Below are 115,343 nucleotides of genomic sequence, written 5' to 3'. Positions count from 1 at the left end.
TGCAGGTTGAGCACCACGTCCAGGTTGGCCAGGCCGAGGTCGGCGTCGATGACGAGCACGCGTTCGCCGCGTCGGGCCAGGGCGGCGGCGAGGTTGGCCGACACCATGGTCTTGCCGACGCCGCCCTTGCCGCTGGTGACGGCGGTGATGCGCGCCAGCGGCCGGTTGGCGGCATTGGCCGCAGCCGCGGCGGCAGCCAGCGGCGAGGAGGTCGAGGGTGGGGCGGTCATGGCGCGGAGTTCTCGGATTCGGGCGGGTAGGTTGACGACGACGCGCCCAGCAACATGCCGCGTTCGGCTGCGCTCACATCGGTCTGCGGAGGGGTTTCGAGGCAGGTGCGGTTGCGGCCTTCGTCCTTGGCCCGGTAGAGCTGCTGATCGGCCCGTTCGAGCCAGATCGTGCGGGAGAAGCGCACCCAGCGCGGCGCGTAGGCGCCGCCCACGCTGACGGTGACGCTGACGTGGCGGTCCTGGCCGATGGGGATCTTCATCGCCTCGATGTTGCGGCGCACCCGCTCGGCCACCATGTGGCCGAACGTGGGCGGGCAGTTCGGCAGCACGGCGGCGAATTCCTCGCCGCCCAGCCGGGCGACGCTGTCCATCGGCCGGACGCTGTCCTGCAGGCCGCGCGCGATGGCCTGGATCACCAGGTCACCGACCGCATGGCCCCAGGTGTCGTTGACGCGCTTGAAGTGGTCGATGTCGAACAGCAGCAGCACGGCCGGCTCGCCGGAACGGGCGACGCGGTCGACCTGCTGCTCCAGCGCCGACTCGAACTCGCGCCGGTTCGGCAGGCCGGTGAGCGGGTCGCGGCTGGACAGGTTGCACAGGCCGTCGACCAGGCTCTGCATCCAGGCAGGCGAGCCGACCGGCGCGTCGATCGGGAAACGGTGGCCGCTGCGTTCGAGCAGGCGCAGCGCCAGGTCGAGCTGCAATGAGCCACCCGTGACCGCGATCGGCGGCGTCGACAGCGGGCTGGTGTGGGCGTCGAAGTCGCCGTACCCGGTCGGGTAGTCGAACACGCCGACGCTGCTGTCGGCCCCGTCGAGGACGGACGACCGGGCATCGAGGAATCGGGATGTCGGTGGATCTGCGCTCACGGTGGCGGGGGCTGAAGGGCGACGTGCGCGGAGGCGATCGTTCAAGGATGACTCCGCTTCGGTTCAGTCCAGTCTACGACAGCCGAATTCGCGCCCGAACTGGAAATGGCCGCGATTCACGCCTCAACTCCGGCCGTGGCGCCCCAGGCCGGACCGACACACTGGCTGCGTTTCGATGCGGAAGTTGCGCCCGCGCTTCCGCAGCCCCGGTCGTCGACCGATGCCGTTCACCCGCCGCCCACGCCCATGAACCTCTCCGATCTGCCGGTCGCCCTGGACACGCCTCTCGATGCGCAGGCGCGGGAGTTCTCTTTCGACGCTCGGGACTTCCAGCGCGTGCGCGAGCTGATCCACCAGCGCGCCGGCATCAGCCTGCATGAGCACAAGCAGGCGATGGTCTACAGCCGCCTGTCGCGCCGGCTGCGCGAGACCGGCCACCGCACCTTCTCGTCCTACCTGCAGTGGCTCGAAGGCGCCAGCGGCGACAGCGGCGAGCGCGAGTGGCAGCAGTTCGTCAACTGCCTGACCACCAACCTGACCTCCTTCTTCCGCGAGGAACACCATTTCCCGGTGCTGACCGAGGCGCTGCGCGCGATCGGCCCGCGCGTGCCCATCCGCATCTGGTGCAGCGCCGCGTCGACCGGCGAGGAGCCCTACTCGATCGCGATGTGTGCACTGGAGGCGCTGGGCAACAGCGCGCCGGTGACGATCCTGGCCAGCGACATCGACACCCAGGTGCTGGCGACCGCGCAGCGCGGCGTCTACGCCCACGACGCGCGCGGCCTGAGCCCGGATCGGCTCAAGCGCCACTTCATGCGCGGCACCGGCAACAACGCCGGCTACATCCGGGTGCGGCCCGAGCTGCAGAAGCTGATCGACTTCCGGCCGTTCAACCTGATGAGCCCGAGCTGGGCGCTGGGCGAGCCCTTCGACATCGTCTTCTGCCGCAACGTGATGATCTATTTCGATGCCCCGACCCAGCGCCGCGTGCTTGAACGCATGCATGCGGTGATGAAGCCGCGCGGCCACCTGTTCGTCGGCCATTCCGAGAACTTCACCGACTCGCGCGACCTGTTCCAGCTGCGCGGCAAGACGGTCTACCAGCGGGCTTGAACACCATGGCCTACCTCGCCGGCGCCTCGTCGTCCGTCTCGCCTCCCCCTCCGTTTCCAGCAGGGCTCCCGATGTCCAACCCCACCGCCACGCCGCGCACGTCCCCGCCCCGCAGCAGCCGCGTCGAACAGCTGCGCAGCCAGTCGCGCAAGCCGGGCGAGGCCTCGTTCTTCTTCTACGACGCCTTCTTCAAGGCCGATGCGGTGAAGGTCCTGCCGGGCGAGTACTTCGTGCACGACGAGGACCTGCTGATCATGACCACGCTGGGCTCGTGCATCGCCGCCTGCCTGTGGGACCGCAACGCGCGGGTCGGCGGCATGAACCACTTCATGCTGCCCGACGCCGGCCTGGGCGCGACCGATGGCGGGCGCTACGGCTCCTACGCGATGGAACTGCTGATCAACGAGTTGCTCAAGCGCGGCGCCTCGCGGGCCACGCTGGAGGCCAAGGTCTTCGGCGGCGGCGCGGTCATGAGCGGCATGAGCAGCCTCAACGTCGGCGAGCGCAACACCGCCTTCGTGCTCGACTACCTGTCGACCGAGCGCATCCCGGTGGTCTCCAAGGACGTGCTCGACGTCTACCCGCGCAAGGTCTGTTTCTTCCCGGCCAGCGGCAAGGCCATGGTCAAGCGCCTGGCGCCGACCAGCGTCGAGGCGATCGTCGCGACCGACCGCGACGCGGCCCAGAAGGCCCGCACGACGACCAGCGCCGGCGGCAGCGTCGACCTGTTCTGAGCGCAGGCCAGCGACGACGGCACACGAACAACGAAAGACGCAGGAGTACCCATGGCGAAGACGCGCGTGGTGGTGGTCGACGATTCGGCCCTGGTCCGCAGCATCCTGGCGGAGATCATCAACCGGCAGCCCGACATGAGCTGCGTCGGCGCGGCGGCCGATCCCTACGCGGCCCGCGAGATGATCCGCAACCTCGATCCGGACGTGATCACGCTGGATGTCGAGATGCCCCGCATGGACGGGCTGGACTTCCTGTCCAAGCTGATGCGCCTGCGGCCGATGCCGGTGGTGATGGTCTCGACGCTGACCGAGCGCGGCGCGGAGGTCACGCTGCGGGCGCTGGAACTGGGCGCGGTCGACTTCGTCGCCAAGCCCAAGATCGGCATCACCGACGGCATCCGCCAGCTGGCGCAGGAGATCACCGACAAGATCCGCATCGCCGCCAAGGCCAAGGTGGCACGCCACACCGCGCCACCGCCACAGGCCGCCGGCGCACCGGGCGCCGCAGCCGACGGCAGCGCGCCAGCCGCGCCGCCTGCCGCCCCGCTGGGCCGGCTGTCGACGGAAAAACTGATCTTCATCGGCGCGTCCACAGGCGGCACCGAGGCCACCCGCGAGGTGCTGATGGCCATGCCCGCCGACTCGCCGGCCGTGCTGATCACCCAGCACATGCCGCCGGGCTTCACGAAGAGCTACGCGGCGCGGCTGGACAGCCTGTGCCGCATCGCGGTCAAGGAAGCGGTCGACGGCGAGCGCGTGCTGCCCGGCCATGCCTACCTGGCGCCAGGCGGCTTTCACCTGGCCATCGAGCGATCGGGCGCGAACTACGTCGCCCGCGTCACCAGCGAGGAGCCGGTCAACCGCCACCGGCCCAGCGTCGAGGTGCTGTTCCTGTCGGCCGCCCGCGTGGCCGGCCGCAACGCGGTCGGCGTGATGCTGACCGGCATGGGCGCGGACGGCGCCCGCGCGATGAAGGTCATGCGCGATGCCGGGGCCTACAACGTCGCGCAGGACGAGGCCAGCTGCGTGGTCTTCGGCATGCCGCGCGAGGCCATCGCGGCCGGCGCCTGCCACGAGGTGCTGCCGCTCAAGCGCATCGGCTCGCACCTGATCGAGCACCTGCGCAGCACGGCCGGCGTGGCGCTGTCGCGGGTCTGAACCAGCGGCGGCGGCTGGCGCTCAGGCCAGGAACATCGCCTGCAGGTCGCTGAGGAAGTCGAAGCCGCGGGCGGTTGGCCGCACCTGCGCCCAGTCGCGCTCGATCAGGCCGTGCCGCTCGGCCTCGGACAGGCCGGCCTCGATGGCCGACATCGGCAGGCCGGTGCGTTCGGCCAGCAGCGACAGCGGGAAGCCGTCGCGCAGCCGCAGCACGTTGAGCATGAACTCGAAGGGCAGGTCCGCACGCGCGACCTCGTGCTCGTTGGAGACGGCTGCGCCGCGCAGCGCCTCGTCCATGTAGCGGGCCGGCTCGCGCCATTTCACCTGCCGCAGCACCCGGTGCGGAAAGCTGAGCTTGCCGTGTGCGCCCGCGCCGATGCCCAGGTAGTCGCCGAAGGACCAGTAGTTCAGGTTGTGGGCGCAGCGGTGGCCGGGCCGGGCGTAGGCCGAGACCTCGTAGCGCTGCAGGCCGGCCGCGCCGGTCGTCGCGGCGATCTGGTCGAGCATCTCGGCGGCCTGGTCGTCGTCCGGCACGCTCGGCGGATCGACCGCGAAGCGCGTGTTCGGCTCGATCGTCAGGTGGTAGACCGACAGGTGCGGCGGCTGCAGCGCCAGCGCGGTCGCCAGGTCCTCGGCCTGCTCGGCCAGGGTCTGGCCGGGCAGGGCGTACATCAGGTCGAGGTTGAAGGTCTCGAAGGACGCGGCGGCTTCCTCGGCCGCTGCCAGCGCCTGGGCCCGGTCATGGACCCGGCCGAGCGCCGCGAGGTGGCGGTCGTTGAAGCTCTGCACGCCGATCGACAGGCGCGTCACGCCGGCTGCGCGGTAGGCCCGGAAGCGTTCGCGCTCGAAGGTGCCGGGGTTGGCCTCCATCGTGATCTCGGCATCCGGGATCAGCGGCAGCCGGGCGCGGATGTCGCTGACCAGTCGCCCGATCGCGTCCGGCGAGAACAGGCTGGGCGTGCCCCCGCCGATGAAGACCGACACGACCGGGCGGCCCCAGACCAGCGGCAGCGCGGCCTCCAGGTCGGCTACCAGCGCATCGAGGTAGCGCTGCTGCTGGGCGGCGGGCAGGCCGGTGCCGGTGCCGTGCGAGTCGGTCTCGTGGGAGTTGAAGTCGCAGTAGGGGCACTTGCGCAGGCACCACGGCAGATGCACGTAGAGCGCCAGCGGCGGCTGCGCCGTCAGGTTGAGCGTGCCGGCGCGCAGGAAGCGGTCGGCGACGGCGGCGTTCAGCGGCGTGTTCGGGCCGGCATCAACCGAGGTTTCGGCGACCAGCGGCGGCAGGCTGCCGCGAGGACGAAGGGCATCGACCATGTTCAGGCCCGCGGGTGCAGCAGGTGCGCCCAGGCCGCGTCGAGCTGGCGCAGCATCTCGGCGGCGGCACGTGCGCGATGGCTGTGCGCGTTCTTGACGTCGGTGGCCAGCTCGGCCGCGCTGGCGCCGAGCGCCGGGATCCACATCAGCGGGTCGTAGCCGAAGCCGCCCGCGCCGCGCGCCGCGGGCAGGATCTGGCCCGGCCAGCGTCCGAACGCGACCAGCGGCTCGGGATCGTCGGCGCTGCGCACGGCCACGAGCGTGCAGACGAAGCGGGCACTGCGCGCGGCCGGCTCGATGCGATCGGCCAGCGCCCGGAGCAGCTTGGCGTTGTTGGCGGCGTCCTGGCGCGCGCGCAGGTCCTCGCGGTCCAGGCCGTCGGCGACCGCTTCGGGCAACGTCGCGTAGTGGGCCGAGTACACGCCCGGCGCGCCGCCCAGAGCATCGACGCACAGGCCGGAGTCGTCGGCCAGCGCCGGCAGCCCGCTGGCGCGTGCGGCGTGGCGGGCCTTGGCCAGTGCGTTCTCGATGAAGGTGTGGTGCGGCTCCTCGGCCTCGGCGATGCCCAGCGAGCCCTGCGTGACCAGCTCGACGCCGGCCGGCGCCAGCAGCGCGCCCAGTTCCTTGAGCTTCTTGGCGTTGTTGGACGCCAGCACGACCCGCAACATCGCCGCCTGTGTCATCAAAGCCCCAGCGCGCGCTTCTGCGCCTGCACCAGGTCGACGATGCCCTGGCGCGCCAGCTCGACCAGCGCGTCCATCTGCTCGCGGCTGAAGGGCGCACCTTCGGCGGTGCCCTGCAGCTCGACAAAGCCGCCGGAGCCGGTCATGACGACGTTCATGTCGGTGTCGCAGGCCGAGTCCTCGACGTATTCCAGGTCCAGCAGCGCGAGGCCGTCCAGCAGGCCGACCGAGATCGCGGCGACGTGGTCCCGGATCGGGCTGGCCGCCAGCTGGCCCGACGCCAGCAGGCCGGCGACCGCATCGTGGGCGGCGACGAAGGCGCCAGTGATGGCCGCCGTGCGCGTGCCGCCGTCGGCCTGCAACACGTCGCAGTCCAGCGTGATGGTGCGTTCGCCCAGGGCGGCCAGGTCGAACACCGCGCGCAGCGAGCGGCCGATCAGGCGCTGGATCTCCTGCGTGCGGCCGGTCTGCTTGCCCTTGGCCGCCTCGCGCGAGCTGCGCGTGTGGGTGGCGCGCGGCAGCATGCCGTACTCGGCCGTGACCCAGCCTTCGCCGCTGCCCTTCTTGTGCGGCGGCACGCGTTCCTCGACGCTGGCGGTGCACAGCACGCGGGTGTCGCCGAACTCGATCAGGACCGAGCCCTCGGCGTGTTTCGTGTAGCCACGGGTGATGCGCACCGGGCGCAGCGCGTCGGCCGCGCGGCCGTTCGGACGGGTGGAGGTCATGTCGGGATGCTCGTGGAAAAAAGTGGCCGGGTGGCCGGGCGGCCGCCGTGGGGCACAGGTGGCGGGAGCGTTCAGCCGCGCTTCTGGGCGCTGCGCTTGATCGCCTCGTTGATCTCGCGGATCGAGCGCTCGATCTCGGCCTCGTCGAGCAGGTCGTCCGGGTTGCCGGGGCCGACGCTGGCCTGGATGGTCGAAGCGAAGACGTCGCTGCCGAGGTCATCGGTTTCGATGCCGGTGGTGGCTTCCTCGTCCTCGGCGGATTCCCACTCGACCGCGATCACGGTGACGTTATCGCTCTTGTCGCCGGCCACGCGCAGGGCGAGCTCGACCAGGTCCGGCACGGCGTCGGTGATCGGGCTGCGGGTCAGGTGGTCGGTGATGGTGTCGTCGTCGATGCTGCCCCACAGGCCGTCCGAGCACAGCAGGATCTTGTCGCCCGGTTGCAGCGTCAGCGGACCGATCAGGTCGATCACCGGCTTGCCCGGGCTGCCCAGGCAGGTGAACAGCACGTTGCGGTTGACCCGCTCGCCGATCGGCACGACGCCGGCCAGCGTTTCCTGAAGCTCGGAATAGGAATGGTCGCGGGTGCGGGCCTGCAGCTTGCCGCCGCGCACGAGGTACAGGCGGGAGTCGCCGCAGTGGGCCCAGTAGGCCTCCCGGCCCTGCAGGATGGCCGCGACGATGGTCGTGCGCGGCGTGTCCAGCAGCGCGCGCTCGGTGGCGTAGCGGATCAGCTGGTGGTGGCCGGCCAGGATGCCTTCGGTCAGGAAGCGGCGCGGGTCCTTGAGCGTCGGCTTGGCATCGCGCTGGAACATCACCGCCAGCGTCTGCAGCGACAGCTGCGAGGCGACCTCGCCCTCCGGGTGGCCGCCCATGCCGTCGGCCAGCGCGAACAGGCCGGATTCACGGGTGTAGCAATAGCCCATGCGGTCTTCGTTCTTCTCGCGGCCGCCGCGACGGCTGATCTGGTAAACCGAAAAACGCATGGGGAGGGCGGCGACGTGCGCGGAGAAAGTGGGAAGGCCGTGACGGGACGGGCGGTCAGGCCTTGGCGCCGCTCTTGATGTTCTCGAGCTGGAGCTTCAGGCGCTCGCTGAAGCTGAGCTTGGTGTAGCGCCGCTCGGTCTCGCGCGCCAGCTCCTTCTGCAGCGCGAACACGCTCTGCGGCCGGGCCAGCGGGTCGAGCGACATGCACCACTCGGTCACCTCGATGAGGTTGTCCGAGTAGACATTGCGCAGCCGCGACAGCGACAGGCTGAGGCGGTCCTTCTCGATGCGCTGCGGCGCATCGTTGGGCGGGTAGCCCTGCATGCAGGCGTAGATGCAGGCACCGATCGCATAGATGTCGGTCCAGGGACCCAGGGTGCCGTCGCGCCGGTACATCTCGGGTGCCGCGAAGCCGGGCGTGTACATCGGCCGGATGAAGTTGCCTTCCTTGGACAGCACCTCGCGCGCCGCGCCGAAGTCCAGCATCACCGCCTTGTTGTCGTTGGTGATGAAGATGTTCGCCGGCTTGATGTCCAGGTGCAGCATCTTGTGCTGGTGCACGATGCGCAGCCCGCGCAGGATCTCGTCGAACAGCGAGCGGATCGTGCTCTCCCGGAACACCTTGTCGCGCTTGAGGTCGCGCGCGGTGACGATGAAGTCCTGCAGCGTGTCGCCCTGCAGGTAGTTCATCACCATGTAGACCGTCTCGTTCTCGCGGAAGAAGTTCAACACCGAGACGACGCTCGGGTGCGAGATCTGCGCGAGGGATCGGCCTTCCTCGAAGAAGCTCTTCAGGCCCAGCCGGTAGAGCGGTTGCTTCTCGGCCTTGACCACGGGGATCAGCTCGCCAACGGCCCGTTCGGCCAGCGACGAAGGCAGGTATTCCTTGAGGGCCACCAATCGTCGCTCGGCGTCTTCGGCAAGGTAAACCACGCCGAAACCTCCCGCCGCCAGTTTGCGAACGATTTGATAGCCGCCTACCACTGTGCCAGCGGGCAACGGGGCAGGTTTTGGCTTTGACATAATCGTGTTTTGGTTAGCGGTATCCGCCATGGCAGTTTACAGCATGACCGGCTTTGCAAGCGTCGCGGCCGGCCTGTCGGCACAGGCGCCACAGTCGGCGGGGCAAGGGGCCGGAACGTCCGTGTCGATCGGGGTCGAGCTGCGTTCGGTGAACAGCCGGTTCCTCGATCTGGCGCTGCGTCTGCCGGATGAATGGCGGGGTCTGGAGCCCCAGCTGCGCGAGCGTGTCGGGGCCGCCTTCAAGCGCGGGAAGATCGAGTTGCGCCTGAGCAGCGAGCGCCAGTCCGAGGGCATCGCGCCGATGCCGCGCCGCGAGCAGCTCGAGCAGCTCGCGCAGGTCGACCGGCAAGTCCGTGAACAACTGCCGCAGGCGGCGGCCCTGTCGGTCCAGGAGGTGCTGCACTGGTGTCGCAACCAGGCCGATGCGGCCCCTGACGACGCCGAGGTGCTGGTCGCCGTGCAGCAGTGCATCGAGCGATTGCGCGAGGCCCGCGCCCGAGAAGGCGAGCGGCTGGTGAAGATCATGTCCGAGCGCATCGACACCCTGCGCCGGCTGGCGACCCAGGCCGTGCCGCTGGTGCCGCAGGTCGTCGCGCGCCAGCAGCAGCGCTTCATCGACCGCTGGAACGAGGCCCTGCAGGCCGCCGGCGCAGCCGCCAACCTGCCCACGCAGACGCTGGCAGAACGGGCGCTGGCCGAGGCGACGGCCTACGCGCTGCGCATCGACGTCGCCGAGGAGCTGTCGCGCCTGGGTGCCCACCTCGACGAGATCGAGCGCTTGCTCCAGGCCGGTGGCGAAGTCGGCAAGCGGCTCGACTTCCTGATCCAGGAGCTGCACCGCGAAGCGAACACGCTGGGCTCGAAGTCGGCGGCGCTGGAGCTGACCCAGATCTCGGTGGAAATGAAGGTGGCGATCGAGCAGCTGCGAGAGCAGGTCCAGAACATCGAGTGACGACGGACACGGAGAAGCACACAGAGATGGAATACCCCGGCAACCTCTATGTCGTCGCGGCGCCTTCCGGGGCCGGGAAGTCCAGCCTGGTCAAGGCGCTTCTGGAGCTGGATTCGCGCCTGATGGTGTCGGTCTCGCACACCACCCGCGCGCCGCGCGGCCAGGAGCGCCACGGCCGCGAGTACTGGTTCATCGGCCCGGACGAGTTCCGCGCCATGATCGACCGGGGCGACTTCTTCGAGTGGGCCGAGGTCCACGGCAACCTCTACGGCACCTCGCGCGCCGCGATGGAAGCCCGCCTGAGCCATGGCGAGGACGTGGTGCTGGAGATCGACTACCAGGGCGCCCTGCAGATCAAGCAGATCTTCCCGATGGCGGTGCTCATCTTCATCCTGCCGCCGTCCTGGGACGAGCTGCGACAGCGCCTGCTGCGCCGTGGCGAGGACGCCGGTGAGGTGATCGAGCAGCGCATGGTCAACGCGCGGCACGAGGTGGCGCAGGCCAGGCACTTCGACTACATCGTGGTCAATGCCTTGTTCGAGACCGCCCTGTTCGACCTGAAGGCCATCGTTCACGCGCAGCGGCTAAAATGGGCGGCTCAGCGTCGCAGCCGGTCGGCTGTCTTCGACGCCCTTCAACTGAACTGACGCCGCCACAGGAGGCAGCCCGACGGGCTGGCTCCTCATGCCGCTGGATGGAAATCACATGGCCCGCATCACCGTCGAAGACTGCCTGAACAAGATCCCGAACCGCTTCCAGCTGGTGCTTGCCGCGACCTACCGCGCCCGCATGCTGAGCCAGGGTCACGCGCCGAAGGTCGAGACCAAGAACAAGCCGGGCGTGACCGCTCTGCGCGAGATCGCCGCCGGTGAGGTCGGCCTCGAGATGCTGCGCAAGGTGCCGGGCTGATCGACCTCAGCCCTGGATGATCGACGCCAGCCTCGGCTGACCGACGCCAGCAAGCCTTGAACGACGAGCCGCCCGACGGCGCGTCGGACCCCCCAAAAAGAACCGGCTTCGCGCCGGTTTTTTCGTTTCGAGGCCGACCCTTCGGCCTTCGTCACCCGCGCTGCACGATTTTCGCGCCAGCCCTGGTTCGGGACCGCGCACCCGGGCGGTGCAACCAAACCCGCGAGCGTGCCAGTTTCCGGCCAGGCAAGGTAGAGTGACAGCATGGTGTCTCGTGCTGCCGATGTCCTGCGACGTGTGTTCTTCACCCCCTGGGTTGGACGTGGTGCGGCTCGCCATGCGCCCGACGACGAACAGGGTGACACGGTCCTGGCGGTACCGGTGCGCGGACCGACGCCCGGCGCGCACGGTGTCAGCGCATCTTCGTTCGCCTCGCTGACCGACAAGCTCGACTACCTCGACGCCGCCGACCTCAAGCGCGTGCGCGAGGCCTACCGCTTCGCCGACGAGGCCCACCTCGGCCAGTTCCGCGCCAGTGGCGAGCCCTACATCACCCACCCCATCGCGGTGGCCGGCCTGTGTGCCGACTGGCGGCTCGATGCGCAGGCCATTATGGCCGCGCTGATGCACGACGCGATGGAGGACTGCGGCATCACCAAGACCGAGTTGGTCGAACGCTTCGGCGCCCAGACCGCCGAACTGGTCGATGGTCTGACCAAGCTCGACAAGCTGCAGTTCTCGACCCGGGAAGAGTCCCAGGCCGAGTCGTTCCGCAAGATGCTGCTGGCCATGGCGCGCGACCTGCGCGTCATCCTCATCAAGCTCGCCGACCGCTTGCACAACATGCGGACGATGGACTCGATGGCGGCCACCAAGCGTGGCCGCATCGCCCGCGAGACGCTCGAGATCTACGCGCCGATCGCCCACCGTCTCGGCCTGAACCAGACCTACCGCGAGCTGCAGGAGCTGTCCTTCCAGTACCTGCGGCCGTGGCGCCACGGCGTGCTGTCCAAGGCCGTGGCCAAGGCTCGCGGCAACCGCCGGGACGTGGTCGACCGGGTGCGCCAGGAGGTCGAGGACGCGATGAGCCAGGCGACGGTGCCGGCGCAGGTCTACGGCCGCGAGAAGACCATCCACTCGATCTACTCGAAGATGCAGGAGAAGCACCTGAGCTTTGCCCAGGTCAGCGACATCTTCGGTTTCCGCATCGTCGTGGCGACCTTGCCCGAGTGCTACCTCGCGCTGGGCGTGCTGCACCAGCTCTTCAAGCCGGTGCCGGGGCGCTTCAAGGACTACATCGCGATCCCCAAGGCCAACGGCTACAAGAGCCTGCACACGACCGTGGTCAGCCCGGTCGGCACGGCGGTCGAGTTCCAGATCCGCACCGAGACCATGCACGCGGTGGCCGAGGCCGGCGTCGCGGCGCACTGGATCTATAAGGTCAAGTCGGGCACCGACATGCCCGAGGCGGAGAACCTCGGCACGATGTGGCTGCAGTCGCTGATCGACATCCAGAGCGAGACGCGCGACTCGGCCGAGTTCCTCGAACACGTCAAGATCGACCTCTTCCCCGAGTCGGTCTACGTCTTCACCCCCAAGAGCAAGATCCTGGCGCTGCCGCGCGGTGCCACCGCGATCGACTTCGCCTACGCGATCCACTCACGCGTGGGCGACCACTGCGTCGCGGCCAAGGTCAACGGCGAGGCCGTCGCGCTGCGCACCGAACTGCGTTCGGGCGACGTGGTCGAGATCGTCACCGCCGCCTCCGCCCGGCCGAACCCGGCCTGGCTGAACTTCGTGCGCACCGGCAAGGCGCGTTCCAAGATCCGCCACTTCCTCAAGAACATGGAGGCCGACGAGTCCTACGAGCTCGGCCACAAGCTGCTGGCCCAGGCGCTGCGGGCCGAGGGCCTGCAGATGCCCTCGCAGGGCGACGACGCCTCGGATGCCGATGCGGCGCTGTGGCAGTCGCTGGTGCGCTGGAGCGGCAACCGGCATCGCCGCGAGCTGCTGGTCGACATCGGCCTGGGCCGCAAGATCGCGACCATCGTCGCCAAGCGGCTGGCCAGCCAGATGGCCGAGGCCGGCCGGCGGCCCGATGCGGTCACGCTCAGCCTGGGCCGCTATGCGTCCGACAGCGACGCGCCGTCGCAGGGCACCGTCGTGATCGACGGCAGCGAGAACGCCACCGTCCAGCTCGGCGCCTGCTGCCACCCGATCCCGGGCGACGACATCGTCGGCTACCTCGGCCGCGGCGAGGGCCTGACGGTGCACACCGCCGACTGCGCGGTCGGCCGCAAGCTGTTCGAGCGCGATCCCGAGCGCTGGCTCGCGGTCGAGTGGTCCGAGCAGCCGAAGCGGATGTTCCAGAGCGCCGTGGCCGTGCTGGTCAACAACGGCAAGGGCGTGCTGGCCGAGGTGGCCCAGGCGGTCAGCCGGGCCGAGGCCGACATCGCCCACATCGAGATGGACCCGGCGCAGTCGGGTGAAACCTCCGAGTTGCGCCTGCTGCTCGCGGTGCGAGACCGCCAGCACCTCGCCGACGTGCTGCGCGTGGTGCGCCGCGCGCCGGTGGTCGAGAAGGTCGCCCGGATCAAGAGCTGATCGGTTGGCGCCCAGCCGCCCTGGCTCAGCGGGCGCCGTCCTCGCCGGGTGCCGGGTAGCGCACCTCCACCACCTCCAGCTTCGTCAGCCCGCCCGGGGTCATCAGCGTGACCTCGTCGCCCTCGCGCGACTTGATCAGCGCGCGGGCGATCGGCGAGACCCAGCTGACGTCGCCGGCCAGGTTGTCGGCCTCGTCGATGCCCTTGATCGTGATCGTGCGTTCGCTGCCGTCGGCGGCGGCGTAGGTCACGGTCGCGCCGAAGAAGACCTGGTCGCTGCCGTGGTGCGCCGACGGGTCGACCACCTCGGCGATGTCCAGCCGCTTGGTCAGGAAGCGGATCCGCCGGTCGATCTCGCGCAGGCGCTTCTTGCCGTACAGGTAGTCGCCGTTCTCCGAGCGGTCGCCGTTCTTCGCGGCCCATGACACGACTTCGACGACGCGCGGGCGCTCGACGTCGATCAGGCTCAACAGTTCCTCGCGCAGGCGCCGATATCCGGGCGGTGTCAGGTAGTTGCGCGTCCCCGCCGGCAACGGCGGCAGACCACCGGCCTGCTCGTCGTCATCGGCGTCGTCGGATTCTTTCGTGAAGGCCTTGCTCATCGGATCTTCCGGTCGGCTGGCAGCGGGGGGTCGAACGTTGGAGGATGGGCACGGGCCACCCGCTGAACTGCAGATTTCGTGCTCAGGTTGTGGTGAATGTCACATTTTGTAAACTAGGCACTTCAGTTCAGGGACACGGCAGCCGAAGACACAAGAACTCGCACTTCTGATCAAGCACCGGAGTCACGCGATCTTGAACGTCCTGAGCCTGCCCGCCACCTCCTTGAGGACCCCCGTCATGTCCCGTCCGCATTTTGCTCCCGACCCCCTCGACCCCCTGTTGACGACCCGCGAAGCGGCGATGCGTCTGGGCGTGTCGCTGCGCACGGTCCAGCTCTGGGTCGAAGCCGGCACCCTGCCTGCCGGGCGTACGCCGGGCGGACACCGTCGCATCCGCCTGTCGGCCGTCGAGGCCCTGGCCCAGCGCAGCGGCCTGCGCGCCGCCGCCCAGACCACCCAGATGCTGCAGCCCGCGATGGCGCCCCTGGACGTGCTGCTCGTCGCCGCCAGCGTCGACCAGCTGCAGGTCTGGCAGGAAGCGCTGCAGCCGCTGTACGGCAGCATCACGCTGCGTGGCGCTAACAATGGTTACACCGGGTTACTGCAGCTCGGACGAAAAACGCCAGATCTGCTCATCACCGACCTGTCGATGCCCGACATCGACGGCTACGCGATGCTGCTGACGCTGGCCGGCCTGCACGACTACTCGAACCTGCGCGTGCTGGCGATCACCGCCCAGTCGCCGCAGCAGATCGCCGAACGCGGCGGTCTGCCCGACCGGGTCCGCGTGATGCACCAGCCGGTGCCCGGCATGGCCGTGCGCAGCTGGGCCGAAAGCGAACTGGCCCGACTCGGCCGTTCGCCCCACCGCGACCTCCAGGCCTGACGGCCAGGCAAGCCACCCAGTCAGGTAAGCGGCTGCGCTGATGACCGGCGCAGCGCCTGCCGTTACAGTGGGCTCAGGCGAATCCCAAGCGTGACGATGCGCCGCGCTCCCCAACAGAACAGGTCAGTTCCGTCATGACCCACCGCATCCTTATCGTTGAAGACCAGGCGGACATCCGCAAGCTGATCCGCATGACGCTGGAGTTCAGCGATTTCGACCTGCACGAGGCCGCCGACGGCGAATCCGGCCTTGAACTCGCCCGTTCGGTGCGTCCGCACCTGATGCTGCTCGACGTCATGATGCCGGGCCGCCTCGACGGCTTCCAGGTCTGCCGGGCGATCAAGGCCGACCCGGACCTCCGCGCGACGCTGGTCGTCATGCTGACCGCGCGCGGGCAGAGCAGCGACGTCAGCGCGGGCGAACAGTCCGGCGCAGACGCCTACCTCGTCAAGCCGTTCAGCCCGCTGGAGCTGATCGACCGAGTCGAGGCGATGGTCGCCAAGATCCCGTCCGATTGACCGGTCCGATGCGGCCCTGCCGCGTCGGTGTCGTTCAGGCCGCTGCCGGTCCGTCCGGGGCGGCCTTCGTCTTGCCGGCTTCGACGTTGCCGCCGCGGGCCCGCTCGGCATAGCGGTTGAAGCGCCAGGCCGTGCCGTCGACGGTGATGCGGTGCCAGACCTCGCGCTTGGCCGCCGGGCCAAACTCCGGCCAGTGCCGGACCTCGTCCCAGGTCCGGCCGCAGCCCTTGCAGACGGCGTCGCCCTGGGTGGTCGAACAGATCGCGATGCAGGGCGCATCGGGCGTGGTGGCATACCAGGCCAGCCAGGCGCCCATCGCGGCCGGCGGCATCGCTGCCTCGTCGACGGCACGTTCGCGGTGGTAGACCAGCAGCGCATACAGCTCGGCCAGCGCGGACAGCTCGTCGCACAGTGGCTCGCCGTCGGGCGTGGGCCGACGCTCGCGCCACCAGTTGATGGCGGCTTCCAGGTCGGTCAGGTGGATCGTCGCCATGGTTGCGCGGGAAGGGCGCTCAGCCCTTGGCAGCCTGCTGGCGGGCCAGCTCGGCGGCGATGGCCTCGATCGCCGCCAGCGCCGCCGCACGGTCGTAGCGCTCGCCGCGTTCGATCGGTGCGGTGTCCAGCGCGCCGGCTTCGCCCGACCTGAGCTGCTGCACCCAGCGGCCGGCCTCGCGGCCTTCGGCCAGCCCCACGCTCTGGATCAGCACCTCGCCGTCCGCACCGACCAGCTTGAAATGAAAGCGGCCATCCGCCTCACGGTACTGCTTGAACTGGGCCAGCGCGGCTGCGGTGGCCTTGGCCGCAGCCTTGGCGTCGGGTGCCACCGTCGCGATCGGCTGCATGCGGCGCAGGCCGACGGCATGGCGCAGCTCGTCCAGCAGGGGCCGGGCGATGGCGCGCGCCTTGGCGGCGCCGGCCTGCAGCGTCTCCTCGATGCGCTCGGGGTGGGCGATCAGGGTCTCGTAGCGCTCGCGCATGGGCGCGACACTGCGCTCGATCTGCTCGACCAGGCGCTGCTTGGCGTCACCCCAGGCCAGGCCGGCGCGCAGCGCGTCGCGGAAGGCGGCCCGCTCGGCGGCATCGGCAAAGGCGTCGAAGATCGTCACCAGCGCCGTGTCTTCGGGCTCCTTGGGCTCGCCGGGCAGGCGCGAGTCGGTGACGATGCGTGCGACCGCCTCGCGCAAGGCCTTGGCGCCGCCGTCGAACAGCGGGATCGTGTTGTCGTAGCTCTTGGACATCTTGCGGCCGTCCAGGCCCGGCAGCGTGGCGACGTCTTCCTCGACCTCGGCCTGCGGCAGCACGAACAACTCACGCCCGGCGCCGAACAGGTGGTTGAAGCGCTGGGCAACGTCGCGCGCCATCTCGATGTGCTGGATCTGGTCGCGGCCGACCGGCACGCGGTGGGCGTTGAACATCAGGATGTCGGCGGCCATCAGGATCGGGTAGCTGTACAGGCCCATCGTGATGCCGGCATCCAGGTCCTCGCCGGCGGCGACATTGGCGTCGGCGGCGGCCTTGTAGGCATGGGCCCGGTTCATCTGGCCCTTGGCGGTGACGCAGGTCAGCAGCCAGGTCAGCTCGGGGATTTCGGGGATGTCGCTCTGGCGGTAGAAGGTGACGCGCTGCGGGTCCAGGCCGGCAGCCAGCCAGGCAGCGGCGATTTCCAGCCGCGAGCGCTCGATGCGGGCCGGGTCGTCGCACTTGATCAGCGCGTGGTAGTCGGCCAGGAAGAAGAAGCTCTCGACACCGGCCTCGCGGCTGGCGGCGATGGCCGGGCGGATCGCGCCGACGTAGTTGCCCAGGTGCGGGGTGCCGGTGGTGGTGATGCCGGTGAGGACGCGGGTGGACATGGTGGCGGAGTCGTTTTCTGCTGGATGGGCGGTCGGCATGCGCGGCGCGGGTTCGGCCGGCAGGCCCGTGCTGATCGGGCCTGTCGCGGGGAGGGCGGATTGTAGGCAGCCGACCCGATGGCCCCCGGGGCGCGGGGCGCTGCTCGCTACACTCGCCCCCCTCATGAAACGCATCGTCGTCCTGATTTCCGGCACCGGCTCGAACCTCCAGGCGATCCACCACGCCTGCCTGGCCGAGGCCTGGCCGGCCCGGATCGTCGCGGTGCTGAGCAACCAGCCCGAGGCCGCCGGGCTGGCCTGGGCCCGTGAACAGGGCATCGAGGCGGTCGGGCTGGACCACCGCGCGCATGCCGACCGGGCCGCCTTCGACGCCGCGCTGGCCGCCGAGATCGACCGCCAGCAGCCCGACCTGGTCGTGCTGGCCGGCTTCATGCGCATCCTCACGCCGGCCTTCGTGGCGCGCTACGAGGGCCGCATGATCAACATCCACCCGTCGCTGCTGCCGGCCTTCTCCGGCCTGCACACGCACCGGCGCGCGATCGACGCGGGCTGTCGCGTGGCCGGCGCGACGGTCCATTTCGTCACCGCAGAGCTGGACCACGGCCCGATCGTCGCGCAGGCGGTCGTGCCGGTGCTGGACGGTGACGACGCCGACACGCTGGCCCGGCGCGTGCTGGTCCAGGAACATCGCCTCTACCCGATGGCGGTGCGCTGGTTCGTGAACGACGAGCTGGCGCTGCAAGGCCTGCGCGTGCGCCACACCGGCGCCGCCGCACAACACCTGCTGGCCGACATGGCCGGCGGCAAGGACACGACATGAATCCCAAAGCCCTGTTCGCGCTCTGCGACGAACTGCTCCACGAGGTGCTGCGCTTCAGCCAGCCAGCCGACTCGGTCGTCTCGTCCTTCTTCCGGCGCGAGAAGGCGCTCGGCATGCGCGAGCGCCATGCGCTGGCCGAGACGGTCTATTCGGTGCTGCGCGACAAGATCCGGCTGCAGTACCTGGCCAAGTCGGGCAAGGGCTCGCTCGAACGTCGCCTGAGCCTGCTGGCCTGGCAGGGCACCGAAGCCTTCCTCCGAGCGGCGGCCACGCCCGAGGAACTGAAGTGGCTGACGACGGCCCGCCTGCTGAGCCTCGACAAGCAGCCCGACAACCTGCGCCACAACCTGCCCGAGTGGCTGGCCGAGCCTCTCAAGGCCCAGGTCGGTGACAGCTTCTGGCCGCTGGTCGAGAGCCTGCGCCAGCCGGCCGGCCTGGACCTGCGCGTCAACCTGCTGAAGTCCAAGCGTGAACTGGCCCAGGCCGCGCTGGCCGAGGAAGGCATCCACACCACGCCGACGCCCTGGTCGCCCTGGGGCCTGCGCGCGCTGGGCAAGCCGCCGCTGAACCGCAGCAACGCCTTCCTGCGCGGCGACATGGAGGTGCAGGACGAGGGCAGCCAGCTGCTCGCGCTGCTGACCGAGGCCAAGCGCGGCGAGATGGTGGTGGACTTCTGCGCCGGTGCCGGCGGCAAGACGCTGGCGCTGGGCGCGATGATGCGCAACACCGGCCGCCTCTACGCCTTCGACGTCTCGGCCCACCGGCTCGCGGCGCTCAAGCCGCGGCTGGCGCGCAGCGGCCTGTCCAACGTGTACCCGGCCGGCATCGCCCACGAGCGCGACGAGCGCGTCAAGCGCCTGGCCGGCAAGATCGACCGCGTGCTGGTCGATGCGCCGTGTTCCGGCCTGGGCACGCTGCGCCGCAATCCCGACCTGAAATGGCGCCAGAGCCCCGAGGCCATCGCCGAGATGACCGCCAAGCAGGGCGCCATCCTCGCCAGCGCGGCGCGGCTGGTGAAGTCGGGCGGCCGGCTGGTCTACGCCACCTGCAGCCTGCTGCGGGCCGAGAACGAGGAGATCGCCGACGCGTTCGCGGCTGCCCACCCGGACTTCGTGCCGGTCGATGTGGCCGAGGTGCTGGCCCGTCAGGGCGTGGCCAACGCGACCGAGCTGACCGACGCCGGCCACCTGCGCCTGTGGCCGCATCGCCACGGCACCGACGGCTTCTTCGCGGCCGTCTGGCAACGCCGCTGAAAGTTCCCGGTGCGCGCGGCCGGCTTGACCTCGCTCAAGCCTGACGCGTGATCGCATCAGGGTATCCCTCAAACGGGCTCACCCGATCCCAGGCCATTCGGACCCCCCGAATACAATCACGGGCTGGCCGGAGACCCCGTGCCGACCGCCTGTCGCCGGATCGCGGCAACCCTGCCGCCCCGGCGCCGCTGCGGCCGCGAGTGACCCTGAAGGACCCTGATGCTTGATGTTTCCCTGCTGCCGGGCGCCGTGCTCGACCTGCTCTCCGACGGCCTGCTCGACCTGAGCGGCTGGCAGATCCTGGCCTGCACGCTGATCGCCACGCACATCACGATCGCCGCCGTCACCATCTTCCTGCACCGCAGCCAGGCGCACCGCGCGCTCGACCTGCACGCCATCCCGTCGCACTTCTTCCGCTTCTGGCTCTGGATGACCACCGGCATGGTCACCAAGGAGTGGGTCTCGATCCACCGCAAGCACCACGCCAAGTGCGAGACCGTCGACGACCCGCACAGTCCGGTCACGCGCGGCATCCGCACCGTGCTGCTGACCGGCTCGGAGCTGTACAGGTCCGAGGCCAAGAACCTCGAGACGGTCCGCAAGTACGGCCACAACACGCCGGACGACTGGATCGAGCGCCATGTCTACACCCGCCACAGCGCGCTCGGCGTGAGCCTGATGCTGGTGATCGACCTGCTGCTGTTCGGTGCGATCGGCGCGACGGTCTGGGCGGTCCAGATGCTGTGGATCCCGATCACCGCCGCCGGCATCATCAACGGCCTTGGCCACTGGTGGGGCTACCGCAACTTCGAGGCGGTCGACGCGTCGACCAACATCTCGCCCTGGGGCATCCTGATCGGCGGCGAGGAACTGCACAACAACCACCACACCTACCCGACCTCGGCCAAGCTGTCGGTCAAGCCTTACGAGTTCGACATCGCCTGGGGCTACATCCGCGCCATGGAGCTGGTTGGGCTGGCCAAGGTCCGCAAGACGCCGCCGCAGCTCAAGCTCGGCGCGGTCAAGCCGGTGGCCGACAACCAGACGCTGGAAGCGCTCATCGCCAACCGCTACGAGGTCATGGCCCAGTACGCCGGCGGCCTGCGCAGCGTGGTTGCCGAGGAACTCGAACGCCTGCGCGCGCAGGGCAAGCAAGGCACCGAGGCGTGGAAACGCATGCGGCTCGCGTCGCGCTGGCTGCACCGCGATGCCGACAAGATCCCGGTCGCCCTGCAGGGCGAGGTGGCCGCAGCCTGCGGCGAGAGCGCGACGCTGGCCAAGTTGGTGGCGATGCGCGAGGAACTGCGCGCACTCTGGACCCGCACCAACGTGTCGGCCGACCAGCTGGTCCACGACCTGCAGGCCTGGTGCCACCGGGCCGAGGAAAGCGGCATCGCCGCGCTTCAGGAGTTCGCGCTCACGCTGCGTGCGGCGCGGGCCTGAAACGGATCGGTCACACATCCAGGCCACTTCGCGTGGCCGATGTCACGGACCGCCGCGAGGGCCTGAATCACAGCTGTCGAAGGCCTGTCCAACAGGCCCTGCGCCTCGGGGATGGCGCAACGTTCACGCCCGTTTCGGCGATTGAACGCGTATGTGGATTGGGCTAGCCTGCAGGCCCCGATCTTGCAAAGCCGCCTCGAAACGGGGCAGCAGCTGGCGCAACTTGGCGGCCACACCAGGATTGGCCGCCAGCAGGGTCCAGCCCGAACCATCGGTTTCGGTCGGGCCCGAGGACACGGATACCAACATGCCTGGGGGGAGCAGGGGACGGATGGCCTGCATGCGCGCGTCGGCTTCGGCGAGGCGGCGCTGCAGGTTCAGCAGGGGCTCGCAGTGGGCGAGCGCCTGCCTCATGGCCAGTGCGTCGGGAACGGCGGGCGGGCTGTGTTTCACACCAGGAGTTTAGTGACGATGGACATCTTGATCACCCATGGCGGCCTGGCACGCACGCGATCCTTTCACGTGAGTCCGGCCACGCTGGTGACCACCGTCATCGCCCTGCTGCTCGCCCTGATGATGCTGTCGGGCGTGATCTATCACATGGTCTTGTTGAAGGCGGTGCATGCGGGCTGGCCGATCGTCGCCGACATCGCCGGCCTGGTCGTGCCTGGAGACACCGGGCAGCGTGACCGCTTCCTGCGCGAGAACCTCGACGCGATGGCCCAGAAGGTCGGCGAAATGCAGGCCAAGGTCGTGCGCCTGGAGGCCATGGGCGAGCGCATCGCCGGCCTGGCCGGCATCAAGCCCGAGGAGATCCGCGCCGCCGAGGCCGCCGACGCGACCGCGCGGCCGTCGACCGAGCGCCTGCCGGTGGCCAGGGGCGGCGCCGGCGGTCCCTACCTGCCGGTCGAGCCAGCGCAGGACAAGCCCTCGCTGGCTCACCTCAACGAACTGGTCGACACGCTCGACACGCAGGCCGGCCGCAGTGGCGACGTCTTCACGTTGATCGAGTCGCGCCTGCTCGAACGCCGCCTCGAACTGATGATGGTGCCGAGCGCGCCGCCGGTGCTCGGCCCGGTCGGATCGGGCTTCGGCTTCCGCATCGACCCCTTCACCTCGCGCCCGGCGCTGCACACCGGGCTGGACTTCCCCGGTCCGGTCGGCACGCCGATCCGTTCGGCCGCCGCCGGCGTCGTGCTGAGCGCCGAGCCGGCCGGACCCTATGGCCAGATGATCGAGATCGACCACGGCAACGGCCTGGTCACGCGCTATGCCCACACCTCGCGGATGATGGTCCGCCCCGGCGAGCTGGTGCGGCGCGGCCAGACCGTCGCGCAGGTCGGCAACACCGGCCGTTCGACCGGTGCGCACCTGCACTTCGAGGTGCTGCTCAACGGCGTGCCGCAGAACCCGGCACGCTTCCTGGCGCGCGGCGAGAGCCTGTCGCCGAAGGCCGATCGCAACGAGGCCAAGGCTGGCGCCGTCACCGGAAGCTCACGGGCCCGGTGATAGACTCGCGCGATTTTTCTGCGTCGACCCGCACCGTCGGCGGCACAGGAAACGGGGCCTGAAATCCAGGCCGCCAGCGCAGGCCCCAGGCCCCGCGCGCCACCGTTGTCCTGACCGTCCGGCACGTCGACGACGAAGCCCATCACACCGGCCCTGGCGGGTGCCCTCGCGCCAGGGCCGTCACGTTTGTCCCGTCCATGTTGCCCAAGCTTCTCACGTCCATTTTTGGCAGCCGCAACGAGCGGCTGCTCAAGCAGTACCGGCGCGTGGTCGAGCGCGTCAATGCGCTCGAGCCGCAGTTCGAGAAGCTCAGCGACGACGAGCTGCGCGGCAAGACCGCCGAGTTCCGCCAGCGACTGGCTCAGGGAACGAGCCTCGACGACCTGCTTCCCGAAGCCTTCGCCACCGTGCGCGAAGGCAGCAAGCGCGTCCTGAAGATGCGCCACTTCGACGTCCAGCTGATCGGCGGGATGGTGCTGCACGACGGCAAGATCGCCGAGATGCGCACCGGTGAAGGCAAGACGCTGATGGCCACGCTGCCGGTCTACCTCAATGCGCTGCCCGGCAAGGGCGTGCACGTGGTGACCGTCAACGACTACCTCGCACGCCGCGACGCCGAGTGGATGGGCCGGCTCTATGGCTTCCTGGGCATGCGCACCGGCATCAACCTGCCCAACATGCCGCGCGAGGAGAAGCAGGCCGCCTACGCCGCCGATATCACCTACGGCACCAACAACGAGTACGGCTTCGACTACCTGCGCGACAACATGGTCTACGAGGTCGTCGACCGCGTGCAGCGTCCGCTGCAGTACGCGATCGTCGACGAGGTCGACTCGATCCTGATCGACGAGGCCCGCACGCCGCTGATCATCAGCGGCCAGGCCGAGGACCAGACCTCGATGTACCTGGCGATCAACGCCGTGGTGCCGCACATGAAGAAGCAGATCGGCGAGGCCGATCCGCGCACCGGCGAAGGCGTCATCGAGCCGGGCGACTTCACCGCCGACGAGAAGTCGCACCAGGTCTTCCTGACCGAGGACGGCCACGAGAAGGCCGAGGCGCTGCTGGCCCAGGCCGGCCTGCTGGTCGAGGGCGCCTCGCTCTACGACGCGGCCAACATCACGCTGGTCCATCACCTCTATGCCTCGCTGCGGGCCCACCACCTGTTCCACCGCGACCAGCATTACGTGGTGCAGAACGGCGAGGTCATCATCGTCGACGAGTTCACCGGCCGCCTGATGACCGGCCGGCGCTGGAGCGACGGCCTGCACCAGGCCGTCGAGGCCAAGGAAGGCGTGCAGATCCAGGCCGAGAACCAGACGCTCGCCTCGATCACCTTCCAGAACTACTTCCGCATGTACGGCAAGCTCGGCGGCATGACCGGCACGGCCGACACCGAGGCCTACGAGTTCCAGGAGATCTACGGCCTCGAGACCGTGGTGATCCCGCCGAACCGCCCGACCATCCGCAAGGACGAACTCGATCTGGTCTACAAGACCGACCGCGAGAAGTACGACGCGGTGGTGGCCGACATCCGCGAGTGCCATGAGCGCGGCCAGCCGGTGCTGGTGGGCACGACCTCGATCGAGAACTCCGAGCGCGTCGCCCAGCTGCTGACCGCCGCTGGCCTGCCGCACCAGGTGCTCAACGCCAAGCAGCATGCCCGCGAGGCCGAGATCATTGCCCAGGCCGGTCGGCCGGGCATGGTCACCATCGCCACCAACATGGCCGGTCGCGGCACCGACATCGTGCTGGGCGGCAACGTCGAGAAGCAGGTCCAGTTCGTCGAGGCCGACGCGGCCCTGGCGGACGACGAGAAGGCCCGTCGCATCGAGCAGCTCAAGGGCGAATGGCAGGGCCTGCACGACCAGGTCAAGGCGCTCGGCGGCCTGCGCATCATCGCCACCGAACGCCACGAGAGCCGGCGCATCGACAACCAGCTGCGCGGCCGTGCCGGTCGCCAGGGCGACCCGGGCAGCTCGCGCTTCTACCTGTCGCTGGAAGACTCGCTGATGCGCATCTTCGCGGGCGACCGCGTCAAGGCCATCATGGAGCGCCTGAAGATGCCCGACGGCGAGGCGATCGAGGCCGGCATCGTCTCGCGCAGCATCGAGAGTGCGCAGCGCAAGGTCGAGGCCCGCAACTTCGACATGCGCAAGCAGCTGCTGGAGTACGACGACGTCTCCAACGACCAGCGCAAGGTGATCTACGCGCAGCGCAACGAGCTGCTCGAGCAGACCGACATCCACGAGCAGATCGCCCACCTGCGCCGCGGCGCCATGACCGATGTCGTGCGCCTGCACGTGCCGGCCGAGACGGTCGAGGAACAGTGGGAGCTGGCCGCGCTGGAGAAGGTGCTCAAGGACGAGTGGCACGTCGACGTCGCACTGCGCGCGATGGTCGAGAAGAGCGACGCGGTCACCGACGACGAGATCGTCGATGCGGTGGTCCAGGCCGCCGATGCGGCCTTCGAGACGAAGGTCGAGCTGGTCGGCCGCGAGCAGTTCGCCGGCTTCGAGCGCATGGTGCTGCTGCAGCACATCGACTCGCACTGGCGCGAGCACCTGGCCGCGCTGGACTACCTGCGCCAGGGCATCCACCTGCGCGGCTATGCCCAGAAGAACCCGAAGCAGGAATACAAGCGCGAGGCGTTCGACCTGTTCAGCCAGCTGCTGGACCGCACCAAGCTGGAGGTCACGCGCGTGCTGATGACCGTGCGCATCCAGACCCGCGAGGAGGCCGAGCAGGCCGCCGAGGCGATCGAGGCGCGTGCCGAGCACATCGAGAACGTGACCTACACGCACCCGAACGAGGACGGCAGCGTCTCGCAGGATGCCGCGCCGGCCGACCAGGGCCAGCCGCTCGCGATGGCGATGCGCGCCGGTCGCAACGACCCCTGCCCTTGCGGCAGCGGCAAGAAGTTCAAGGCCTGCCACGGCAAGCTGGCCTGAGCCAGGCCGCGTCTGTCTCCATCGATCGATCTGCCGAAGGAAGTTGCCATGCCCGTGAACCTGCGTGCCCCCCTGCCTGAAGAACTCCACCCGGTGGCCGGCGTCGAACTCGGCGTGGCGATGGCCGGCGTGCGCAAGGCCAACCGCCGTGACCTGACGGTCATCACGCTGGCGCCCGGCAGCAGCGTGGCCGGCGTGTTCACCAGCAACCGCTTCTGCGCCGCACCGGTGCAGATCTGCCGCGAGCACCTGGCCTGCGGCCCGGCGCGCCGCGCCATCGTGATCAACACCGGCAATGCCAATGCAGGCACCGGGGCCGACGGCCTGGTGCGGGCCCGCGCGGTCTGCATCGCGCTGGCCCAGCAGCTGGACCTGGCGCCCGAGGACATCCTGCCGTTCTCGACCGGCGTGATCATGGAGACGCTGCCCCACGACCGCATCCAGGCCGGCCTGCCGGCCGCGCTGGCCGACCGCAAGGCCGACCACTGGGCGGCGGCGGCCGAGGCCATCATGACCACCGACACGCTGCCCAAGGCCGCCTCGCGGCAGGTGCAGATCGGCGGCCGCACGGTCACGGTGACCGGCATCAGCAAGGGCGCCGGCATGATCCGCCCGAACATGGCGACGATGCTGGGCTTCGTGGCGACCGATGCGGTCGTCGCGCCGCACCTGATGCAGGACCTGGTGCGCGAGGCCGCCGACCGCAGCTTCAACCGCATCACCATCGACGGCGACACGTCGACCAACGACAGCTTCCTGCTGATCGCCACGCACCAGGCCGGGCACGCGCCGATCGAGCAGCTGGAGTCGCCCGAAGGTGCGCTGCTGCGCCAGGCGGTGATCGAGGTCTCGCAGCAGCTGGCCCAGGCCATCGTGCGCGACGGCGAGGGCGCGACCAAGTTCATCACCGTGCGCGTCGACGGCGGCCGGACCAAGGAAGAGTGCCGCCAGGTGGCCTACGCGATCGCCCACTCGCCGCTGGTCAAGACCGCCTTCTTCGCCAGCGACCCCAACCTCGGCCGCATCCTCGCGGCGGTCGGCTATGCCGGCATCGCCGACCTCGATCAGTCGCAGATCGACCTCTACCTCGACGCGGTGCACGTCGCCCGCCAGGGTGGCCGCCACCCCGACTACCGCGAGGAAGACGGTGCGCGCGTCATGAAGCAGGCCGAGATCACCGTGCGGGTGGACCTGCATCGCGGCAACAGCCATGCGACGGTCTGGACCTGCGACCTGTCCTACGACTACGTGAAGATCAACGCCGACTACCGGTCCTGATCGACGCACTCCTGACAGCTTCCGGCACGCCCTCGACGCCCCGCCCTGCGGGGCGTCGTCGTTTTCAGTCGGTCAGGAGCTTGCCGGCCTGCATCAGCTGCCGGATCACCGCCGCATCGCCCGACGCCGAGCCGATCAGGTCCACGCCCTCGAAGGTGATGACCTGGTCGACGGCGCTGCCGGCACCCTGGCTGCGGATCTCCAGCCGGGTCGACAGGCCGTCCGCGTCGCGCAGGAAATGGAGGTAGTCCTCCAGGTTGCCCACACCGCCCGCGCCGCATTCGTGGCCGAGCAGGTCACGCAGGTCGAGCACGTCGCCGCCGGCCGAGGGCGCCGAGGGGTCGAAGTCGACGATGCGATCGTCGGGTGCCGCAGCGCCGCCGGTCGCGGCATCGGCCAGATACCAGCGGAACACGTCCGCGCCGAGGCCGCCGATGAGGCGATCCTCGCCGCTGCCGCTGACCAGCAGATCATGGCCGGCGCCGCCGTCCAGCGTGTCGTTGCCGCTGCCACCGCGCAGCAGGTCCTGGCCGTCCCGACCTTGCAGCGTGTCGTCGCCGTCCCGTCCGTACAGGCGGTCGTCGTGGTCGTCCGTGCCGGTCAGCACATGCGCGCCGGCCATCGCGTCGGCCAGCAGGGCGGTGGCCGACGTCGCGGCCAGCACCTCGGCCGTGACGACGCTGCCGACGCGTGCGCTGGCGCTGGCACCGGCCGAGTCGGTCGCCACGATCGTCGTCGCGCCCAGCAGGTTGAGCGTTGCGGCGCCGTCGAGCAGACCGCCGTCGCCGGTCAGGCGCACGCTGGCCAGGAACTCGTTCACCGTCGCATCGTCGACGCTGCCGCCGGACGTGGCGCTGACCGTCAAGGTGCAGGTCTGGCTGCCCAGCAAGCCGCCGAGCAGGCCACCACCGCCGAGGCCACCGGTGGACCCTGTCTGGACCGTCAGCCCGAGCGACTCGGCGATGCGTGCATCCCACGCAAAGCCGATGGTGCTGGTCAGCGCCCCCGTCAGGTTGCCCAGCAGGCCGCTGTCGAAACTCAGCTGCACCGACTGGAGGTTCTGGTCGACGTCGTGGGCGCGGAAGACCTGGGCGGCGCCGAAGTCCAGCAGGTCCAGCACCGCCGCGTCGACCAGGCCCAGCAGCCCGCCGCCACCACTGGCCATGACCGTCGGCGCGTCGTTGCTGCCGAGGATCGTGACGCTGAGGGTCTGCGTGCTGCCGTCGGCCGTCTGCACCGTGTAGTGATCGACCACGGTCGCTCCCGGCGGGAGGGCATCGACGCGGGGGTGGGCGTTGTCCAGCGTGTAGGTCCAGCGCCCATCGACGCCGACGTCCACGCGACCCAGTCCCCAGGCCGACGGTGCCTGGTTGACGGGCACGAAACGATCGGCCCAGGCATCGACGCCATCACCCGGCGTGGCGTCGCGGACCGACAGCTGGCCCTGGGCCCGGTTGTGCGGACCCTGGTCCGGGATGCCGATGCCGGCTTCGGTGACGTGGCCGCTCAGATCGCCGTCGACGAGGCTGTCGGCGGCCGTGCGTCCCGGCGTCAGCGTCAGGCCGAGCGTCCCGCTGGCGCGGTCGCCGTCGCGGTCGACGACCGTGTAGTCGATGACGGTGCGGCCGGCGTCACCGACCGCCGTGAGCTGCCAGTCGCCCGTGGCGACGTCGACGATCAGGGTGCCGCCCTGGGCGAGCGTGAGCGTCAGCTGGCCGGTCATGGCGTCGAACGCAGCGGCGCTGCCCGGCGCAGCCGTGCCACTGCTCGTGACCGAGGCGGGCGGACCGGCTGACAGCGCGTGGCGCAGGCCGTCGGCGACGATCTCGCTCAGCCGGGCGCCATCGGCACCGCCCTGGGCCAGGAAGTTGCCGCTGTGGATCTGCGTGGGCAGGGGCGCCGTGACCTGGCCCAGCGTGGCGGGATCGTTCAGGTCGCTTGCGTTCAGGTCGGAGACGGCCGCGCCGTCGTAGGCCAGGCCGTCCAGCGCCGCGGCCGGTACGCCGCTGCCGACGACCAGCGTGTGGCTGGTCAGCGCGCTGGCCTGTGTCCAGGCGACCCACGCGGCCAGCGTCGCCTCGTCGTTGCCACCGCCGCCCACCAGCGGGTCGGCAGCCGACAGGACGTAGCTCAGGTTGCGTGCATCGACGAGCTTGCCCGGGGCGTCGAAAGCGGCTTGTGCCGCCGCCACGACCTCGTCGAGGGTCACGCCGTGGCCGCCGGTCCATCGGGCCTGCAGGTCGACCAGTTGTTGGCGGGCGGTGGCGACATCGGTCCAGGCCGCGCCCTCGATCTGCGTGCCGCCGCACCAGCTGACCAGGCGGACGGCGACCTCGCCGCGGCGGTCGTGCAGGTCCAGCAGCCGTTGTGCCGCATCGATCGCCTGCGCCAGCCGGGTCATGCCGCCGGGGCCGTCCGCGACGGTCATCGCGTCGGAGACGTCCAGGTTGATGAGCAGGTTGGTGCGGCTCTCGACCGCCTGCACCACGATGTCCGGCGCCCTCGGCAGGTCGTCGGTCAGATGCACCGACAGGTCGGCGGTCTGCACCGTGCCGCCGATCTCGGCCTGCACCTGCAGGTCCAGGCTGCGCAGGTCTGCGCCCGATGCCACGTGGTCCAGCGGCCCGGACAGCAGGGCCTGCCAGCGCCCGTCGGCGGCGATCTCGATGCGCAGGGCCTCGACGCCGCCGGCGGTGCCGACATGTCCCACCAGCACGGCGCTGCCGCTGCCTTGCCAGACGATGGGCAGCCCGCCGGCCGTGCAGGGCTGCGTCGGTGCCAGCAGCGTGTAGGTGGTGGCGCTGCCGTCGCCCCCGGTGGCCAGGATCTGGCCGCTGACGACGACATGGGCGTCGGTCACGAGACCCGACTCGGCCAGGTCGAGCACCAGGTCGCCCGTGATCTCGACCGCCGGTCCGGGTGCCGGTGCCGGTGCCGGTGCGGGCGCAGGCGCAGGCGCAGGCGCAGGCGCAGGTTCCGGGGCAGGTCCGGGTGCCGGTGCCGGTTGCGGCGCAGGTTCCGGCGCGGGCGTCGGCGCTGGGCCAGGTGCGGGAGCAGGGGCCGGACCCGGAACGGGCGCTGGGGCTGGAACGGGCGCGGGTGCAGGTGCTGGTACGGGCGCAGGTTCCGGTGCATGGGCTGAATCGGGGGCTGGACCAGGAGCCGGAACCGGAACCGGAACCGGAACCGGAACCGCTCCCGGCGCGGGCCGCGTGGCGGCATCGACCGTGGCCGGCGTGGTCGGGCTGGTGAACAGGGGTGACAGCGCGGGTGTGGGCAGCAGCCCGGCGTTCGACGTCGGGCCCGTGCTGGTCTCGCCGCTGCCGGGTTCGATGTCGCGTGCGTCGGGTGCGACCATTTCCTGAACACGCGCCACCCGCAAGCCGGGCTGCAAGCCGGCGGTGCTGGCGCGGCGACCGGCGCCGGGGCCGTCGAACGTCCATTCCTCGTCAAAGGCCGGGGCTGGCCGCAGCCGGCCGTCGCCCTGGGTGATCTCGACGATGCCGTCCTGGGTCGTCAGGATGGTGTCGCCGCGGCGCACCTCGTCGCCGACCTGGAGCATGCGCAGCGTGCCGTCGGGCAGGCGTTGCAGGGCATGTCCCTGCAGAGCGGCCACCGTGCCGGCCGGCAGGCGTGCAGGAAGGTAGGCGGTGTCCAGCCGCGCGCCGTCCAGCACCACACGGGTGGCGTCCGGGGCGGGGTGCTGGGGGGCGTGGCTGGTGGGGCGGGAGGCGGGTTCGGCGTGGGTCGAGGTCGGCATCGGGATTCGGGCGCAGGCTTGCCCGTGATGCCGGTGTTATCGGACGGCCCCCGCGCCGACTTGACCGGTTGTTCAGCCCAGTGGCGTGAAGCGCGGCGCGATGGCCGCGTGGATCTGGCCGGTGGCCGGGTCGACGCGCAGCGTGCCGCGCGCGACGTTGTGCGGGTGCGCGGCGGCCTCGGCCAGGCCCAGCACCGGCGCGTAGCAGGCGTCGCTGCCTTCGAGCCGGGCGTCCCAGTGCGCCCGGGTCTGGCTGGCGAACCGCGCGGCCAGGCGCTGCTTGAGTGCCGGCCAGGTGCGCACGTCGTACTGGCTGTCGGGGGCGATGTCGTCCAGCCCGAGCCGCTGCAACGCCAGCGCCCAGAAGGCCGGCTCCAGTGCGCCCAGGCTGATGCAGCCGCCGTCGGCGCAGCGGTAGACGTCGTAGAACGGCGAGTCGTGGAAAGGGCTGTCGGGACGCGGCCCGGCCAGCTGGCCGCCACCGTGGATCCACAGGGCCAGCGTGCCGAGCATGGCGACCACGTCGACGATGGCCGCATCGACCACGCAGCCGCGGCCGCCTGGCTGGCGTGCGGCCAGCACGCCGCTGACGATGCCCAGCGCCAGGCCCATGGCACCGCCGGCATCGCCCAGCACGGTCGGCGGGACGATCGGCGGCTCGCCGCCGCGCCGGCTGCCCAGCGACAGCATGCCGCTGAGCGCGACGTAGTTCAGGTCATGCCCGGCCGCCTGCGCCAGCGGCCCGGTCTGGCCCCAGCCGGTCATGCGGCCGTAGACCAGCCGCGGGTTCAGGGCGGCGGCCTCGGCCGGACCGAGGCCCAGGCGCTCCATCACGCCGGGGCGGTTGCCCTCGATCAGCGCGTCATGGCCGGCGATCAGCGCGCGGGCGGCGGCGCGGCCCTCGGCGCTCTTGAGGTCCAGCGTGACGGGGGTCTTGCCCTCGACCAGGCGCGAGCCGTGCGGGCCGCCGAGCTGGTCGGCCATCGGGTTGCCGCCCGGTCGGCGCACCAGCGTGACCTGCGCGCCCAGCCCGGCCAGCATCCAGCCGGCCAAGGGTCCGGGGCCCAGGCCCTCGAACTCCAGCACCTTCAGCGTCGCCAGCGGGGCGCTGGCCGGCGTCGTGGGGGCATTCATGGCTGCGTCCTGGCGAGCGCCTCGACCTGCTCGCGGATGTCGTCGACCGCGTCGCTGATGACGCCGTCCAGGCCCCAGTCGAACAGCTGGCGCGCGCGCGCCGCGTCGTTGACGGTGTAGACCAGCACGCGCAGGCCGTCGGCCTGGCGCTGCGCGATCAGCCCGTGACCGTCGATCAGCCGGTGGTTGAGCACCACGGCGACGCAGCCGAGTTCATCGGCGCGCTGCCAGCTGTCGGCTTGCAGGGTGTCGAGCAGCAGCGCGCGCGGCAGTTCGGGGGCGGCGATGCGGGCGGCGGCCAGCGCTTCGGGCTGGAAGCTGCTGAGCAGCGGCCAGGGGCTGCGACCGGCCTGCACCGCGTCCTGCCACAGGTCGCGCACGGCCAGCGCGACGGCGCGCCCGGTCGGCGCATCGGTGCCGGTGGTCGGCTTGATCTCGATGTTGAGCGTGTGGCCGCGCGCCAGGCAGTGCCGCGCGATGGCCTCCAGCCGGGGCAGCGGCTCGCCGGCCCAGGCCGGGCCCTGCCAGCTGCCGGCATCGAGCCGCGACAGGGCGGTCCAGTCCAGCAGGCCGGCGATGCCGTGGCCGTCGCTGGTGCGCTGCAGGGTGTCGTCGTGCAGCAGGAACAGCTCGCCGTCGGCGCTGAGCTTGACGTCGCATTCGTAGCTGGTCCAGCCCAGCGCGGCGCCGTGGCGGAAGGCCGCCAGCGTGTTCTCGGGCGCCTGCTTGCCGGCGCCGCGGTGCGCGATCCAGCGCGGGTAGGGCCAGGGGGACAGGCGGGCAGTGGACATGGTGGATCGGGCCTGGCGGCCGCAGTCGGGGAGAGAAGATTTTCACGCCCGGGGCAGGCGTCGCTGACTCGTCGGGTCGTAGCCGTGCAGGTGTTCGGCGGCACAGCGCAGCGTGACGCGGGCGTGCACGACCGGGCAGGGCAGGGTGGCGTCGATGCGGGCGGTCAGCAGCGGTGCGGTGGCTGCATCGGGCGTGGCCAGGCGGGCGTGCACGAGACGTTCCGCGCCGAGCATCTCGACCATCTCGACGACGGCCGGCCAGTGGGTGGCCGCGCTGGAGAGGCCGTTGCCGTCGTCGTTGGCGATGCCCAGGTGCTCCGGCCGCACGCCCAGCAGCAGCGGTTCGCCGGGCATCGGGCAGGCGAAAGGCAGGTCGGCCGGCAGGTCCAGCGCCAGGCCGGCGCAGCGGACCTTCCGGCCGGCCTCGACGCGGGTCTCCACCAGGTTCATCGGCGGCGAGCCGATGAAGGTCGCGACGAAGGGCGTGGCCGGCTCGGCATAGACCGCCTCGGGCGTGCCGATCTGCTCGATCCGGCCGGCGTTCATGACGACCATGCGCTGGGCCAGCGTCATCGCCTCGACCTGGTCGTGGGTGACGAACAGCGAGGTGATGCCCAGCTCCGCATGCAGGCGGCGGATCTCCAGCCGGGTCTGGGCCCGCAGCTTGGCGTCCAGGTTGGACAGCGGCTCGTCGAACAGGAAGACCTGCGGCTGGCGCACGATCGCGCGGCCCATCGCGACGCGCTGGCGCTGGCCGCCGGAGAGCTGGCGCGGCCGGCGCTCCAGCAGCGTGCCGAGTTCGAGGATGGCGGCGGCCTTGTCGACCCGGCGGCGGATCTCGGCCTTGTCCAGGCCGGCGATCTTCAGGCCGTAGGCCATGTTGTCGTACACGCTCATGTGCGGGTAGAGCGCGTAGTTCTGGAACACCATGGCGATGTCGCGCTCGGCCGGCTCGAGGTCGTTGACGACCCGCTCGCCCTTGGCGTTGCGGAACAGGATCTGGCCGGCGCTGATCTCCTCCAGCCCCGCGACCATGCGCAGCAACGTGCTCTTGCCGCAGCCGGAGGGGCCGACGATGACGATGAACTCGCCGTCGTCGAACTCGGCATCGACGCCGTGCACGACCTGTTGCGCGGACTTGCCGAAGCCGTAGCGCTTGACCACGCCACGCAAGGAGAGAGCTGCCACTGGGTGTGTCCTTGACGGGTGGACCCGTCGTCTATTTCTCGGTGTCGACCAGGCCCTTGACGAACCACTTCTGCATCAGCACGACGACCAGCGCCGGCGGCAGCATCGCGAGGATGGCGGTGGCCATCACGATGTTCCATTCGATCTGCGCGTCACCGCCGGCAATCATCCGCTTGATGCCGATCACGACGGGGTACATGCGCTCGTCGGTGGTCACCAGCAGCGGCCAGAGGTACTGGTTCCAGCCGTAGATGAACTGGATCACGAACAGCGCGGCGACGCTGGTCGCCGACAGCGGCAGCAGCACGTCCCTGAAGAAGCACAGCGGTCCGGCACCGTCGATGCGGGCGGCCTCGGCGAGTTCATCCGGCACGGTCAGGAAGAACTGCCGGAACAGGAAGGTCGCGGTGGCCGAGGCGATCAGCGGGATGGTCAGGCCGGCGTAGCTGTTGAGCATGCCGAGGTCGGAGACCACCTTGTAGGTCGGCGCGATGCGGACCTCCACCGGCAGCATCAGCGTCACGAAGATGGCCCAGAAGCACAGCCGGCGCAGCGGGAAGCGGAAGTAGACGATCGCGAAGGCCGACAGCAGCGAGATCGCGATCTTGCCCAGCGCGATGCCCAGCGCCATCACCAGGCTGACCAGCATCATCTGGCCGACGGCGGCCTTGGAGCCGGTGCCCTCGCGCGTGCCGCCCAGGGCGGTCAGGTAGTTGTCGATGAAGTGCCCGCCGGGCAGCAGCGGCATCGGCGCCTGCACGATCTCCTGCGCCGTGTGGGTCGAGGCGACGAAGGTCACGTAGACCGGGAAGGCCACGACCAGCACGCCCAGCAGCAGCACCGCATGGGCGAGCAGGTCCAGCCAGGGGCGGCGTTCGACCATCACGGCGCGGCCCGCATCAGTAGGTCACCTTCTTCTCGACGAAGCGGAACTGCAGCACCGTCAGGCCGACCACGATGACCATCAGCACGACCGACTGGGCCGCCGAGCCGCCCAGGTCCAGCGCCTTGAAGCCGTCGTGGTAGACCTTGTAGACGAGGATGGACGTGTCCTTGCCCGGCCCGCCCTGCGTGGCCGCGTCAACGATCGCGAAGGTGTCGAAGAAGGCGTAGACGATGTTGATGACCAGCAGGAAGAAGGTCGTCGGCGACAGCAGCGGCAACTGGATCGTCCAGAAGCGCCGCCAGGGCCGCGCCCCGTCGATCGCGGCCGCCTCGATCAGCGAGGCCGGGATGGACTGCAGGCCGGCGATGAAGAACAGCACGTTGTAGGAGATCTGCTTCCAGACCGCCGCGATGACGATCAGCGTCATCGCGTGGTCGCCGCGCAGCAGGTGGTTCCAGTGGACGCTGAACAGGCCCAGCGCGTGCGCGACCACGCCCATGCCGGGCGAGAACAGGAACAGCCACAGCACGCCGGCGATGGCCGGTGCGACGGCATAGGGCCAGATCAGCAGCGTGCGGTAGAAGGTCGCGCCACGCACGATGCGGTCGGCGAAGACGGCCAGCATCAGCGACAGGCCGATGCCCAGTCCGGCGACCAGCAGCGAGAACACCGCCGTGGTCTTGAACGAGGCGAGGTAGAGCGGGTCGTTCCAGAGGTGGCGGAAGTTCTCCAGCCCGACCCACTCGACCGAGGTGCCGAAGGCATCGCTCTGCTGCAGCGACTGCAGCAGCGCCTGGCCGGCCGGCCAGAAGAAGAAGGCCCCGATCACCACGAGCTGCGGCGCCAGCAGCAGCCAGGGCAGCCAGCGGGAACGGAAGACGACGCGCTTGTCAGCGCTCATGCACGGGTCCTTCTGGGCAGACCCTCCCCGCCGGGCGGGGAGGGACGGGGAGGGGTGCCGTCATGTCGGCAGCCGGAGGCGAACGGGTCCGTCAGGGCTTGTTCGCCTTCTCGAAGCGCTCCAGCAGTTCGTTGCCACGCGCGACGACGCTGTCCAGCGCGTCCTTGGCGGTCTTCTTGCCGGCCCAGACCTGTTCGAGTTCCTCGTCCTCGATGGTTCGGATCTGCAGGTAGTTGCCCAGGCGGATGCCGCGCGACTTGTCGGTCACCTTGCGGACCATCTGGTTGACCGCCACGTCGGTGCCGGGGTTGTCCTTGTAGTAGCCGGACTGGTCGGTCAGCTTGTAGGCCGCCAGCGTGATCGGCAGGTAGCCGGTGCGCTTGTGGCTGGCCGACTGGACCTCGGCGTTGGACAGGAAGTTGAAGAACTGCGCCACGCCCTTGTACTCGGCCGGCTTCTTGCCCGACAGCACCCACAGGCTGGCCCCGCCGATGACGGTGTTCTGCGGCGCGCCGGTGACGTCCGGGTAGTAGGGCAGCGGCGACAGGCCGTAGGCGAACTTGGCGTTCTTCTTCACGTTGCCGTAGAAGCCGGAGGACGTGGTCATCATGGCGCACTCGCCGGAGATGAAGCTGGCCTCGGGCACGTTGGCACGGCCCTTGTAGACGAACAGGCCCTGCTGGGCCATGTTGGCCAGGTTCTCGATGTGGCGCACATGCAGCGGCGAGTTGATCTTCAGCCGCGCGTCCAGGCCGGCCAGGCCGTTGGACTTCGTCGCGTACTCGGTGTTGTGCCAGGCCGAGAAGCTCTCCAGCTGGGTCCAGCCCTGCCAGGCGATCGACAGCGGGCACTTGTGGCCGCTGGCCTTGAGCTTGGCGGCGGCCAGCGCCACCTCCGGCCAGGTCGCCGGGGCCTTGTCGGGGTTCAGGCCGGCGGCCTTGAAGGCGTCCTTGTTGAAGTAGAAGACCGTCGTCGACGAGTTGAACGGGAAGCTCAGCATCTGCCCGTTCGGCGCGGTGTAGTAGCCGGCCACGGCGGGGATGTAGGCGGCAGGATCGAACTTCAGGCCGGCGTCCTTCATGACCTGGCCGACCGGCACGACGGCGCCCTTGCTGGCCATCATGGTCGCGGTGCCGACCTCGAAGACCTGCAGGATGTGCGGCGCGTTGCCGGCGCGGAAGGCGGCGATGGCCGCGGTCATCGACTCGTCGTAGCTGCCCTTGTAGGTCGGCACGATCTTGTAGTCGGACTGGCTGGCATTGAACTGGGTGGCGAGGTCGTTGACCCATTCGCCGTTGACGGCGGTCATCGAGTGCCACCACTGGATCTCGGTCTGGGCCTGGCTGGCGAAGCTGGCGGCCAGGCCGGCCAGGGCCAGGCTCAGTCGGATGGCGGTCTGTTTCATCGGGACATCTCCGGGTGATCGGTGGGCAGGGCTGCGAACCGGGGCGCGAGCTTCGGTCAGGCCTGTGACCGCTTCATGGCAGCGGCTCGCACGACACGGTTTTGTCATGAAGCCGCGGGCCCGGCAACCGGGCAAGTCAGGATGCGGCGCGAGCCGTCCGGTGAGCACCGCGCGGGCGACCGCCGGCCGGGCGGCGCCCGGGCTCCGGCAAGGGCCTGTCTCCCAGGGAAAATACGCCCCTGCGCTACCATTCGCGATCGCGCTTGAGCCTGCCCGCCAGGACCTTCAGGCCCCGTTTCCAGCGGCGGGAAACACCCCGTCCGCGCCTCTCTCGCGCGCTGTTCGCGCCCGCGGCCTCATGAACGCTCCGCTCCCCCTGATGCCCAACGACCTGCCGGCAGGCGATGCCCTCGGCGCCGATGTCCACGTGGCCGATTCCGCCGCCCCGCGCCTGCGCGAGATCCCCTACAACTACACGTCCCTGTCCGACCGCGAGATCGTCCAGCGCCTGCTGGGCCAGCACGCCTGGAACCTGCTCGAACGCCTGCGCGCCGAGCGCCGCACCGGCCGGTCCGCGCGCATGCTCTACGAGGTCCTGGGCGACATCTGGGTGGTCCAGCGCAACCCGTACCTCGAAGACGACCTGATCGACAACCCGAAGCGTCGCCAGCTGCTGGTCGACGCGCTCAACCACCGCCTGCAGGAGATCGAGAAGCGCCGTCGCCCGGCCGAGGACGGCGAGCGCGACGCCGCGGTCGGCGAGCTGCTGGCGGCCGCGCGCGTCGCGGTCGAGCAGTTCTCGGCCCGCTTCCGCACGGTGTACGACCTGCGCGCCCGGACCCGCAAGGTGCTGGGCCGCCACACGGCGCGCGACAACGTCAAGTTCGACGGCCTGTCGCGCGTGTCGCACGTGACCGACGCGACCGACTGGCGCGTCGAATACCCCTTCGTCGTGCTGACCCCCGACACCGAGGCCGAGATGGCCGCGCTGGTGGCCGGCTGCGTCGAGCTGGGCCTGACCATCATTCCGCGCGGCGGCGGCACCGGCTACACCGGCGGCGCGGTCCCGCTGACCTGGCGCAGCGCGGTCATCAACACCGAGAAGCTCGAACAGATGACCGAGGTCGAGCACGTCTCGCTGCCCGGTCTGGCCCAGCCGGTGCCGACCATCTGGACCGGCGCGGGCGTGGTGACGCAGCGCGTGTCCGATGCGGCCGAGCGCGCCGGCTTCGTCTTCGCGGTCGACCCGACCTCGGCCGAGGCCAGCTGCATCGGCGGCAACATCGCGATGAACGCGGGTGGCAAGAAGGCCGTGCTGTGGGGCACCGCGCTGGACAACCTGGCGAGCTGGCGCATGGTCACGCCCGAGGCCAAGTGGCTGGAGGTGGTTCGCCTGGGCCACAACCTCGGCAAGATCCACGACGTCGAGACCGCCAGCTTCGAGCTGCGCTACTTCGACGCCAGCGGCAAGACGCTGGAGCGCACCGAGCGCCTGGACATCCCCGGCCGCGTGTTTCGCAAGGAAGGGCTGGGCAAGGACGTCACCGACAAGTTCCTCGCCGGCCTGCCCGGCATCCAGAAGGAGGGCTGCGACGGCCTGATCACCAGCGCGCGCTGGGTCGTGCACCGCATGCCGGCGCATGTGCGCACGGTCTGCCTGGAGTTCTTCGGCAACCCGAAGGAATGCGTGCCGTCGATCGTCGACATCAAGGACTTCATGTTCGCCGAGATGAAGCGCCCCGGCGGCGCCATCCTGGCCGGCCTGGAACACCTTGACGACCGCTACCTCAAGGCGGTCGGCTACACGACCAAGAGCAAGCGCGGCGGCCTGCCCAAGATGGTGCTGGTCGGCGACATCGTCGGCGACGACGAGAACGCGGTGGCGCGCGCCACCAGCGAGGTCATCCGGCTGGCCAACGGCCGATCGGGCGAAGGCTTCGTGGCGGTCAGCGCCGACGCGCGCAAGACCTTCTGGCTGGACCGCAAGCGCACGGCGGCGATCAGCCGCCACACCAATGCGTTCAAGGTCAACGAGGACGTGGTGATCCCGCTCGAACGCATGGGCGAGTACACGCTGGGCATCGAGCGCATCAACATCGAGCTGTCGCTGCGCAACAAGCTGGAGCTGGTCGACCGGCTGGAAGCCTTCTTCAGCGCCGGCTCGCTGCCGCTGGGCAAGACCGACGACGCCAGCGAGATCCCGAGCGCCGAGCTGCTGGGCGACCGCGTCCAGCAGGCCCTGGCACTGCTGGCCGAGGTGCGCCAGCGCTGGCAGGGCTGGAAGGACGGCCTGGACGCGGCCCAGCACGACGAGGTCAGCGCCGGCCGCAGCTTCTTCGACCAGCTGCAGGACCACAGCCTGCGGGCCTCGTGGCGCGCGCAGATCCTCAAGCCCTTCCAGCAGCAGATCTTCGCCGGCGCGGCCTTCGAGCCCATCGTCGAGGCCTGCCGCAAGATCCACCAGACGGTGCTGCGCGGGCGCGTCTGGGTGGCCCTGCACATGCATGCCGGCGACGGCAACGTGCACACCAACATCCCCGTCAACAGCGACAACTACGAGATGCTGCAGACGGCGCACGAGGCGGTCGCCCGCATCATGACGCTGGCGCGCAGCCTGGACGGCGTGATCTCCGGCGAACACGGCATCGGCATCACCAAGCTCGAGTTCCTGACCGACGAGGAGATCGGCAACTTCGCCGCCTACAAGGCCCGCATCGACCCGGAAGGCCGCTTCAACAAGGGCAAGCTGCTGCGGGCCAAGGACCGCACCGCCGCGCTGGGCAGCGAGACCCGCTCGGCCGACCTGAGCGAGGCCTACACGCCCAGCTTCGGCCTGATGGGCCATGAGTCGCTGATCATGCAGCGCAGCGACATCGGCGACATCAGCGCCAGCATCAAGGACTGCCTGCGCTGCGGCAAGTGCAAGCCGGTCTGCGCCACCCACGTGCCGCGTGCCAACCTGCTCTATTCGCCGCGCAACAAGATCCTCGCGACCTCGCTGCTGATCGAGGCCTTCCTCTATGAGGAGCAGACCCGGCGCGGCGTGAGCATCAAGCACTGGGAAGAGTTCGAGGACGTGGCCGATCACTGCACGGTCTGCCACAAGTGCCTGAGCCCCTGTCCGGTCAAGATCGACTTCGGCGATGTCTCGATGGCCATGCGCAACCTGCTGCGCAAGATGGGCCAGAAGAGCTTCCGCCCGGCGGGCGCGGCGGCGATGTTCATGCTCAACGCGACCCACCCCGAGACCATCAAGCTGGTGCGCGGGGCAATGGTCGGCGTGGGCATGAAGATGCAGCGCGTCGCCAACGACGTGCTCAAGGTGGTGGCCCGCAAGCAGACCAGCGCGCCGCCGGCCTCGGTCGGTGCCGCGCCGGTCAAGGAACAGGTCATCCACTTCATCAACAAGAAGCTGCCGGGGGGGCTGCCGAAGAAGACGGCCCGGGCGCTGCTGGACATCGAGGACAAGAACTATGTCCCGATCATCCGCAACCCCAAGGCGACGACGGTCGACAGCGAGGCGGTGTTCTATTTCCCGGGCTGCGGCTCCGAGCGACTCTTCAGCCAGGTCGGCCTGGCCACGCAGGCCATGCTGTGGCATGCCGGCGTGCAGACCGTGCTGCCGCCGGGCTACCTGTGCTGCGGCTACCCCCAGCGCGGCAGCGGCCAGTTCGACAAGGCCGAGAAGATGATCACCGACAACCGGGTGCTTTTCCACCGCGTCGCCAACACGCTCAACTACCTCGACATCAAGACCGTCGTGGTCAGCTGCGGCACCTGCTACGACCAGCTGCAGGGCTACCAGTTCGACAAGATCTTCCCGGGCTGCCGGATCATCGACATCCACGAGTACCTGCTGGAGAAGGGCATCACCCTGTCCGGCCAGGGCGGTTTCCTGTACCACGACCCTTGCCACACGCCGATGAAGCTCCAGGACCCGATGAAGACGGTCAAGGCGCTGCTGGGCGACGGCGTGGTCAAGAGCGACCGCTGCTGCGGCGAGGCCGGCACGCTGGCGCTGAACCGGCCGGACATCTCGACCCAGATCCGCTTCCGCAAGGAAGAGGAGATCCGCAAGGGCGAGGCCCAGCTGCGTGCGGCCGGGCACCAGGGCGACATGAAGATCCTGACGTCCTGCCCGGCCTGCCTGCAGGGCCTGAGCCGCTACCAGGATGACCTGAACAACGGCCTGCTCGAGGCCGACTACATCGTCGTCGAGATGGCCCGCCAGATCCTGGGCGAGAACTGGATGCCCGACTACGTCGGCCACGCCAACGCCGGCGGCATCGAGCGCGTGCTGGTCTGATCCGGCGCCGGCTTCGGCCGGAACCGCGCTCAGCCCGTCTGCAGCAGCCAGGCCGGTTCTTCCGCCGACGGCGTGGCCGCCGTGGTGGGCGTGGTCGTCGCGGGTTCCGACGATGCGGTGATCCGGCCGTCACGCCGGCCGAGTTCGGCATGCCAGGCCAAGGCGGCCTGGAAGTCCTGCCAGCTGAAGGGCGTACCGGAGCGGCGATCCAGCAGGGCCTCGGCCAGCCGCTGGCGTGACTCGGCGGGGCTGCGTCCGGCCAGTTCGGGGCGTCGGCGCAGCAGCGCCGAACGGGTGCCTGCGACGTCGACCTCGTCGATCAGGGCGCAATGACCAAGCTCCGGCACCTCAACCGCGTAGAGCCGCCCCAGCTCGTCGGCAATGTGGCCGTGCGCATCGGCCAGGCCGAGCCGACGGTACAGGTCCAGCAGCCGCAGCAGCGCGCCGGGCGGCTGGTCGATCTCACCATGCAGGGCGGTTTCCAGCAGCGCGACGCCGGCATCGAGGTGGCCGGTCGAGCGCAGCGCATCGACCTCCGCGTACAGCGCCACATGCGTCGACTCGTCCAGCGTGGCCCGAGACGCAGGGGCGGCGCGCAGGTGGGGCGCGTCGGTCTCGGGCATGTCGGAGGAATGCGGGTGCGTGGGCGGGTCGAACTGCCCGACGGTTGAACGTGTGCCGCGGTCTCGTGCATCCGTCGCCGCCAACGCAGGCTCTGCGCGCATCCGACGCAAGCTGATGTCGCGCCAGACGCGAGACGCGACCCGCGAAAGTCCCGCACCGATGCCGACCGCGAGCAGCACGCCGAGGGCGTCTCGGCGCAGGTCTTCCTGCCGGCTCAGGCGTTGCTCCTGGACAGCAACCTGTCGCTGCAGCGGCAGCAGGTCCCTCTTCACTTCGGAGAGATCGTGCTGCCAGGCCTGCATGAAGGCATCGGTGAGCGGGCTGGCGGTGGAGGCTGACGGCGCAGGTGGCGGAGGTGGCGCAGGAGGCACAGCGCTTGTCGGCGGCAGGAATGTGGCCAGCGCAGGCGACGTCGAGATGGTTGGCACGGAGGCCGACGCCGCTGCAGCCGCCGTCGGTTCGGCCGACCTCATCGGCGTTGGCGGCGGTGGCTCGCGCCAGGGCGGCGCGGGACTGGCGCGGTCTGGTCGATGGGGAGAGGGTGGTCGGGTCGGCGGTGGCAGCGCCCGTGCTGCCGACCTGGACTCGGAGGGTCTCCCGGGCGCTGCGTTCGAGGCTGGAGGGGCAGGCAGGGTGTAGGTCGCGGGTGCGAGGGGCCTGGCAGGTTCGGTGCCGTCGACCTCGGCCTGCAGCAACTGGAGACGCGTGAACGGCGGGCCGCAATGCAGGGTCGCGCGCAGCAGCATGCGCAGCAGCCTCAGCGGTTCGGGGTGTGTCAGCGTGACCCACGTGCTGCCGTCGTCGGCGCGTTCGGCGCCGTGCCATTCGAGCGGCACGGCTGCACCTTCGCGTGGGTCGACCGGTTGAAGGCTGGCGCTCAGGCAGCGTTGCGGCAGGGTGCCGGCGATCTGTTGGCCCTCTGCCAAGCGAGCTCGGACGGTGAGCAAGGGTGGTTCACCCAGCGTCAGGCGGTGATCGCCCGGTGTCAGCGACTGAGCCAGTGCCGCCCCGGCCACGTACATCAGGATGCAGGCCGTGAAGGTTGCGGGGCAGGGCAGCTTGCTTCGGCAGGTCATCGGGGCCTCCGTCGATCGGCGCGTGGGGATCGGGCCAATCTAGGAGCCGGGCGGCGGCAAGTCGATCATGACGAAGGGTGCCCCCCTTCGGGTGTGTCGGGCGGTGCACCGACCGAAAGGGGGATCGGCCGCCGTCCGCATCGGCGCGTCCGGCCAAAGGGTGGCGTACCCATGACAAAACCCGCCGGGACGAATCCGGGCGGGTCGTGGATCGCCTCGAGGGCGACGGGAGGTGCGGGCTGCGACGCCCGGCTCCGGTGGCAGGGCCCGTCGGTCAGGCCGACAGGCCGAGACTCACTTGAGCTTCACTTCCTTGTACAGCACGTGCTTGCGTGCCTTCGGGTCGAACTTCATGAATTCGAGCTTTTCGGGCGTCGTCTTCTTGTTCTTGGCCGTGGTGTAGAAGTGGCCGGTACCCGCGGTGGATTCCAGCTTGATCTTTTCGCGTCCGCCTTTGGATGCCATGGTGTCTTACCTCGCGGTTCAGAGTTCGCCGCGGGCACGCAGGTCGGCGACGACCTGCTCGATGCCCACCTTGTCGATCAGACGCAGAGCTGCGTTGCTGATGCGCAGGCGCACCCAACGGTTTTCGGTTTCGAGCCAGAAGCGGCGGTACTGCAGATTCGGCAGGAAGCGACGCTTGGTTTTGTTGTTGGCGTGGGACACGTTGTTCCCCACCATCGGGCGCTTGCCCGTGACTTGACAGACGCGTGCCATGACGCTTCTCCAGACTGTGTTTCAACACGGCAAACAGCGCAAGCCAGCCGCTGGGCCGATCGACCGGGTGCGGACACACCGGGCGGCGGCTCTGGAGGCTCGGGCGGGTCGCGGGTCTGATCGACCTGCAACCGCAGCGCCGGGCCCCGGCTTGATGTTTGCCCCTCCGGCCTCGTGTCGCCGACCCCCACGTGCGGCACCCTGAGATGCCTGCCGTGCGGGCCTGCGCCGGAAGACCGGGCTAGGACGGCAAAACGAAGATTATAGACAAAGGCGAGGCCAGCCCGCCAGAGCTGCCGAGCACGCGGCTGGGCGGCCCGTTCCGGCCTCGCCTCGCGCTCAGTGCGCGCCGCCCTGTTCGAGGAAGCGCTGGGCGTCCAGCGCGGCCATGCAGCCGGTACCGGCGCTGGTGATCGCCTGACGATAGACATGGTCCTGCACGTCGCCAGCCGCGAACACGCCCGGCACGCTGGTCATCGTGGCAAAGCCGTTCAGGCCGGTCCGCGTGACGATGTACCCGTCCTTCATCTCCAGCTGGCCCTGGAAGATGTCCGTGTTCGGGTGGTGGCCGATGGCGATGAAGCAGCCGCGCACGGTCAGGTCGCGGGTGCTGTCGTCGGTGGTGCTGCGCAGGCGCACGCCGGTCACGCCGGAGGCATCACCGAGGACCTCGTCCAGGGTCTGGAACAGGTGAAGCTCCATCTTCCCGGCGGCGACCTTCTCGTGCAGCTTGTCAACCATGATCGCCTCGGCGCGGAACTTGTCGCGTCGGTGGATCAGGTGGACCTTGCTGGCGATGTTCGACAGGTAGAGCGCCTCCTCGACCGCCGTGTTGCCGCCGCCGACCACGCAGACCTCGTCGCCACGGTAGAAGAAGCCGTCGCAGGTCGCGCAACCGCTGACCCCGCGGCCCATGAAGGTCTGCTCGGACGGCAGGCCAAGGTATTTGGCGCTGGCGCCGGTGGCGATGATCAGCGAGTCGCAGGTGTAAGTGCCTGCATCACCGGTGAGTTTCAGTGGCCGTTGCGAGAAATCGACCGCGTTGATGTGGTCGAACACCATCTGCGTGTTGAAGCGCTCGGCATGCTGCTGGAAACGCTGCATCAGGTCCGGGCCCAGCACGCCGGCGACGTCGGCCGGCCAGTTGTCGACCTCGGTCGTCGTCATCAGCTGGCCGCCCTGGGCCATGCCGGTGATCAGCACGGGCTTGAGATTGGCCCGCGCTGCATAGATGGCGGCGGTATAGCCGGCGGGGCCCGAACCGAGGATCAGGACTTGGGCATGCAGGTTGTTGGTGCTCATGTTTCTAGCGTGGCGTCGGGTTTGTGAAGTTCAAGGTCCGCAGCTGCAACCGGTTATCAATTCGGGACTGCTGCGCTGTTCAATTCGGCAACGCATGGGTTAGAGTGAGAGAGGCGTTACACATGCGTGAAATAACTGGCCGTCGGCGAGCCCTGCTCTGCCCGACCAAGCTGGTCCCGGACGCCGCAGGAGGATCGAGGGATTGTATGAACGACCTGCTGTGGCGTGCCGGTAGGCCGACCATGAACACGATAGAACCAACTCAAGCAGGAGTGCCTCGATGGCCATGCTCTCGAATCTCGATCTGATCCGGCGCGTCCCTCTTTTCTCGATGCTCACCAACGAACAGGCCCAGACCGTGGCCGACGGGGTGATCAAGCGTCGCTACCGCCGTGGCGAGATCATCGTCGAGCAAGGCCGCAAGTCCGACGCGCTGTTCATCCTGCTGAGCGGCCGGGCCCGCGTCGTGACCTCGGACTCGCGCGGCCGCGAGGTCATCCTTGCCGTGCTGGAGCCGGGCGACTACCTCGGCGAGATGAGCCTGATCGACAACGAGCCGCATTCGGCCACCGTGCGTGCCGAGGTCCAGACCGACGTGCTGGTGCTGGGCCGTGGCGAGTTCGCCGCCTGCCTGCCGGAGAACTCCAGCCTGTCCTACGCGATCCTGCGCGGCCTGGTCGGCCGCCTGCGCAACGCCGACCGCCAGATCGAGTCGCTGGCGCTTCTCGACGTGTACGGCCGCGTCGCCCGTGCGCTGCTGGACATGGCCACCGACGAGGATGGCCAGCGCATGATCCGCAGCAAGGTCTCGCGTCAGGACCTGGCCAAGGTCGTGGGTGCGTCGCGCGAGATGGTCAGCCGGGTCATGAAGGACCTCGAGGAGCGCGGCCTGATCGAGACCCAGGAAAACGGCTGGGTCGTGCTGACCGACCGCCTCACGACGCAGTGAGCCCGACGGGCGCGCGGCTCGCCGCCGTGCCGCCCGACGGGTCCGATCGCCGACAATCCGGCGCATGACGTATCCGCTCGGTTCGCTGCGTGCGTCGTCTTCGGGCGACAGCGCATCCTCCTCCCGTTCCCACGCCGCCGGCGCACCGGACCACGTCCCGCGTGGCGCTGCCTCTTGGCGCCTGCAGGCGGCCATCGCGTTCGGTGCGACCTTGCTGGTGCTGTGGCTGATGGCGCTGCTGAGCCACCACCCGGGCGACCATGCCTTCTCGACCTCCGGCGACGGCGCCGCGACCCGCAACTGGGTCGGCGCGCTGGGTGCCTGGTGGTCCGACCTTTCCTTCGTCCTGTTCGGCCTGTCGGTCTGGTGGTGCCTGCTGTTCCTGGCGCGCGGCTGGCTGGCGCTGCTGGCGCGGGCGCTGCGAACCGACGGCGAGGGCCGCGGCGGCGCCGACCCGACGCCGTGGCGGCCGCACTGGCTGGCCTGGGTCGGCCTGGCCCTGCTGATCGCGGCGAGCTGCTCGCTCGAATGGACCCGCCTTTATCGCCACGAGGACACGCTGGCCGGCGCACAGGCCGGCGGCATGCTGGGTGCGACGCTGGGTTCCCTCAGCATGAAGCTCCTGGGCTTCGCCGGCAGCGGCGTGGCCTGGATCGTGGTGATGCTGGTGGGCCTGTCCTGGGCCTTCCGCTTCTCGTGGAGCGTGCTGGCCGAGCGCATCGGCACGGCGGCCGAAGGCCTGCGTGAACGCCGCGAGGAGCGCCGCGAGCGCGCCGAGGACGAGCGCATCGGCCAGCGTGCCCAGCGCGAGCGCGAGCAGCTCGTCGAGGTCGAGCGCCAGATCGAGGAAGTCCAGCCGCCGCTGGTGATCGAGGTGCCGCCGCCGGCCGTGCCGCCGTCCGAGCGGGTCGTCAAGGAACGCCAGCAGCCGCTCTTCCAGGAACTCGACAACGGCAAGCTGCCGCAGGTCGACCTGCTCGACGCCGCGCCGTCGACCCGCGTCGAGACCGTCACGCCCGAGACGCTGGAGATGACCAGCCGGCTGATCGAGAAGAAGCTCAAGGACTTCGGTGTCGAGGTGCGCGTCGTCGCGGCCCAGCCCGGCCCGGTGATCACCCGCTACGAGATCGAGCCGGCCACCGGCGTGAAGGGCTCGCAGGTCGTCAACCTGGCCAAGGACCTGGCTCGCTCGCTGAGCCTGGTGTCGATCCGCGTGGTCGAGACCATTCCCGGCAAGACCTTCATGGCGCTGGAGCTGCCCAATGCGCGCCGCCTGACGATCCGGCTGGCCGAGATCCTCGGCTCGCAGGTCTACAACGGCGCGGCCTCGCAGCTGACCATCGGCCTGGGCATGGACATCATCGGCACGCCGGTGGTGGCCGACCTGGCCAAGATGCCGCACGTGCTGGTCGCCGGCACGACCGGCTCGGGCAAGTCGGTGGGCATCAACGCGATGATCCTGAGCCTGCTCTACAAGGCCGAGGCACGCGACGTCCGCCTGATCCTGATCGATCCGAAGATGCTCGAGATGAGCGTCTACGAAGGCATCCCGCACCTGCTCGCCCCGGTCGTGACCGACATGAAGCAGGCCGGCAACGCGCTCAACTGGTGCGTGGCCGAGATGGAGCGGCGCTACAAGCTGCTCAGCAAGATGGGCGTGCGCAACCTGGCTGGCTACAACAAGAAGATCGCCGAGGCGACCGATCGCGGCGAGCTGATCCCCAACCCCTTCAGCCTGACGCCCGACGCGCCCGAGCCGCTGTCCCGACTGCCGCACATCGTCGTGGTGATCGATGAACTCGCCGACCTGATGATGGTGGTCGGCAAGAAGATCGAGGAACTGATCGCACGCCTGGCGCAGAAGGCGCGGGCTTCTGGCATCCACCTGATCCTGGCCACGCAGCGGCCCAGCGTCGACGTCATCACCGGCCTGATCAAGGCCAACATCCCGACCCGCATCGCCTTCCAGGTCTCCAGCAAGATCGACAGCCGCACCATCCTCGACCAGATGGGCGCCGAGGCCCTGCTCGGCCAGGGCGACATGCTCTACCTGACGCCCGGCGGCGGCCTGCCGGTGCGGGTGCACGGTGCCTTCGTCAGCGATGACGAGGTCCATCGCGTGGTCAGCTACCTCAAGACCCAGGGCGAGCCCGACTACATCGAGGGCATCCTCGAAGGCGGTGTGCTGGACGGTGAAGGCGGCGAGGGCGGTGACCCGGCCGGCGGTCCGTCCGGAGAGGCCGACCCGATGTACGACCAGGCCGTCGCCATCGTGCTGCAGCACCGCCGGGCCTCGATCTCGCTGGTGCAGCGCCACCTGCGCATCGGCTACAACCGCGCCGCGCGGCTGCTCGAACAGATGGAGCAGTCGGGCGTGGTCTCCAGCATGGCGACCAACGGCAACCGCGACATCCTGGTGCCGCCGCGCCAGGGTGACTGAAGGCTCACGACATGATCCACACGAAACTCACCACCCGCCGCCGCTGGCTGGCCATGCTGGCCCTGTCGCTGCTACCGCTCTGGCCCGTGACCGCCCAGGCCGACGCGGTCGGCGCGCTGCGCGACTTCGTGCGCGAGGTCCAGTCCGGCCGCGCCAGCTTCACCCAGGTCGTCACCGGCAACGACGGCGCGCGCAAGAAGCCGTCGTCCGGCACCTTCGAGTTCCTGCGGCCGAACCGCTTCCGCTTCGACTACCTCAAGCCCTACGAGCAGCTGATCGTGTCCGACGGCAGCAAGGTCTGGCTGCACGACGTCGACCTCAACCAGGTCACGGTGCGGCCCTATGACCAGGCGCTGGGCAGCACGCCGGCGGCGCTGCTGGCGGGTGGCTCGATCGAACGCGACTTCACGCTGTCGAACCAGCCCGACGAGGCCGGCCTGCAATGGGTGCTGGCCGAGCCGAAGAATGCCGAGGGCAGCATCCGCAAGGTGCGCGTCGCCTTCCGCGGCAAGGACCTCACGGCCTTCGAGATCACCGACGCCTTCGGTCAGCGCTCGCGGCTGGACTTCCAGCGCGTCGAGACCAACCCGGCCCTGCCGGCGACCCGCTTCCGCTTCGTGCCGCCGGCGGGTGCGGACGTGCTGCAGCAGTGATGCCGCCACGGCGGACCTCCTGACGTGAGCGACCTGTTCGACGGCGCCGAGCCGCAGCCCTTGCCGGCGTTGCGTGCGGAACGTGGACCGCTGCCTGCGGCGGCGGGCGCCGCCGGTGCGATCCCGCTGGCCGAGCGGCTGCGGCCGCACCACCTCGACGAGGTCATCGGCCAGCATGACCTGCTCGATGCGGGCAAGCCGCTGCGCGTGGCCTTCGAGTCGGGGCAGCCTCACTCGATGATCCTGTGGGGGCCGCCGGGCGTGGGCAAGACCACGCTGGCGCGGCTGATGGCCGATGCCTTCGAGGCCGTCTTCGTGCAGATCTCGGCCGTGCTCGGCGGCGTCAAGGAGATCCGCGAGGCGGTCGAGCAGGCCCGCGTCGCGCAGGCCCAGGGGCGGCGCTGCATCGTCTTCGTCGACGAGGTACACCGCTTCAACAAGTCGCAGCAGGACGCCTTCCTGCCGCATGTCGAATCGGGCCTGTTCACCTTCATCGGCGCGACCACCGAGAACCCGTCCTTCGAGGTCAACTCGGCGCTGCTCTCGCGCGCCACCGTGCATGTCCTGCAGCCCATCGGCGAGGCCGACCAGCAGGCCCTGCTGGCACGTGCCTGCGAGGCGCTCGGCGCGGCCGCGCCCGAGGCGGCGGCGGCCACGCGGCTGATCGCCTATGCCGACGGCGACGCGCGCCGGCTGCTCAACACCTTCGAGAACGTCGTGCGCATGGTCGGGCCGCAGACCATCGTCGACGAGGCCGTGCTGGAGCGCTGCCTCGGCGCGCAGCTGCGCCGCTACGACAAGGGCGGCGACCAGTTCTACGACACGATCTCGGCGCTGCACAAATCCGTGCGCGGCAGCAACCCCGATGCCGCCCTGTATTGGTTCGTCCGCATGCTCGACGGCGGCGTCGACGTGCGCTACGTGGCGCGCCGGCTGATCCGCATGGCCACCGAGGACATCGGCCTGGCCGACCCGCGCGCGCTGCGCCTGTGCCTCGATGCCAGCGAGACCTACGAGCGGCTCGGCTCGCCCGAGGGCGAACTCGCGCTGGCCAACGCGGTGATCTACCTGGCCGTGGCACCCAAGTCCAACGCGGTCTACACCGCCTACAAGGCCGCCCGGGCCTTCGTGCAGCAGGACGGCACGCGGCCGGTGCCGCTGCACCTGCGCAATGCACCGACCGCGCTGATGAAGACGCTCGACTTCGGCCGCGACTACCGCTACGCCCACGACGAGGCCGATGGCTACGCGGCCGGGGAGCACTACTTCCCCGAGGCGCTCGATCCGCCGCCGGCCTTCTACCACCCGGCACCGCGCGGGCTGGAGATCAAGATCGCCGAGAAGCTGGCCCGATTGGGTGAGCTGGACGCGCAGGCGAAGAAAGCTCGTTGAAGCCCGGTCAATACCGCATCGAAGGTGGTGCGGTCTGCGGAAAACACGAATCTTTCGCGGGATAACCGAGCCATACAATCCGCGCCGCTTGACGCCGACCAGGCCGCTTTCGAACCCCTTCGAGGCCGCCAGCCCACGACACATCGGGCACGGTCGTTGCGTGAACGAGCGGCAGGCCATGAACCCGCCGCATCAAGAACGAATAGCGGGCTAAGGGCACCGCATCCTGGAGACCTTTCGATGGACACCTTCGTACAGCAGATCATCAACGGTCTGGTGCTGGGCAGCATGTATGCGCTCGTGGCACTGGGCTACACGATGGTCTACGGCATCATCAGCCTCATCAACTTCGCCCACGGCGAGGTCCTGATGGTGGGCGCCATGGTCAGCTGGACCGTGGCCTCGGCCTTCCAGTCCGCCGGCATCATGTGGCCGGGCTGGGTCATCCTGCTGATCTCGATGGTGGCGGCCATCGTCATCTGCTCGCTGCTGAACTACTCGATCGAGAAGATCGCCTACCGGCCGCTGCGCAACGCGCCGCGCCTGGCCCCGCTGATCACCGCGATGGGCATGAGCCTGCTGCTGCAGACGCTCGCGATGATCATCTGGAAGCCCAATCCGAAACCCTATCCGCAGCTGATCCCGGCGGACGTCTACTTCCTGTGGGAGGACGGCCCGGTGATCACGCTGACCCAGGTGCTGATCCTGGTCGTGACCGGCGTCGTGCTGAGCCTGCTGCTGTGGCTGGTCAACAAGACCAAGCTCGGACGCGCGATGCGCGCCACCGCCGAGAACCCGCGCGTGGCCGGCCTGATGGGCGTGCGTCCCGACCACATCATCAGCGCCACCTTCATCATCGGCGCGGCGCTGGCGGCCATCGCCGGGATCATGTGGGCGGCCAACTACGGCACCCTGCAGCACAGCATGGGCTTCATGCCCGGCCTGAAGGCCTTCACCGCCGCGGTGTTCGGTGGCATCGGCAACCTCACCGGTGCGATGGTCGGCGGCGTGCTGCTGGGCCTGATCGAGGCGATCGGCGCGGGCTACCTCGGTGACCTGACCGGCGGCGTCTTCGGCAGCCACTACGTCGAGATCTTCGCCTTCCTGGTGCTGATCCTGGTCCTCACGCTGCGTCCGAGCGGCCTGATGGGCGAACGCGTGGCCGACCGCGCCTGAACCCGGAGACCTCGCGATGAATCCGAAGAACCGACTCCTCGTCATCCTGATCGCGGCCGTCGCCCTGCTGGCGCTGCCGCTGTTCGCGGCCCAGTTCGGCCAGGGCTGGGTGCGCATCATGGCGCTCGCGCTGCTGTACGTGCTGCTGGCGCTGGGCCTCAACATCGTGGTCGGCTACGCCGGCCTGCTCGACCTCGGCTATGTGGCCTTCTATGCGCTCGGGGCCTACCTGTTCGCGCTGGTCGCCTCGCCGCACCTGTCGATGAACTTCGCGTCCTTCAAGGCCGCCTTCCCGAACGGGCTGCATTTCCCGATCTGGATGGTGGTCCCGGTCGCGGCCGTGGTGGCCGCGGTCGCCGGCATCGTGCTGGGCGCTCCGACGCTCAAGCTGCGCGGCGACTACCTGGCGATCGTCACGCTGGGCTTCGGCGAGATCATCCGGGTGTTCATGAACAACCTGGAGCATCCGCTCAACATCACCAACGGCCCGCGCGGCATCAGCCAGATCGACCCGATGACCTTCTTCGGCTTCAGCTTCGGCAAGCCGCTGGTGATCGGGACCTACTCGATCCCGTCGGTCGCGTTGTATTACTACCTGTTCCTCGCGCTGGTCGTGGGCAGCGTGGTGATCTGCCACCGGCTCGAGAACTCGCGCATCGGCCGCGCCTGGATGGCCATCCGCGAGGACGAGATCGCCGCCAAGGCGATGGGCCTGAACACCCGCAACCTCAAGCTGCTTGCCTTCGGCATGGGCGCCACCTTCGGCGGCGTGTCGGGCGCGATGTTCGCGGCCTTCCAGGGCTTCATCTCGCCCGAGTCCTTCACGCTGATGGAGTCGGTGATGATCGTCGCGATGGTCGTGCTGGGCGGCATCGGCCACATCCCGGGCGTGATCCTGGGCGCGGTGATGCTCTCGGCACTGCCCGAGGTGCTGCGCTATGTCGCCGGCGACGTGCAGTCCATGACTGGCGGCCGCATCGACGCGGCCATCCTGCGCCAGCTGCTGATCGCGCTGGCGATGATCGCGGTGATGCTGTTGCGTCCGCGTGGCCTGTGGCCCGCGCCGGAACATGGCAAGGCGGCCCCGGCCGTCGTGAAGTGAGGAGCACGCACATGAATGACACCGTTCTCGAGGTCAAGGGCGTCTCCAAGCGCTTCGGTGGCCTGCAGGCCCTCAGCGACGTGGGCATCACGATCCGCAAGGGCCAGGTCTATGGCCTGATCGGTCCCAACGGCGCCGGCAAGACCACCTTCTTCAACGTCATCACCGGGCTGTACACGCCCGACGGCGGCACCTTCGAGCTGGGCGGTGCGACCTACACGCCTCAGGCCGTGCACCAGGTGGCGGCCGCGGGCATCGCGCGCACCTTCCAGAACATCCGTCTCTTCCCCGAGATGACGGCGCTGGAGAACGTCATGGTCGGGCGCCACGTGCGCACCGGCTCAGGCCTGGTCGGCGCGATCTTCCGCACCGCCAGCTTCAAGGCCGAGGAGGCTGCCATCGCCCAACGCGCCCAGGAACTGCTCGACTATGTCGGCATCGGCAAGTACGCCGACTTCAAGGCCCGCACGCTGAGCTACGGCGACCAGCGCCGGCTGGAGATCGCCCGCGCACTGGCGACCGAGCCGAAGCTGATCGCGCTGGACGAACCCGCCGCCGGCATGAACGCGACCGAGAAGGTCGTGCTGCGCGAGCTGATCGACCGCATCCGCAACGACGGCCGCACCATCCTGCTGATCGAGCACGACGTGAAGCTGGTGATGGGCCTGTGCGACCGCGTCACCGTGCTCGACTACGGCAAGCAGATCGCCGAAGGCACGCCGCACGACGTGCAGCGCAACGAGAAGGTGATCGAGGCCTACCTCGGTGCCGGTCACAAGGCCCACTGAGCGCAGCGAGCGGAGCACACACACATGACACAAAGCAAACAGCAGGTGCTGCTCGAAGTGCGCGGCCTCAAGGTCGCCTACGGCGGCATCCAGGCCGTCAAGGGCGCCACGATCGAGGTTCGCGAAGGCGAGCTCGTCAGCCTGATCGGTGCCAACGGCGCCGGCAAGACCACCACCCTCAAGGCCGTCACCGGCATCCAGCCGATCGCCGATGGCGACGTGCACTACCTCGGCCGCAGCATCCGCGGCCAGGGTGCCTGGGACCTGGCCAAGCAGGGCCTGGTGATGATCCCGGAAGGGCGCGGCACCTTCACGCGCATGTCCATCACCGAGAACCTCCTGATGGGCGCGTACACGCGCAACGACAAGGAGATCGAGGCCGACATCGAGAAGGTCTTCGGCATCTTCCCGCGCCTGAAGGAGCGCCGCGACCAGCTCGCCGGCACGATGTCCGGTGGCGAGCAGCAGATGCTCGCGATGGGCCGTGCGCTGATGGCCCGTCCGAAGGTGCTGCTGCTTGACGAGCCGTCGATGGGCCTGTCGCCGATCATGGTCGACAAGATCTTCGAGGTCGTCGGCGACATCCACAAGCAGGGCGTCACGATGTTGCTGGTCGAGCAGAACGCCAGCCGTGCGCTGGCCATTGCCGACCGTGGCTACGTGATGGAATCCGGCGAGGTCACGATGAGCGGCCAAGGCCGTGCGCTGCTGGACGACCCGAAGGTGCGGGCGGCCTACCTGGGCGAATGACCGGGGCCTGAAACGGCCCGTGGCGATCGGCCTTCCCGGCCGGTCGCATCAAGAAGAACGCCGGCCTGTGAGCCGGCGTTTCTGTTGGGTGGACGACCATCCCACCCCACGCCCGGCCTTGCAGGGCCGAGGGTGGACTGCCATCGCACCCCACGCCCGGCCTTGCAAGGCCGGGCGCTTCGTCCGGCGCGAGGCCGTCCTCAGGACGGCCTCTGGTCCGGACTCAGCCCGTGTTGCGCAGGCCGGCGGCCACCCCGTTGATCGAGATGTGGATGCCGCGTTGCAGGCGCTCGTTGACGGCGTCACCGTCCTTGCGGTTGCGGTAGCGGCGCATCAGCTCGACCTGCAGGTGGTTGAGCGGATCGAGGTAGGGGAAACGGTGCTCGATCGAGCGCGCCAGCGTCGGGTTGCTGGCCAGGCGCTGCTGCTCGCCGGTGATGGCGGTCAGGGCCTGCTGGGTGCGGGTCCACTCGGCCTCGACGGCCGCGAAGATGCGCTTGCCGAGCTTCTTGTCCTCGACCAGGTCGACGTAGCGCGCCGCGATCGCCAGGTCGGTCTTGGCCAGCACCATGTCCAGGTTGGACATCAGCGTGCGGAAGAACGGCCATTGCTTGAACATGCGCTGCAGCAGCAGCAGCCGGCTCTTGCGCTTGTCCTCGCCCTGTGCGTTCAGGAAGGTCTCGACCGCCGAGCCGAAGCCGCACCAGCCCGGCAGCGCGACGCGGCACTGGCCCCAGCTGAAGCCCCAGGGAATCGCACGCAGGTCCTCGATCGCGCGGGTCGCCTTGCGCGAGGCCGGGCGCGAGCCGATGTTCAGCTCGGCGATCTCGCGGATCGGCGTCGCGCTGAAGAAGTAGTCGGTGAAGCCGTCGGTCTCGTAGACCAGCTTGCGGTAGGCCGCCATGCTGGCGTTGGACAGCTCGGCGGCGGCGTCCAGGAAGCTGCGCGGCGCGCTCTGCGTCGGATGCAGCAGCGTGGCCTCCAGCGTCGCGGCGACCAGGGTCTCGAGGTTGCGCAGGCCGATCTCCGGGTGCGCGTACTTCGAGGCGATCACCTCGCCCTGTTCGGTCAGGCGGATCTGGCCGTTCACGGTGCCCGGGGGCTGCGCCAGGATGGCCTGGTAGCTCGGACCGCCGCCGCGACCGACGGTGCCGCCGCGGCCGTGGAACAGCCGCAGCTTGATGCCGTGCTCGCGGCCGAGCGTCTCGAACAGCTCGACCAGCGCCAGCTCGGCGTCGTAGAGCTCCCAGTTGCTGGTGAAGAAGCCGCCGTCCTTGTTGCTGTCGCTGTAGCCCAGCATGATGTCCTGCTCGCCGGGGCCTTCCAGGCCCGAGCGCACGACCATGCCGGTGATGCCGGGCAATTCGTAGAAGGCCCGCATGATCGGCGCGGCGTTGCGCAGGTCGCCGATGGTCTCGAACAGCGGCACGACGATCAGCGAGTTGGTCGCGTCGTCGTCCAGCGTGCCGCGCAGCAGGCCGGTCTCCTTCTGCAGCAGCAGGACTTCGAGCAGGTCGCTGACGTCCTCGGTGTGCGAAATGATGTAGTGCCGGATGGCGCTGCGGCCGTAGCGGCCGAGCATCTCGCGCGCGGTCTCGAAGATCGCCAGCTCGCTGCCGGCGTGTTCCGAGTAGACATGGCCGGTGACGCGCAGCGGGCGGGTTTCGTTGAGCAGGCGCACCAGCAGCTCGCGCCGCGCGGTCTCGTCCAGCGCGCTGTAGTCGGCCTCGACACGGGCGATCTTCAGCAGCTCGGCGACCACCGCCTCGTGCTTGTCGGAGCTCTGGCGCAGGTCGACCGTGGCGAGGTGGAAGCCGAAGACCTGCACCGCGCGCATCAGCGGGGCCAGGCGCGGCGCGATCAGGGCCTGGGCATGGTGGTGGCGCAGCGAGGCCTCGATCACCCGCAGGTCGGCCATGAACTGGCTGGCGTCGGTGTACGGATTCTGCGGCGGCACGGCATGGCGCAGCGCCTCGGTGCCGGTGAACTCGTGCAGCGTCGCGGCCAGGCGCGCATACATGCCGATCAGCGCGCGGCGGTAGGGCTCGTCCTCGCGGTGCGCGCTCTGGTCGGGCGAACGGGCGGCCAGCGCCTTCATCGCATCGGTCACCGGCGCGAGCAGGTTGGACATCGACAGCTCGCCGCCCAGCGCGTGGACTTCGGTCAGGTAGTGCCGCAGCACGGTCTCGCTCTGGCGCGACAGCGCGCGGCGCAGCGTCTCCGCCGTCACGAAGGGGTTGCCGTCGCGGTCGCCGCCGATCCAGTTGCCCATGCGAAAGAAGCTCGCGATGTCGTGGCCGGGCAGGGCCTGCTCGACCGCCTGGTACATGCGCGGGATCTGGCGCAGGAAGGTGCTGTGGTAGTAGCTGAGCGCGTTCTCGATCTCGTCGGCCACGGTCAGCTTGGTGTAGCGCAGCATGCGCGTCTGCCACAGCTGGGTGACGCGGGCGCGCAGCAGCGCCTCGTTCTCGGCCCGCTGGTGATCGGTGTGCAGGTCGTCGCGGGCACCGATCAGCTCGGCCACGGCGCGCTCGGCGTCGAGGATGCTCTTGCGCTGCACCTCGGTCGGGTGGGCGGTCAGCACCGGCGAGATGTAGGCCTGCTGCAGCGTCTGGGCAATCTGGTCGGCGCGGATGTCGGCATCGGACAGGCGCTCGAAGGTCATCGCCAGCGAGCCTTCCTGCAGGTGCCCGGCACGCTCGTGGACCTCGCGGCGGCGCACGTGGTGGCGGTCCTCGGCGATGTTGGCCAGGTGCGAGAAGTAGCTGAAGGCGCGGATCACGCTGACGGTCTGGTCGATCGTCAGGTTCTTCAGCAGCCGGTCCAGCGCCTTGCCGGCCGTCGCGTCCTGCTTCAGGCGAAAGCCCACCGACAGCTGGCGCACGCGCTCGATCAGGTCGAAGGCTTCCTGCCCTTCCTGCTCGCGGATGGTGTCGCCCAGGATGCGGCCCAGCAGCCGGATGTCCTCGACCAGCGGCCGGTTCTTCTCGGCAGCATCGGCCGCAGTCACGACTTTCGGTCGCGTCGACCTGGCGCCCGCAGCGGGCGGCGTGACCTTCGTGGACTGTCGGGCGGCACGGGCGGGGCGGGAGTTGGCGGCAGCGCGCGGCATTGAAACCTCAGTGTTCAAAAGTTAGTAACAAAGTTACAAGACGATGGTATCACCGGCCATTCGCGGCGAACACGCAAGATCGGGGCCAAAACGATTCAGGGCCAACCCTTGCAGCGTCCGCGCGACGACCCGAGGCAACGGACAAGGCCATCGCTTGGTCGACAATCCAGCCATGACTGCCCCGCTGCCCAACCCCTGCATCATCGCCACGCGCGAAAGCCGGCTCGCCCTGTGGCAGGCCGAACATGTCCGTGACCTGCTTGGCGCCCGCCACGGCCTGGCCGTCGAGTTGCTCGGCATGACGACCCGGGGCGACCAGATCCTTGACCGCGCCCTGTCCAAGGTCGGCGGCAAGGGCCTGTTCGTCAAGGAGCTGGAGGTGGCGCTGGAAGAGGACCGCGCGCACCTCGCGGTCCACTCGCTCAAGGACGTGCCGATGGTGCTGCCCGACGGCTTCGTGCTGGCTGCGGTGCTTGAACGCGAGGACCCGCGCGACGCCTGGGTCTCGCCGCGACATGCCGACATCGCCTCGCTGCCGCAGGGCGCACGCGTCGGCACCTCCAGCCTGCGCCGCGTCGTGCAGCTCAAGGCGCTGCGGCCCGACCTGGACGTGCAGCCGTTGCGCGGCAACCTCGACACCCGGCTGCGCAAGCTTGACGAGGGCCAGTACGACGGGATCGTGCTGGCGGCGGCCGGCCTGAAGCGCCTGGGCCTGGGCGAGCGCATCCGCTGCGTCATCGACCCGGGCGTGATGCTGCCGGCCGCGGGCCAGGGCGCCCTGGGCATCGAGGTGCGTCAGGACGCCACCGCGCTGCGAGCCTTGGTGGCCCAGCACATCGACGTCGGGACCTGGTTGTCGGTGCACGCCGAGCGGGCCGTGTCGCGCGCGCTCGGGGGCAGTTGCAGCATGCCGCTGGCCGCCTTTGCACAGTGGGACGGCGACGAGCTCGTGATCGAGGCCCGGCTCGGCCATCCGCTGGACGCCAGCCGGCCGATCGTGCGTGCGCTGGCCCGCGCGCAGGTGCTGCGCACGCTCGACGCGACCCAGGACGCCGAGGCGCTTGGACTCGAGGTCGTCGCCCAGCTGCGTGCCGGAGGTGGCGACGACCTGCTGGCGGCGCTGCCCGAGGCCTGAAGCTGCCGGCCCTTGCCTTGCCCACGACCTCGGCGCTGCCCACGCTGATCGTCACCCGGCCGCAGCCGCAGGCTGACGAATGGGTCGATCGGCTCGCCGCGCTGGGCTGTCCGGCCGTCGCCCTGCCGCTGCTGGTGATCGAGCCGCAGCCGGCCTTCGCCCCGGCCGTCCGGCAGGCCTGGGCGACGCTGGCCACGCGTCGCCTGGTCATGTTCGTGAGCCCCAATGCGGTGCTGCAGTTCTTCGCCCAGGCGCCGGTCGGTTCGCGCTGGCCGGCCACGACGCAGGCGGCGGCCACCGGTCCCGGCACCGTCGCGGCGCTGCGGGCCCAGGGGCTGGACGCGGCTCAGGTCCTGAGCCCGCGGCCCGATTCGGCGCAGTTCGATGCCGAGACCCTGTGGCAGCAGCAACTCGCCGCGATCGACTGGCCGGGTCGGCAGGCGCTGATCGTGCGCGGCGAGGACGGCCGCGACTGGCTGGCGTCGACGCTGCGCGCGGCCGGCGCCCGTGTCGACCTGCTGGCGGCCTACCGCCGCATCGCGCCGGCCTGGGACGACGCGCAGCTGGCGCTGCTGGCCCGCATCGAGGCCGATCCGGCGCGCCACGCCTGGCAGTTCAGCAGCTCGGAGGCCGTACGTCACCTGGCGGCCTGGATCGCCAGGCAGGCGCGTCCGCAGCCCGGCCTGCTGGCGACAACCGCGCTGGCCACGCACCCACGCATCGCCGAGACCGCGCGCGCGGCCGGCTGGTCGCAGGTCATCGAGGTGACGCCCGACGCGGCGCAGATGCTGGCCCGCCTGAGGCAGATGCCGTTCCCCGATTGACACGGTTCCTGCATCGGTTGGCATAGGTCCCGTCGATACAATGGTTTTGACCTCATCCCGGTGCGCAACGCCTCATCGTGTCCTCTGTATCACCCCCCGAGCGCGGCGCCGATCAGGCTGCCACCCCACCCGCTGAGGCGGCCCTTCCTCCCGAAGCGAGCGCGTCGCCATCCAGCGAACCCTTGCCCGACATCGGCCTGCTCGACGCGCCAGCCGCATCGGCAGCAGCCGCGTCTTCGTCCGTCGCCGCGCCGGGTTCCAGGCTCGGCCTGGTGATCGGTCTGGCGGGCGCGGCCATGGCGCTGATCGCTGTCACGCTGGCCTGGAACACGCGCGGCCAGCTGGCCGATCTCGAACGCGAGCTGGTGCGACGCCAGCAGACCAGCGCCGACCAGTCCGCCGAGGCCCGCGTGCTCGCCACCGAGGCGCGCGACGTCTCGCGCGACACGGCGGCCAAGACCGCGTTGCTCGATGCCAAGCTGGCCGAGGTCGCGTTGCAGCGCGGCCAGCTCGACGACCTGCTGCAGTCGCTGTCGCGCTCGCGGGACGAGAACGCCATCGCCGACATCGATGCAGCGATCCGCGTCGCCCTGCAGCAGAGCACGCTGACCGGCAGCGCCGAGCCCCTGGTGCTGGCGCTGCGCTCGGCCGACGAGCGGCTGGCGCGCATCAACCAGCCGCGTCTTGAACGCCTGCGCCGCGCCATCGCCCGCGACCTGGACCGCGTGCGCGCCGTCAGCGTGCCCGACATCGGCGCGCTGCTGATCAAGCTCGATGAGACCGTGCGGCTGGCCGACGAGATGCCGTTGACGGTCGAAGCGGCCAAGCCATCGAACGCGGCCAACGCGGCCAACGCGGCCGAACTGCCGGCACGGGTTGCCGCCCCGGCCGGGGCGGCCTCGAAAGCGGCCGGCGTGGTCAGCACGGTGTCTTCTTCGGCTTCGGCTGCCGTGGCTGCGTCTGCTGCGGCTTCCGCATCCGGTCCCGGCAGCGTGGGCGCCGTCGTGCTGCCCAAGCTGAAGCTGGCCTGGTCGTCCTCCATCGGCCTGGTGATCGAGGAACTGCGCAGCCTCGTGCGCGTGACCCGCATCGAACAGCCCGAGGCCATGTTGCTGTCACCCGAGCAAGGCGTGCTGCTGCGCGAGAACCTCAAGCTGCGGCTGCTCAACGCGCGGCTGTCGGTGCTGTCGCGCCAGCTCGAGTCGGCCAGTTCGGACCTGCAGGGCGCGGACCTGTCGATCCGGCGCTACTTCGATCTGCAATCGCGCAAGACCCAGCTGGCGCTGGACCTGCTGCGCCAGGTCGGCCAGCAGACCCGACTGGTGGGCGTCCCGCGCCCGGATGAAACCCTCGCCGCCACGGCCGCCGCCGTGGCCGGCCGCTGACGGACGGCACGCGATGCGCTGGGTCATCTGGCTGGTCATCCTCTTCGTCGTCGCGGCGCTGGCCGCCGGTACGCTGGGCAACAACGACGGCATCGTCTCGATCTACTGGGCGCCCTGGCGGGTCGACCTGTCGCTCAACCTGTTCCTGCTGGGCATCGTCGTGACGGGGGCCTTGTCCTACGTCGCGGTGGGCACGCTCAACCGCCTGATCGGACTGCCCGAGCGGGCGCGGGCCTGGCGCCTGCAGCGCCGCGAACGCGCCGCCCAGACCGCCCTGCGCGAGGCCATCGGCCTGCTCTACGCCGGTCGCTACAGCCGGGCCCACAAGGCGGCACAACGGGCGCTGGAGATCCAGGCCCTGACGCCCGAGCTGACCGCCGACGGCGAGTTCGCGACGCTCGCGCACCTCCTCGCCGCGAGCAGCCTGCATCGACTGCAGGACCGTGCGCGGCGTGACGAGCAGCTGGGCAACGCGCTGACGGCATTGGGCCCCAAGGCGGCGCACCTGCCGGTGGCCGAGGGTGCGCGCCTGCTGGCAGCCGAATGGGCGATCGACGACCGCGAGGCCGGCCGCGCGCTGGAACAGCTGGCCCAGCTGCCCGCTGGCGTCGCCCGCCGCACCCAGGCCTTGCGCCTGCGCCTGCAGGCTGCCCGCCTGGCGCGCCAGCCGCTGGAGGCCCTGCGCACCGCGCGCCTGCTGGCCAAGCACCAGGGCATCGCCCCGGTGGCCGCGCACGGCATCCTGCGGTCGCTGGCCATCGAGGTGCTCGACACCGCCCGCGACGCCGATCAGCTGCGCCGCATCTGGGCGCAGCTCGACGCGGCCGACCGGCGCGATCCGGTCGTCACGGCGCGGGCGGCCAGCCGTTCGGCCGAGCTCGACTGCATCCCGGATGGCCGGGGCTGGCTGCGGCCGCACTGGACCGAGCTGTCCAAGCTGGGCGAACGCGAACGCGCGGCGGTGCTCAAGGCCTTCATCGACGTGCTGCCCGGCCTGCCAGTCGACTGGCTGCCGCTGCTCGAGGAATCGGTCTCGGCGCAGCCGGGCGACATGCCGCTCGCGCATGCCGTCGGTCGCGCGATGGCCGAGCGCCAGCTCTGGGGCCGCGCGCGGCGTCTGCTCGAAGGTGTCGCCCAGAGCGCCAGCGCCGAAGCGGCCCAGCGCCAGGACGCCTGGCGCTGGCTTGGCCGCATCGCCGACCGCGAGGGCGATGAGGCCCAGGCCCAGCGCTGCTACCGGGAAGCTGCACAAATCATCTGAGACCGCTTGACGCTTTGATTTCTTCGTTGTTATAGTAGCGGTCTTGATTGCAGTGCGGCTGTAGCTCAGTTGGATAGAGTACTTGGCTACGAACCAAGGGGTCGTGGGTTCGAATCCTGCCAGCCGCACCACCCGTGACGGGGCCTACCGAAAGGTAGGCCCCGTTTCCGTTTGGGCGATCGGAAAGTCATGGCGGGCAGGGTGTCGTGAACCGGCGCCAGGCGCCATGAAAAAAGCCCGGCAATGCCGGGCTTGCTGGGGACGACTGGGGACTGCTGGCAACTGCTGGGTGTCAGCCGATCACAGCACCTTGGCGATCGAGTCGACCACGTAGCCGAGGTTCTTGTCGTTCAGCGCGGCCACGCAGATGCGGCCGGAGTCGACGCCGTAGACGCCGAACTCGTCGCGCAGGCGGACCATCTGGTCCTTCGTCAGGCCGGAGTAGCTGAACATGCCCTTCTGCTGCGCGATGAAGCTGAAGTCGCGCGACACGCCGGCTGCCTTCAGGCGCTCGACCAGCGCGGTGCGCATCTGTCGGATGCGGGTGCGCATGCCGGCCAGCTCGGTCTCCCACATCTGGCGCAGTTCCGGCGTGGTCAGCACGGTGGCGACGACCTGTGCGCCGTGCGTCGGCGGGTTGGAATAGTTGGTGCGGATGACGATCTTGAGTTGCGACAGCACGCGCGCGGCGTCTTCCTTGCTGCCGCAGACCACGCTCAGCGCGCCGACGCGCTCGCCGTAGAGCGAGAAGCTCTTCGAGAACGAGGTCGAGACGAAGAACTCGATGCCGGCAGCCAGGAACTTCTGGACCGCGGCGCCGTCCTCGGTGATGCCGTCGCCGAAGCCCTGGTAGGCCATGTCGAGGAAGGCCACCAGCTCGCGCGACTTGACCGCCTCGACGACCTGGTCCCATTGCGCCGGGGTGATGTCGTAGCCGGTCGGGTTGTGGCAGCAGGCATGCAGCACGACCACGGTGCCGGCGGCGGCCGAGCGCAGCGCGCCGATCATGGCGTCGAAGTTCACGCCCTTGGCGGCGGCGTCGTAGTACGGGTAGCTGCCGACCTGGAAGCCCGCGTTGGTGAAGAGTGCGCGGTGGTTCTCCCAGCTCGGGTCGGAGATCAGCACCGTCGCGCCCGGGTTGACGCGCTTGAGGAAGTCCGCGCCGATCTTCAGGCCGCCGGTGCCGCCGATGGCCTGCACGGTGGCGACGCGGCCGCCCTGGACGACCACGCTGTCGGCGCCGAACACGAGGCCCTGCACCGCCTTGTCGTAGGCGGCGATGCCCTCGATCGGCAGGTAGCCGCGCGCCTTGGGCGCTTCCATCATCTGGCGTTCGGCCGCGATGACGCACTGGAGCAGCGGCAGCTTGCCGTTCTCGTCGAAGTAGACGCCCACGCCCAGGTTGACCTTGGCGGGGTTGGTGTCGGCACCGAATTGCTCGTTCAACCCGAGGATCGGGTCACGCGGCGCCATCTCGACGGAGGTGAAGAGGGACATGATCTGGCCTGTCGGCTGGTGTTGGAGGGGAAGTCCACCCTGAGTTACCCTGGGCGGTTGCGCAAATTTTAGGCGAGGACAAGTTCAGCATGAGCGATCTGGAGCGAGCAGGCTTGCCGGAGGCGGTCCGGGCGGAGCTGTCGGCAAGGTCAGGGGCCGGGCCTGGGTCCGGGGTGGCCGTGCAGGACCAGCCTGCCACCGACGTGCCGCCGGGCGAGGGCACCTTCGTGACCTACGAGGGCTCGCCCTTCCAGCTCTATCAGCCCTATCCGCCGGCGGGTGACCAGCCCACCGCGATCGATGCGCTGTGCGAGGGCATCGGGGACGGCCTGACCTTCCAGACGCTGCTGGGCGTGACCGGCTCGGGCAAGACCTACACGATGGCCAACGTCATCGCGCGCATGGGCCGTCCGGCCATCGTCTTCGCGCCCAACAAGACGCTGGCCGCGCAGCTCTACGCCGAGTTCCGCGAGTTCTTCCCGCGCAACGCGATCGAGTACTTCGTCAGCTACTACGACTACTACCAGCCCGAGGCCTACGTGCCTCAGCGCGACCTGTTCATCGAGAAGGACAGCTCGATCAACGAGCACATCGAGCAGATGCGCCTGTCGGCCACCAAGAGCGTGCTGGAGCGCCGCGACACCGTGATCGTCGCGACCGTCAGCGCGATCTACGGCATCGGCAAGCCCGAGGACTACACCCAGATGCGCTTCATCGTGCGCCTGGGCGACCGCATCGGCCAGCGCGACGCCATCGCGCAGCTGATCCGCATGCAGTACACGCGCAACGACACCGACTTCTCGCGCGGCTCCTTCCGCGTGCGCGGCGACACGATCGACATCTTCCCGGCCGAGCATTCCGAGCTGGCCGTGCGCATCGAGATGTTCGACGACGAGGTCGAGGGCCTGCAGCTGTTCGACCCGCTGACCGGCAAGATCCGCCAGAAGGTGCCGCGCTTCACGATCTACCCGTCCAGCCACTACGTGACGCCGCGCGAGCGCGTGCTTGCGGCGATCGACGGCATCAAGGACGAGCTGCGCGAACGGCTGGCCGAGTTCGTCGCCGCCGGCAAGCTGGTCGAGGCCCAGCGCATCGAGCAGCGCACCCGCTTCGACCTGGAGATGCTCCAGGAGGTCGGCCACTGCAAGGGCATCGAGAACTACAGCCGCCACCTGTCGGGCGCGAAACCGGGCGATCCGCCGCCGACGCTGGTCGATTACCTGCCGCCCGATGCGCTGATGTTCCTCGACGAGAGCCACGTGCTGATCGGCCAGCTGGGCGGCATGTACAACGGCGACCGGGCCCGCAAGACCACGCTGGTCGAATATGGCTTCCGCCTGCCCAGCGCGATGGACAACCGCCCGCTGCGCTTCGAGGAGTTCGAACGCAAGATGCGCCAGGCGGTCTTCGTCTCGGCCACGCCCGCCGACTACGAGAACCGCAACGCCGGCCAGGTGGTCGAGCAGGTGGTGCGGCCGACCGGGCTGGTCGATCCGACCGTGGAGGTCCGTCCGGCCACCCACCAGGTCGATGACGTGCTGCAGGAGATCCACCAGCGCGTGGCGATCAACGAGCGGGTGCTGATCACGACGCTGACCAAGCGCATGGCCGAGCAGCTGACCGACTACCTCGCCGAGAACGGCGTCAAGGTGCGCTACCTGCACTCGGACATCGACACGGTCGAGCGGGTCGAGATCCTGCGCGACCTGCGCCTGGGCACCTTCGATGTGCTGGTGGGCATCAACCTGCTGCGCGAGGGCCTGGACATCCCCGAGGTGTCGCTGGTGGCCATCCTCGATGCCGACAAGGAAGGCTTCCTGCGCGCCGAGCGCAGCCTGATCCAGACCATCGGCCGTGCGGCCCGCAACGTCAACGGCAGGGCGATCCTGTACGCGGACCGCATGACCGAGTCGATGCGCAAGGCCATCGGCGAGACCGAGCGCCGGCGCGCCCGCCAGGTTGCCTTCAATGCCGAGCACGGCATCACGCCGCGCGGCATCCGCAAGCAGATCAAGGAACTGATCGACGGCGTCTACGGCGAAAAATCCGGCCGTGACGCCGTGCAGGTCGAGCGTCAGGCCGCCGAGGTCGAGGCCCTGTCCGAGAAGGACCTCGGCAAGCGCATCAAGCAGCTCGAGAAACAGATGCTCGAACACGCCCGCAACCTCGAATTCGAGCAGGCCGCGCGTCTGCGCGACCAGCTGGCCCACCTGCGCGAGCAGGCCTTCGGCGCGACCGTCTCCGACCACCCGCTGGTGCCGGCCAGCGACAGGGGAGGGCGCGCATGAGTCGCTCGGAAGACGCCCGCGGAGGTGTCGAGGACACCGGCCTGCCCGATCTCGACGATGGCACGCCCCTGCGCGTCCTGATGGTCTGCATGGGCAACATCTGCCGCTCGCCGACCGCCGAGGCGGTGCTGCGCCACCATGCCGACATGAGTGGGCTGTCGGGTCGCCTGGTGGTCGACTCGGCCGGCACGCATGCCCACCAGACCGCCAACATGCCGGCTGACCCGCGCTCGGTCGCCCACGCCGCTCGGCGCGGCTACGACCTGGCGGGACTGCAGGCGCGGCGGGTGAGGGCGTCCGACTTCGAGCGCTTCGACCTGATCCTGGCCATGGACGAGGACAACCTCGACAGCCTGCTCAGCGTCTGTCCGCCCGAACACGCTGGCCGCCTGCGCCTGCTGATGAGCTATGCGCCCGAGGGCGTGCCACGGGTCGTGCCTGACCCGTACTACGGCAGCGCCGCCAACTTCGAGTGGGCGCTGGACCTGATCGAGGCTGCCTGCGAGGGCCTGATCCGGCGTTTCGCGATGCGGGAAACGGGAACCGAAGGCGGGCGCGGCTGATCCCAGGAGCGGGCTGCCGGTGCCGGGGCGGACCGATCCGGAGCGCCAGCGGGGTGGAACAGCCCTCGTCCAGCCAACTCCGTACGGTTCCTGCGGACTTCTCGTGACCGCTCTATAATCGAGTAAAACACTCGGGATAGAGGGCGAGGGTCAACCAGCTTGCAGCCCCGGGTGCGCCAACCCGGCGTTCCCGATGTTCGCGAGTTCCAGGAGTACACCGCTATGCGATTGACAACCAAAGGCCGTTTTGCAGTGACCGCCATGATCGACCTGGCGCTGCGTGAGCACACCGGGCCAGTGGCCCTGGCGGCCATCAGCTCGCGCCAGCAGATCTCGCTGTCCTACCTTGAGCAGCTGTTCGGCAAGCTGCGTCGCCATGAACTCGTCGAGAGCACCCGCGGTCCCGGCGGCGGCTATTCGCTGGGCCGCAAGGCCGAGGACATCACCGTCGCCGACATCATCGTCGCGGTCGACGAGGCGATCGACGCCACCGGTTGCGGTGGTGGCGAGAACTGCATGGGCGACGACACCGGCCGCTGCATGACGCACGACCTGTGGACCAGCCTGAATGCCAAGATGCTCGAGTACCTGCACTCGATCTCGTTGCGCAGCCTCGTCGAGGACCAGCTCGCCAAGGGCATCTCGGTCGAGGAAGCGCCGATCAAGCGCGCGATTTCGAGCCAGCCGGTGGTCAAGCCGATCAAGGTGACGGCCCCCAACTCGGTCTTCGCCCTGGGCAGCGCGCTCTCCAAGTAAGACCGGACGACGGATGGCGGTGCGGGTCGGCCTCACAGGCCGAGCCGCTGCCGTGCGCCCGACGACGAATCCGAACGCCCACCACGCACTCCAAGCCGGATGGCCGGCCCGCATCATGGACATGACCCCGCACTTCCCGATCTACATGGACTACGGCGCGACCACGCCCTGTGACCCGCGCGTGGTCGACGCGATGGTGCCGTGGCTGCGGGAGCACTTCGGCAATCCGGCGTCGCGCAGCCATGCGTGGGGCTGGGAAGCCGAGGAAGCCGTCGAGAAGGCGCGCACGCAGGTGGCCGAATTGATCGGCGCCGATCCGCGCGAGATCGTCTGGACTTCCGGCGCGACCGAGTCCAACAACCTCGCGATCAAGGGCGCGGCGCAGTTCTACAAGACCCGCGGCAAGCACATCGTCACCGTCAAGACCGAGCACAAGGCGGTGCTCGACACCGTGCGCGAACTCGAGCGTCAGGGCTTCGACGCCACCTACCTCGACGTGCAGGAAGACGGCCTGCTCGACCTCGACCGGCTGAAGGACGCGCTGCGTGCCGACACCATCCTCGTGTCGGTCATGGCGGTGAACAACGAGATCGGCGTGATCCAGGACCTCGTCGCGATCGGCAACCTCTGCCGTGAACGCGGGATCGTCTTCCACGTCGACGCGGCCCAGGCCACCGGCAAGATGCCGCTGGACATGGCCACGCTGCCGATCGACCTGCTGAGCCTGGCTTCGCACAAGACCTACGGCCCCAAGGGCATCGGCGCGCTGTACGTGCGCCGCAAGCCGCGCATCCGCCTGGAAGCGCAGATGCACGGCGGCGGCCATGAGCGCGGCATGCGCTCGGGCACGCTGCCCACGCATCAGTGCGTCGGCATGGGCGAAGCCTTTCGTCTGGCCCGCCTTGAGATGGCCGACGAGCTGGTGCGCGTCCGCGGCCTGCACGAGCGCCTGGTCAACGGCCTGAAGGACATCGAGCAGGTCTTCTTCAACGGTGACCTCGTGCGCCGCGTGCCGCACAACATCAACGCGTCCTTCAACTTCGTCGAGGGCGAGTCGCTGATCATGGGCGTCAAGGGCCTGGCGGTCTCGTCCGGCTCGGCCTGCACCTCGGCCAGCCTCGAACCGAGCTACGTGCTGCGCGCCCTCGGCCGCAGCGACGAGCTGGCGCACTCCAGCCTGCGCATGACCATCGGCCGCTTCACCACGGCCGAGGAGATCGACTACGCCGTCAGCACGCTGAAGGACCGGGTGGCCAAGCTGCGCGAGCTGTCGCCGCTCTGGGACATGTACAAGGACGGCATCGACATCAGCACCATCCAGTGGGCAGCACATTGATGGTGCCCCCGGCTGCGGGTTACCGCAGCCACCCCCCGAGGGGGTGCGGGGCCGCTTGGGGCGGCCCGGCGCTGGCCCCGGGAAGAATGAAGCCCCCGGCTGCGGGTTACCGCAGCCACCCCCCGAGGGGGCGCGGGGCCGCTTGGGGCGGCCCGGCGCTCGCCCCGCAGTGAATGGAACCCCAGCTGTGGCGTGCCGCAGCTGGCCCCCGGCCGGTCCACGGGGAAGACGGCAAGAACTCAGGAGATCCTCATGGCATACAGCGACAAGGTCATCGACCACTACGAGAACCCCCGCAACGTCGGCGCCTTCGACAAGGGCGACGAGGACGTCGGCACCGGCATGGTCGGCGCGCCGGCCTGCGGCGACGTCATGAAGCTGCAGATCAAGGTCGACCCGGCCACCGGCAAGATCGAGGACGCGCGCTTCAAGACCTATGGCTGCGGCTCGGCCATCGCTTCCAGCTCGCTCGTGACCGAATGGGTCAAGGGCAAGACGCTGGACGAGGCGCTCACCATCAAGAACACCCACATCGCCGAGGAACTGGCGCTGCCGCCGGTCAAGATCCACTGCTCGATCCTGGCCGAGGACGCCATCAAGGCGGCCGTCGACGACTACAAGGCCCGTCACGGCCAGACCCAGTAAGGGACACGCCAGCCCATGTCCGTCACCCTCAGCGAAGCCGCCGCGCGGCACGTCACCCGCTACCTGGCCCGACGCGGCAAGGGCGTCGGCGTGCGCCTGGGCGTCAAGACCACCGGCTGTTCCGGGCTGGCCTACAAGCTCGAATACGCCGACGAGATCGCGCCCGAGGACCATGTCTTCGAGGACCGCGGCGTCAAGGTCCTGATCGACCCCAAGAGCCTGCCCTACCTCGACGGCACCGAGCTCGACTTCGTGCGTGAAGGCCTCAACGAGGGTTTCAAGTTCCACAACCCGCGCGAGAAGGACCGCTGCGGCTGCGGCGAGTCGTTCCGGGTCTGACACCGGGCGGGCGTCGAACGGACGCTCGTGACCTTCACCAAGCGCGGCCCCGGCCGCGCTTTGTCTTGTCCAGCATGAACCTCCACGACGACGACTTCACGCTGTTCGACCTGCCGCGCCGCCAGGCGCTGGACGTGGCCGGGCTAGACCAGCGCTGGAAGGCGCTGCAAGGCGAAGTCCATCCCGACCGCTTCGCGGCCCAGGGCGCGGCCGCGCAGCGCGTGGCCATGCAGTGGGCCGTGCGCGTCAACGAGGCCTACCGGCGCCTCAAGCAGCCCTTGAGCCGTGCCGCCTACCTGTGCGAGCTGCACGGCGCGCCGATCGAGGCCGAGAACAACACGGCCATGCCGGCCGACTTCCTGATGCGCCAGATGGCCTGGCGCGAGGCACTCGACGAGGCCGTCACGCTGGCCGACGTCCGGGCGCTGGCCGACGAGGTCGCGGCCGAGGAACGCCGCCTGCTCGACCTGCTCGCCGTGCTGATCGACCAGCAGGCCGACTGGCCCGCCGCCGCTGCCCGGGTGCGCGCGCTGATGTTCGTCGCCCGCTTCGCCGCCGACGTCGACCGGCGCCTCGACGCGCTGGGACAATGACGCCCCCTTGATCGGCTCGCCCGACCTCACGAACCCGACCCGACCCAGTCATGGCCCTGCTGCAGATCTCCGAACCCGGTCAGACCCCCGACCCGCACCAGCGCCGCATCGCGGTCGGCATCGACCTGGGCACGACCCACTCGCTCGTCGCCGCGATCCGCCACGGCGTGCCCGAATGCCTGCCCGACAGCGCCGGTCGCGTCATCCTGCCCTCGGCGGTGCGCTACCTCGAAGGTGGCAAGCGCTCGATCGGCGCGTCTGCGCTGGCCGCGCAGGCCGAGGACCCGCACAACACGCTGGTCTCGGTCAAGCGCTTCATCGGCCGCAGCCTGGCCGACATCGCCGGCGCGGCCGAGCTGCCCTACCGCTTCGTCGACCAGCCGGGCATGGTCGCCATCGAGACCCGCGCGGGCATCAAGTCGCCGGTCGAGGTCTCGGCCGAGATCCTCGCCACGCTGCGCCAGCGTGCCGAGGACAGCTTCGACACCGATGAACTGCACGGCGCCGTCATCACCGTGCCAGCATATTTCGACGATGCCCAGCGCCAGGCCACCAAGGACGCGGCCGAACTCGCTGGCCTGAACGTGCTGCGCCTGCTCAACGAGCCGACCGCCGCCGCCATCGCCTACGGCCTGGACAACGGCGTCGAGGGCCTCTACGCGGTCTACGACCTGGGCGGCGGCACCTTCGACATCTCGCTGCTGAGGCTGTCCAAGGGCGTCTTCGAGGTCGTCGCCGTCGGCGGCGATTCGGCCCTGGGCGGTGACGACTACGACGCCCGCCTCGCCAACCTGATGCTCGAACGTGCCGCCGTCGCCGGCGCGACCAGCCTGCAGGCGCTCGATCCCTACACCCAGCGCGCCGTGCGGGTCCAGGCCCGCCGCGTCAAGGAACTGCTGTCCAGCGCCAGCGAGGCCGACGTCTGCCTGCCGCTGCCCGGCGGCGAGGTCACGCTGACCATCGGCCGGACCGATTTCGAGTCCGCCACCGCCGAGCTGACGGCCCGGACCATCACCCTGATGAAGCGCGTGCTGCGCGATGCCAAGGTCAAGGTCGACGAGGTCCAGGGCACCGTGATGGTCGGCGGCTCGACCCGCATGCCGGCCGTGCGTGCGGCGGTCGCCGCGCTGTGCGGCCGCGAGCCGCTGGTCAACCTCAATCCAGACGAGGTCGTCGCGCTCGGCGCGGCCGTGCAGGCCCATGCGCTGGCCGGCAACGCCCGCGACGGCGACATGCTGCTGCTCGACGTCACCCCGCTGTCGCTGGGCATCGAGACCATGGGCGGGCTGGTCGAGCGCGTGATCGAGCGCAACTCGACCCTGCCGGTCGCCAAGGCGCAGGACTTCACCACCTACAAGGACGGCCAGACCGCCATGGCCATCCACGTCGTGCAGGGCGAGCGCGAGCTGGTCGCCGACTGCCGCTCGCTGGCCCGCTTCGAGCTGCGCGGCTTGCCGCCGCTGGTGGCAGGCGCGGCCCGCATCCGCGTCACCTTCCAGGTCGACGCCGACGGCCTGCTGTCGGTCAGCGCACGCGAGCTGACCTCGGGCGTCGAGGCTGCCATCACCGTCAAGCCCAGCTACGGACTGAGCGACGACCAGGTCGCCCGCATGCTCAAGGAAGGCTTCTCCGAAGCCGAGGCCGACATCGCCCGCCGCGCGCTGCACGAGGCCCGCGTCGAAGCCGAGCGACTGGCGCTCGCCACCGACAGCGCGCTGGCCGCCGACGGCGACCTGCTCGACGCAGCCGAGCGTGGCGCGATCGCGTCCCTGATCGACGGCGCCCGCCTGGCCAGCCGGGGCGAGGACGTCGACGCGATCGAGGCCGCGACCCGCGCCCTCACCGAAGGCACCGAAGCCTTCGCCGCCGCCCGCATGAACCGCGGCATCCGCCAGGCGCTGACCGGGCGCCGCATCGAAGACGTCTGAGTAACCCACGATGCCCACCATCCAGATCCTGCCCCACGCCGCGCTCTGTCCCGACGGCAAGACCATCGACGCCGCGCCCGGCACCTCCGTCTGCGAGGCCCTGCTCGAGAACGGCATCGAGATCGAGCATGCCTGCGACATGAGCTGCGCCTGCACCACCTGCCACGTCATCGTGCGCCAGGGCTATGCCTCGCTCAACGAGATGGACGAGACCGAGGAAGACCTGCTCGACCGCGCCTGGGGCCTCGAAGCCGACTCGCGCCTGAGTTGCCAGGCCATCGTCGCCCGCGCCGACCTGGTCGTGGAGATCCCGCGCTACACGATCAACCACGCCCGCGAGAATCACTGACCGACCGCCGGAGCCCCGCGATGCGCCAGATCTTCCTCGACACCGAAACCACCGGCCTGAACCCCGAGACCGGCGACCGCATCGTCGAGATCGGCTGCGTGGAGATGGTCAACCGGCGCCTGACCGGCCACCACTTCCACGAGTACCTCAACCCCGAGCGGCCGGGCAACGAGGAGGCCATCAAGGTCCACGGCCTGACCGATGCCTTCCTGGCCGACAAGCCGGTGTTCAAGGCTGTCTCCCAGGCCTTTGTCGACTACGTGCGCGGGGCCGAGGTGGTGATCCACAACGCGGCCTTCGACATCGGCTTCCTCAATGCCGAACTGAAGCGGCTCGGCCTGCCACCGATGTCCGAGCTGGTCAGCGGCGTGGTCGACACCCTGCTGATGGCGCGTGAGCAGTTCCCCGGCAAGGCCAACTCGCTGGACGCGCTGTGCAAGCGCCTCGAAGTCGACAACTCGCACCGCACGCTGCACGGTGCGCTGATGGACGCCGAACTGCTGGCAGAGGTCTACATCCGACTGACCCGCGGCCAGAACGCGCTGGGCATCGACGGCAGCCACGACGACGCCCAGGACGACGGCAGCGGCGTCGACGAGGCGCTGATGCAGGTCGACCTCTCGACCTTCCGCCTGCCGGTGATCACCGCGTCCGACGCCGAGGCCGCCGCCCATGCCGGCGTGCTGGCCGAACTCGACAAGGCCAGCGGCGGCAAGACCGTCTGGCGCACCCGTCCCGAGCTGAACCCGGCGGCCGAAGCGTCCACCTGAGCCAAAAAAATCACGCCAGGGGCTGGCGCAACCGGATCGGCTCTTGGCATAATTGCGGTCTTCGCGGCGGCAACGCCAAGAAGCCCGAACCCAGTTTCGGGCGGTTAGCTCAGCGGTAGAGCACTGCCTTCACACGGCAGGGGTCGCAGGTTCGAACCCTGCACCGCCCACCAGGACAAGCCCCGTAAGTCTTTGATTTATGGGGCTTTTTCCTTCCCGGGCCTGGACCCAAGGCTCATGTCCCCCGCTGTGCTGCAAGCCCCAGTGGGAAAACGTCCTCTGCGGACGGTGCCCATCCAGGGGGGCCTGCATCCAGGGCATCTCGGCGCGCTCGGTGGACGATCTGGTCAAGGCGATGGGCACGACCGTCGTGTCCAGGGATCAGTTCTCCAGGCTTTGCGTCGCGCGTGATGAACAGGTCCATGCCTTCCCCCGACACACCGTTGAACCTCCGGACCTGGCCCTCGAAGGCCTGCAAGGCCTCGGTCGGCGATGCGCCGATTTGCTGGCGTGCCGTGGCATGCCGAGCGCGTGAACCTCGGCCTGTCCAGGCTGACGACTGGCGCCACTTGACGTCTCGCCTCGCACGCCCGTTCGTCTGGATAGGGCGCCGTTGACGCCCAGGGTAAACACAGAACCCAAAGGTGGCGCTCCTTCAAAGAACCGTTGATTGACAGTGAGTTGCCTCGTGGAGGTTGCCCCGCGCAGGCGCGAATGTGCCCTCTGCCAGTCGATGACCTGCCGTGCTTTTTCCCTTCAGGCGCGGCATTCCTCCGGAGCCGCTGTTCCGGGCGCGGGGCGTTGGCCTTCTGGGTGGTGGTGGGCTTCCTGGCAAGGCCCACGCCCGACCTCGACGGCTGGCAACACACCCGCTGGCCCGTCGCGTCCCGTGCGCCTTCTGGTGAAATGTCCGGACAACCGTCCGCTTCCTCCGGGCTCGTTCCCGGCAGGACTGCACGTCGACCATCCGCAAGGCGCTTCACCATGACCACCAAGTCGGCTGCCAAGACGGCAGCGTCCCGACCTCGCAGCCGATCGACCCTCCATGCCGGCCCTGTCACCCTGGAGATGGTTGCCCAGGCCGCGGGCGTTTCTCCCAGCACGGTCTCGCGCATCCTCAATGGCACCGCCGTGGTCAGTGCCGCCAAGAAGCAGGCCGTCGATGAGGCGATTGCCGCGCTCGGCTTCGTGCCCAACCCGGTGGCACGCGGTCTCGCCGGTGGACGCACGCTGAGCATCGGTGTCGTGGCGCTGTCGATCGACAGCCCGTTCTACGGCGTGGCCATGCGCGGGATCGAGGACGAGCTCGACCGGGCTGGCTACAGCCCCCTGTTCGTCAGCGGCCACTGGAACGTCGAGGAGGAGCTGCGCTGCATCGAACTGCTCAAGGCCAGGCGGGTCGACGGCATCATCGTGCTGACCGGGCGACTGAGCGATACGGCGCTGCGGGCCCAGGCGCGCGCCTTGCCGCTGGTGGTGACCGGGCGCAACCTCAAGGCGCCGGGGCTGTGCTCGCTGGGCAGCGATGACGAGGCCGGTGCGCGACTGGCAACCCAGCATCTGCTGGACCTCGGCCATCGGCGCATCGCCTTCATCGCGGGTGATGCAGAGCATCCCGATGCCGACGCACGCAAGCGTGGCCACCTGGGTGCGCTGCAGGACGCGGGCATCGCGCCCGACCCCGCGCTGATCCAGCAGGGCGACTACCAGGAGGCCGGCGGACAGCTTGCGGTCGACCGGCTGCTGCAGGGGCGCCAGCGCTTCACGGCCATCTTCTCGGCCAATGACCAGATGGCCCTGGGCGCGCTGCTGGCGCTGTATCGCCGAGGCCTGCGGGTGCCCGACGACATCTCGCTGGTCGGCTACGACAACCTGGCCGTGGCGCAGTTCGCAACGCCGCCTCTGACGACCGTGCACCACGCCGGCTACGAGATGGGGCAGACCGCCGCAGCGGCCATGCTGTCGCTGCTTTCGGGCGTCAAGCCGACGCAAAGGCTGGCGCCGCCTCGCCTGATCGTGCGCGAGTCGACACGCCGTCTGACCGGCTGAACACCGCGCGACACGGCATCTGCCCGCCTCGCACGACCCAGGCAATCCCTCGTTGACAGTCGCTTCGGTCGGCCACTACAGTTTGTGAAAGCGCTTTCACGGTGACCGTGAAAGCGTGGTCAAGGCCGCTGGCCTGGCCTTTCTTCGCACCCGCACATCCCTTCATCCAGCGGCGAGCACGCCGCCTCGCAGGAGACAGCCATGTCACGCACCGATCGTTCCAACGCCGCTTCCATGCCGCGTCGCCTTGTCCTGGCTCGTCTGCCGCTGCTGGGCCTGATGAGCCTGTTGGCGACCGGTGCCATGCCGGCCCTGGCACAGACCCAGACGCTCACGGTGGCGGCGTTTCCGGCGCTCGACGAAATCGTCAAGGCCGCGATTCCGGTGTGGAAGCAGAAGCATCCCAACGTCGAGATCAAGGTCGTCAGCCGCCAGTTCAGCGACCACCACACCGCGATGACCACGGCCTTGTCGACCTCGTCGAACCTGCCCGACGTGATGGCGCTCGAGTTCGGCTTCGTCGGTCGCTTCGCCGAGGGCGGCGGTCTCGAGGACCTGTCCAGGGCGCCCTACAACATCGGTGCCAGCAAGGGCCGCTTCGTGTCCTATGCCTACCAGCAGGCCACCGCCGACAACGGCGCGGTGGTCGCCGCACCGGCCGACCTCGGTCCGGGCACGCTGCTCTATCGCAGCGACCTGCTGCAGAAGGCGGGCCTGACCGAGGCCGATCTCACCAGGTCCTGGGACAGCTACATCGCCTCGGGCGTCAAGCTCAAGGCCGCCACCGGCGCCTACCTGCTCGCGCATGCCCGCGATATCAAGGACATCGCGATCCGCGCCAACGTCAAGGCGGGCGAGGGTCTGTACTTCGATGACAAGGGCAACATCCTGGTCGAGTCGCCGCGCTTCGTGCGCGCCTTCGAACTGGCCAAGTCGGTGCGAGACCAGAAGCTCGACGGCAAGATCGGCGCCTGGTCCAACGAATGGTCCGAGGGCTTCAAGCGCGGCACCATCGGCACGCAGATGATGGGCGCGTGGCTGGCCGGCCATCTCAGCAACTGGCTGGCACCGAACACCAAGGGCCAATGGCGCGCCGCCCAGTTGCCCGAGGGCGCCTGGGCGTCCTACGGCGGCAGCTTCTACGCCCTGCCCAAGGGTGCCAGTGCCGCGAACAAGGCGCTGGCCTGGGAGTTCGTGCAGATGATGACGCTGAACCCCGCGATCCAGCAGGCCGCGTTCAAGTCGCAGGATGCCTTCCCGGCCCTGGTCGAGACCCACAAGGATGCCTTCTTCGACCAGCCCATCGAGTTTCTCGGCGGCCAGAAGGCCCGCGTGATCTGGCGCGAGGCCACCACCCGGATCAACGCGCTGGACGTCAACAAGTTCGACCCGATCGCCGAGGAGATCGTCAACACCGAGATGGACAAGGTGCTGGACCAGGGCAAGGACATCAAGGCCGCGCTGGCCGACGCCCGCAAGCTGCTGGAGCGCCGCGCCCGCCGCTGATCCCCCTCGACTCGACGCTCGCCGCCACCTGAGCGGCGAGCCTTGCGCCGAACCATGCACCGGCCCGATCCCGTGCCGCCGGTGCAGGCACCGATACGCCCAGCGAGGCCCGCGATGACCCCCCGACGACGACTGCGACTGCCCCCCGCGTGGGCCCCGTACGTGTTCATCAGCCCCTTCCTGATCCTGTTCGCGGTGTTCGGGGTCTTTCCGCTGTCGTTCTCGCTCTACCTTGCCTTCCAGACCTGGGAGCCCACCGCCGGCCTGGCGTCGATGAAGTTCGTCGGCCTGGAGAACTTCGCCTTCGCGCTCCACGACGAGTGGTTCTGGAAGTCGCTTTCCAACACGGGCTGGCTGGCACTGGCCTCGGGCGTGCCACAGCACCTGGTCGCCATCCCGCTGGCCTACTTCATCCACACGAGCTTCAAGCAGCTTCGCAACGGCGTGGTCGGCGCCTACTTCTTGCCCTACATCACGTCGACGGTCGCGATCTCGATGATGTTCTCGACCCTGTTCTCGACCGACTACGGCCTGATCAACCTGTGCCTGGCCGAACTGGCCAAGGTGCCGGGGCTGGACTGGCTCACCGGTGGCCAGCCGGTGGACTGGCTGAACAAGGCCGAGAACATCAAGCCCGCGATCTCCCTGGTGGTCTTCTGGCGCTACGTGGGCTTCAACGTCGTGCTCTACCTGGCGGCCCTGCAGACCATCCCGAAGGACCTCTACGAGGCCGCGACGATGGACGGTGCCGGACGCTTCCAGCAGTTCTGGTTCATCACGCTGCCCAGCCTGCGGCCGATGATCTATTTCGGCGTGACCCTCAGCGTGATCGGCGGACTCCAGCTGTTCGAGGAACCCTTCATCCTCGTGGGCGCTCGCGGCGGCACCGACCAGAGCGGCATGACCACGGCGATGTACATGTACCGCACCGCCTTCGAGTTCAACGACTTTGGCGCGGCCAGCGCGATGTCCTGGCTGCTGTTCGCCTTCGTCGCGGTGCTGACCTGGCTGACCAACCGCGCCTTCAAGCCGCGCGGTCCTTCCGCCTGACGCGGCGCGCATGGCGCCGCAGCCTGCCCCTGTTCCTGTTCCTTCGCCGGATCTCCCGATGACGATCTCCTCAGGCCGCATGGCACCCTGGGCCGCCTACGTGCTGGTGGGCATCGGCGCGCTGATCATGCTCGCGCCGTTCTACTTCATGTTCGTGTTCGCGAGCCACTCGCGCACCGAGATCTTCAGCCTGCCTCCGCCGCTGTTCTTCGGCGATTGGCTGCAACAGAACATCGACATCCTGACCGGCCGCATCCCGTTCTGGCGCAACCTCGGCCTGAGCCTCTACGTGGCGCTCGCCAGCACCGCGCTGACGCTGCTGTTCTGCTCGATGGGCGGCTATGCCTTCGCGCTGTTCGAGTTCCGCTTCAAGCGGCCGCTGTTCACGCTGGTGATGGCCACCATGCTGCTGCCGTCCTTCCTCGGGATGATCCCGACCTTCATGATCATGGACGTCTTCGGCTGGATCGACCAGCCGCGCGCGCTCTACATCCCGGGTGCGGCCAGCGCCTTCGGCATCTTCCTGATGCGGCAGTTCGTCAGCTCGTCCATTCCCCGCGAACTGGTCGAGGCCGCGCGCATGGACGGCTGCGGCGAGTTCGGCATCTACTGGCGCATCGTGCTGCCGCTGCTGGGGCCTGCGCTGGGCACGCTGGGGCTGATCACCTTCATCGCCAGCTGGAACAACTTCATCGGTCCGCTGATCGTGATGCGCAGCCCCGAGATGTACACGCTGCCGCTGGCGCTGCGCAGCATGCAGAGCCCCGTCAACACCGAGTGGGGCGCGCTGATGGCGGGTTCGGCCATCGCCACGCTGCCGCTGCTGGTGCTGTTCGCGCTGTCCTCGCGGCAGCTGATCTCCGGCCTGACCACCGGCGCCGTCAAGTGACGCAGCCGGCGGCACGGCACCGACGCCGGGCCATGTCCCCAACCTGAACCCTGGCCCGCACGGGCCGACACCCCATGTTCACCACCGAGTTCGCATCGCACGTTCCGCTGCCGACGCATCGCTTTCCAGCCGACTTCCGCTGGGGCGTCGCCACCAGCGCCTTCCAGATCGAGGGCGCGGCCGACGTGGACGGCAAGGGCCCGTCGATCTGGGACACCTTCTGCCGCCGGCCCGGCGTCATCGCCGATGGCAGCGACGGCACGGTGGCCTGCGAGCACTACCACCGCCTCGACGCCGACCTCGACCTCATCGCCAGCCTGGGCGTGGACGCCTACCGCTTCTCGATCGCCTGGCCGCGTGTGCGACCGACCGGCGCGGGCGACTGGAACGAGGCTGGCCTGGCCTTCTACGACCGCCTGATCGACGGCCTGAACGCGCGCGGCATCCAGCCGCACCTGACCCTCAACCACTGGGACCTGCCCGAGGCCTTGCAGGCCACCGGCGGCTGGGCCGACCGGGCCACGGTGCAGCGTTTCGTCGACTACGCGCTGGGCATCGCGGCCCGCTACGGCCGGCGCGTGGCGGCCATCACGACCCACAACGAGCCCTGGGTCATGGCCGTGCTCGGCCACGAGGCCGGCATCTTTGCGCCGGGCATCCGCGACCGCGCGATCGCCGCGCAGGTCGCGCATCACCTGCTGCTCAGCCACGGGCTGGCGGTACGCGCCATGCGGGCGGCCGGCTGCTCCGTGCCGATGGGCATCGTGCTCAACCTGTCGCCCACCGTGCCAGCCACCGACAGCGCCGCCGACCGCGCGCGTGCGTTGCTGGAGGATGGCCGTCTGCTGCGCTGGTACATGGACCCGCTGTTCCATGGCCGCTACCCGGTCGACATCCTCGATGACCTGGGCGAGCAGGCCCCGGTCATCGAGCCGGGTGATCTCGACGCCATCTCCGTGCCGATCGACTTTCTCGGCATCAACTACTACACCCGCAGCGTCGCCAGCGCTGGGGCACCCTGGGTACCGGGCAGCAGCGGCCTGCCGCTGACCGACATGGGCTGGGAGGTCCATGCGCCCAGCCTGACCGAGCTGCTGCTGCGCCTGGCCCGCGACTACCCGGTGCCACCGCTGACGATCACCGAGAACGGCGGCGCCTTCCCGGACGCGTGCATCGACGGTCGCGTCGCCGACCATGACCGGACCGAGTACCTGGCCGGTCACATCGCTGCGGTCGGAGAAGCCATGCGCCAGGGCGTGCCGGTCAACGGCTACTTCGTGTGGAGCCTGATGGACAACTTCGAGTGGGCGTCGGGCTACGCGAAACGTTTCGGCATCGTGCATGTGGACTACACGACGCAGGTCCGCACGCCCAAGGCCAGCGCGCACTGGTATCGCCGCTTCCTGCAACACCAACAGGCCCTGCGCGCGAGCGCCCTGGGCATTCCGACCGGAGACTGACATGGGCCAGGTGACGCTGCGCGGCATCCGCAAGAGCTACGACAAGACCGATGTCATCAAGGGCATCGACCTGGAGGTGCGCGACGGCGAGTTCCTCGTCTTCGTCGGGCCTTCGGGCTGCGGCAAGTCGACCACGCTGCGCATGATCGCGGGGCTGGAAGACATCACCGCCGGCGAGCTGCTGATCGATGGCCAGCGTGCCAACGACCTGCACCCGGCCGACCGGGGTGCGGCGATGGTGTTCCAGAGCTACGCCCTCTATCCGCACATGACCGTGGCCGAGAACATGGGCTTCTCGCTGCGCATGGCCGGTGTGTCCAAGGCCGAACGCGCGGCAGCCGTGGGTCGCGCGGCCGAGATCCTGCGCATGTCCGACCTGCTCGGGCGCTACCCCAAGGAGCTGTCGGGCGGCCAGCGCCAGCGCGTGGCCATCGGCCGTGCGATCGTGCGCAAGCCCAAGGTCTTCCTGTTCGATGAGCCGCTGTCCAACCTGGATGCGGCACTGCGCGTGAACATGCGCATCGAGCTGTCACGGCTGCATGCCGAACTGGGCAGCACCATGATCTACGTGACGCACGACCAGGTCGAGGCCATGACGATGGGCGACCGGATCGCGGTGTTCCATCAGGGCATCGTGGAGCAGCTGGGTGCGCCGCTGGACCTCTACAACCGGCCGGCCAATGCCTTCGTCGCGACCTTCCTCGGCGCGCCGCGCATCAACCTGATCGACCGTCCGGCCAGCGACGCGTCGCCAGCGCATGGGCAGCTCTGGTCTGCACTGACCGGTGCAGCCCAGGCCGGCGTTGCCCAGGCTCAGCGCCTGGGCCTGCGCCCGGAGCATCTGCAGCTCCGCACAGCCGGCGAGGGCGTGCCTGCTGAGGTGGTGCTGGCCGAGCACCTCGGCGATGTGTCCATCGTCCACCTGCGCGTGGCGGGGGTGAACGACCTGCTCAGCGCGAAGGTGGCTGTCCCGCACGTCCCGGTGCATGCCGGACAGACCGTGGGCCTGGTGCCCGACGCTGCGTGGGTGCTGGGATTCGACGCACAAGGTCGTCGCGTCGACTGACGCTCGGGTGCTGCCGGCTGGGCCGCGTGGGCCGCCTGGGCCGCCCAGGGCGGGCGGCGGATGCCAGGACACGGGATCGATTCAACGATCCCTGACCCGATGAAGAAAGGGACCCTCGCGGGTCCCTTTCTGTTGCGGGATGAGGGCTTCGAGGGCGGTGGCTTGCACCGCCCTCGCCATCAGTTGCGCGACCAGTAGACCTCGTCGACGTAGACCTTGACCCGACTGCCGACCGCCGCGCCGCCGGCGTTGCCCGTGTTGCCGTATCGGTCGCCAATCGAGAACGGGTGCGTCACCTTCGTCAGGTCGAAGCGCGAGGTCGGTGCCGAGGTGCCGAAGGCCGGCGCGCCGGCTGCCCTGATGGCGGCGATCGGGATCGACACCGTGTGCCACTGGCCGTCGTTGACGTAGCCATAGCCGTCGGCATTGGTGTTGCTGAGGGTCAGGTAGACGTCGTAGGCGGTGGCGCCGCTGCCGGTCATGAAGCCGACCTCGAGCTTGCCGGGGTAGGTCGACCGCAGCTTGAAGTTCAGCCGGCCGGTGGCCTCGAACAGGCTGAGGTCGACCACCTCGGACGAACCGGCCGCCGAGCTGGACAAGGCGAAGTGCCCCCAGCCGTAGCTGGCCGGTGCCGGCGCGATCTCGCGGTAGGGCGCATCGGCATCCGTGCCGGCCGGAACCTCGCCCGAGAACGAGGTGTCGGCGCCGCCATTGCCGCTGTCGCCACCGAAGCCGATCCATTGCAGCGCACCGGCACGGGCCTCGTCGGCGATGCTGGCGTTGGCATAGACCACGTAGCGCGACTGGCCGATGGTCGACTGCACCACCGACGGTGCGGAGACCGCATCGGCGGCCGCGCAGCTTCCCGGCTCCGGCACCACGCCGGGCACCTGGGCATAGAGGTCCTGAACCTGGCAGCGTGCCTGGCGCGCCACGTTGAACAGGCCCCACTTGTCGTCGCGGCCCTTCCAGGGTTCGTCGAAGGCCTCGAAGTACACGATGGCGCGCGGCCCGGTGCCACTGGCACGCGCGCGGTCGCGCCAGGTATTGAGGCGATCGAAGTACATCTTCTGGTTGACCGGGTGGGCGCGGAAGAACTCGCCGGCCGAGGGCGATGCCTTCCAGCCCGTCTCGCCGATGACGATCGGCAGGTCGGTGCGGCCACGGCTGTCGAGGTGGGCGCGCACCTTGTCATGCTCGTTCTTCGCCGAGGCGATGGCCGCGTCCATCATCGCGATGGCACGCGGCATGCCAGCGGCCGCCGATTGCTGCTCCCAGTCCCATGACGCCACGGCCGGCGGAATCGTGTCGAGCAGCGGGTAGGTGTGCATGGACACGAAGTCGACCGTGTCGAGCACCGCCTTCGGGTCGTTCGGCTCGCCGGCGGCATTGGCGAAGTAGGCCCAGTTGTCATCGGTCGTGACGGGCTGGGTGATGGCGTCCCGCACCGTCTTCAGGTAGGCCGCGATCTGCGCCGACGTGAACTTGTTGAACGACCAGCTCACCATCGTCTCGTTTCCCACGCTCACCGCGAGCACCGTGTTGCGGTGCGTGTTGGCCAGCGCGATGCCGCGTGCGATCTCGGCCGCGTTGTAGGCCGCGTCACCGTTCTGCACATAGATGCCGAGCATCACCTTCATGTCGAGCGCGTGGTCGCGGATCACCTCCAGCGTCAGCCGGGCGACCTTGTCGGAGCTGTCGAACAGGCGGATCAGCTTGAAGCCGCCGGCGATCAGCAGCTCGAGGTCCTGCTTGACCATCGCCGGCGTGATCGTCTCGTTGGCGCGTTCGGCGTCGCTGACGGCGGTGCGGTAGGGCGAGTAGGCGACCGCCTTGCGCGCGGTGAACTCGCTGCTCAGCGGGCGCACCGACACGCCGGTCGAGGGCACCGTGCCGCCGCCGCCGCAGGCCACGACCAGCAAGGCCGCAACCAGGCCCAGGGACAGCGCCCGCGCACGGCGGGCCATCAGGTGGAACGTCATGGAGAGGCTTCCGTTCGGGATCGGTTGGGCGCAGGCGTGCATCGGGTGGGCGTCACTGGGCATAGACCACCCCGAGACCGACCCAGTTGCCGCTGCGCGCGACGCGCGAATCGACGTTGGTGAAGGACGAGTTGCCGGGCATCGACATCGGTGACAGGCCCAGCCGGCCGTAACGCACCCAGCCGGCCAGCCCGTAGACGGCCAGCCCGCCGCCGTACTCGTACTGCAGGCCATAGGCGTTGATCAGTGCGGAGTTGCTCTGACCGCGCTCGCTGGGGTTGTCGGTCCGGGCCTTGCCGAGGTGAACCAGGCCGGTCGAGGCGATCCACGGCCCGCTGCGGTAGCGCAGGCCGGCCATCAGGTCGACCGAGGTGGCCGGGTAGCCTGGGTTGGCCACGCCCTTGAGGCTGCCGTTCCAGTCGACGTTGAACATGTTGTTCCACAGGGCCGGCGGACCGGTCCTGGTGATCACGGCATAGGCGCCGCTCCAGCGGTTGCGGCGCAGGCCGCCGGAGACTTCCCACTGGCTGTCGACCTGGTAGCGGGCCATCGCCATGGCGATGCTCTGGCCCGACCCGCCGAGCTTGGCGTCGTCGTCGGCGTTCGGCGTCAGGCCGGTGAAGGGGCCGTGGCTCCAGGCGGACGGCGTGCCGTTGCGGGTGTCCTGCGCCATCGCGTCAACCACGAGATCGCCGTGCCGGTACTGGCCGTAAAGCTCCAGGAAACGGGGCTTGTTGACCTTGAAGCCGGTGTTGCCGCGGTCCCAGGTGGCCTCCAGGACCAGGTCGCCGTCGAACACGTCAAGGGGCCGCGTGGTGTAGCGCACCGCCTTCGTCAAGAGGCCGTAGCCGGCACCGGCCGAACCCCAGGCATCGGCCACGCCGACGTTGCTGCCGTAGGGGTAGTCGGCCACGCTCCAGGTCCGCGTGGTCATGGCGCCGACGCGCAGGCTGCCGAGGTCCTCATGGCTGATCGCCACGTTCTTCTCGTACCAGAAGCCGGGGATGTCCACCTTGCCGTCGCGCCAGCGCTGGCTCAGCAGGCCGTTGAGCCGGTAGCCGCCGCCGAGGTCGAACTTGCCGCCCAGGTAGGGCTGGATCAGCGTGGTCGTCTGCGTGTGGCGGCCATAGGGCTTGCCGGCCACCAGCTCGTCGGCCCAGAAGCGCTGCTTGTCCTCATCCGGAAAGCGCTGGCAGCTGGGGCACTGGTTGCTGCCGGTCTGGGACTCGATCTTGGCAAAGCCGCTGAGCGTGAACGGGCCGAGGTCGATGGCCTGGGCGATCGATGCACTCAGCAGCAGGCCTGCGCCACAGGTGGCGAAGCGTGCTGCGCGCACCGTCCGGAGCGGGAAGGGGGCGATGACCATGGGATTCCTGAGCCGCCATCGCCCGGAGCGATGGCGAGGTCGTGGGTGGGGAGTCGCCAGACGTCGCATCGAAGGTCACGCAAGCGTGACCTGTCGTGCTCGCTGACTCGAATGAAAGCGCTTTCAAAGAATACCCAAGGCATCCGCGGGACGTCAACGTCGGACCGCCCCGTGTTTTCCCGGGTCGCTGGATGCCCCTGTTCATGGGGATCTCCGGGCCAGTGACCGGATGCGATCGGCGGCCTGTCACCGGCCTCGCGGGTCGCGTTCACGAACTCGGGTAAACCTGCCTATGTTCCTTGAAAGCGCTTTCAATATGATCCGGCCGTCGGTCGATGGGACCGGATTCGAGGACGAGCATGCGTGCAATGAACGGTTGGTTCCTGGCCTTGGGCTGGCTCGGTTTCCTGTCGACCGTGGCCTTGCCAGCGGCCCATGGGCAGGCCGTGAAGGTGGGTGCTGCGACCTACTTCCTGGCGCCCAGGGGTGGCGATGCCCGGCCACCTGCCGCTGCGCATCGCACGCCGGACATGCAGCGCCGTGCGGCGCCAACCAACCAGTGGTACTCGGCGCTGGTGTTCAGTGCCACGCCCGAGGTGCTCTACGCCCAGCCGCTGTCGGTCAAGGCCACGCCGGCCGGTCTGGAAATGGCGCTGCCGCTCAAGCAGGTCGTGCCCACCGAACGCCGCGACGTCGAGATCCACTACCCGCATGCCGACCCGCTGCTGCTGGCCCCGGTCGCCTTCGAGCCTGGCCCGGCGCAGCTGGCGCAGGCCAGCGACTGGGCGATCGACATCGGCATGTCGCGCGGCACCGACGAGCTGCGCTACACCGTGGCGCACGGCAGCCCCTTCGTCTCGATGCAGATCGGTCGCGGCGACGTGCGCGTGCGCCTGCCAGCCGGTGCCGAGCGCATCGAGGTGCCCGACGACCCGCGCATCCTGGCCGTCCAGGCCGGCGCCCGTCGCTATGCGCTGTTCGGCCCGACCGGCGTGCGGTGGGAATCCGTCGGTCCGACCGAATGGATCGCCCGCCTGCCAGCGGGCAAGGGCTACCTCGCCGCCGCCGCGCTGCCCGATCGCGAACCGGCCACGCTGGCGCTCTTCGCGCGGCATGCCTATGCCTTCATCACCGACACCCGGGCGAGCTGGCAGGTCGACCTGGCGCAGGGACGCGTGACGACCACCTTCACGCTGACGAGCCGGACGATGGAAGGCCCCGATGCTGGCCCGCTGGTGTCGCTGTACCCGCACCACTGGCATGACAACGCGACGCTGGACGGCCGGCTTGGCCCCGCCTTCAACACCGTGCGCGGCCCGCTCAAACTGCTGGCCGCATCGACCTTCACGACCCGCGCGTCCTACAACGGCTTCGTGCCGTTCTGGCCGGCGGTGACCGACGCGCAGGGCGCAGCCGACCTGCGCGACGTCATGAAGTCCGACCTGCGCAATGCGCGCCGGATGATGCTGGAGATCGGCAACGGCCCGTACTGGCAGGGCAAGGGCCTGCAACGCATCACCAAGCTGCTCGACGTGGCCGAACAGCAGGGCGACGTGGCGGCAAGCGAGCAACTCCTCAAGCTGCTCAAGGGCCGCGTGGAGGACTGGTTCTCGGGCAGCAGCGCCAAGACCTATTTCCACCACGACCGCGCGCTGGGCACGCTGGTGGCCTATCCGGAGGAGTACTTCAGCGTCGTCCAGATGAACGACCACCACTTCCACTACGGCTACTGGATCCGGGCGATGGCCGACATCGCCCTGCGTGACCCGGCCTGGGCTGCCAAGGACCGCTGGGGCGGGATGGTCGACCTGCTGATGGCCGACATCGCCCATCCCGTGCGTGGTCAGGCCGACTTCCCCTATCTGCGCAACTTCGACGTCTACGAGGGCCACTCCTGGGCCTCGGGCATCGGCCTGGGGGCCAGCGGCAACAACCAGGAGTCGTCCTCCGAGGCCGTCAACGCCTGGGCCGCGCTGATCCAGTGGGCCGAGGTGACGGGCGACACCGCGCTGCGCGACCTCGGCATCTACCTCTACGCCAGCGAGGTGCAGGCGATCGAGCACTACTGGTTCGACCTGCATCGCCTCGTGTTCGCACCCGAATACCCGCACGTCGAAGTCAGCATGCTGTTCGGCGCCAAGTACGCGCACAACACCTGGTGGACCGACGAGCCGAGGCAGATCAAGGGCATCAACCTGCTGCCCCTGACCACCGCATCGACCTACATGGGCCGCGACCCGGCCTTCGTCGCGCGCAGTCTCGCCACGCTGCCAAGCGACACGGCGGTCTTCCGCGCCCGCGGCAAGCGGGCCGATCCGCCCGACATCTGGCAGGACATCTTCGCCAAGTACCTCGCGCTGGCCGACCCTGTTGCCGGCCTGAAGGCCTGGGAGCGCTGGGGTTCGGTCGAACTGGGTGACACCCGCAGCCACGCGCTGCACTGGCTGCTGAGCCTGAAGGCGATGGGCCCGCCGGATCTCTCCGTGCATGCCGACACCGCCCTGTATGCCGTCTTCCGGCGCGCCGACGGTCAGCGCACCCACCTTGCCTACAACGCCGGCGCTGCGCCGATCACCGTGCGCTTCACCGACGGCACGTCGCTGCAGGTGCTGCCACGCACCTTGGCCCGCAGCCGATGAAGACGCCTCGCCCCTTTCCTCCGCCGTTCCACCGACTCAGAAAGCTCGCCATGTCCAACCTCGTGCATCCCCGCGTGTCCGCCCTTTCCACCCTGGCCGCCGCCTGCCTGCTTGCCGCCTGCGGCGGCGGCGATGCATCGCCGCCAGCCGGCGCCACCGACACCACGCCGCCGACCGTGGCGATCACCGACAACGTGGCTGCTGCCAGTGCCAGCGGCGACGTGACCTTCACCTTCACCTTCAGCGAGGGCGTGGGCAGCACGTTCAGCGCGAACGACATCAGCGTCGCGGGTGGCACCAAGGGCACCTTCACCGTGGTCAGCCCGACCAGCGCCACCCTGGTCGTCACCCCGACGGCCAACACCGCCGGCACGATCACCGTTGACGTCGCCGCGGGCGCGTTCGCCGACGCGGCAGGCAATGCCGGCACCGTCGCAGCCACGGCATCCCAGGCCTACAACACCGCCAGCGCGGTCGTGTCGGGCAGCACCGGCACCTGCACGGCGGCACCCTGCAACGACTTCGGCAACGCCGCCATCGTCTACGCCGGCTTCGGCGGGGCCAGCGGCTCGCAGGCCGACGACCCGGCCTTGTCCACGAACAAGGTCTTCAAGTTCGTCAAGGCCGCTGGCGCCGAGATCTGGGGCGGCGTCACCGTGTTCTCGAACGGCCAGAACGTGGCCATTCCCACGGCGGACCTGTCGGCCGGAAAGACGGTCACCCTGCGGGTCTACTCGCCCGCTGCCGGCAAGACCATCAAGCTGAAGTTCGAGACCCTGGGCGATCCGACCCGATCGGTCGAGACCGATGTGGTCACCACCCTGGCCAATGCCTGGGAGACCCTGACGTTCAACTTCAGCAACCCGTCCGCTGGCACGGCCGCGTTCAACGCGGCCTACACCTACAACATGGTCAGCGTGTTCGCCGACTACGGCGTGGTGCCGGGCGCGGACGAGACCTTCTACATCGACGAGCTGACGTACACCGCTGCGTCGGGTGGGGCAGGGGGCGGCGTGGGTGGTGGTGTGGGCGGTGGCGGGGCCACCGTGCTGACCTTCTCCAGCGGCTTCGCTGCAGGCGGTCGGACCGTGCAGGGCGGTGCGTTTGGCGGCTACAGCGGCAGCAACCTGGACAACTTCAACTGCGACGGCCAGCCGCAGAACTGCGGCAGCGGCGGCTCGTTCACCGACACCGTCGCGGCTGCCGCGAGCGGCTTCTACTACTACTACCAGACCTCGACCCCGGCGACGGCGCTGTACGCGGGCATCTTCGTGCAGGCACCCGGGCTCACGACCGGTCTGAGCCCGACAGCCGATACGGCGGGCCTGCAACTGGGCAACCAGACGACGATGTCGTTCAAGTTCGGCCAGAACCCCGAGTGGTTCAACAGCGGGGCGACCAACAAGTTCCTGGTCATGCTGACGCTGGGCAAGTTCTACACGGTGGGCAGTGGCCCCTGCAACATCAAGCTGGCCAAGGTCGTGACGCCCACGGCCTCCGCCTCGACCAGCTACACCTTGAACCTGAGCGAGTTCGCGGTGACGCAGAACTGCGCCGTGCCCAACCTGACCGTCGCCGGCGCGCTGGCGCTGTCGCCGGTCTCGCAGATCGACTTCCAGGGCGATGGCGGCGGCTCGGCCATCACCGTCAATGGTGTCGCCTCGGGCGCCAACCTCAGCGTGTCCACGGGCACGCCGGCGGTCTACCCGACCACGCTGGTGGTCGACGGCGGCATCACCTTCCAGTAAGGCGGCTTCAGGGCGACACAGACGCTGCGCCGTCCGCCACTTCCGGCCCTGCAAGTCATCGGCTTGCAGGGCCTTTTTTCGCCTGTCGCTTTCCGCGGGCGATCGTTTCATGGGAAAGATATTGACACAAAGGTGACGGGCATCGCCTCCCGGTGTCGACCTGGTGTCCGGTCGAGTTTCCCTTTCATATAGGGTTTTCGACAGGAAAACATCCGAAGAATCCGCTTGAGACCCTCCCGCTCCTTGTCCTACATTTGCGTCAATGTATTGACGCAATGAGGGCCGAAGACGCCAGCCGTCGACGGCCAGCAGCACAACCTGGGCAACGGAGAGAACCGATGAAGCAGCGATTCGAGAAGCAGACCGTCGTCGTCACCGGCGGGGGTGGGGGCATCGGCGGGGCGACCTGCCGGCGGTTCGGGCGGGAGGGCGCGCGCGTGGCCGTGTTCGACCTCAACCTCGCGGCGGCGCAGGCCGTGGCCGACCAGATCAACGCCGAGGGCGGCGTGGCGCAGGCGTTCCATTGCGACATCGCCAACCGCGCCAGCGTCGACGCCGCCGTGCGGGCGACCGAGGCCGCGCTGGGGCCCATCGACGTGCTGGTGAACAACGCCGGCTGGGACGTCTTCAAGCCCTTCACCAAGACCGAGCCGGCGCAGTGGGACCGCCTGATCGCGATCAACCTGACCGGCGCGCTGCACATGCACCACGCGGTGCTGCCCGGCATGGCCGAGCGCAAGAAGGGCCGCATCGTCAACATCGCTTCCGATGCCGCGCGGGTCGGCTCGTCCGGCGAGGCGGTCTACGCGGCCTGCAAGGGCGGGCTGGTGTCGTTCTCCAAGACCATCGCCCGCGAGCACGCCCGCCACGGCATCACGGTCAACGTGATCTGCCCCGGCCCGACCGACACCGCGCTGCTGGCTGGCGTCGCCGAGGGCGCACCCAACCCCGAGAAGCTGATCGAGGCCTTCACCCGCGCGATCCCGCTGGGCCGGCTCGGCCAGGCCGACGACCTGGCCGGCGCCATCGCCTTCTTCGCCAGCGAGGACGCGGGCTTCATCACCGGCCAGGTGGTGAGCGTCTCCGGCGGCCTGACGATGAACGGCTGAGGCCGCTCGCCCACCCCATTCACCGAAGGAAGACGACATGGCATACGAAGACATCCTCTACGAGGTCCGCAATGGCGTGGCCTGGATCACCATCAACCGGCCGGAGAAGATGAACTCGTTCCGCGGCCAGACCTGCGACGAGCTGATCAAGGCGCTCAATCAGGCCGGCTACGACCGCAGCGTCGGTGCGATCGTGCTGGCCGGTGCCGGTGACCGCGCCTTCTGCACCGGCGGCGACCAGTCGGCCCACAACGGCAACTACGACGGCCGCGGCACCATCGGCCTGCCGATGGAAGAGCTGCACACCGCCATCCGCGACGTGCCCAAGCCGGTCATCGCCCGCGTGCAGGGCTACGCGATCGGCGGCGGCAACGTGCTGTGCACGATCTGCGACCTGACGATCTGTTCGGACAAGGCCATCTTCGGCCAGGTCGGCCCGAAGATGGGCTCGGTCGATCCGGGCTACGGCACCGCCTTCCTGGCCCGCGTCGTGGGCGAGAAGAAGGCCCGCGAGATCTGGTATCTCAACAAGCGCTACTCCGGCGCCGAGGCCGTCGCCATGGGCCTGGCCAACGTCTGCGTGCCGCACGACGAACTTGACGCCGAGGTCCAGAAGTGGGGCGAGGAGATCTGCGAGCGCAGCCCCACCGCCATCGCCATCGCCAAGCGCAGCTTCAACATGGACACCGCGCACCAGAGCGGCATCGCCGGCATGGGCATGTACGCGCTCAAGCTGTACTACGACACCGAGGAATCGCGCGAAGGCGTCAACGCGCTGAAGGAAAAGCGCAAGCCGGACTTCCGCAAGTTCGCCAAGTAAGCCGCGCCGAACGCACGTCTGCACGTCTGCACGCCTGCCTGCCCGCACGCACGCCCGACCTCGCCCCGCCCGGAGCCCTGACGATGAACCCGTACCTCGACGAAGACCTGATCAGCCTGGGCGACCATGCGCGTCGCTACGCCACCGAGCGCATCGCGCCGGGCTTCCTGGAACGCGACCAGACCCGCGTGCTCGACCGCACGCTGATGCGCGAGATGGGCGAGATGGGCTTCATCGCGCCGGAACTGCCCGAGTCCTTCGGCGGCCAGGGCCTGGGCTGCCTGGCCGCCGGCGTGATCCATGAGGAGATCGCGCGGGCCGACCTGAGCATCTCCTACATCAACCTGCTGGCCTCGCTGAATGGCCAGATCCTGGCCCACCACGGCCAGCCCGAGGTGGTGCGGCCGTGGCTCACGCGGCTGACCCAGGGCGACGCGCTGCTGGCCATCGCGCTGACCGAGCCGCGCGGCGGCTCCGATGCCGGCAACCTGCGCCTGCGCATCGAGCGCGACGGCGACCACTACGTGCTCAACGGCGAGAAGACCTCGATCTCGGCGGCCGACCAGGCCGATGCGGCGGTGGTGTTCGGCCGCACCGGCAGCGTCGAGTCGGCCGCGCATGGCGTCACCGCGCTGCTGGTGCCGATGGACCTGCCCGGCGTGACCCGCAACCGCTTCGACTGCCACGGCCAGCGCGCCATCGGCCGCGGCTCGCTGTTCTTCGAGAACGTGCGCGTGCCGGTCGATCACCGGCTGGGCGCGGAGAACAAGGGCTTCGTGCAGGTCATGCAGGGCTTCGACTTCTCGCGTGCGCTGATCGGCCTGCAGGTGCTGGCCGTGGCCCGCATCTCGCTGGAGGAGACCTGGGCCTACGTGGCCGAGCGCCAGGCCTTCGGCAAGCCGCTGTCGGCCTTCCAGGGCGTCTCGCATCCGCTGGCCGACTTCGACACCCAGGTCGAGGCCGCGCGGCTGCTGTGCCTGCAGGCGCTGTGGCTGAAGGACCAGGGCGCGCCGCACAGCGCCGAGGCGGCGATGTGCAAGTGGTGGGCGCCCAAGCTGGCCTACGACGTGGTGCACCAGTGCCTGCTGAGCTTCGGCCACGGCGGCTACGACCGCGGCCTGCTGGAGCAGCGCCTGCGCGACGTGCTGGGCTTCCAGATCGGCGACGGCACCGCGCAGATCATGAAAACGATCATCGCCCGCACGCGGGCCGGCCGCAGCGCCGTGCCGGCCTGAACCGGCAGGGACCGCACGACGCCCGTCCCGCCCCGTCCCGATCCAGACACCGACAAGCCGGACACCGATGCCGGCACACACCAGGAGACATGCCATGGAATTCGACGCCGTCCTGCTGCCGCCCCGCCGTGCCGAGAGCCTTGCCAAGGGCTGGTGGCATGACCGCACGATCAACGACGACCTCGATGCCTGCGTCCAGACCTGCCCGGACAAGGTCGCGCTGACCGCCGTGCGGGTCGAGTCCGGCGAGGTCCGCCGCCTCACCTACCGCGAGCTGGCGGCGCTGGCCGACCGCGTCGCGGTGGGCCTGTCGCGGCTGGGCGTGGGCCGCGACGACGTGGTCTCGCTGCAGCTGCCCAATGGCTGGCAGTTCACGGTGCTGTACCTGGCGTGCTCGCGCATCGGCGCGGTGGTCAACCCGTTGATGCACATCTTCCGCGAGCGCGAGCTGTCCTTCATGCTGGCGCATGGCCAGGCCAAGCTGCTGATCGTGCCCAAGGTGTTCCGCGGCTTCGACCACGAGGCCATGGCGCGTGGGCTGAAGGGCACGCTGCCGCACCTGCAGCGCATCGTCGTGGTCGGCGGTGGCGGCGAGGACGACTTCGACGCGCTGCTGACCACGCCGGCCTGGGAACGCGAGCCCGATGCGGCGGAGATCCTGAGCCGCCACCGGCCCGGTCCGGACGACATCACCCAGCTGATCTACACCTCCGGCACGACCGGCGAGCCCAAGGGCGTGATGCACTCGGCCAACACGGTGATGGCCAACATCGTGGCCTATGCGCAGCGGCTGGCGCTGGGGCCGGACGACGTCGTGCTGATGGCCTCGCCGATGGCCCACCAGACCGGCTTCATGTACGGCCTGATGATGCCCATCATGCTGCGCGCCAGCGCCGTGCTGCAGGACCTGTGGGAGCCGAAGAAGGCGATCGAGCTGATCCGCGCCGAGGCCGTCAGCTTCACGATGGCGTCGACGCCCTTCCTGACCGACCTGACCCGCCACGTGCAGGACAGCGGCCTGGCGGTGCCGACGCTGCGCACCTTCCTGTGCGCCGGTGCGCCCATCCCCGGTCCGCTGGTCGAGCAGGCCCGCAGCGAGCTCGGCAGCAAGATCGTGTCGGCCTGGGGCATGACCGAGAACGGCGCCGTCACGCTGATCCGGCTCGACGACGACGACCAGCGCGCCTTCACCACCGACGGCTGCCCGCTGCCCGGCGTCGAGCTGAAGGTGGTCGACTTCGACGGCCGCGAGCTGCCCGCCGGCCAGGACGGCCGGCTGCTGGTGCGGGCCTGCTCGAACTTCGGCGGCTACCTGCACCGGCCGCAGTGGAACAACATCGATGCCGACGGCTGGTTCGACACCGGCGACCTCGCGCGCCTCGATGCCCACGGCTATGTGCGCATCAGCGGTCGCAGCAAGGACGTGATCATCCGCGGCGGCGAGAACATCCCCGTCTTCGAGATCGAGGTGCTGCTGTACCGCCACCCGGCGGTCGCGCAGGTGGCCATCGTGGCCTACCCCGACGAGCGGCTCGGCGAGCGAGCCTGCGCCATCGTCGTGCCCAAGGCGGGCCAGAGCCTCGACCTGGCCGGCATGGTCGAGTTCCTCCAGTCCCAGAAGGTGGCGCTGCAGTACATCCCCGAGCGCCTGATCGTGCGCGAGGCGATGCCGGCCACGCCGTCCGGAAAGATCCAGAAATTCAAGCTGCGCGAGATGCTGCGCGACGGCCTGCTCTGACCCATCCCCGCTGCACCCGACACCCCCCTGGAGACACGACCATGAAGCAGATCCATCCCACGTCCCTGGTGCGCCGCACCGTCCTGGCCGCCGCCTGTTGCGGCCTGCTGGCCGCCGGCGGCATCGCGCAGGCCCAGAGCGCTTCTGGCGCTTCCGGCGCATCCGGCGCTTCTGGCCTTTCGGGCGCTACTGGCGCTACTGGCGCTGCCGCCTGGCCGACCAAGTCCATCCGCGTGGTCGTCGGCTTCGCGCCGGGCGGCTCGACCGATGTCATGGCCCGCGTCATCGCGCAGGGCCTGACCGAGGCGCTGGGCCAGACCGTCATCGTCGAGAACAAGCCCGGTGCCAGCGGCAACCTGGCCGCCGGCGAGGTCATCAAGGCCGCGCCGGACGGCTACACCGTGCTGGTCGCGCCAACCTCGGTCGAGACGGCCAACCCGTCGCTGTTCAAGTCGACCCTGCTGCCCTCGCGTGACCTGACGCCGCTGATGAGCATCGGCCGCACGCAGATGTACGTCATCACGCGGCCTGGCCTGGAGGTCAAGGACGTGCGCCAGCTCATCGCGATGGCCAAGGCCAACCCAGGCAAGCTGAACTTCGCCTCGGCCGGCACCGGCACGCCGCCGCACCTGGCCGGCGAGCTGTTCAAGCAGAGCACGGGCACCTTCATCACCCACGTGCCCTACCGCGGTGCCGCGCCGGCCCTGCAGGACGTCATGGCCAGCCAGGCCGACCTGGCCTTCGACCCGGGCATCGCCTTCCCGCACATCAAGTCCGGCAAGGTCAAGCTGCTGGCCGTGGCCAGTGACAAGAAGTCGCCCTTCTTCCCGGACGTGCCGACCTATGCGGACCTGGGCATCCAGGATGCCGGCCTGGACATCTGGTTCGGCGTCTGGCTGCCCAACAACACGCCGGCCGAGGTCAGCACGCGCCTGGGCCGGGAGCTGTCCAAGGTGCTGGCCAGCGCGTCGCTCAAGCAGCGCTTCGCCGACCTTGGTGCCGAGCCGATCGCGCTCGACCAGGCCGAGTTCCGCAAGCTGCTGGTGCAGGAAGGCAAGGTCCTGTCCACGCTGATCCGCGATCGCAAGATCGTCGTCGAATGAGCCGCGCGCCGCAGACGCCCCTGTCGAGCGAGAACGACGGGTCCGCCTCGGCTGCCGGGATGCCCGTGCTGACCGAGGTCATCGGCCGCGTCGGCCTCATCACGCTGAACCGGCCGCAGCAGCTCAACGCGCTCAACGACGCGCTGATGGACGCGCTCGGCGCGGCCCTGCTGGCCTTCGATGCGGACGCGGCGATCGGCGCCATCGTCATCACCGGTGGCGAGCGCGCCTTCGCGGCCGGTGCCGACATCGCGGTCATGGCGACGTGGACCTACATGGACGTCTTCAGCAGCGAGTTCATCACGCGCAACTGGGAGACCATCCGGCGCGTGCGCAAGCCGGTCATCGCCGCCGTCGCCGGCTACGCGATGGGCGGTGGCTGCGAGCTGGCGCTGGCCTGCGACATCGTGGTGGCCGCACGCAGCGCCCGGTTCGCGCTGCCCGAGGTCAAGCTCGCAATGCTGCCGGGCGCCGGTGGCACGCAGCGCCTGCCGCGTGCCATCGGCAAGGCCAAGGCGATGGACATGTGCCTGTCGGCGCGCACGCTCGATGCCGACGAGGCCGATCGCTACGGCCTGGTCTCGCGGGTGGTGCCCGACGAGCGCCTGCGCGAGGACACGCTGGCGCTGGCCACGCAGATCGCCGGCTACTCGCTGCCGGCGCTCATGGCGATCAAGGAATCGGTCAACCGGGCCCACGAGTCCTCGCTCGGCGAGGGCATCTGGTTCGAGCGCCGCCAGCTGCATGCCCGCTTCGCCAGCGAGGACGCGCACGAGGGCATGCAGGCCTTCCTCGACAAGCGCAAGCCGGTGTTCCGGCACCGTTGAATCGCCACGGCTGAAACGCCCCCCACACGAGAACCCTTCATGGCCATCGACCCCGAATCCTTCGAGCTGCTGCTGTCCACCGTCCAGCGTTTCGTGCGCGAGCAGCTGGTGCCGGCCGAGAACCACCTGGAAGAGCACGACGAGGTGCCGCCCGCGCTGGTCGAGGCGATGAAGGCGATGGGCCTGTTCGGCCTGACCGTGCCGGACGACTACGGCGGCATCGGCCTGTCGGTCAGCCAGGAGGTGCAGGTCAACTTCGAGCTGGGCCGCACCGCGCCGGCCTTCCGCTCGGTCTTCGGCACCAACATCGGCATCGGCTCGCAGGGCATCCTGATGGACGGCACGCCCGAGCAGAAGGCCGAGATCCTGCCGCGCGTGGCCAGCGGCGAGCTGGTCATGTCCTTCGCGCTGACCGAGCCGGATGCGGGCTCGGACGCGGCCTCGTTGAAGACCCGCGCCGAGGCCGACGGCGACCACTACATCCTCAACGGCACCAAGCGCTACATCACCAACGCGCCGCGTGCCGGTGCCTTCACGCTGATGGCGCGCACCGGCGGGCCCGGCGCGGCCGGCGTGTCGGCCTTCATCGTGCCGGCCGACTTGCCGGGCATCACGCTGGGCAAGCCCGACCGGAAGATGGGCCAGCGTGGCACCAAGACCTGCGACGTGATCCTGGAGAACGTGCGCGTGCCGGCGGCCAACATCATCGGCGGCGTGCCGGGGCAGGGCTTCAAGACGGCGATGAAGGTGCTCGACCGCGGGCGCCTGAACATCGCGGCGGTGGCCTGCGGCATGGCCCGGCGCGTCATCGACGAATCGACCCGCTATGCCCGCGAACGCCGCCAGTTCGGCAAGGCGCTCGGCGAGTTCCAGCTCATCCAGGCCATGCTGGCCGACAGCCAGGCCGAGCTGATGGCCGGCTGGGCGCTGATCCGCGAGGTGGCCGAACGCTTCGACCGCAAGCCGGCGCACGTGTCCGATCCGGACGTGTCGATGCGGGTCTCCTGCGCCAAGCTGTTCTGCACCGAGATGGCCGGCCGCGTGGCCGATCGCGGCGTGCAGATCCACGGCGGCGCGGGCTACATCAACGACTACCCGGTCGAGCGCATCTACCGCGACGTGCGCCTGCTGCGCCTGTATGAGGGCACCTCGCAGATCCAGCAGATCATCGTCGGCCGGGCGCTGATGAACCGCGACTGAGACCCCGCCGCCCTCGCCGCATCCCCCTCAAGTCCTTTCCAGCCAGGAGTTCCCCATGACCTCGAAACCCGCTCGCGCCAGCTTCCAGTGGGACGACCCGCTGCTGCTCGACCTGCAGCTCGGCGACGACGAGCGCGCCGTGCGTGACGCCGCCCGCGCCTACAGCCAGGAGCGCCTGCTGCCGCGCGTGCTGGAGGCCTTCCGCCACGAGACCACCGACGCGACCATCTTCCGCGAGATGGGCGAGCTGGGCCTGCTCGGATCGACCATCCCCGAAGCCTATGGTGGTGCCGGCCTGAACTACGTCTGCTACGGCCTGGTGGCGCGCGAGGTCGAGCGGGTCGACTCCGGCTACCGATCGATGATGAGCGTGCAGTCCTCGCTGGTGATGGTGCCGATCCACGAGTTCGGCAACGAGGCGACGAAGCAGAAGTACCTGCCCCGGCTCGCGTCCGGCGAGTGGATCGGCTGCTTCGGCCTGACCGAGCCGAACCACGGCTCCGACCCCGGCAGCATGATCACGCGGGCCCGCAAGGTGCCGGGCGGCTACCGCCTGACGGGCGCCAAGATGTGGATCACCAACAGCCCGATCGCCGATGTCTTCGTGGTCTGGGCCAAGGACGACGAGGGTGCGATCCGCGGCTTCGTGCTCGACAAGGGTGCCCAGGGCCTGAGCGCCCCGGCCATCCACGGCAAGGTCGGCCTGCGCGCGAGCATCACCGGCGAGATCGTCATGGACGAGGTCTTCTGCCCGGAGGAAAACGCCTTCCCCGAGGTGCGCGGCCTGAAGGGTCCGTTCACCTGCCTCAACAGCGCCCGCTACGGCATCGCCTGGGGCGCGCTCGGCGCGGCCGAGGACTGCTTCCAGCGCGCCCGCCAGTACGTGCTGGACCGCCGCCAGTTCGGCCGCCCGCTGGCCGCCAACCAGCTGATCCAGAAGAAGCTGGCCGACATGCTGACCGACATCTCGCTGGGCCTGCAGGGCTGCCTGCAGCTCGGCCGCATGAAGGACGCCGGCACGGCGGCGGTCGAGGTCACCTCGATCATGAAGCGCAACAGCTGCGGCAAGGCCCTGGACATCGCCCGCCTGGCGCGCGACATGATGGGCGGCAACGGCATCAGCGACGAGTTCGGCGTCGCCCGCCACCTGGTCAACCTCGAGGTCGTCAACACCTACGAGGGCACGCACGACGTGCACGCGCTGATCCTCGGTCGCGCCATCACCGGCATCGCGGCCTTCTCCTGAACCGCCGTCATCCGCACACCGGCCCCCGGGAGGGCGCCGGGGCCGGGTGAGCCCGGGTTTTGGATGAACGAACGTTCGGCTACGATCGGGTCGTGAAACCCAAGGACGAAGAGAAGCTCAAGGCCATCGCCCAGGCCACGCTCGACCTGGTCGAGCAGGCCGGACTGAGCGGCCTGACCATGCCGGCCATCGCCCGCCGCGCCGGCGTGGCCACCGGCACGCTCTACGTCTACTACGCCAGCAAGGACGAGCTGCTGACGGCCCTCTATGAGCAGGCCAAGACGGCGCTGACCGCGCGCGTGCTGCAGGGCGTCGACCCGGCCGCACCGTTCCGGACCCGCTTCCAGCAGATGTGGCGCAGCCTGCTGGACAACCGCCTGCAGCACGCGGCGGAGATGGTCTTCATGGAGCAGTACAGCAACTCGCCCTGGTTCAGCGAATCGAGCCGGGCGCTGTCGGCCCGTCTGATGACCGACTTCACCGCGCCGATCGAGGCCGCCAAGGCCCAGCAGATCCTCAAGGACCTGCCCACGCCGATGCTGGTCAATGCCATGGCCGGATCGGTGCGCGACACCGCCGCGCTGCTGCGCAGCGGCGCGATCGAGGCCAGCGAGGCCCACCTCGCCATGGCCTTCGGCGTGTTCTGGGACGGCGTGAAGGCCTGAACCCATGCCCCTGCACGCGCCAAGGTCTGTCCGTTGACCGAACATCGATTCGCCCAAAATGACCCGCATCCCTTCCGACGCCCCCAAGGAGACCCACCCATGAGCAGCCTGCACGTCAACGGCACCGAGCGCCAGGTCGACATCGACCCCGGCACGCCCATCCTCTGGGCCCTGCGCGACACGCTCGGCCTGACCGGCACCAAGTTCGGTTGCGGCGCGGCCCAGTGCGGTGCCTGCACCGTCCACCTGGACGGCGAGGCGATCCGCTCCTGCGTCACGCCGATCGCGGCGGCGCAGGGCCGCAAGGTCACCACCATCGAGGCCGTCACGGCCGGCCAGGACAAGGTCGGCGCCGCCGTGCACGCGGCCTGGGTCAAGCACGACGTGGCCCAGTGCGGCTACTGCCAGAGCGGCCAGATCATGAGCGCGACCGCCTTCCTGAAGTCGCTGCCGCGCGGCCGCCAGCCCAGCGCCGCCCAGATCGACGCGGCCATGGCGGGCAACATCTGCCGCTGTGGCACCTACGCCCGCATCCGTGCGGCCATCACCGATGCCGCCCAGTCGCTGGCCTGAAGGAGCGCACACCATGCACGTCGAACACGATTCCCTGCCCATCGACGCCCTGCCGCAGGCGCTGCAGGCGCTGGTCCGTCGCCATGCCCCGGATGACACGCCGGCCGCCACCGGCCTCGCGCGCCGCAGCTTCCTGAAGCTGGGTGTCGCCGGTGGCCTGACGCTCGGTGCCTTCCCGCTGGCCGTGTCGGCCCAGCAGGCAGCCCAGCCGGCCGGCCTCAAGCCGACCCAGCTGCCGTCGGCCTTCCTGCGCATCGAGACCGACGGCCGCGTCATCGTCACGATCAACCGGCTCGACTTCGGCCAGGGCGTGCACACCGCGCTGCCGATGATCCTGGCCGAGGAACTCGACGCCGACTGGTCGCGCGTCAGCGCGGTCCACGGCAGCAACGACCCGGCCTACGTCGACCCGATCTTCGGCATCCACATCACCGGCGGCTCGGGCTCGATGAACCGCTCGTATGCCCAGTACCGCGAACTCGGCGCACGGGCCCGCGCGATGCTGCTGGCCGCCGCCGCGCAGCGCTGGAAGGTGGACGCGGCGACGTTGCGCACCGAGCGCGGCCAGGTCATCGGCCCGGCCGGCCAGCGCGCCGGCTACGGCGAACTGGCCGAGGCCGCCGCCGCGCTGCCGGTGCCGCAGCAGGTCACGCTGAAGGACCCGAAGACCTTCCGCCTGATCGGCCAGCCGACCACCCGCCTGGACGCCCGCGACAAGGCCAGCGGCCAGCAGGACTACGGCATCGACGTGCGTCTGCCCGGCATGCTGACGGCCGTGGTCGCCCACCCGCCGGTGTTCGGCGGCCGGCTCAAGGCGCTGGACGACAAGGCCGCCAAGGCCATCGCCGGCGTCAAGGCCGTGCTGCGCGTGCCGACCGACCGCGGCGGCGAGGGCGTCGTCGTCATCGCCGACGGCTACTGGCCGGCGCGCCAGGGCCGCGACGCGCTGAAGCTGGACTGGGACCTGTCGGGCGTCGAGAAGGTCGACAGCGCCCGCCAGTTGGTGCAGTACCGCGAGCTGGCCAGCCAGCCCGGCCCGCGCAAGTACGACGCCGACGTGTCGGCGCTGGCGAGCGCGCCGCACCAGATCCGCGCCGAGTTCCAGTTCCCCTACCTCGCGCACGCGCCGATGGAGCCGCTGAACTGCACCGTCGCGATCAGCCCGGCCGGTGACGCGGTCGAGCTGTGGCTGGGCTCGCAGATGCCCGGCCTGGACGGCATGGCCGCGGCCAAGGTGCTGGGCGTCGCGCCCGACAAGGTCCGCGTCCACGTGCAGATGGCCGGTGGCGGCTTCGGCCGCCGCGCCGTGCCGAGCAGCGACTACATCGTCGAGGCCTGCGGCGTGGCCAAGGCCGCCCGCGCGGCCGGCCTGAACGTGCCGGTGCGCATGGTCTGGAGCCGCGAGGACGACATCCGCGGCGGCTACTACCGGCCGATGCACCTGCACACCGCCCGGATCGGCTTCGACGAGAAGGGCCGCATCACCGCCTGGGACCACGTCATCGTCGGCCAGTCCATCCTGGCCGGCTCGCCCTTCGAGTCCTTCATGGTCAAGGGCGGCATCGACGAGACCGCCGTCGAGGGCATGAAGGAGCCCTACGCCATCCCGATGCGCCTGACCGTGCACCACCCCAAGGTCAACGTGCCGGTGCTGTGGTGGCGCAGCGTGGGCAGCACCCACACGGCCTTCGTGATGGAAACGCTGGTCGACGAGATCGCCCGCACGACGAAGCAGGACCCGGTCGCCTACCGGCTGGCGCTGATGGGCGACGGACACCCGCGCCACAAGGCCGCCCTGCAGCTGGCGGTCGAGAAGTCGGGCTACGGCCAGCGCCAGCTGCCGGCCGGCCGGGCCTGGGGCGTGGCGGTGCACGAGTCCTTCCAGTCGGTCGTGGCCTATGTGGTCGAGGCTTCGATCGAGCAGGGCCAGCCGGTCCTGCACCGCGTCACGGCCGGCGTGCACTGCAACCTCGTCGTCAACCCGCGTTCGCTGGAGGCGCAGGTGCAGGGCGGGGCGCTGATGGGCCTGGGCATGTGCCTGCCCGGCGCGGCGATCACGCTCAAGGACGGCGTGGTCGAGCAGGGCAACTTCGGCGACTACGTCGTGCCGCGCATGCCGCAGATGCCCGAGTTCGCCGTTCACGTCGTGCCCAGCGCCGAGCCGCCGACCGGCATGGGCGAACCCGGCCTGCCCCCGCTCGCGCCGGCCTGGGCCAACGCGCTCGCCCGCCTGAGCGGCCAGCCGATCCGCAGCCTGCCGTTCCAGCAGGCCTGAGGACGGAACCTGGCGCGGTCCCGACACAGGGTCCGCGCCAGGCCGTGGGCATCGCGCTTGACCACGCGCACACCCACACCCACCGCCCACCGCCCACCGCCCACCGCCCACCGCCCACCGCTCATCACCCACCCTGTGGATGCCCGGTGGGCGAGGTTCATGCAGGCTGGCTAGCATGGTCCGACCCAAGTCAAGCGAAACGCCGGACCATGACGCCTCGTCCTTCCAATCTCCCCACGTCGCGCGGTGCGCGGCGGGCCTGCGGCTTCCGGGGCGTGCGCGCCGAACGGTGGTTGGCGAGCCTCGCGCTGCTGCTGGCTGCCTGCGGTGGTGGAGGGGGAGGAGGGGGCGGAGGGGGCGGGGGCGACACGCCGGCGCCGACGACCTACACCCTGTCCGGGCAGGTCAACCTGGCCCCCAATGCGGTGGTCGATACCGACACCAACGACCCGAACCAGGCGCCCTACATCGTCAACGACACGATCGCGACGGCGCAGAACGTGACCGCGCCGCTGCTGCTGGTCGGCACGGTCAACGTGGTGGGCACGGGGCCGGCGGGCAACAACTTCGGGCCCGGCGATGCGGACGACTGGCTGCGGGTCGACCTGGTGGCCGACCAGGTGATCGAACTCGAATCCGCGGCCGATCCGCTCAGCGCCGACCTGGACCTCTACGTGGTGTCGGCCGACAACACCCTGCGCGGCGGTTCGAACGGCACCACCACACGCCATGAGTGCGTGCGGGTGACGGCGGCGGGCAGCTACGTCGTCAACGTCAACGCGTACTCGGGTGCGGCGATCTACAACCTGCGCATCGGCGCGCCGGACACGGCCTCGACCTGCGCGGAGTCCACCACCACCACCCCGGTGCTGTCCGGCCAGCTGGTGGCCCAGCCCAAGGCGAGCGGCACGCGCCAGGGCCTGGCCGACCGCCCGCTGGCCGACCACCTGCTGGCGACGCTGAAGACGCGGCTGGCCGCGACCGGCATCCAGGGCCTGCCCACGCTGGGTGCGCCGGGCGCCCGCCATCCGCACCTGCTGCGGCTGCCCGCCACGCCCGAAGGCCGCCGCCTGGCCCGCCAGGCGCTGCAGGGCCAGGCCGTCGGCCAGGCTGTCCCGGGGCGACTGGCGGCCCTCGGCACCGCCACCAGCACCACCACGGCCACCACCACCGCCACCGACAGCCCGGCCCAGCGCTGGATCGACACGCTCCAGCTCGCCAAGGCGCTGCAGGCCACGGGCGCCTACGACTACGTGCAGCCCAACCACCTCCATGCGCGCCTGCAGGTGCCTCAGCTGGTCGGGACCTTTCCGCCGAACGACCGCAGCTACGCCTACCAGCGCTGGCACTACGAGCAGATCAACCTGCCGGCGGCCATGGCGCGCATCGCGGGCCTCGCGACCCAGCCGACGGCGCGGCCCATCGTCGCGGTGATCGACGACGGCGTGGTGCTGAACCACCCGGACCTCGCGCCGCAGCTGGTGTCCAGCGGCCGGGCCTTCATCTCGAACGTGACGCCCGGCGACGGCAACCTGCCCAGTGGCGACAACACCGCGACGCAGGCCGACCAGCCGGTCTTCCACGGCACCCACGTCGCCGGCACGGTGGCGGCTGCGACCTTCAACGCCATCGGCGGCGCGGGCGTCGCGCCGATGGCGCAGATCCTGCCGCTGCGGGTGTTTCCTCCCTCTGGCGGCGCCACGACGGTCGACATCGTCAACGCCATGCGCTACGCCGCCGGCCTGGGCAACAACGCCGGCGTGCTGCCGGCGCGCCGGGCCGACGTGATCAACATGAGCCTGGGCAGCGACGGCGCCTGCGAGCCGGCCTTTGGCGATGCCATCGCGGCGGTGCGCGCGGCCGGCGTCGCCGTGGTCGTGGCGGCCGGCAACTCGGCCGGTCCGGTCGGCTCGCCGGCCAACTGCCCCGGCGCGATCGCGGTCAGCGCGCTCGATGCAGCGGCGCAGCGCGCGCCCTATTCCAACTTCGGCGAGACGGTCGCCCTGGCCGCGCCCGGCGGCGACACGCGCCGTTCGACCACCGGCACCGGCGTGGCCGATGCGGTCTACAGCGACGTGGCGACCTTCGATGCCGCTGGCAACCGCCTGGCGACCTTCGGCGGCATGCAGGGCACCTCGATGGCCGCACCGCATGTGGCCGGGGTGCTGGCGCTGATGCGCTACGTCCACCCGGGATTGACGGTCGGGCAGATCGACGCGCTGCTGACCGCCGGCTCGATCAGCGATGACCTGGGCGTCGCCTTCCGCGATCCGATCTATGGCCACGGGCTGATCAATGCCCGCAAGGCGGTCGATGCCGCGCTCGCGCTGGCCGGTGGCGCGGCCGCGCCGGAAGGCATCGTGGTCGCCTCGCCGTCGCAGGTCGACCTGGGTGGGCTGTCCGTGAGCGCGACGATCGACCTCGGCGTGACGTCCGCGACGTCCGAACGGGTCGTCTCCGTCACCAGCGACAACGCCGCCGTCACGGTGCAGGCCCCGGTGTCGTCGGGCACCGGCCTGGGCCGCTACACGGTGCAGGTGAACCGCAGCGTGCAGCTGGGGGTCGGCACCCGGTACGCCAGCCTGACCTTCACGATGTCGACCGCCCGCACGCTGACGGTGCCGGTGACCTGGCGCAAGTTCGCCGCCGGTGACAGCGCAGCCGGGGACCTCGGCCCGATCTACGTCCTGCTGATCAACCCCGACACCGGCACCACCCTCGATGCCGTGCGGGCCGATCGTGGCGCGGACGGCCTGCTGCGCTGGCAGTACCCCGGCTTCAGCGGCGGCCGGGTGTCGATCGTGGCCGGCAGCGACCTCGACAACGACGACTTCATCTGCCAGCGCGGCGAGGCCTGCGGGGCCTACCCGCTGCTGTCGGCCAATGCGGCGCTGGACGTGATCGACGTGCGCGGCAACCGCAGCGACCTGGACCTGCAGGTGGCGCCGCTGTCGGGCATCGCGATCCAGTCGGCCGGTGCGGATGCCACCAACCCCAAGTCCTCCATGCCTTCCACGGGCAACGGCCGTGGCGGCTGGTCGCGGCCCCCGGCGCAGCAGGTCAAGGGCGCCTTCGGACCGCGCTGAGTCAGGCCGGCGGCGGACCCCAGCCGCCGCCGCCGGGTGTCTCCAGCACCAGCCGGTCGCCGGGCCGCACGTCGACCTGGCCGATGTGGCCGAGCACCTCGATGCGGCCATCGGTGCGCACCACGTGGTTGCGGCCAGGCTCACCGGCTGAGCCACCCTGCAGGCCGAAGGCCGGGTGGACACGGCCATTGGCCAGCACCGACAGCGTCATCGGCGCGTCGAAGCGGATCACGCGGGTCGCGCCGTCGCCACCGCGCCAGCGCCCGGCGCCGCCCGAGCCGGCGCGGATCTCGAAGCGTTCAAGCCGCACCGGGTAGCGCCACTCCAGCACCTCCGGATCGGTCAGGCGCGAGTTGGTCATGTGGGTCTGGACCACGTCGCAGCCGTCGAAACCGGCCTCGTCCGGCCAGGGCGGCGTGGCCAGGTCCTGGCCCAGGCGCACCCCGGCGCCGGAGCCGCCGGCCACGGTCTCGTAGTACTGCACCCGGTCGTTGCCGAAGGTGATGTTGTTCATCGTCGGCTGGGCGCTGGCCTGCAGGCCGAGCGCGCCGTAGAGCGCATGCGTGACGGCGGTGGAGGTCTCGACGTTGCCGGCCACGACGGCGGCCGGCGGCTGCGGGTCGAGCAGGCAACCGGGCGGCAGCGCCAGCTGCAGCGGCCGCAGGCAGCCGGCGTTCAGCGGGATGTCGTCGTCGACCAGGGTGCGGAAGACGTAGAGCAGCGCCGACAGCGTGACCGCCCGGGGCGCATTGAAGTTGTTGTCCTGCTGGGCCGAGGTGCCGCTGAAGTCGATCCGCGCCCGGCCTTCGGCGCGGTCCAGCGTGATCGCCACGGCAATGACCGCACCGTTGTCCAGCCGGACCTCGAAGCGTCCGCCCTCGGGTGCCAGCGCCGGATCGAGCCGGCGGATGGCCTGCCGCACGCAGGCCTCGGCATGGTCCTGCACATGGCCCATGTAGGCCTGCACGGTGGCCAGGCCGACCTGCCGGACCAGCGCGTGCAGCTCCTGCACGCCGCGCGCGTTGGCCGCGACCTGGGCGCGCAGGTCGGCCAGGTTCTGCGACGGGTTGCGGGCCGGGTGCGGACCGCTGGCCAGTACCGCGCGCAGGGCGTCCTCCTGCAGCTCGCCGCGCGCGACGAGGCGGAAGTTGTCGATGCGCACGCCCTCGTCGTCGATGCGGCGCGAGAACGGCGGCATCGAACCCGGCGTGATGCCGCCGATGTCGGCATGGTGGCCGCGCGAGGCGACGAAGAAGCGCGCATCGGCGGTGCGCCGCGTGGCCGGGTCGGCGTCCTCGTCGAACACCGGCGTCACCACCGTCACGTCCGGCAGGTGGGTGCCGCCGTGGTACGGGTCGTTGAGCATGACCACGTCGCCGGGTCGCAGGTCGGGGTTGTGCGCGATGACGTGGCGCACCGAATCGCTCATCGCGCCCAGGTGCACGGGGATGTGCGGCGCGTTGGCGATCAGCGCGCCGGTGCCGTCGAACAGCGCGCAGGAGAAGTCCAGCCGCTCCTTGATGTTCACGGACGTGGCGGTGTTCTGCAGCCGCAGCCCCATCTGCTCGGCGATGGCCATGAAGCGCTGGTTGAAGATCTCCAGCCGGACCGGATCGGCCCGCGTGTCGTCGGCCGGCACGGCGGCCTGCAGCGGCACGACGCGGCGCAGCACCAGGTGGTCCTGGCCGGTCAGCTCGGCCTGCCAGCCGGGCTCGACCACGGTGGTCGCGTGGTGCTCGGCGATCACCGCCGGGCCGTCGATGCGGGCACCGCGCGGCAGGGCCTCGCGCCGGTACAGGCCGGCATCGTCGTGCCAGCGGCCGGCGGCATGCAGGCGGATGCGCGCGTGCGGCGCGGGTTGCTGCGGCGTCGCCGGCTGCATCGGCTCGTCCACCGGCTCGGCCCGGGCCCGGGCCTCGACCGAGACCGACTCGATGACGCGCTCGCGGCCCGGCATCAGGAAGGCATAGCGCTGGCGATAGGCGGTCTCGAAGGTGGCCTCGACCGCGGCCAGCGGCCCGACCGGCACGGCCAGCGTCGTGTCGGTGCCCTCGTAGCGCAGGTGCAGCTGCGCGGCCTGGCCGATCGCGGCGGGGTCGACGTGCTGGGCGACCAGCCCGGCGCGGGCCGCATCGGCCAGCCGTGCCGCCAGGTCCCGCGCCGCCGCCAGGCCGGCCTCGTCCAGCCGGGTCTCCAGCGCGGCCTGCCGGTTTGCCGACTGGTCGGCCAGGCCCATGCCGTAGGCCGACAGCACGCCGGCCAGCGGGTGGATCAGCACGGTCGACATGCCCAGCGCGTCGGCGACCGCGCAGGCATGCTGGCCGCCGGCACCGCCGAAGCATTGCAGCGTGTAGCCGCTCACGTCATGGCCGCGCGCGACCGAGATCTTCTTGACCGCATGTGCCATGTGCGCCACCGCGATGGCCAGGCAGCCTTCGGCGAGGGCCTCGGGCGTGACCGGCTGGCCGGTCGAGGCGGCGACCGTTGCGGCCAGCGCGTTGAAACGCGCGTGCACGATGTCGCGGTCCAGCTGCTGGCGGCCGTCCGTGCCGAACACGGCGGGCAGGTGAGCGGGCTGCAGGCGGCCGAGCAGCACGTTGGCATCGGTGATCGCCAGCGGACCGCCGCGGCCGTAGCTGGCCGGGCCCGGATGCGCGCCCGCCGAGGCCGGCCCGACCCGCAGCCGCGCGCCGTCGTAGCCGATCACCGAGCCGCCGCCGGCCGCGACGGTGTGGATGCTGAGCATCGGCGCGCGGATGCGCACGCCGGCCACCTCGGTGTCGAAGACGCGCTCGTGTTCGCCGGCGAAGTGCGACACGTCGGTCGAGGTGCCGCCCATGTCGAAGCCGATCACGCGGGCATGGCCGCCGGCCTGGGCGGTGCGCACCATGCCGACGATGCCGCCGGCCGGGCCGGACAGCACCGCGTCCTTGCCGGCGACGTGGACGGCCTCGGCCAGGCCGCCGGAGGACTGCATCACCAGCAGCGGCACGCCCGGCATCTGCGCCGCGACCCGGTCGACGTAGCGCCGCAGCACCGGCGACAGGTAGGCGTCGACCACGGTGGTGTCGCCGCGCGGCACCAGCTTCATCAGGGGGCTGACCCGGTGCGAGACCGAGACCTGCGTGTAGCCCAGCCCGGTGGCGATCTCCGCCGCCCGGGCCTCGTGCTGCGGATGGCGCCAGCCGTGCAGGAAGACGATGGCGCAGGCCCGCAGCCCGGCGGCGTGGTGGCGGGCCAGGCCCTCGCGCAGGGTGGCCTCGTCCAGCGGCGTGATGACACAGCCGTCCGCGCCCAGCCGTTCGTCGGCTTCCAGCACGGCGGCGGCGAGCGGCTCGGCCCGCACGATCTGGCGTGCGAACAGCTTCGGCCGGTGCTGCGTGCCGATGCGCAGCGCGTCGCGGAAGCCGGCGGTGATCACCAGCAGCGTCGGCTCGCCGCGCCGCTCCAGCAGCGCGTTGGTGGCCACCGTGGTGCCCATCTTCACGACCGCGACGCACTCGGGCGTGATGGCCTCCTGCGGCGCCAGGCCGATCAGCCGCCGGATGCCCTCGACCGCCGCGTCCTCGTACTGGCCGGGCGCTTCCGACAGCAGCTTGACGGTGTGCAGGCTGCCGTCCGGGGCCCGCCCGACGACATCGGTGAAGGTGCCGCCGCGGTCGATCCAGACCTGCCAGCGCGGGCTCACCGCTTCACGTCGACGACGGTCCGGCCGCGCACCTTGCCGTCGATCACGTTGGGCGCGAAGGCGATGGCCTCGCTCAACGCGATCTCCTGGGTCATGCGCTCGAGCTTCTCGCGCGAGACATGGTCGGCCAGCAGCTGCCAGGCGCGGGCGCGCTCGTCGTTGGGCGTCAGCACGCTGTTGATGCCGTAGAGCGTCACGCCGCGCAGGATGAAGGGCATCACGGTCGACGGGAAGTCGCCGCCCTGGGCCAGGCCGCAGGCCGCGACCGCGCCGTGGAAGCGAGTCTGCGCGCAGGCGTTGGCCAGCGTGTGGCTGCCGACCGTGTCGACCACGCCGGCCCAGCGTTCGGTCTGCAGCGGCTTGCCGGCGGCGCTCAGGCTGTGGCGGTCAAGGATGTCGGCCGCGCCCAGCTCGACCAGGTAGTCGCGTTCCTGCGGCCGGCCGGTCGAGGCGATGACGCGGTAGCCCAGGCTGCCCAGCAGCGCGATGGCGATCGAGCCGACGCCGCCGGCCGAGCCGGTCACCAGCACCTCGCCGTCGCCCGGCTTCAGGCCGTGCTTGTCGCGCAGCGCCATCACGCACAGCGCGGCGGTGAAGCCGGCCGTGCCCAGCGACATCGCTTCGCGTGTGCTCATCGAGGCGGGCAGTTCCAGCGCCCAGCCGGCGTCGACGCGGGCCTGTTCGGCCAGGCCGCCCCAGTAGGACTCGCCCAGGCCCCAGCCGGTCACGACGACGCGCTGTCCGGCGCGCCACTGCGGGCTGCGGCTGGCGGTGACGGTGCCGGCCAGGTCGATGCCGGGCACCAGCGGCCACTGGCGCACGACGGCACCGCGCCCGGTCAGCGCCAGGCCGTCCTTGAAGTTGAGGGTGGACCACTCGACGGCAATCGTCACGTCGCGGTCGGGCAGCTGGCTCTCGTCCAGCTCTTGCAGCTGGGCCAGCGTGGACTTGTCTTCGGCTCGTTGCAGCAGGATGGCGCGGAACATCGTGGGTGTCTCCTCGGGTCGTCGGAGCAACGATGCTACGGGCCCCGCCGCCCGGCTGCAGACGCCTGTGTGACGGCGTCGCGCCCGCGAGGGAAAGTCAGTGCGGGGTCAGCTCGGCGGAACAAGCGTCCGGCCGGGTCACAGCTCGCGGGCGTTGCCCTCGATGACGCCGGCATCGGCGCCGTGACCGCTGCGTCGCCAGCCCGGCATCGGGCCGGACGGACCGGACGGGCCGGTGCGGTTGCCCGAAAAACCGCCACCACCGAAGCCACCACCACCGAAGCCACCACCGTGACGACGCATGTGACGCAGCGGCCCCATGAAGATGGTCGGCCACTGCGGGCGACGGCCGCGCACCAGGCACCACAGCGCGTAACCCAGCGCCAGCATCACGCCGGCAAGGGCCAGGCTGGCCATGAAGACCGTGGCCGCCAGGACCAGGACGAGTCGGAACAGGAAGCGCATCAGGGTGGGCATGGTGGGTCCGGGAGTCATTCCAGATTAGCGCAAAACCAGCAGCTTCAAGTCATGCAGGTGACTCATCGCTGTGACAGTGTGAACCTTCGTTCATCGCTTGTGGCCGACCTGGGTCAAGCCGCCGCGCCGCGCATGCGCATGGCCATGATCAGCTGGTTGCGCATCGCCTTGAGCTGGGTCAGTTCGGCATCGCCGACCTGCAGGGTGTGCGGCCGGGCGCGGTCGCCGTAGATCAGGCCCAGCGGCTTGTCGCCCAGCTTGAGCGGCAGCAGCAGGAAGGTCGGTGCCTGCACCTGGCGGGCGAACCAGGCCGGCAGGCGCTGTGCGATCACCGGGTCGCCGGCGTCGGAGATCAGCGTGTCGGCGTTCTTCGCGCAGAGCAGGCCGAACAGGCAGTTCGGCGGGTTCAGCGCGATGCGGAACTGCGGCGCCAGCGCGCTCGCCCGGTCGCCCAGGCCGATGCGCCCGACCAGGTCGCCACTGGCCGGCTCGCGCAGGCAGACCACGATGCGCTGGAGCTGCAGCGCCTGCTGGACCTGCGTCATCAGCGCCTGCAGCACAGCGGCCAGCGGCGCATCCGACATGGCCAGCTCGCTGACCGCCTCCAGTGCCCGGCCGAGGGCCTGGCCGACCGCAGCGGGCACGGCCACCTTGGGCGGTGCCGGTCGTGGCGCCGGGGCACCGGCCGCACCGGCCGCGGCACTGGCCGTGGCCCTGGGCTTGATCAGTTCCGGCCCGTTGCCGGTGCTGCCGGGCTTGGCCGTCGTCTTCATGGCCGGGCCCTTGCCGCCCTTGGCGGGTGCCGCATTCGGCAGCTGCAGGCCCAGCAACGTGGCCATCTCGATCCATTCGCTGCGGGCGCGTTCGACCATGCCGCCGAGCATCGCCTCGTCCAGCCCGAGCGGCACGCCCCAGGCAGGCAGGAAGCCGGCCAGGCAGGCGGCGATCTCGTCGGGGTCGTGCAGCGCTTCCAGCTTCGCGGCCAGCAGGTTGGCGGCGGTGCAGGCCACGCGCAGGCGCTCGTCGCTGCCAGCCGGCAGTTCCGGGTCGCGCGGATGCAGCCGGCGCAGCGCCAGCTGCAGGTCTTCCGGCCAGCCCCACTGGCGGGCGACCTCCACGCCCAGGTCCTCGTAGCCGATGCCCAGCACCTCCCGGGCGGTCTGCTGCACGGTGGCGTGCAGCGGGTCCGGATGGGCGTCCAGCGCAGCGCCGGTCGCGCCGGCCTCGGCTTCCTCGGCGGCGGCGGCCGCGCGCAGCTCGACCAGCTTGGCCTCGATCTCGGTCGCCTCGTCCTTGAAGTGCATCCAGCCCAGCATCGTGCCGAGGTTCTGGAACAGCGCGCTCAGGTAGGCCAGCTCCTGGTGCTTGAAGCCGGGGCACATCTCGCTGGCCAGCATGCCCGCCAGCAGCGCACGCCGGAACTCGGCCTGCACACGCGCGCCATCGGGGCCCTTGGGCAGCTTCTCGAACAGGGCCAGCGAGGCCGCCAGCATGCCGATCGACTGGAAGCCCATCAGCGCGATCGCCCGCTTGATGCTGGTGATGCTGCCGCCGCCGACGGAGCTGTAGAACGCCGTGTTGATCAGCCGCAGCAGCTTGTTGGTCAGGCCGACGTCGCCCAGCACCTCGTCGCTGAGGGCGCGCAGGTGCGCGGTGTCGGAGCGCGAGATCTTCTGGATGCCGCGGATCGAGTCCTTCAGCGCCGGGAAGTCGGCGGTCTTCTGCATGCGCTGCATCAGCCGCGCGAGCTGCGCCTCGCGCTCGGCTGCCTCCAGCGCGGCGGCCTCGGCGGCCGGATCGACCGGCGGCGCAGCCGGCAGCCCGTCGACCGCCACAGGAACGGCATCGGTCGGCTCGACGGGATCAGGCGACGGGGCGGCGAGGGCACTCATGGCGCCCGATTCTGGGAACTGCGCCGCGCGGCAAGGTCCGGAATAGCGGGCCGAAGCCGGCCCAGTCCGCCGGCTTGCCCAGGAAAGCCTGAGCGGGTCTGAGGAGGTCAGCCCTTCATCGCCCGCGCACAGGCCGGCACCAGTGCCGGGCCGCGGTAGATCAGGCCGGTGTAGACCTGCACGAGGTCGGCACCGGCGGCGCGCTTGGCGCGGGCGTCGGCACCGCAGAGCACGCCGCCCACGCCGATGATCGGGTAGGCGCTGCCGAGCGCGGCGCGCAGCTGGGCGATGACGCGGTTGCTGGCCTCGAAGACCGGCGCGCCCGACAGGCCGCCGGCCTCGTCGGCATGCGGCAGGCCGGCGACGGCCTCGCGCGCCAGCGTGGTGTTGGTGGCGATGACGCCGTCGATGCCGTTGGCGCGCAGCGTCGCGGCGATCACGCCGACCTGGGCCTCATCGAGGTCGGGCGCGATCTTCACGAACATCGGCACGTGGCGGCCATGTTCGGTGGCCAGCTGCTGGCGGCGCGCCTGCAGGGCGCCGAGCAGCGCGTCGAGCGCCTCGTCGCTCTGCAGCGCACGCAGGTTCTTGGTGTTCGGGCTGGAGATGTTGACCGTCACGTAGTCGGCATGCGGGTAGACGCCGGCCAGCGCGGCCAGGTAGTCGTCGGCCGCGCGCTCGATCGGCGTGGCGGCGTTCTTGCCGATGTTCAGGCCGACCAGGCCGCCGGCGCGGCGGAAGGAGGTGGCACGCTGCACGTTGGCCAGGAAGCTGGCCAGGCCCTCGTTGTTGAAGCCCAGGCGGTTGATCAGCGCGTTCTTCGCCGGCAGGCGGAACATGCGCGGCTTCGGGTTGCCGGGCTGGCCCAGCGGGGTCACGGTGCCGACCTCGATGAAGCCGAAGCCCATCGCGCCGAGGCCGTCGATGCAGCGGCCGTTCTTGTCCAGGCCGGCGGCCAGGCCGATGCGGTTGGGGAAGCGCAGGCCGGCGATCGTCACCGGATCGGCGACGCGCGGCTGCGCCCAGAGGCATTGCAGCGGCGTGTTCTGGAGCTTCGCCAGCGCGTCCAGCGTGAGTTCGTGGGCCGCTTCCGGATCGAGTCCGAACAGGAAGGGGCGGGTGAGTGCGTAGGGGACCAGGGCCATAATTTCGGATTCTCCCTGAAGCCTTCCCGACCTTCGCCATGACGACTCCCGCCGCCCCGATGACGCAAGACCAACTCAAGGCCCTCGTCGGCCAGGCCGCCCTGGCCTACGTGCCCGAGGGCGCGATCGTCGGCGTGGGCACCGGCTCGACCGTCAACTGCTTCATCGACGCGCTCGGCGCCATCCGCGATCGCATCCGCGGCGCGGTCTCCAGCTCGATGCGCAGCACCGAGCGGCTGCAGGCGCTCGGCATCCGGGTCTTCGAGGCCTCCGAGGTCGACCGCATCCCCGTCTACATCGACGGCGCCGACGAGATCGACCACGCCGGAAACATGATCAAGGGCGGCGGCGCCGCGCTGACGCGCGAGAAGATCGTCGCCGACCTGGCCGAGCGCTTCATCTGCATCGCCGACGCCAGCAAGCGGGTCGAGGTGATGGGCGCCTTCCCGCTGCCGGTCGAGGTCATCCCGATGGCGGCCGCCCAGATTGCCCGCCGCTTCAACGCCATGCCCGGCGTGCAGGCCACGATCCGTGTGGGCGTGACGACCGACAACGGCAACCCGATCCTGGACGTGCGCGGCCTGAAGATCACCGACCCGCTGGCGATGGAGACCGAGGTCAACCAGTGGCCCGGCGTCGTCTGCGTGGGCATCTTCGCGCGCCACAAGGCGGCGGTCTGCCTGCTGGGGACGGCCGAGGGCGTGAAGACGCTGACGTTCTGAGGCGGCCCTGAGAAGGACCGCCGGGTGCGCTGAACGCGGATCGGGGTCGGCGCGCGTGGGCACCACCCCGTCGGACACAGGGTGTCCGACCTACCGGGGGGTCGTGTCGGTGGGGGTCGCCTCGTCGTCGCCGAGATCGATGCACCCATGCACCGAGGCATGCAACGAGGCGTAGAAGCCCGCCGACATGACCATCGCCAGCGGCACCGCGATCAGCAGCACCAGCTGCGGGTTGCCGAGCAGGGCGAGCACGCCGACCATCAGCGCCGAGATGGCCAGCCACGACGCACCGTAGACCGCGAAGGCACCGGCGTTGCGCAGCGTCGCCAGCGCGCTGCCGAAGATCGCCTTGCCCAGGCCCATGCCGTCGCGGTGCACCAGCACCGGCGCGTGCCAGAAGACCAGCGCGATCGGCACCACGATCACCTGACGCCACAGCATGCCCAGCTGCAGCGCTTCCATCGCGCGGCCCTGGGCCTCTTCGGACGAGGCATCGCTGAGGTCCTGCCAGGCCTGGCCGAAGGACGGGTCCAGCAGGTCGACCAGCGCCAGCAGCAGCAGGATGCACAGGCCGTGGGCCAGGCCGACCTTGAGCAGCGTGATGCGGTTCGGGCCGGCCTGCAGCAGCGGCGCGAACAGCAGGCCGGGCGTGGCCTTGGCGTCGTGGCGGCGCATCTGCTCGACGGCATGGACCCAGCCGGCGGTCATGGCCGGCAGCAGGGTCGTGACCAGCACCGCGCCGATCACCGGCAGGCGCGAGATCAGGGCCAGGCTGAACAGCATCACGCCGAACAGGCCCGTCAGGTGCAGCGGCTGGCGCTTGAGCCAGCGCAGGCCGTCCAGGGTCCAGGCCAGCCCGTCGCGGGCGCGGGCATTGCGCAGTTTCATGGGATGGGGTGGCGCGAAGGCCGTCTCAGTCGGGGCGGCCGTCGCTGCGCAGCCAGTGCCACGGGTTGTCGACCCGTTCACGCAGCACGCGCTCGAAGTGGCTCGGGTCGTGCGCCTTCAGCATCGAGGCCTCGCGCGGCAGGTGGAAGTCCCACAGCCGGGAGGTCCAGAAGCGCAGCGCGCCGGCCCGCAGCATCGCGGGCAGCAGGCGGATCTCGTCGTGCGACAGCGCGCGTTCGCGGTCGTAGGCGCTGACGAAGGCGTCGGCGCGGACCTCGTCGAGGCGGCCGGTGTCCAGTGCGATGCACCAGTCGTTGAGGCACACCGCCAGGTCGAACAGCCAGGTGTCGACGCCGGCGAAGTAGAAGTCGAAGAAACCGGTGAGCTTCTCGTGGCCGGGCAGGCCGTCGAACATGACGTTGTCGCGGAACAGGTCGGCATGCACCGGCCCGCGCGGCAGCGCGGCATGGGCGGGGCTGTGCGCCAGGTCGGTCTGGAAGGCCAGTTCCTGCTCGATCAGCGCGCGCTGCGGCGCGGTCATGAAGGGCAGCACCACCGGCACCGTTTCCTGCCACCAGGGCAGGCCGCGCAGGTTGGGCTGGTGCATCGGGAAGTCGCGCCCGGCCAGGTGCATGCGCGCCAGCATCTGCCCGACCTGCTGGCAATGCCAGACCGAGGGCGCGAGCTGGTGGCCGCCGGAAAGCTTGTCGACCACCGCCGCCGGCTTGCCGCACAGCGTGTGCAGGATCTCGCCGGCCGCATCGGCCTGCGGGTCCGGCACGGGGATGCCGTGCTGCGCCAGATGCTTCATCAGGTGCAGGTAGAAGGGCAGCTGATCGGCGGTCAGGCGCTCGAACAGCGTCAGCACCCACTGCTGCGGCCCGCGTCCGTCGCCGCGGTCGGTGGTCAGGAAGTAGTTGGTGTTCTCGATGCCGGAGGTGATCCCGCGAAGTTCGATCACCTCGCCCAGGCCCAGGCGGGCACTCAGCTGGCCGGCGTCGCCGGCCGTCACGTCGGTGAAGACTGCCATCGCCGCCTCAGAAGGACATGACCGACCACATGCGCTGGCCGACCACGCCACGCGTGAGCGTGTCGGAGGGGTCGCGGCCACCGCTGGCGGACATGATCTCGTAGCCCTTGCGGACCAGGCCGCGCGGCTGCACATGGATGCTGCGGACCTCGCCGCGCACGTGCTCTTCCTCGATCCGCGTGGCGTTGCCGCCCTCGTCGATGACGACCCGTTCGACGCGGGGTTCGGGGCGTGCGGCAGGCGCGTCGGCGGCGTCGGAACGCAGTGCGGCGTTCTGGGCCGCGACCGGCTGCAGCACGGCGCAGAGCGCCAGGGCAGCGAGGGCGGAGGCAGGGCGGGATGACATGCGCGG

93 protein-coding genes, 2 tRNA genes and 1 pseudogene (1 of these 96 cut by a window edge) are annotated in these 115,343 nt (G+C 69.9%); 62 read left to right on the top strand and 34 right to left on the bottom strand.

Annotated features, from left to right (window positions below; genetic code table 11):
• Together Q8X39_RS09815 and Q8X39_RS09810 are read right to left on the bottom strand one after the other, a co-directional pair.
• Positions 1-230 carry the beginning of a MinD/ParA family protein gene (locus tag Q8X39_RS09815; RefSeq protein WP_305749482.1) on the bottom strand. It extends 607 nt beyond the left edge of the window, so 230 of the gene's 837 nt are visible here — the first part of the coding sequence; the start codon lies at positions 228-230; the stop codon falls past the left edge of the window.
• The gene (locus tag Q8X39_RS09810; RefSeq protein ID WP_305749481.1) at positions 227-1,099 is read right to left on the bottom strand and encodes a GGDEF domain-containing protein; all 873 of its coding nucleotides are present in this window, start codon (positions 1,097-1,099) and stop codon (positions 227-229) included. Before Q8X39_RS09810 ends, Q8X39_RS09815 begins: the two co-directional genes overlap by 4 nt.
• Positions 1,100-1,345: 246 nt before the next feature.
• Here Q8X39_RS09810 and Q8X39_RS09805 point away from each other — a divergent pair, with 246 nt between their 5' ends.
• The 3 genes from Q8X39_RS09805 to Q8X39_RS09795 all read left to right on the top strand — a co-directional run bounded on the left by Q8X39_RS09805 (position 1,346) and on the right by Q8X39_RS09795 (position 4,104).
• Positions 1,346-2,212 (top strand): CheR family methyltransferase, encoded by an 867-nt coding sequence (locus Q8X39_RS09805; RefSeq protein WP_305749480.1) that lies wholly within the window; start codon positions 1,346-1,348, stop codon positions 2,210-2,212.
• A gap of 71 nt (positions 2,213-2,283) precedes the next feature.
• Entirely contained in the window at positions 2,284-2,946 is a 663-nt protein-coding gene (gene cheD, locus Q8X39_RS09800; protein ID WP_305749479.1) for a chemoreceptor glutamine deamidase CheD, read from the top strand.
• A 51-nt stretch (positions 2,947-2,997) separates the two neighbouring features.
• Positions 2,998-4,104, top strand: coding sequence for a protein-glutamate methylesterase/protein-glutamine glutaminase (locus tag Q8X39_RS09795; protein WP_305749478.1), 1,107 nt, complete (start codon positions 2,998-3,000; stop codon positions 4,102-4,104).
• 21 nt (positions 4,105-4,125) lie between these two features.
• Here the strand turns inward: Q8X39_RS09795 and hemW are convergent, their stop codons facing one another.
• From hemW to Q8X39_RS09770, 5 genes are all read right to left on the bottom strand, one after another.
• Complete coding sequence (hemW, locus tag Q8X39_RS09790) at positions 4,126-5,418, bottom strand: radical SAM family heme chaperone HemW (protein WP_305749477.1); 1,293 nt, start codon at positions 5,416-5,418, stop codon at positions 4,126-4,128.
• Positions 5,419-5,420: 2 nt separating this feature from the next.
• Positions 5,421-6,083, bottom strand: a complete 663-nt coding sequence (gene rdgB / locus Q8X39_RS09785; RefSeq protein ID WP_305749596.1) for an RdgB/HAM1 family non-canonical purine NTP pyrophosphatase — start codon at positions 6,081-6,083, stop codon at positions 5,421-5,423.
• Positions 6,084-6,100: 17 nt separating this feature from the next.
• A complete protein-coding gene (gene rph, locus Q8X39_RS09780; protein ID WP_305749476.1) occupies positions 6,101-6,826 on the bottom strand; it encodes a ribonuclease PH in 726 nt (241 codons plus the stop codon).
• Positions 6,827-6,897: 71 nt separating this feature from the next.
• Positions 6,898-7,812, bottom strand: coding sequence for a PP2C family protein-serine/threonine phosphatase (locus Q8X39_RS09775; protein ID WP_305749475.1), 915 nt, complete (start codon positions 7,810-7,812; stop codon positions 6,898-6,900).
• 55 nt (positions 7,813-7,867) lie between these two features.
• A complete protein-coding gene (locus tag Q8X39_RS09770) occupies positions 7,868-8,836 on the bottom strand; it encodes a serine/threonine protein kinase (protein WP_305749474.1) in 969 nt (322 codons plus the stop codon).
• Positions 8,837-8,864: 28 nt separating this feature from the next.
• Between Q8X39_RS09770 and Q8X39_RS09765 the strand changes: the two genes are divergently transcribed.
• From Q8X39_RS09765 to Q8X39_RS09750, 4 genes are all read left to right on the top strand, one after another.
• Positions 8,865-9,788 carry a YicC/YloC family endoribonuclease gene (locus tag Q8X39_RS09765; RefSeq protein ID WP_305749473.1) on the top strand — a complete coding sequence of 308 codons (924 nt, stop codon included), beginning with the start codon at positions 8,865-8,867 and terminating at the stop codon, positions 9,786-9,788.
• A gap of 26 nt (positions 9,789-9,814) precedes the next feature.
• Positions 9,815-10,435, top strand: a complete 621-nt coding sequence (gene gmk, locus Q8X39_RS09760; protein ID WP_305749472.1) for a guanylate kinase — start codon at positions 9,815-9,817, stop codon at positions 10,433-10,435.
• 58 nt (positions 10,436-10,493) lie between these two features.
• Positions 10,494-10,697 carry a DNA-directed RNA polymerase subunit omega gene (gene rpoZ / locus Q8X39_RS09755; protein ID WP_130483027.1) on the top strand — a complete coding sequence of 68 codons (204 nt, stop codon included), beginning with the start codon at positions 10,494-10,496 and terminating at the stop codon, positions 10,695-10,697.
• Positions 10,698-10,961: 264 nt separating this feature from the next.
• Positions 10,962-13,301, top strand: coding sequence for a RelA/SpoT family protein (locus Q8X39_RS09750; RefSeq protein ID WP_305749471.1), 2,340 nt, complete (start codon positions 10,962-10,964; stop codon positions 13,299-13,301).
• Between the two features lie 25 nt (positions 13,302-13,326).
• Here Q8X39_RS09750 and greB read toward each other — a convergent pair whose 3' ends face one another.
• Entirely contained in the window at positions 13,327-13,902 is a 576-nt protein-coding gene (greB, locus tag Q8X39_RS09745; RefSeq protein WP_305749470.1) for a transcription elongation factor GreB, read from the bottom strand.
• A 238-nt stretch (positions 13,903-14,140) separates the two neighbouring features.
• Here greB and Q8X39_RS09740 point away from each other — a divergent pair, with 238 nt between their 5' ends.
• Together Q8X39_RS09740 and Q8X39_RS09735 are read left to right on the top strand one after the other, a co-directional pair.
• A complete protein-coding gene (locus Q8X39_RS09740) occupies positions 14,141-14,788 on the top strand; it encodes an excisionase family DNA-binding protein (RefSeq protein ID WP_305749469.1) in 648 nt (215 codons plus the stop codon).
• 134 nt (positions 14,789-14,922) lie between these two features.
• Positions 14,923-15,306, top strand: coding sequence for a response regulator transcription factor (locus Q8X39_RS09735; protein WP_305749468.1), 384 nt, complete (start codon positions 14,923-14,925; stop codon positions 15,304-15,306).
• 34 nt (positions 15,307-15,340) lie between these two features.
• Here Q8X39_RS09735 and Q8X39_RS09730 read toward each other — a convergent pair whose 3' ends face one another.
• Positions 15,341-15,799, bottom strand: a complete 459-nt coding sequence (locus tag Q8X39_RS09730) for a DUF3717 domain-containing protein (RefSeq protein WP_305749467.1) — start codon at positions 15,797-15,799, stop codon at positions 15,341-15,343.
• 19 nt (positions 15,800-15,818) lie between these two features.
• Positions 15,819-17,156 carry a tryptophan--tRNA ligase gene (locus tag Q8X39_RS09725; protein WP_305749466.1) on the bottom strand — a complete coding sequence of 446 codons (1,338 nt, stop codon included), beginning with the start codon at positions 17,154-17,156 and terminating at the stop codon, positions 15,819-15,821.
• Positions 17,157-17,319: 163 nt separating this feature from the next.
• On the opposite strand from Q8X39_RS09725, the gene purN reads away from it, so the two are divergent.
• The 3 genes from purN (at position 17,320) to Q8X39_RS09710 (ending at position 20,672) form a co-directional block, all read left to right on the top strand.
• On the top strand, positions 17,320-17,976 hold the full coding sequence (purN, locus tag Q8X39_RS09720) for a phosphoribosylglycinamide formyltransferase (RefSeq protein ID WP_305749465.1): 657 nt from the start codon (positions 17,320-17,322) through the stop codon (positions 17,974-17,976).
• Positions 17,973-19,229 carry an RsmB/NOP family class I SAM-dependent RNA methyltransferase gene (locus Q8X39_RS09715; RefSeq protein ID WP_305749464.1) on the top strand — a complete coding sequence of 419 codons (1,257 nt, stop codon included), beginning with the start codon at positions 17,973-17,975 and terminating at the stop codon, positions 19,227-19,229. The genes purN and Q8X39_RS09715 overlap by 4 nt, the downstream gene beginning before the upstream one ends.
• Positions 19,230-19,448: 219 nt before the next feature.
• Positions 19,449-20,672: a DesA family fatty acid desaturase gene (locus Q8X39_RS09710; protein WP_305749463.1), complete on the top strand. Its 1,224-nt coding sequence runs from the start codon at positions 19,449-19,451 to the stop codon at positions 20,670-20,672.
• A gap of 123 nt (positions 20,673-20,795) precedes the next feature.
• Here the strand turns inward: Q8X39_RS09710 and Q8X39_RS09705 are convergent, their stop codons facing one another.
• A complete protein-coding gene (locus tag Q8X39_RS09705) occupies positions 20,796-21,086 on the bottom strand; it encodes a hypothetical protein (RefSeq protein ID WP_305749462.1) in 291 nt (96 codons plus the stop codon).
• Between the two features lie 57 nt (positions 21,087-21,143).
• Between Q8X39_RS09705 and Q8X39_RS09700 the strand changes: the two genes are divergently transcribed.
• The 3 genes from Q8X39_RS09700 to argJ all read left to right on the top strand — a co-directional run bounded on the left by Q8X39_RS09700 (position 21,144) and on the right by argJ (position 26,410).
• Positions 21,144-22,181 carry a M23 family metallopeptidase gene (locus tag Q8X39_RS09700; RefSeq protein ID WP_305749461.1) on the top strand — a complete coding sequence of 346 codons (1,038 nt, stop codon included), beginning with the start codon at positions 21,144-21,146 and terminating at the stop codon, positions 22,179-22,181.
• Positions 22,182-22,378: 197 nt separating this feature from the next.
• On the top strand, positions 22,379-25,132 hold the full coding sequence (gene secA, locus Q8X39_RS09695) for a preprotein translocase subunit SecA (RefSeq protein ID WP_305749460.1): 2,754 nt from the start codon (positions 22,379-22,381) through the stop codon (positions 25,130-25,132).
• Positions 25,133-25,180: 48 nt separating this feature from the next.
• Positions 25,181-26,410, top strand: coding sequence for a bifunctional glutamate N-acetyltransferase/amino-acid acetyltransferase ArgJ (gene argJ, locus Q8X39_RS09690; RefSeq protein ID WP_305749459.1), 1,230 nt, complete (start codon positions 25,181-25,183; stop codon positions 26,408-26,410).
• 64 nt (positions 26,411-26,474) lie between these two features.
• Here argJ and Q8X39_RS09685 read toward each other — a convergent pair whose 3' ends face one another.
• The 7 genes from Q8X39_RS09685 to ugpB form a co-directional block, all read right to left on the bottom strand.
• A complete protein-coding gene (locus tag Q8X39_RS09685) occupies positions 26,475-30,170 on the bottom strand; it encodes a VCBS domain-containing protein (protein ID WP_305749458.1) in 3,696 nt (1,231 codons plus the stop codon).
• A 72-nt stretch (positions 30,171-30,242) separates the two neighbouring features.
• A complete protein-coding gene (locus Q8X39_RS09680; protein ID WP_305749457.1) occupies positions 30,243-31,304 on the bottom strand; it encodes a CaiB/BaiF CoA transferase family protein in 1,062 nt (353 codons plus the stop codon).
• Entirely contained in the window at positions 31,301-32,095 is a 795-nt protein-coding gene (gene ugpQ / locus Q8X39_RS09675) for a glycerophosphodiester phosphodiesterase (RefSeq protein WP_305749456.1), read from the bottom strand. The genes Q8X39_RS09680 and ugpQ overlap by 4 nt, the downstream gene beginning before the upstream one ends.
• Positions 32,096-32,137: 42 nt before the next feature.
• Positions 32,138-33,283, bottom strand: a complete 1,146-nt coding sequence (gene ugpC, locus Q8X39_RS09670; RefSeq protein ID WP_305749455.1) for a sn-glycerol-3-phosphate ABC transporter ATP-binding protein UgpC — start codon at positions 33,281-33,283, stop codon at positions 32,138-32,140.
• A 31-nt stretch (positions 33,284-33,314) separates the two neighbouring features.
• The gene (ugpE, locus tag Q8X39_RS09665; RefSeq protein ID WP_305749454.1) at positions 33,315-34,166 is read right to left on the bottom strand and encodes a sn-glycerol-3-phosphate ABC transporter permease UgpE; all 852 of its coding nucleotides are present in this window, start codon (positions 34,164-34,166) and stop codon (positions 33,315-33,317) included.
• 16 nt (positions 34,167-34,182) lie between these two features.
• Positions 34,183-35,070, bottom strand: coding sequence for a sn-glycerol-3-phosphate ABC transporter permease UgpA (gene ugpA, locus Q8X39_RS09660; protein ID WP_305749453.1), 888 nt, complete (start codon positions 35,068-35,070; stop codon positions 34,183-34,185).
• Positions 35,071-35,161: 91 nt separating this feature from the next.
• Positions 35,162-36,475 (bottom strand): sn-glycerol-3-phosphate ABC transporter substrate-binding protein UgpB, encoded by a 1,314-nt coding sequence (gene ugpB, locus Q8X39_RS09655; protein ID WP_305749452.1) that lies wholly within the window; start codon positions 36,473-36,475, stop codon positions 35,162-35,164.
• A gap of 358 nt (positions 36,476-36,833) precedes the next feature.
• Here ugpB and Q8X39_RS09650 point away from each other — a divergent pair, with 358 nt between their 5' ends.
• Positions 36,834-40,781, top strand: coding sequence for a DUF3683 domain-containing protein (locus Q8X39_RS09650; protein WP_407067996.1), 3,948 nt, complete (start codon positions 36,834-36,836; stop codon positions 40,779-40,781).
• Positions 40,782-40,810: 29 nt separating this feature from the next.
• Here the strand turns inward: Q8X39_RS09650 and Q8X39_RS09645 are convergent, their stop codons facing one another.
• From Q8X39_RS09645 to trxB, 4 genes are all read right to left on the bottom strand, one after another.
• Positions 40,811-42,427, bottom strand: a complete 1,617-nt coding sequence (locus tag Q8X39_RS09645) for a hypothetical protein (RefSeq protein ID WP_305749451.1) — start codon at positions 42,425-42,427, stop codon at positions 40,811-40,813.
• Between the two features lie 348 nt (positions 42,428-42,775).
• The gene (gene rpmG, locus Q8X39_RS09640) at positions 42,776-42,946 is read right to left on the bottom strand and encodes a 50S ribosomal protein L33 (RefSeq protein ID WP_130483048.1); all 171 of its coding nucleotides are present in this window, start codon (positions 42,944-42,946) and stop codon (positions 42,776-42,778) included.
• A gap of 18 nt (positions 42,947-42,964) precedes the next feature.
• Positions 42,965-43,198, bottom strand: a complete 234-nt coding sequence (gene rpmB, locus Q8X39_RS09635; RefSeq protein WP_130483049.1) for a 50S ribosomal protein L28 — start codon at positions 43,196-43,198, stop codon at positions 42,965-42,967.
• Between the two features lie 339 nt (positions 43,199-43,537).
• Complete coding sequence (gene trxB / locus Q8X39_RS09630) at positions 43,538-44,500, bottom strand: thioredoxin-disulfide reductase (RefSeq protein ID WP_305749450.1); 963 nt, start codon at positions 44,498-44,500, stop codon at positions 43,538-43,540.
• 280 nt (positions 44,501-44,780) lie between these two features.
• Between trxB and Q8X39_RS09625 the strand changes: the two genes are divergently transcribed.
• From Q8X39_RS09625 to Q8X39_RS09590, 8 genes are all read left to right on the top strand, one after another.
• Entirely contained in the window at positions 44,781-45,449 is a 669-nt protein-coding gene (locus tag Q8X39_RS09625) for a Crp/Fnr family transcriptional regulator (RefSeq protein ID WP_130483051.1), read from the top strand.
• Between the two features lie 64 nt (positions 45,450-45,513).
• On the top strand, positions 45,514-47,889 hold the full coding sequence (locus tag Q8X39_RS09620; protein ID WP_305749449.1) for a DNA translocase FtsK: 2,376 nt from the start codon (positions 45,514-45,516) through the stop codon (positions 47,887-47,889).
• A 53-nt stretch (positions 47,890-47,942) separates the two neighbouring features.
• Complete coding sequence (lolA, locus tag Q8X39_RS09615; protein ID WP_305749594.1) at positions 47,943-48,542, top strand: outer membrane lipoprotein periplasmic chaperone LolA; 600 nt, start codon at positions 47,943-47,945, stop codon at positions 48,540-48,542.
• A 69-nt stretch (positions 48,543-48,611) separates the two neighbouring features.
• Positions 48,612-49,934 carry a replication-associated recombination protein A gene (locus Q8X39_RS09610; protein ID WP_305749593.1) on the top strand — a complete coding sequence of 441 codons (1,323 nt, stop codon included), beginning with the start codon at positions 48,612-48,614 and terminating at the stop codon, positions 49,932-49,934.
• Positions 49,935-50,174: 240 nt separating this feature from the next.
• Positions 50,175-51,110, top strand: coding sequence for a branched-chain amino acid ABC transporter permease (locus tag Q8X39_RS09605; RefSeq protein WP_305749448.1), 936 nt, complete (start codon positions 50,175-50,177; stop codon positions 51,108-51,110).
• A gap of 16 nt (positions 51,111-51,126) precedes the next feature.
• Entirely contained in the window at positions 51,127-52,212 is a 1,086-nt protein-coding gene (locus Q8X39_RS09600) for a branched-chain amino acid ABC transporter permease (RefSeq protein WP_305749447.1), read from the top strand.
• Positions 52,213-52,223: 11 nt separating this feature from the next.
• Entirely contained in the window at positions 52,224-53,000 is a 777-nt protein-coding gene (locus tag Q8X39_RS09595) for an ABC transporter ATP-binding protein (protein WP_305749446.1), read from the top strand.
• Between the two features lie 24 nt (positions 53,001-53,024).
• Complete coding sequence (locus tag Q8X39_RS09590; protein ID WP_305749445.1) at positions 53,025-53,750, top strand: ABC transporter ATP-binding protein; 726 nt, start codon at positions 53,025-53,027, stop codon at positions 53,748-53,750.
• A 223-nt stretch (positions 53,751-53,973) separates the two neighbouring features.
• Here Q8X39_RS09590 and ppc read toward each other — a convergent pair whose 3' ends face one another.
• Complete coding sequence (gene ppc / locus Q8X39_RS09585) at positions 53,974-56,862, bottom strand: phosphoenolpyruvate carboxylase (protein ID WP_305749444.1); 2,889 nt, start codon at positions 56,860-56,862, stop codon at positions 53,974-53,976.
• Positions 56,863-57,034: 172 nt separating this feature from the next.
• On the opposite strand from ppc, the gene hemC reads away from it, so the two are divergent.
• The 5 genes from hemC (at position 57,035) to Q8X39_RS09560 (ending at position 61,598) form a co-directional block, all read left to right on the top strand.
• Positions 57,035-57,997, top strand: coding sequence for a hydroxymethylbilane synthase (gene hemC / locus Q8X39_RS09580; protein WP_305749443.1), 963 nt, complete (start codon positions 57,035-57,037; stop codon positions 57,995-57,997).
• 17 nt (positions 57,998-58,014) lie between these two features.
• Entirely contained in the window at positions 58,015-58,821 is an 807-nt protein-coding gene (locus tag Q8X39_RS09575) for a uroporphyrinogen-III synthase (RefSeq protein WP_305749442.1), read from the top strand.
• 182 nt (positions 58,822-59,003) lie between these two features.
• Positions 59,004-60,206, top strand: a complete 1,203-nt coding sequence (locus tag Q8X39_RS09570) for a uroporphyrinogen-III C-methyltransferase (RefSeq protein ID WP_305749441.1) — start codon at positions 59,004-59,006, stop codon at positions 60,204-60,206.
• A 13-nt stretch (positions 60,207-60,219) separates the two neighbouring features.
• Entirely contained in the window at positions 60,220-61,467 is a 1,248-nt protein-coding gene (locus tag Q8X39_RS09565; RefSeq protein WP_305749440.1) for a heme biosynthesis HemY N-terminal domain-containing protein, read from the top strand.
• A 54-nt stretch (positions 61,468-61,521) separates the two neighbouring features.
• Positions 61,522-61,598, top strand: a tRNA-Arg gene (locus Q8X39_RS09560).
• 169 nt (positions 61,599-61,767) lie between these two features.
• Here Q8X39_RS09560 and Q8X39_RS09555 read toward each other — a convergent pair.
• Positions 61,768-62,964 carry an amino acid aminotransferase gene (locus Q8X39_RS09555; RefSeq protein WP_305749439.1) on the bottom strand — a complete coding sequence of 399 codons (1,197 nt, stop codon included), beginning with the start codon at positions 62,962-62,964 and terminating at the stop codon, positions 61,768-61,770.
• An 89-nt stretch (positions 62,965-63,053) separates the two neighbouring features.
• Between Q8X39_RS09555 and uvrB the strand changes: the two genes are divergently transcribed.
• The 18 genes and pseudogenes from uvrB to Q8X39_RS09465 all read left to right on the top strand — a co-directional run bounded on the left by uvrB (position 63,054) and on the right by Q8X39_RS09465 (position 80,551).
• Positions 63,054-65,252, top strand: coding sequence for an excinuclease ABC subunit UvrB (gene uvrB / locus Q8X39_RS09550; RefSeq protein ID WP_407067995.1), 2,199 nt, complete (start codon positions 63,054-63,056; stop codon positions 65,250-65,252).
• A gap of 80 nt (positions 65,253-65,332) precedes the next feature.
• Positions 65,333-65,815, top strand: coding sequence for a low molecular weight protein-tyrosine-phosphatase (locus tag Q8X39_RS09545; RefSeq protein ID WP_305749592.1), 483 nt, complete (start codon positions 65,333-65,335; stop codon positions 65,813-65,815).
• Between the two features lie 222 nt (positions 65,816-66,037).
• Positions 66,038-66,571, top strand: a complete 534-nt coding sequence (locus tag Q8X39_RS09540) for an Rrf2 family transcriptional regulator (protein WP_305749437.1) — start codon at positions 66,038-66,040, stop codon at positions 66,569-66,571.
• Positions 66,572-66,686: 115 nt separating this feature from the next.
• Positions 66,687-67,907 (top strand): IscS subfamily cysteine desulfurase, encoded by a 1,221-nt coding sequence (locus Q8X39_RS09535; protein ID WP_305749436.1) that lies wholly within the window; start codon positions 66,687-66,689, stop codon positions 67,905-67,907.
• Positions 67,908-68,159: 252 nt separating this feature from the next.
• Positions 68,160-68,552, top strand: coding sequence for a Fe-S cluster assembly scaffold IscU (iscU, locus tag Q8X39_RS09530; RefSeq protein ID WP_305749435.1), 393 nt, complete (start codon positions 68,160-68,162; stop codon positions 68,550-68,552).
• A 15-nt stretch (positions 68,553-68,567) separates the two neighbouring features.
• Complete coding sequence (gene iscA / locus Q8X39_RS09525; RefSeq protein WP_305749434.1) at positions 68,568-68,891, top strand: iron-sulfur cluster assembly protein IscA; 324 nt, start codon at positions 68,568-68,570, stop codon at positions 68,889-68,891.
• A 74-nt stretch (positions 68,892-68,965) separates the two neighbouring features.
• Positions 68,966-69,484, top strand: coding sequence for a Fe-S protein assembly co-chaperone HscB (hscB, locus tag Q8X39_RS09520; RefSeq protein ID WP_305749433.1), 519 nt, complete (start codon positions 68,966-68,968; stop codon positions 69,482-69,484).
• Positions 69,485-69,534: 50 nt separating this feature from the next.
• Positions 69,535-71,412, top strand: coding sequence for a Fe-S protein assembly chaperone HscA (gene hscA, locus Q8X39_RS09515; protein ID WP_305749432.1), 1,878 nt, complete (start codon positions 69,535-69,537; stop codon positions 71,410-71,412).
• 10 nt (positions 71,413-71,422) lie between these two features.
• Positions 71,423-71,761, top strand: a complete 339-nt coding sequence (fdx, locus tag Q8X39_RS09510; protein WP_305749431.1) for an ISC system 2Fe-2S type ferredoxin — start codon at positions 71,423-71,425, stop codon at positions 71,759-71,761.
• 20 nt (positions 71,762-71,781) lie between these two features.
• On the top strand, positions 71,782-72,531 hold the full coding sequence (gene dnaQ, locus Q8X39_RS09505) for a DNA polymerase III subunit epsilon (RefSeq protein WP_305749430.1): 750 nt from the start codon (positions 71,782-71,784) through the stop codon (positions 72,529-72,531).
• A 98-nt stretch (positions 72,532-72,629) separates the two neighbouring features.
• A tRNA-Val gene (locus Q8X39_RS09500) sits at positions 72,630-72,704 on the top strand.
• A 131-nt stretch (positions 72,705-72,835) separates the two neighbouring features.
• Positions 72,836-72,979: pseudogene (locus Q8X39_RS20600) on the top strand (transposase); the annotation flags it as partial.
• Positions 72,980-73,332: 353 nt separating this feature from the next.
• Positions 73,333-74,580, top strand: coding sequence for a LacI family DNA-binding transcriptional regulator (locus Q8X39_RS09490; RefSeq protein ID WP_305749429.1), 1,248 nt, complete (start codon positions 73,333-73,335; stop codon positions 74,578-74,580).
• Between the two features lie 201 nt (positions 74,581-74,781).
• Positions 74,782-76,086, top strand: a complete 1,305-nt coding sequence (locus Q8X39_RS09485; protein WP_305749428.1) for an ABC transporter substrate-binding protein — start codon at positions 74,782-74,784, stop codon at positions 76,084-76,086.
• 162 nt (positions 76,087-76,248) lie between these two features.
• Positions 76,249-77,136, top strand: a complete 888-nt coding sequence (locus Q8X39_RS09480) for a carbohydrate ABC transporter permease (RefSeq protein WP_305749427.1) — start codon at positions 76,249-76,251, stop codon at positions 77,134-77,136.
• A 58-nt stretch (positions 77,137-77,194) separates the two neighbouring features.
• Positions 77,195-78,025: a carbohydrate ABC transporter permease gene (locus tag Q8X39_RS09475; RefSeq protein ID WP_305749426.1), complete on the top strand. Its 831-nt coding sequence runs from the start codon at positions 77,195-77,197 to the stop codon at positions 78,023-78,025.
• A 74-nt stretch (positions 78,026-78,099) separates the two neighbouring features.
• Entirely contained in the window at positions 78,100-79,485 is a 1,386-nt protein-coding gene (locus Q8X39_RS09470) for a GH1 family beta-glucosidase (RefSeq protein ID WP_305749425.1), read from the top strand.
• A 1-nt stretch (position 79,486) separates the two neighbouring features.
• Positions 79,487-80,551, top strand: a complete 1,065-nt coding sequence (locus tag Q8X39_RS09465; RefSeq protein ID WP_305749424.1) for an ABC transporter ATP-binding protein — start codon at positions 79,487-79,489, stop codon at positions 80,549-80,551.
• Between the two features lie 179 nt (positions 80,552-80,730).
• Here the strand turns inward: Q8X39_RS09465 and Q8X39_RS09460 are convergent, their stop codons facing one another.
• Entirely contained in the window at positions 80,731-82,533 is a 1,803-nt protein-coding gene (locus Q8X39_RS09460) for a glycosyl hydrolase family 17 protein (RefSeq protein ID WP_305749423.1), read from the bottom strand.
• A 52-nt stretch (positions 82,534-82,585) separates the two neighbouring features.
• The gene (locus tag Q8X39_RS09455; protein ID WP_305749422.1) at positions 82,586-83,899 is read right to left on the bottom strand and encodes a porin family protein; all 1,314 of its coding nucleotides are present in this window, start codon (positions 83,897-83,899) and stop codon (positions 82,586-82,588) included.
• 359 nt (positions 83,900-84,258) lie between these two features.
• Between Q8X39_RS09455 and Q8X39_RS09450 the strand changes: the two genes are divergently transcribed.
• The 14 genes from Q8X39_RS09450 (at position 84,259) to Q8X39_RS09385 (ending at position 104,163) form a co-directional block, all read left to right on the top strand.
• Positions 84,259-86,538 carry a glycosyl hydrolase gene (locus Q8X39_RS09450; protein ID WP_305749421.1) on the top strand — a complete coding sequence of 760 codons (2,280 nt, stop codon included), beginning with the start codon at positions 84,259-84,261 and terminating at the stop codon, positions 86,536-86,538.
• A gap of 50 nt (positions 86,539-86,588) precedes the next feature.
• Positions 86,589-88,286, top strand: a complete 1,698-nt coding sequence (locus Q8X39_RS09445) for an Ig-like domain-containing protein (protein ID WP_305749420.1) — start codon at positions 86,589-86,591, stop codon at positions 88,284-88,286.
• Between the two features lie 338 nt (positions 88,287-88,624).
• On the top strand, positions 88,625-89,395 hold the full coding sequence (badH, locus tag Q8X39_RS09440; RefSeq protein ID WP_305749419.1) for a 2-hydroxycyclohexanecarboxyl-CoA dehydrogenase: 771 nt from the start codon (positions 88,625-88,627) through the stop codon (positions 89,393-89,395).
• Positions 89,396-89,432: 37 nt separating this feature from the next.
• On the top strand, positions 89,433-90,215 hold the full coding sequence (gene badI / locus Q8X39_RS09435; protein ID WP_305749418.1) for a 2-ketocyclohexanecarboxyl-CoA hydrolase: 783 nt from the start codon (positions 89,433-89,435) through the stop codon (positions 90,213-90,215).
• 83 nt (positions 90,216-90,298) lie between these two features.
• Positions 90,299-91,450, top strand: a complete 1,152-nt coding sequence (gene aliB / locus Q8X39_RS09430) for a cyclohexanecarboxyl-CoA dehydrogenase (protein ID WP_305749417.1) — start codon at positions 90,299-90,301, stop codon at positions 91,448-91,450.
• Between the two features lie 94 nt (positions 91,451-91,544).
• Complete coding sequence (aliA, locus tag Q8X39_RS09425) at positions 91,545-93,188, top strand: cyclohexanecarboxylate-CoA ligase (RefSeq protein WP_305749416.1); 1,644 nt, start codon at positions 91,545-91,547, stop codon at positions 93,186-93,188.
• Positions 93,189-93,229: 41 nt separating this feature from the next.
• Entirely contained in the window at positions 93,230-94,291 is a 1,062-nt protein-coding gene (locus Q8X39_RS09420; RefSeq protein ID WP_305749415.1) for a tripartite tricarboxylate transporter substrate binding protein, read from the top strand.
• 59 nt (positions 94,292-94,350) lie between these two features.
• Complete coding sequence (locus tag Q8X39_RS09415; RefSeq protein WP_305749591.1) at positions 94,351-95,118, top strand: enoyl-CoA hydratase; 768 nt, start codon at positions 94,351-94,353, stop codon at positions 95,116-95,118.
• A gap of 39 nt (positions 95,119-95,157) precedes the next feature.
• Complete coding sequence (locus tag Q8X39_RS09410) at positions 95,158-96,318, top strand: acyl-CoA dehydrogenase family protein (RefSeq protein WP_305749414.1); 1,161 nt, start codon at positions 95,158-95,160, stop codon at positions 96,316-96,318.
• Positions 96,319-96,373: 55 nt separating this feature from the next.
• On the top strand, positions 96,374-97,564 hold the full coding sequence (locus Q8X39_RS09405) for an acyl-CoA dehydrogenase (RefSeq protein WP_305749413.1): 1,191 nt from the start codon (positions 96,374-96,376) through the stop codon (positions 97,562-97,564).
• A gap of 92 nt (positions 97,565-97,656) precedes the next feature.
• Positions 97,657-98,229: a TetR/AcrR family transcriptional regulator gene (locus Q8X39_RS09400; RefSeq protein WP_305749412.1), complete on the top strand. Its 573-nt coding sequence runs from the start codon at positions 97,657-97,659 to the stop codon at positions 98,227-98,229.
• A 99-nt stretch (positions 98,230-98,328) separates the two neighbouring features.
• Positions 98,329-98,802 (top strand): (2Fe-2S)-binding protein, encoded by a 474-nt coding sequence (locus tag Q8X39_RS09395; RefSeq protein ID WP_305749411.1) that lies wholly within the window; start codon positions 98,329-98,331, stop codon positions 98,800-98,802.
• 13 nt (positions 98,803-98,815) lie between these two features.
• On the top strand, positions 98,816-101,077 hold the full coding sequence (locus Q8X39_RS09390) for a xanthine dehydrogenase family protein molybdopterin-binding subunit (RefSeq protein ID WP_305749410.1): 2,262 nt from the start codon (positions 98,816-98,818) through the stop codon (positions 101,075-101,077).
• 209 nt (positions 101,078-101,286) lie between these two features.
• A complete protein-coding gene (locus Q8X39_RS09385; protein ID WP_305749409.1) occupies positions 101,287-104,163 on the top strand; it encodes a S8 family serine peptidase in 2,877 nt (958 codons plus the stop codon).
• A gap of 1 nt (position 104,164) precedes the next feature.
• On the opposite strand, the gene Q8X39_RS09380 is transcribed toward Q8X39_RS09385, so the two are convergent.
• The 5 genes from Q8X39_RS09380 to Q8X39_RS09360 form a co-directional block, all read right to left on the bottom strand.
• Positions 104,165-107,851, bottom strand: coding sequence for a hydantoinase B/oxoprolinase family protein (locus Q8X39_RS09380; RefSeq protein ID WP_305749408.1), 3,687 nt, complete (start codon positions 107,849-107,851; stop codon positions 104,165-104,167).
• On the bottom strand, positions 107,848-108,837 hold the full coding sequence (acuI, locus tag Q8X39_RS09375) for an acrylyl-CoA reductase (NADPH) (protein WP_305749407.1): 990 nt from the start codon (positions 108,835-108,837) through the stop codon (positions 107,848-107,850). Before acuI ends, Q8X39_RS09380 begins: the two co-directional genes overlap by 4 nt.
• A 138-nt stretch (positions 108,838-108,975) precedes the next feature.
• The gene (locus Q8X39_RS09370; RefSeq protein WP_305749406.1) at positions 108,976-109,314 is read right to left on the bottom strand and encodes a hypothetical protein; all 339 of its coding nucleotides are present in this window, start codon (positions 109,312-109,314) and stop codon (positions 108,976-108,978) included.
• Positions 109,315-109,427: 113 nt separating this feature from the next.
• The gene (locus tag Q8X39_RS09365; protein WP_305749405.1) at positions 109,428-111,206 is read right to left on the bottom strand and encodes an HDOD domain-containing protein; all 1,779 of its coding nucleotides are present in this window, start codon (positions 111,204-111,206) and stop codon (positions 109,428-109,430) included.
• A 107-nt stretch (positions 111,207-111,313) separates the two neighbouring features.
• Positions 111,314-112,351: a quinone-dependent dihydroorotate dehydrogenase gene (locus Q8X39_RS09360; protein WP_305749404.1), complete on the bottom strand. Its 1,038-nt coding sequence runs from the start codon at positions 112,349-112,351 to the stop codon at positions 111,314-111,316.
• A 59-nt stretch (positions 112,352-112,410) separates the two neighbouring features.
• On the opposite strand from Q8X39_RS09360, the gene rpiA reads away from it, so the two are divergent.
• Entirely contained in the window at positions 112,411-113,073 is a 663-nt protein-coding gene (gene rpiA, locus Q8X39_RS09355) for a ribose-5-phosphate isomerase RpiA (RefSeq protein ID WP_305749403.1), read from the top strand.
• Between the two features lie 90 nt (positions 113,074-113,163).
• On the opposite strand, the gene Q8X39_RS09350 is transcribed toward rpiA, so the two are convergent.
• Genes Q8X39_RS09350 through Q8X39_RS09340 form a run of 3 tightly spaced genes read right to left on the bottom strand, consistent with a single transcriptional unit; the run spans position 113,164 to position 115,337 of the window.
• A complete protein-coding gene (locus Q8X39_RS09350) occupies positions 113,164-113,961 on the bottom strand; it encodes a BPSS1780 family membrane protein (RefSeq protein ID WP_305749402.1) in 798 nt (265 codons plus the stop codon).
• A gap of 25 nt (positions 113,962-113,986) precedes the next feature.
• Complete coding sequence (locus tag Q8X39_RS09345) at positions 113,987-114,991, bottom strand: homoserine kinase (RefSeq protein ID WP_305749401.1); 1,005 nt, start codon at positions 114,989-114,991, stop codon at positions 113,987-113,989.
• 7 nt (positions 114,992-114,998) lie between these two features.
• Positions 114,999-115,337, bottom strand: coding sequence for a hypothetical protein (locus Q8X39_RS09340; RefSeq protein ID WP_305749400.1), 339 nt, complete (start codon positions 115,335-115,337; stop codon positions 114,999-115,001).
• Positions 115,338-115,343: the final 6 nt, after the last annotated feature.

Origin of the sequence: Leptothrix discophora (assembly GCF_030705305.1) — a bacterium.
Classification (GTDB): Bacteria; Pseudomonadota; Gammaproteobacteria; order Burkholderiales; family Burkholderiaceae_C; genus Sphaerotilus; species Sphaerotilus discophorus.
The sequence above is the reverse complement of the archived record's forward strand: the minus strand, read 5'-3'. Positions and strand labels throughout refer to the sequence as shown.

What these genes read in the sequence shown, in the direction of transcription:
- rpmB (WP_130483049.1), bottom strand. Translation starts at nt 43,198, where the DNA reads ATGGCACGCGTCTGTCAAGTCACGGGCAAGCGCCCGATGGTGGGGAAC.
- hscA (WP_305749432.1), top strand. Translation starts at nt 69,535, where the DNA reads ATGGCCCTGCTGCAGATCTCCGAACCCGGTCAGACCCCCGACCCGCAC.
- badH (WP_305749419.1), top strand. Translation starts at nt 88,625, where the DNA reads ATGAAGCAGCGATTCGAGAAGCAGACCGTCGTCGTCACCGGCGGGGGT.
- hscB (WP_305749433.1), top strand. Translation starts at nt 68,966, where the DNA reads ATGAACCTCCACGACGACGACTTCACGCTGTTCGACCTGCCGCGCCGC.
- Q8X39_RS09390 (WP_305749410.1), top strand. Translation starts at nt 98,816, where the DNA reads ATGCACGTCGAACACGATTCCCTGCCCATCGACGCCCTGCCGCAGGCG.
- iscA (WP_305749434.1), top strand. Translation starts at nt 68,568, where the DNA reads ATGTCCGTCACCCTCAGCGAAGCCGCCGCGCGGCACGTCACCCGCTAC.
- Q8X39_RS09710 (WP_305749463.1), top strand. Translation starts at nt 19,449, where the DNA reads ATGCTTGATGTTTCCCTGCTGCCGGGCGCCGTGCTCGACCTGCTCTCC.
- ppc (WP_305749444.1), bottom strand. Translation starts at nt 56,862, where the DNA reads ATGCCGCGCGCTGCCGCCAACTCCCGCCCCGCCCGTGCCGCCCGACAG.
- Q8X39_RS09595 (WP_305749446.1), top strand. Translation starts at nt 52,224, where the DNA reads ATGAATGACACCGTTCTCGAGGTCAAGGGCGTCTCCAAGCGCTTCGGT.
- Q8X39_RS09485 (WP_305749428.1), top strand. Translation starts at nt 74,782, where the DNA reads ATGTCACGCACCGATCGTTCCAACGCCGCTTCCATGCCGCGTCGCCTT.
- Q8X39_RS09805 (WP_305749480.1), top strand. Translation starts at nt 1,346, where the DNA reads ATGAACCTCTCCGATCTGCCGGTCGCCCTGGACACGCCTCTCGATGCG.
- Q8X39_RS09415 (WP_305749591.1), top strand. Translation starts at nt 94,351, where the DNA reads ATGCCCGTGCTGACCGAGGTCATCGGCCGCGTCGGCCTCATCACGCTG.
- Q8X39_RS09350 (WP_305749402.1), bottom strand. Translation starts at nt 113,961, where the DNA reads ATGAAACTGCGCAATGCCCGCGCCCGCGACGGGCTGGCCTGGACCCTG.
- greB (WP_305749470.1), bottom strand. Translation starts at nt 13,902, where the DNA reads ATGAGCAAGGCCTTCACGAAAGAATCCGACGACGCCGATGACGACGAG.
- lolA (WP_305749594.1), top strand. Translation starts at nt 47,943, where the DNA reads ATGCTGGCCCTGTCGCTGCTACCGCTCTGGCCCGTGACCGCCCAGGCC.
- argJ (WP_305749459.1), top strand. Translation starts at nt 25,181, where the DNA reads ATGCCCGTGAACCTGCGTGCCCCCCTGCCTGAAGAACTCCACCCGGTG.
- rph (WP_305749476.1), bottom strand. Translation starts at nt 6,826, where the DNA reads ATGACCTCCACCCGTCCGAACGGCCGCGCGGCCGACGCGCTGCGCCCG.
- rpmG (WP_130483048.1), bottom strand. Translation starts at nt 42,946, where the DNA reads ATGGCATCCAAAGGCGGACGCGAAAAGATCAAGCTGGAATCCACCGCG.
- Q8X39_RS09620 (WP_305749449.1), top strand. Translation starts at nt 45,514, where the DNA reads ATGACGTATCCGCTCGGTTCGCTGCGTGCGTCGTCTTCGGGCGACAGC.
- Q8X39_RS09700 (WP_305749461.1), top strand. Translation starts at nt 21,144, where the DNA reads ATGGACATCTTGATCACCCATGGCGGCCTGGCACGCACGCGATCCTTT.
- acuI (WP_305749407.1), bottom strand. Translation starts at nt 108,837, where the DNA reads ATGTTCCGCGCCATCCTGCTGCAACGAGCCGAAGACAAGTCCACGCTG.
- Q8X39_RS09455 (WP_305749422.1), bottom strand. Translation starts at nt 83,899, where the DNA reads ATGGTCATCGCCCCCTTCCCGCTCCGGACGGTGCGCGCAGCACGCTTC.
- Q8X39_RS09705 (WP_305749462.1), bottom strand. Translation starts at nt 21,086, where the DNA reads ATGAGGCAGGCGCTCGCCCACTGCGAGCCCCTGCTGAACCTGCAGCGC.
- gmk (WP_305749472.1), top strand. Translation starts at nt 9,815, where the DNA reads ATGGAATACCCCGGCAACCTCTATGTCGTCGCGGCGCCTTCCGGGGCC.
- Q8X39_RS09395 (WP_305749411.1), top strand. Translation starts at nt 98,329, where the DNA reads ATGAGCAGCCTGCACGTCAACGGCACCGAGCGCCAGGTCGACATCGAC.
- Q8X39_RS09795 (WP_305749478.1), top strand. Translation starts at nt 2,998, where the DNA reads ATGGCGAAGACGCGCGTGGTGGTGGTCGACGATTCGGCCCTGGTCCGC.
- hemC (WP_305749443.1), top strand. Translation starts at nt 57,035, where the DNA reads ATGACTGCCCCGCTGCCCAACCCCTGCATCATCGCCACGCGCGAAAGC.
- purN (WP_305749465.1), top strand. Translation starts at nt 17,320, where the DNA reads ATGAAACGCATCGTCGTCCTGATTTCCGGCACCGGCTCGAACCTCCAG.
- Q8X39_RS09420 (WP_305749415.1), top strand. Translation starts at nt 93,230, where the DNA reads ATGAAGCAGATCCATCCCACGTCCCTGGTGCGCCGCACCGTCCTGGCC.
- ugpE (WP_305749454.1), bottom strand. Translation starts at nt 34,166, where the DNA reads ATGGTCGAACGCCGCCCCTGGCTGGACCTGCTCGCCCATGCGGTGCTG.
- Q8X39_RS09540 (WP_305749437.1), top strand. Translation starts at nt 66,038, where the DNA reads ATGCGATTGACAACCAAAGGCCGTTTTGCAGTGACCGCCATGATCGAC.
- aliB (WP_305749417.1), top strand. Translation starts at nt 90,299, where the DNA reads ATGAACCCGTACCTCGACGAAGACCTGATCAGCCTGGGCGACCATGCG.
- secA (WP_305749460.1), top strand. Translation starts at nt 22,379, where the DNA reads ATGTTGCCCAAGCTTCTCACGTCCATTTTTGGCAGCCGCAACGAGCGG.
- uvrB (WP_407067995.1), top strand. Translation starts at nt 63,054, where the DNA reads ATGAGCGATCTGGAGCGAGCAGGCTTGCCGGAGGCGGTCCGGGCGGAG.
- Q8X39_RS09360 (WP_305749404.1), bottom strand. Translation starts at nt 112,351, where the DNA reads ATGGCCCTGGTCCCCTACGCACTCACCCGCCCCTTCCTGTTCGGACTC.
- Q8X39_RS09735 (WP_305749468.1), top strand. Translation starts at nt 14,923, where the DNA reads ATGACCCACCGCATCCTTATCGTTGAAGACCAGGCGGACATCCGCAAG.
- Q8X39_RS09725 (WP_305749466.1), bottom strand. Translation starts at nt 17,156, where the DNA reads ATGTCCACCCGCGTCCTCACCGGCATCACCACCACCGGCACCCCGCAC.
- badI (WP_305749418.1), top strand. Translation starts at nt 89,433, where the DNA reads ATGGCATACGAAGACATCCTCTACGAGGTCCGCAATGGCGTGGCCTGG.
- Q8X39_RS09345 (WP_305749401.1), bottom strand. Translation starts at nt 114,991, where the DNA reads ATGGCAGTCTTCACCGACGTGACGGCCGGCGACGCCGGCCAGCTGAGT.
- Q8X39_RS09730 (WP_305749467.1), bottom strand. Translation starts at nt 15,799, where the DNA reads ATGGCGACGATCCACCTGACCGACCTGGAAGCCGCCATCAACTGGTGG.
- Q8X39_RS09625 (WP_130483051.1), top strand. Translation starts at nt 44,781, where the DNA reads ATGGCCATGCTCTCGAATCTCGATCTGATCCGGCGCGTCCCTCTTTTC.
- Q8X39_RS09460 (WP_305749423.1), bottom strand. Translation starts at nt 82,533, where the DNA reads ATGACGTTCCACCTGATGGCCCGCCGTGCGCGGGCGCTGTCCCTGGGC.
- ugpA (WP_305749453.1), bottom strand. Translation starts at nt 35,070, where the DNA reads ATGAGCGCTGACAAGCGCGTCGTCTTCCGTTCCCGCTGGCTGCCCTGG.
- rpoZ (WP_130483027.1), top strand. Translation starts at nt 10,494, where the DNA reads ATGGCCCGCATCACCGTCGAAGACTGCCTGAACAAGATCCCGAACCGC.
- trxB (WP_305749450.1), bottom strand. Translation starts at nt 44,500, where the DNA reads ATGAGCACCAACAACCTGCATGCCCAAGTCCTGATCCTCGGTTCGGGC.
- Q8X39_RS09750 (WP_305749471.1), top strand. Translation starts at nt 10,962, where the DNA reads ATGGTGTCTCGTGCTGCCGATGTCCTGCGACGTGTGTTCTTCACCCCC.
- iscU (WP_305749435.1), top strand. Translation starts at nt 68,160, where the DNA reads ATGGCATACAGCGACAAGGTCATCGACCACTACGAGAACCCCCGCAAC.
- aliA (WP_305749416.1), top strand. Translation starts at nt 91,545, where the DNA reads ATGGAATTCGACGCCGTCCTGCTGCCGCCCCGCCGTGCCGAGAGCCTT.
- Q8X39_RS09405 (WP_305749413.1), top strand. Translation starts at nt 96,374, where the DNA reads ATGACCTCGAAACCCGCTCGCGCCAGCTTCCAGTGGGACGACCCGCTG.
- Q8X39_RS09370 (WP_305749406.1), bottom strand. Translation starts at nt 109,314, where the DNA reads ATGCCCACCCTGATGCGCTTCCTGTTCCGACTCGTCCTGGTCCTGGCG.
- Q8X39_RS09450 (WP_305749421.1), top strand. Translation starts at nt 84,259, where the DNA reads ATGCGTGCAATGAACGGTTGGTTCCTGGCCTTGGGCTGGCTCGGTTTC.
- Q8X39_RS09590 (WP_305749445.1), top strand. Translation starts at nt 53,025, where the DNA reads ATGACACAAAGCAAACAGCAGGTGCTGCTCGAAGTGCGCGGCCTCAAG.
- Q8X39_RS09340 (WP_305749400.1), bottom strand. Translation starts at nt 115,337, where the DNA reads ATGTCATCCCGCCCTGCCTCCGCCCTCGCTGCCCTGGCGCTCTGCGCC.
- Q8X39_RS09605 (WP_305749448.1), top strand. Translation starts at nt 50,175, where the DNA reads ATGGACACCTTCGTACAGCAGATCATCAACGGTCTGGTGCTGGGCAGC.
- Q8X39_RS09715 (WP_305749464.1), top strand. Translation starts at nt 17,973, where the DNA reads ATGAATCCCAAAGCCCTGTTCGCGCTCTGCGACGAACTGCTCCACGAG.
- hemW (WP_305749477.1), bottom strand. Translation starts at nt 5,418, where the DNA reads ATGGTCGATGCCCTTCGTCCTCGCGGCAGCCTGCCGCCGCTGGTCGCC.
- cheD (WP_305749479.1), top strand. Translation starts at nt 2,284, where the DNA reads ATGTCCAACCCCACCGCCACGCCGCGCACGTCCCCGCCCCGCAGCAGC.
- Q8X39_RS09445 (WP_305749420.1), top strand. Translation starts at nt 86,589, where the DNA reads ATGTCCAACCTCGTGCATCCCCGCGTGTCCGCCCTTTCCACCCTGGCC.
- Q8X39_RS09645 (WP_305749451.1), bottom strand. Translation starts at nt 42,427, where the DNA reads ATGTACGTGGCCGGGGCGGCACTGGCTCAGTCGCTGACACCGGGCGAT.
- Q8X39_RS09565 (WP_305749440.1), top strand. Translation starts at nt 60,220, where the DNA reads ATGCGCTGGGTCATCTGGCTGGTCATCCTCTTCGTCGTCGCGGCGCTG.
- Q8X39_RS09650 (WP_407067996.1), top strand. Translation starts at nt 36,834, where the DNA reads ATGAACGCTCCGCTCCCCCTGATGCCCAACGACCTGCCGGCAGGCGAT.
- dnaQ (WP_305749430.1), top strand. Translation starts at nt 71,782, where the DNA reads ATGCGCCAGATCTTCCTCGACACCGAAACCACCGGCCTGAACCCCGAG.
- Q8X39_RS09555 (WP_305749439.1), bottom strand. Translation starts at nt 62,964, where the DNA reads ATGTCCCTCTTCACCTCCGTCGAGATGGCGCCGCGTGACCCGATCCTC.
- Q8X39_RS09600 (WP_305749447.1), top strand. Translation starts at nt 51,127, where the DNA reads ATGAATCCGAAGAACCGACTCCTCGTCATCCTGATCGCGGCCGTCGCC.
- Q8X39_RS09765 (WP_305749473.1), top strand. Translation starts at nt 8,865, where the DNA reads ATGGCAGTTTACAGCATGACCGGCTTTGCAAGCGTCGCGGCCGGCCTG.
- Q8X39_RS09775 (WP_305749475.1), bottom strand. Translation starts at nt 7,812, where the DNA reads ATGCGTTTTTCGGTTTACCAGATCAGCCGTCGCGGCGGCCGCGAGAAG.
- Q8X39_RS09470 (WP_305749425.1), top strand. Translation starts at nt 78,100, where the DNA reads ATGTTCACCACCGAGTTCGCATCGCACGTTCCGCTGCCGACGCATCGC.
- Q8X39_RS09545 (WP_305749592.1), top strand. Translation starts at nt 65,333, where the DNA reads ATGGTCTGCATGGGCAACATCTGCCGCTCGCCGACCGCCGAGGCGGTG.
- Q8X39_RS09365 (WP_305749405.1), bottom strand. Translation starts at nt 111,206, where the DNA reads ATGAGTGCCCTCGCCGCCCCGTCGCCTGATCCCGTCGAGCCGACCGAT.
- ugpB (WP_305749452.1), bottom strand. Translation starts at nt 36,475, where the DNA reads ATGAAACAGACCGCCATCCGACTGAGCCTGGCCCTGGCCGGCCTGGCC.
- Q8X39_RS09535 (WP_305749436.1), top strand. Translation starts at nt 66,687, where the DNA reads ATGGACATGACCCCGCACTTCCCGATCTACATGGACTACGGCGCGACC.
- Q8X39_RS09385 (WP_305749409.1), top strand. Translation starts at nt 101,287, where the DNA reads ATGACGCCTCGTCCTTCCAATCTCCCCACGTCGCGCGGTGCGCGGCGG.
- Q8X39_RS09770 (WP_305749474.1), bottom strand. Translation starts at nt 8,836, where the DNA reads ATGTCAAAGCCAAAACCTGCCCCGTTGCCCGCTGGCACAGTGGTAGGC.
- Q8X39_RS09740 (WP_305749469.1), top strand. Translation starts at nt 14,141, where the DNA reads ATGTCCCGTCCGCATTTTGCTCCCGACCCCCTCGACCCCCTGTTGACG.
- ugpQ (WP_305749456.1), bottom strand. Translation starts at nt 32,095, where the DNA reads ATGTCCACTGCCCGCCTGTCCCCCTGGCCCTACCCGCGCTGGATCGCG.
- Q8X39_RS09475 (WP_305749426.1), top strand. Translation starts at nt 77,195, where the DNA reads ATGACGATCTCCTCAGGCCGCATGGCACCCTGGGCCGCCTACGTGCTG.
- Q8X39_RS09410 (WP_305749414.1), top strand. Translation starts at nt 95,158, where the DNA reads ATGGCCATCGACCCCGAATCCTTCGAGCTGCTGCTGTCCACCGTCCAG.
- Q8X39_RS09680 (WP_305749457.1), bottom strand. Translation starts at nt 31,304, where the DNA reads ATGAATGCCCCCACGACGCCGGCCAGCGCCCCGCTGGCGACGCTGAAG.
- rpiA (WP_305749403.1), top strand. Translation starts at nt 112,411, where the DNA reads ATGACGCAAGACCAACTCAAGGCCCTCGTCGGCCAGGCCGCCCTGGCC.
- fdx (WP_305749431.1), top strand. Translation starts at nt 71,423, where the DNA reads ATGCCCACCATCCAGATCCTGCCCCACGCCGCGCTCTGTCCCGACGGC.
- Q8X39_RS09465 (WP_305749424.1), top strand. Translation starts at nt 79,487, where the DNA reads ATGGGCCAGGTGACGCTGCGCGGCATCCGCAAGAGCTACGACAAGACC.
- Q8X39_RS09685 (WP_305749458.1), bottom strand. Translation starts at nt 30,170, where the DNA reads ATGCCGACCTCGACCCACGCCGAACCCGCCTCCCGCCCCACCAGCCAC.